Source organism: Bacteroides sp. GD17 (assembly GCF_038448625.1).
GTDB lineage: Bacteria > Bacteroidota > Bacteroidia > Bacteroidales > Bacteroidaceae > Bacteroides.
In genome coordinates this window covers 57,672-173,014 of record NZ_JBCEZS010000006.1, presented here as the reverse complement: position 1 = coordinate 173,014, position 115,343 = coordinate 57,672, and the positions used below count along the sequence as shown (strand labels likewise).

Genomic DNA, 115,343 nt, shown 5'->3' with positions numbered 1-115,343 from the left:
TCGATGACGGCGCGCGTGGCGGTGGTGCCGGCGATGGATGCGGTGAGGTGGACGGCGCCTTCGGGGAGGATTGCGCCCTTCGGCAGGTCGTCGCTTTCGCTGGTGCAGGATGCGAGTGCCGCAAGTGCAAGCGTGGCAAGCAGGGCGGCGGAGGTTGATTTTAGTCGGTTCATATCGTTACTGTTAGTAAGGGTTATTATTCATTTCGGGTTATTATATATATAAGGTGTATCTCCGGCTCCTCCGCCTGAAAGGGGAGGTGGCGCGAAGCGACGGAGGGGTTTTCCACAAAGGGGAGTTACTTTTGCCTTGTGTGAAACCCCCTCCCCCCTCCGGGGTACTCCCCCTTTCAGGCGGGAGAGCTGGGTTACTTCTGCTGTCGGGCTCCGTTGTCGGGACTATCTCCGGCTCCTCCCCTAAGTTAGGGGAGGTGGCGACGGAGGCGACGGAGGAGTGTGTTCTCCCGGGTCACTCAATCTCCGCATCATCCTCTACTTCTCCCTGCTTGCCCCACGGCTGGATGGAAGCGTTGGACACCTCGATGCCCGACTTTGAGAGGCGGATGGTGTATTCCGTCACTTTACAGGCCTCGAAGGTCTTGTCCGGGGCCAGGGTGTAGGTGTGGGTGGTGGTCGATGCGTCGGCCATCACGAAGGTGAGCACGCGTCCCGCGGCGCCGTCCTGCGGCAGGAGGATGGCGGAAGCTGTCTGTCCGTCGGCGGCGGTGACGAGGGTGAAGGTCTTCGTGGCAGGGTTGGCGGTCGCGTCGGCGGTCAGAGCGTCGGTCAGCACGTTGTAGTCGGCCTTGTAGGGCTGGTTGCTCAGGGTGATGGAGAGGCCTTTCAGGTCGGCGGTGGTGAATCCGTCTCCGGCCTTCACTTTCACGAAGATGCGGCTCAGGCGGTGATGGAAGTCCAGTTCCACGGTCGGTTTCGACTTGTCGCGGCCGGTGACGTTGTCGCTACGCATCAGGTCGATGGCGGCGGGGTCGGTCTGGTCGCTGAGGTCCACCGGGCAGAGGTCTCCGGTCAGCGTGGCGTAGGGGTAGTAGGCCACGAAGTCCACCTTGGCGCCTGCCTTGGTGGGGAAGTAGATGGTCTGCGCGTCATCCGCCGGGTCGAAGCGTCCGATGCTGGAGGCGGTGATGTGGTGGCGGTTGGCGGCACCTTCGGCTACGTTCTTCGTTCCGGCCTCCAGCATGTAGATGCCGATGGCGTCCTTCGCCTCCCACTCGTCGTTCGTGGAGCGGGTGGCGCTGATTCCGGCGGTGAAGCGGGCGGCTACGGGGGTGTTGTCTACGGGTTGTTGTACAGTGTCGTCACTGCCGCAAGCGGCGAAAAGGGTGGCAGCAAGGGCTGCGGTGAGGATTAAATTTGCTTTCATAATTACATTAATTAATTGTTGGTTTATATCATTCTTGCTTGGTATCGCGTGTCATCTTCATTGCAAATCGGCGTCTCCGGTTACATTCTCCTGTAACTCCCACGCCCGGATGGTGGCGTTGAAGCCGGAGCTTGTAGGGGTTTCCACCACTTTTCCGCCCAGCGCGAGGGGGTGAATCTTGTCGGCATTGAATCCGGCGAGGGCCTTCGTCAGGTCGCTTCCCTCGTTGCCGTCGGCGTCGGTCAGCGGCACGGGTCGCGGGTTGTCATCCTCGAAGAAGACGGTGGCGTGCAACGTCTGCCGGGTGCCTGCCACGCCGAGCAGTCGCACGGTGGCGGCCCATTTTCCGGCATTGTCTCCGTCGGTCACCCTCGCGAAGGAGAGTGCCACGTTCGCCGGTTCGGTGAGCTTTTCGGTATAGATGTCCATCATGGAGGCGACGCCGGAGAGGTAGCCCTCGATGCGCTTTATCCTGTCCAGCGCACCGCCCTTGGGCTCGATGAAGAGCGTGAGTTGGCGCACTTGTTGACGCATCATCGCGGAGACTTGGTGGTCGGTGTCGGCCATCACATCCAGCCACAAGGTGGAGGAGAAGAGCCAACCGGGCATGGGCTGGATGAAGCGCTCGTCGATGCCCTCAGGCGGCATGGCCGGCTCCACGAGGAGCGCATCGCCCATCAGCCCCACGTGCTGCGGCAGGTTGTAAATGCGGATGCGATATTCGCCCGGCTCGAAGAGGTTGTCGAGCGTAAGCGCAGTTTCGGTAGCCGTTTCTGTGTATGGACCCACCGTGATGGTGTAACTGTCCGGGATGCCGACTCCGTCGGTCCGGTGCGTCCAGTCGGTTGTCAGGATAATCTGTCCCTGTTCGGGGTGCGCGGTGTTGTAGATGGGGTCTTTCACATCGCAAGCCGAAAGCAGTAGCACCGCGCCCATGTAGAGGACGGCGGCGGTCTTTCTTTGCTTTCTCTTAATCGTAATGTTCGTTCTCATATATCGCATTTTTTTGTTGTCCTACTTATTGCTGCCTATTGTCCAAATCAGGTTTACGCCCACCTGCGTGGGGCCGAAGAAGTTCTTCGTTTTATCCCGGTCTTTGTAGACACGCACTCCCTCGGTCAGCCCGAAGCTGTCGTAGTCGGAGCGGACGTAGCCCAGCCCGAGATTGAAATCCACCGAGAAGCTGCGCGAGAGGAATAACTGGTAACCCACCGCCAGCCCGGCACTCCACAGCGAGCCCTGATAGCCCGTGTCTTTTGAACAGAGGCTACCCAGCGGGTATTTATAGAGGTTGTATTCGCCATAGCTGCCCGACACGCCTGCGTACAGACGACGGTCGCGGAGCAGATACCAACGCACTTCGGGATTGAGGAGCCACATCTTCTGCACTTTGTCGTGTTCGCCGCCCCATCGTGCGAGGCTGCCGTCCAGCTTCACGCCAATGTCAGAGTTTATACGCCACTCCACACCGAGAGTGGGTAGCAGCATGGCATCATACAACACGTTAGTGCGCACGGCAAAGCGGTAAGTTTGTAGGTCGGCGGCAGATGCAGGCACGATTTCCGTTGCCGCTTCGTGCTCCGGTTTCTCTGTCGGTTCCTTTGCCGACTCCTTTGTCGGCTCCTTTGCCGGTTCAGCGTTTTTATCTTCCGCCACCGGAACGGGTATCTCTTCGGCTGCGATGCGGTTGCGGTATTCGTCCACCAGTGAGTAAAGGCGCGTCAATTCCGTCTCATTGGCTTTCAGGAAAAACATATCCTCTCCCACCCGGAAACGGAACGTCAAAACCGTATCCGCTACCGTTTGTGCAGCCGATACGCCGATTGTCAATAGCCCGAATACGGGCAATAGCAGTAATTTACAGAATGTTTTCATATACTTGGTATTATAGTTATTAGCCTGCTTGTGTAAATCATTTTATCAAAAAAGCGCATCAGGCTTCCTGTCATTCATTGCTCCTGTCAAACTTCAAGCAGCCGGCTCGTTTATCCATTAACAAAAGTAAATCAATATAAAATGAAGTTAGTGCCAATTCGTAAAAATCCATTAGGACAGATTGTACGCAGGCCTATTTTTCTTTAGGACAAATCGTAAAAGGCTTGCAAAAAGGTAAAAAACGGCACTTTTCGAGGAATAAACCCTGCTTTTTTGATGGAAATATCCTAAATTTGCGTTATGGATATGATTACAACATATAACATGGCTATGGCTACGCTTATCCCGGCCTTTTCATCCATAGCCTGTGGTATTCTGGTTGCTTTTGCATTGCAGGACTGCCTGACATGGGAAGAACGGAAGTTAAAAAAAATCGTATTCACCTACTTCTTCGTCGAGGGCATAGCCTGGTGCATCACTTTCTTCTACCCGTTCTGCCCGTCGGTGTTTGTTTGCCTGAATACGCCCTGCCTGCTGTCGTACACTTTAATATCTGTATTTTTCTTCCGGGTCATCCGCTACCTGACCCGGCAGGGACAGCCCGAGAATTTCCCGTCGATACATTATTGGTTGCCCGGCGCGCTGGCGGCTGCCATGCTGGTATGGTCGTTCTTCATCCCTTTCGATGTGCAGGTGGAGATAGTCCGCGGCAAAGCGCTTGTGTTTCCGCAGGGATATGAAGCTTATGCCCGCTTCTTCACGTCCAAACTTCCTTTGCGCCTGCTCTTCGGAGTGGTTTATTATGCCCTTACCATAGGCGTGCTGACGGCCTACTACCGGAAAACGGATAAGCAGGCATCGATACGTAAACCGGCTGGGTGGGTGCTGTTTCTGGTCGCTATTTCCATTTCCTCGCTGTTTTCTTCCTTACTGCCTTGCTTTAAGCCGCGGGCCGAAATACTGTATTCCCCCTGGACTTTGCTAATCACCGCGAGCATCTCCGTAAATCAGATATTGCTTACCTACCATATAATACGGCGTAAATATATGCTTTATTCCATACCTGCCGTCGTGACGGAAACAGCAGCGGCAGCAGAACCACAGACAGAGCCGCGCCGCCGCCGTCATTCCGGCGAGCTGAACCGGAGCCGTTTCGAGCATTTTATCCGGGACAGGAAACCTTACTTGAACCCGGATTACAAAATAACCAATCTCGTGGAAGACCTGGACGTGAACCGCACGATGCTCTCGGCCTTTATCAACCGGACCTATGGCGTTAATTTCAACCGTTATCTGAACCGCCGGCGACTGAAAGAGCTTGAACAGCTCCGTTTGCAGCCTGCCAACCAAGGCAAAAGCATCAGTTCGCTGATAGACAAGGTGGGATTTAAGGATTTCCGCAATTACACGCGGGCAGCGGCAGCGGAACGCGGGAGTGCCGCTGCCGGAAAGACGGAACGCCGGACTGCTGCCACCGGCGAGGCCACCCGCCGCGGGAAAGAAGTGACTGCCCCCGCCCGCCAAAAGAAAGGAGGAACTGAATGACGACGGACATGAAACTGATAGAAGCGTTCGCCTTCTCCGCACCTATCATCTGCGCGGTGATATGCATGGTGATGATGCTGATGGACGCCCGCGCAAGCCTGCATAACCCGTTGGAAAAGCGGTTGCGTACGTTTCTGGCCCTTGCCTATCTTGTTTCATCGCTGGGATGGCTGGGGATGGTGTTTTATGTACTCAGCCCCCGCACTTTTGCATCTTATTATACGGTGTTCATACTGGCGCTTATGCTCGACCAGGTCATGATTTACCGGTTCGTCTCCCTTATCACGAATACGGGCGGACGGCGCAAGTTCAACCGCCTGCATCTGGTAATCCCCCTTTTTCTCACGGCTGTGTCGGTCGTTAATGCCATTTTGGTTCCAGTAGAGCAGCAAGTAAGGCTTATTTACAATGATACCGGTTCCGGTACATGGTTTCGGATTACATACGTAACAACGACCATCCTCTTCGTCGTTTACAACTCCCTGTATCCTGCATTAAATTTGCGGAATATACACCGGTACAGGCTGTTTATCGTGAATTATTCCGCCGACGCTTACAGTACCTCCCTCGGCTGGCTGACTTTTATACAGATACTCATACTGATTACCGTCCCGCTTCCCTTAGCCGGTCTTCTGATAGGCATTCCCGCCACCGCAATCAGTTATCTCGTATTGCTGGGGGCCTTGTCTTATTTTATAAATTATCTCATTCTGTGCTATAACCTGCTGAATAATAACTATCTTATCATCCAGACAGATACTGCGGAACCGGATATGCCTGCCGTGGCAACGCCCCTTGACCGCAAGCATTTCGAGCGTTATCTGCGCGACAAGAAACCCTATCTTGACCCCAAACTGCGCATAACCGACCTGGTCACCGTGCTCCATACGAACCGCAGCTATCTTTCCGGCTTTATCAACAAGGAATACAACATGAATTTCTGTAGCCTGATTAACTGTTGCCGGCTGGAAGAACTCGACCGGCTGCGTTTGCAATCCTCCAATGCTGAAAAAAACAACATGGATTTAGTGTTGATGGCGGGATTCAGCAGCTACCGGAGTTATCTCCGGGCAAAGAGCGAACAGGACGAAATGAGGTTGTTGAAGGTGTTTTGAATGATAAGATTATTAATTCACAAACCTTTTATGGAACTGAGAAATACTTTGGATATAACAAACTAAATTCTCTGTAGTAGATTATTATTCGTTCGATAATTGTTCTTCTTTCGTTCGACAGTTGTCATCTATTCGTTCGACATATGTCGAACGAATAGATGACAACTGTCGAACGAATAGTTTTTAGTATTTGTGCCATTAATTCCTTTCTTCTTACCGGATTCTTGTTCCTTATGTATGTTTTATCTGTTTGGGTACAACAAAAGGCAATGGCTGTGATGTTCAGATATGGATGCCGTAGTTCTGCTTCACTTCGTCCATTACGAATACGCTTTCCAGGGAGCCGAGGCTTTCGATGCTGCCCAGCACGTTCAGGATGAACTCCTGGTAATACTTCATGTTGGGGGCATGGATTTTCAGCAGATAGTCGAAGCTGCCTGATATGTTGTAGCATTCGGTCACTTCGGGGATATCTTGTATGATGCGGGTGAATTCGGCGGCGATGTCACGGTTCATCCGGCGCAGCTTCACGTTGCAGAAGACGACGAAACCCTGGTTCAGTTTTTCAGCATCCAGCACGGCGATGTACTTCTTGATGTAACCGCCATTCTCCAGTCGTTTCAGCCGTTCGAAGACGGGGGTGGATGAGAGGCTCACTTGCGAGGCAAGTTCCTTGACGGTCAGCCGCGCGTTTTGCTGCAAAGTCCGGAGTATTTGCAGGTCTACATGATCTAATTTCCCTGAGGTGTCCATAATAAATGTACTATTGGTTTGCTTTGATTTTGCAGAAGACTGCCTGTCTGCTGCAAGGTTGGGGCAAAAGTATATATAAAAACGGAATAATATTCTTTAAGGTAGTTGTTTTTGGCATCGCGGCAGTGCTTTTGTTCCATAAGGGGAGGGCGGAATAGGAATATTTTCCGTATTTCGGCTATATATTGGTCGTTATCCCTGCGGTATGTAATTTTGCCACCACGAAAGCAAATGAATTACTAACTAAAAAAGGAATGAATATGGAAACGAAGAAATTACACTTTGAGACTTTGCAACTTCATGTTGGACAAGAGCAGCCGGACCCGGCAACCGATGCACGTGCAGTGCCCATTTATCAGACTACCTCTTATGTGTTCCGCAACTCGCAGCATGCAGCCGACCGCTTCGGCCTGCGCGATGCCGGCAACATCTACGGGCGTCTGACCAATTCTACACAAGGCGTGTTCGAGCAACGTGTGGCAGCTCTCGAGGGCGGTGTGGCAGGACTTGCCGTGGCATCGGGTGCGGCAGCCGTTACTTATGCTTTGCAGAATATCTTGAGTGCGGGCGACCACATTGTTGCTGCCGACAATCTCTACGGTGGTTCTTTCAACCTGATCACGCATACGCTGGCGTCTCAGGGAATCAGCAATACGATTGTCAACGTCAATGATACGGAGGCACTCGAAGCAGCCATACAGCCCAACACGAAAGTGGTTTATGCAGAAACCTTCGGTAATCCGAACTCCGATGTGACTGATATAGATGCTGTGGCCGAGGTAGCCCACCGCCACCATATTCCTCTGATTATAGACAATACGTTTGGTACTCCTTTTCTGATTCGTCCGATTGAGCACGGGGCGGATATCGTGGTCCACTCCGCCACTAAATTCATTGGCGGTCACGGTTCCAGCCTGGGTGGTGTCATCGTAGATGGAGGCCGGTTCGACTGGAAGGCCAATGCCGATAAGTTCCCCACGCTGGCCAAGCCCGATCCCAGTTACCACGGGGCTGTTTTTGCAGATGTGGCCGGAGTGGCGGCGTTTGTCACCCGTATTCGTGCCGTGATTCTGCGCGACACCGGGGCGACGATTTCTCCGTTCAATGCTTTCATCCTGTTGCAGGGCTTGGAAACGCTGTCGCTACGTGTAGAGCGCCATGTGGAGAATGCGCTGAAAGTGGTGGACTATCTGGAGAAGCATCCGAAAGTGGCTCGGGTGAACCATCCGTCACTGCCCGGACATCCTGATCATGAACTCTATAAGAAGTACTTTCCTCAGGGTGCGGGCAGCATCTTTACGTTCGAGATAAAGGGTGGGCAGGAAGCGGCGTGGAAGTTTATCGATGCGCTGGAGATCTTCTCGCTGCTGGCCAATGTGGCGGATGTGAAGAGCCTTGTGATCCATCCTTATACCACCACTCATTCGCAAATGAGTGCGGAGGAACTGGAACAGCAGCGCATCACGCCCTCTACCGTGCGGCTTTCGATTGGTACCGAGCACGTAGACGATATCCTTGCGGACTTGGAGCAGGCGCTGGCTAAGGTCTGATTTATGATGACTTACTATATATTATGCGAATCGGGAGGTGAGATTAACTCCGTTTCCGGACAGGTTATGAGCAAGAGTATCTCAAACTCCTCCGCCTGAACCAACGGTCGGCGAAGCCAAAGGGGAGGTGCCCGTAGGGCGGAGGGGTTTTACATCCGCAGGGGCTTATGTATTGCAAAGTTACTCTCTGCTTATGTAAGACCCCCTCCCCCCCTACGGGGTACTCCCCCTTTCAGGCGGGAGAGTTTGAGATACTCATGTTTATCATTTCATTCATTTCCAGTCCCGTTATGAATCTGCTTTGGCGGCAGGGCGTGCCCGACAGGGGGAGGCACGCCTACCGCCGAAGGCGTTTAGTCGGCATAGACCGGACCTTGTGTCACCGTTTCCCACTTCGTAATGGTGCCGGTGGCTTGCACGCCGGTGCGGGTGAGGATGACTTCGTAGATATACTCCTTGCCGGACTCGAACTCAACGGGGTCTACGTCCCATGTGTAGGTCTCGCTGCCGATGGTGAAGGTGACCGTGAGCTGGTTGGCGCCGTAGTTGGCGGGGATAATGACGGCATCGAACGTGGCTAGGGCACCGGTAGTTGGGGTGGTGGCACGGCGGGGAGTGATGTCAGCTACCGTGGACGGGGTGCCGAGCGAGCCGTCCTTCACCGAGAAGGTGGTGGCGGTATTCATGCCGTGGATGGTGACGATGGCGTCGTCCAGGCTGGTGTAGCCGGTGTTGGCTTCGGCGGTGCAGTTCATGGTGAGCTTGGCCAGGCAGTGGGCGAAGACGAGCGGGATGGGGGTGTCGGCATTGGCGTCTTTGGTGTAGCCGGCGCTGGTGTTGTCGGACGCTGCCCAAAGCATGTCGAAGGTGGACTGGGCGGACTGGTCGGTAGTGCTGACGGCGAGCGGGGCGTCGAGGGTGGCGCTGGTCTGGTAGGGGTAGTAGGCGATGAAGTCGACGGCGGAGTTGCTCATCGGGTAGTAGATTTCGCTGCCCAGGATGGGGTTGAAGACGCTACCGGCGGAGCCGATGGTGAACTTCTTGTTCGCGGCATTTTCGGCAATGGTGGTGGTGCCGTGGTCTACCATGAAGACGCCGATGGCATCGCCGTCGTTCCACATCGTGCCTGCGGCGCGGGTGTCGGGGTTGGCTACTACGGGCTGGCCTATGCCGGCGGTGAACTGGATGGGGTGCGGGCCGGAGGGTTGCGCGTCGTCGTTGGCATTGCATGATGCCAGGGCCAGGGTGGTGGCCAGGGCGATGGTGGCGGGGAAGAATCTGAGCTTTTTCATTTTGTTTACGTTTTAAATAATTAATCTATTTGAGTTATTTTTCGTTGTGTGTGCGGGGTGGGGGCATTGCTGCTCTCCCCGCGGGTATGTCAGTCGGCCGATACGGAGCCGCCTTTCACGGGTGTCCAGTCGCGGATGGTGGCGGTGAAGCCGGTGCCGAAGGGCGTTTCTACGATGGCGCCGGTCAGGGTGAGGGGCGTCTTCTTGTCGGCGTTGAAGCTGCTGAGGGCGGAGGTGAGGTCGCTGCCGGGGTTGCCGTCGGCGCCTTGCAGGGTGATGGCGGCGGGCTGGTCGTCCTCAAAGTAGATGCGGGCGTAGAGGCGTTGCTGTGGGCCGGCCGTGCCCAGCAGGCGGACGGTGGCGGACCACTTGCTGGCAGGGGAGCTGTCCGCGGGGCCGTCGGTAGGGCCGTCCGTGGGGCCGTCGGTGGTGTTGCCGTCCGTTTGCCGGCTGAAGTTGAGGGCTACGCAGGCGGGGGCGGAGTGCACGTCGGTATCTACATTCAGCATGGAGGCCACGCCTTCCAGATAGGCTTCGATGCGGGCGATGCGGGCCGCGGTACCGCCACTGGGCTCGATGAGGAGCGTGAGTTGGCGGACTTGCTGGCGCATGCGGGCGGTGAAGCTCTGGTCGGTGGCAGGCGCGGTGAGGGTGGCGCTGAGGGTGGAGGTGAAGAGCCATCCGGGCTGTGGCTGCACAAAGCGAAGGGAGCTACCTGCAGATACCTCGTCCGCCTCCACGGAGGCCGTGAAAGCCTTACCGCTGACGTCGGAGAGGAGGATGTGCTGCGGGGTGTTGAAGACGCGCAGCTGATATGTGCCGGGCTCGAAGAGCTGCGGCAGCATGAAGCTGGTGCCGCTGACGTTTATCGACGGGCCGTCCTGCACGGACACGGTGTAGGTCTCCGGCACTTCGATGCCCGCGGTGCGCTCTGTCCAGTCGGTCGTCAGGCTGAGGTGGGCGCTGGGGTCGTAGATGGGGTCATCTACGTGGCAGGCCGAGGGGAGCTGCATCAGCAGGAGGCCGAGGGCGGGAGCGATGAGGCGGCGAGCAACGGCCGTTCCCCGGGCTCGAAGGAGGACCGGGCGGGCGACGCGGCGACGGGGGGTAGTATTTCTTTGTTTCATTTCTATCAGGTATTATATTAGTAATGTTGTTTCCGCAATGGCGGGAGTATCTTAATTCCTCCGCCTGAACCAACGGTCGGCGAAGCCAAAGGGGAGGTGGCCGAAGGCCGGAGGGGTCTCCCACTGACAGAGATCTTCCACTGACAGAGGTCTTCAGTTAGGCGGGGTCTTCAGTTAGGCGGAGTCTTCCATTAGGCGGGTTTTCCGTTGACGAGATTACTTCCGCGTGATGTGAGACCCCCTCCCCCCTTCGGGGTACTCCCCCTTTCAGGCGGGAGAGCCGGGATAGTGCTGCTTGCTGCGGAGGAGAAGGGATGCTTCGCTTCGCTCTGCATAACGGCATCGGTGGGAGAGCCGGGATAGTGCTGCCGAGAGAGCCGGAGCAGCCTTAGCCTCCCCCTTATTCCCCTTCCGTCTTCTCCTCCCCCTTTTTCTTCTTCTCCGCCGCCGCGTGCGTCTGCGCCAGCCGCTGGTTATACGCCGCATCTGTATCTGCTATCAGCTTGTTGACGGCGGTGACGAAGGCTGCGGCTTCGGCCGAGGGGGTGGCGACGCTGGCCACGAAGGCGCGCGTCACGATTTCGTCGTACTGCGGGTCCATCTCCTGGCGGACGGTCTTGCCGGCATCCAGCCGGGTGGCGGTTTGCGAGGCGGCACGGGCGTCGATGAGGGCGGCGTAGTCGGAGGTGAGGCTGGAGAGTTGCTCGACGACGGGGTCCAGGCCGAGGGTCTTGACGTGCTTGGCCAGGTCGGGCTTGGAGAGGTCGGCGACGAGGCCGCGCATGGCTTGTATCTGCTGGCCTTGGGGCAGGTTCTGGCAGCCGATGTAGGGATGGGTGGCGTTGTAGAGGGTCAGGGCTGCGGTGCGCTGGGCGGTGAGGGGGGAGGCCTTGGCGGTGCGGAAGGCGGCCATGAGGTAGACGATGAGGGCGTCGGCCTCCTTGTCGATGGCGGCTATCTGGGCGGTCTGGTCGCTGATGCGGCTTTGGGCCACGATGTCGGTCATGAGCTCGATGTTGCCGCCGAAGATGCGGAGCAGGGCGTCATCGAGGCCGAGCTTTTCGGCGGTGGCGATGAGGGCTTGCTCGTAGAGGCGCTGCATGAAGTTGGTGTATTCGGCGTTGTTCAGTTTGGTGATGCCGAAGGGGGAGATTTTGGTGTAAGTTGCCATAATGGTTGGGGTTTGATGTTATTAATAATGTTATATAGTAATGTTATTGGGGAGATTCTAAGCTCCTCCGCCTGAAAGGGGAGGTGGCGCGAAGCGACGGAGGGGTCTCTCGCGCCGCAGGGAGACACACGTTATATGTGAAACCCCCTCCCCCCTTCGGGGTACTCCCCCTTTCAGGCGGGAGAGCTTAGATAGTGCTGCCTCGACGAGGGGCTTCCGACTGTCTGAAAGTGTCCGGCGAGGGCTCGGCAACCGCCTTCCGACTGTCTGAAAGTGCCCGACGAGGGCTCGGCAACCGCCTTCCGAGTGCCCAAAAGTGTCCGGCGAGTGCCCGGCGATGGGTTTCCGACTGTCCGAAGGTGCCCGCCGAAGGCTCTTCGACCGTTTTCCGCCTGCTGAAACCACCCGCCGAAGGCTCTTCGACCGCTTTCCGCCTGCCGGAAGCTGCCCGCCGAGTGCTCTTTTCTATGGTTTGTATTCATTGCAATCTATTTATTAGTTTACTTTTCAGAGACTGTCATTCCGCGTGCACGGAACTTTCATTCTGCGACTGCTATTCCGCTTGCACTGCGTGCACGGAGCTTTCATTCCGCAACTGCTATTCCGCCTGCACTGCGTGCACGGAGCTTTCATTCCGCGGCTGCTATTCCGCATACACCGGGCCTTGTGTCTCCGTCGTCCACGGGGTGATGCTTCCCGTGGCCGTGACGCCGGTGCGGGTGATGAGCACTTCGTAGGCGTAGTCGTTGCCGGAGGCAAAGGTGGTGGCGTCCATTTTCCAGACGTAGGTCTCGTGGTTGACGTAGAACTCCACGGTTACCGTGCCGGCGGCATACGTGTCGGGCACGATGATGGCGTCGTAGGTGCCTGCGTAGTCGCTGGCGGTGGTGGCTTTGCGGGCCACCATATCGGCCGGGGTGGCGGGCGTGCCGAGGGCTCCGTCGCGCACGGCGAAGGTGGTGGCGGTGTTCATGCCGCGCAGGGTGACGGTGGCGTCGGTGTCGAAGGCGGTGATGCCCGTGTTGGCCTCAAACTTGCAGTTCATCGTGAGGCGGGCGAGGCGGTGCCGGAACACGAGCGGGATGTTGCCTCTGAAGTTTTTGTCGTAGCCCTCGCCGTTGTTGTCGGCGCGGGCCCACATCACGTCGAAGGCGGGCTGGCGCGTCTGGTCGGCGGTGCTGACGGGGATTTGGCTGTCCATGCCGAGCCGGTCCGTGTCGGTGTAGGGGTAGTAGGCGATGAAGTCCGTGTGGTGGTCCGCATCCAGCGGGAAGTAGATTTCGTGGCCCGAAACGGGTCGGAAGAGGCTGGCGGCTTCGGTGGTGAACTTCTTGTTGGCGGCATAGGTCGAGGCAATAGCCGTTTCCTTGTTCTTCAGCATGAAGATGCCGATGGCGTCGCCGCTGTTCCAGATGGTGCCCGTGGCGCGGGTCTGCGGGGTGGCCACGGCTTGCGGGCCGATGCCGGCGTTGAAGCGGATGGCTTGCGGGCCGTCCGGCTGGAGGTCGTCACTCGGGTTGCAGGATGCCAGGGCCAGCACGGCGGCAAGGGCGATGGCTACGGGGGATAGGGTCTTTTGAGGTTTCATATTGTTTCGTTTGGGGTTTATTCGTTTTAGTTATTTTATTTATTATCAGGGGAGCGGCGCGCCGTCAGTTGAAGACGATGCGGAAGCCGTTATAATAGCCGGCGTCGCCGGGGATTTGGCTATCGCGCCGGGCGGAGCGGCAGTAGTTACCAGGACTCCCGTACGAGCCGCCGCGACGCACGCGGCTGCCGAGCTGAGTGTCCGGGAAGGGACTGACGGGGTCGATGGCAGGGTCGGCGCTGTAGCCTCCGCCCCAACTGTCGAGGCACCACTCCAAGGCGTTGCCGTGCATGTCGTACAGGCCCCACTTGTTAGGCTTCTTCGTACCGACGGGTTGCGGCTTATAATCGCCATCATCCCCTGAATTACTCGTGTACCAGCCGTAATCGCGCAGCCCGTCCTCGTCATCGCCGCCCGTGAAGGCGGTCGTCGTCCCGGCGCGGCAGGCGTATTCCCACTGCGCTTCGGTGGGCAGCGAGGCGCCCAGGCGGCGGGCGTATTCGTCGGCGCCGTACCATGTGACGTAGATGGCGGGGCAGTCGGCGTAGCCGTTCATCGGTTTCCATTGGCTGCCGGCGGCATCCCACGTCAAGCCGTACGGGCGGCGTCCATTGTTTTCCTTCGTGCAATCCAGCACCAGCACCTCTCCGGGATGCCGGGCGGCGGGATAGCTGCCGGCGGCGGGGCACTTCCCGTCGCTGCCTACGCCGATGGCGTTGAGGAAGGCGGCATACTGGGCGTTCGTCGTCTCGTACTTCGCCATGCGGAAGCCGTGGGTAAGGGTCACCTCGTGCTGCTCCTCATTGTAGTTGCGGTTCTCCTCCGTCTCCGGGCTGCCCATGATGAACGTGCCGGCGGGTATCTCCACGAAGTCCTTGAGGTCGACGGGGGAGAAATTGCCCGTTCCGTCGTTGTGTGGGTTCACCGTCCAGGTCTCCACGGAGGGCGCGCCCACCTCGATGCCGGTGCGGCGGATGGTGAGGGGGTAGACGTGGTTCGTGCCGGACTGCCATTGGCCTGCGGGGAGGGTGGCGGTGTAGGCGGTGGCGCCTACGCGGATGCTGACGGGGACGGCTTCGTGGTTGCCTCTGATGACGATGCAGGAGAATACCGCGTCGACGCCCTGCGGGGCGGAGGCCTCGCGGTAGGGGGACACGGCTTTCATTTCACCATTGGCCATTGCAATATCATCGTTCATTATTATTAGCACATCATGTAAAATCTCCATCTTCACGTCCCCGGCCGTCAGCGCGGCTACGTCAGCATGGCTGATGCCGGCTCCGGCGGTGACGCAGAGGGTGACTTTGGCAAACATGTGATGGAAGGGGAGGTGGACGGGAGCGGCGCTGCGGGTCACGCCCTCCACTTGGGCACAGAGCACGTCGATGGCGGCGGGGTCGCTCTGGTCGGTGAGGTCTATCTTGAAGTTATAGTTCTCGTCCAGTTGTCCCACGACGTCCCCTTTCGGGGTGTAGGGATAGTAGGCGTAGAAGTCCACGAGGCCCGTGGCGGGGTAGTACATAGGCCCGGCGCCGGGGTCGGCGGGGGCGAAAGTGGCGGTGGAACGGTCGGCGTCGTCGGTGCTGATGCCGGCGGGGGCATACGGGGCGTTGTCTCCGCCGGGCAGGACGCCGCTGCCCTCGGTGAGGCTGCCGCCCGCACGGGCCATGATGATACCGATGCGGTCGGTGGCGAGCCATTGGTCGCCGCCGGAGGCGGTGCGGGTGGTGGGGGTGCTGCCGCTCTGCATCGTGGCGGGGACGGCTTGGTCACTGCCGCTTTGCACGGTGGCGCAGAAGCTGACGGGGAGCGGGTTGGCGTCGGCGTCGGGGGATATTGCATCGTCCGTGGCGCAGGCGGAGAGGCAGGCGGAGGTAAGGAGAATAAGGGCGAGGCGCAGGGCAAACCTCATGCGCTTCGGGGTGGCGGAGTAACTCGGTTGTGGGAGTGCGGAGTATCTCGGCTCCTCCCCTAAGTTAGGGGAGGTGGCGCCGGAGGCGACGGAGGAGTGTGTTGCTCCGGACGCGGCTGACACACGCCCCCGCCCTTCGGGCACCCCCTCTAACTTAGAGGGGGAGTTGGAGATAGTCTGCGTTGCGGCGGAGTAACTCGGTTGTGGGAGCGCGGAGTATCTCGGCTCTCCCGCCTGAAAGGGGGAGTACCCCGTAGGGGGGAGGGGGTTTTCCACAGTGTGTGTGTGTTCCTGCGGTGCGAGAGACCCCTCAGTCCTTCGGACAGCTCCCCTTTCAGGCGGAGCAATTGAGATAGTTCTGCTTGCACTTGTACTTGCGGCTGCACTTGCACTTGCAGCAGCTGCACTTGCTGTGCCGGCGTCGGCGGCTGTCTGGTGTGAGGAATATATGCTTGTTTTCATACCTTATATATATTAATGGGTTATTCATTCATTACTCGTTGAAGACGACGCGGAAACCGTTGTCGCTGTAGGCACTGCCGGGGCCGATAACATTACGATAGGCGGAACGGCAGTACTTAGGAGTATTACCAAAGCTGCCGTTGCGAACCGTGCGGTCGGAGCCTGTGTCGGGGCCGGCCGGGTCGGTTGCGGGAGCGCCGGGCGTGCTGCCGTAATCATTGTCGTACCAATCCGCACACCACTCGGACACGTTCCCGTGCATGTCGTACAGCCCCCACGCGTTAGGCTTCTTCGTGCCGACGGGGTGAGCGATGTTGCCTGAATTAAAGCTATACCAGCCGTAATCGCCCAGCCCGTGCTCCTCGTCGTCCCCGCCGGGGTAGGCGGTCGTGCTTCCGGCGCGGCAGGCGTATTCCCACTGCGCCTCGGTGGGCAGCGAGGCGCCCGCCCAGTCGGCGTATGCCCTGGCCCCGTACCAAGTTACACGCACGACGGGAAAATCCGCTTTGCCTGTAGCCGGCGACCATACATCGTTGTTCCATTGAACGCCCAGCACGTTATCCTTTTCGATTAACAGCTGTTTGCCGTATCCCGTCACGTTGGCCTTGCCGTCCTTTCCGCACTTGATGTCGTTCAGGAAGGCGGCATACTGTGCGTTGGTCACCGTGTAGCGGCTCATGCGGAAACCTTTGGTCAGGGTTACCCGGTGTTGTGCTTCGCTATTATTGCGACCAGTCTCCGCGGGCGTGGTGTTCAGCCCGCTGCCATCCTTATCTTTGATGTTCGAACCGTCGGACGAACCCATCAGGAACGTGCCGGCCCCGATTTTCACGGTTTGCAGCGCGGAGGCGGGCAGGGCGCGGGTGAAGGTTTCGACGGAGCCGCCATATAGCACGAGATTGTCCGCCAGCGGGGCGTCCTGAAACACCCACGGGCCGTAGTCCAGGCGTATCAGGCCGGTGGGCGACAACACGGACTGCCCGGGCAGCAGGGCGCGGTAGGTGTAGGTGGTGGCGTAGTCGGCATCGGCGGGCTGCTCCACGCGGCGCATGATGAGGGTGACGGGGTCGGCCTGCTCGTTGGCGGAGGCCATGATCGGCAGGGAACGGGGGTTAGCGAGGTCACTCAGGTCCATATCCGCCTCCGTCTGCACGCCGTTCAGCCTCACGGCGAGGGTCTCGTCGGGGCCGCTGCCTTTCGGTCCGGCGGGCACGCTGACTTGTATCATTGCCATGAGGTGGTGGAAAAGGAGGGAGACGGAGCCGCCGGTGATGGCGGCTTTGCTGTAGCTATGGTTGTTGTATGCTCCCATCAGGTCGGAAAGGCTGTAGGGGTCTCGGCCGGCGGTGGCGACGGTGGCTGTGGCGTTCTGGTCGGTGGCGGCGCGGAAGACGTAGGCGGTGGGGTTCATCCGTTCGGGGTGGCCGCCGCAGTCGTCGTAGGGGTAGTAGGCAAAGAACTGGAGGCTGCCGGTGAAGCCGGCGGGCCAGTAGATGTTGCCTTGCCAGGTGCCGGTGGCGGCGTCGTAGGTGAGCCGGGCGTTGTGGATGGGGTTGCCGCTGGCGGTGAGGACGGTGGTGGGGTCGGTGGCGTTGATGGCGAAGATGCCGATGGCGTCGCCGTCTTCGAAGGTGGTGCGGAAGGCGGCGTCGGTCACGGCGCGGGTGACACAGGTCCGGGAGCGGGTGGTGCCGGGCTCCTCAGCGGTGTTTTCAAGTTCCTCTGCGGGGGCGATGGAGATGTCGAAGCGCAGGGCATTGGTATCTGTCCCGATTTCGGTCCCGGCATCGGATACCAGGGCCTCGTTGGTGCAGGCACCCAGGACAAGGAGCATCAGCAGGCAGGCCGTGACGAGGATGGCGGTCACCAGCCCGCCGAATAACATCAGTCGTCGGTGATACTTGCGAGCCATGTTGTGGAGGGAATTAGAGTTCATCATAAGGCATTATTTGTTTAAAAGAGTAATGAGTTGGTTTCTGTTTCTATCGCAGTCGGTTCTTTCCCCCTACCGTCCAGACGAGACTGACGGATACCTGCGTAGGTCCCCAGAGGTTCTTCACGCGGTCGCGCTGCTTGTAGGTACGGGTACCGTCGCCTTGCAGCGTGAAACTGTCGTAGCCGGAGCGGGTGTAGCCCAACCCCAGGCCGAAGTCGAGGGCGAGGTGTCGCGCCAAGGGCAACTGGTAGCCCACGGTGAGGCCGGCGCTCCACAGGTGGCCCTGGTAGCCGGTGTCTCCGTCGCTCAGGATGCCGCCCAGTATATACTTATATATATTGTATCTGCCTACATTGGCCGACAGCCCCAGGTAGAGCCGCCTCTGCTGCTGCAGATACCAGCGCACTTCGGGCGAGAGGAGCCACACCTTCTGCACCCGCCCGCGCTGACTGCCCCACTGCGCGCGGCTGCCATCCAGGCGGATGCCCATGGCGGGGGAGATGCGCCACTCTATGCCGAGCGTGGGCAGTGCTAAGGCATCATAGAGGAGGTTGGTGCGGAGGCCGAGGAGGTAGGTATCCGTCTGTACCGGATTCTCCTGACCCATCCCTTTGAGGGAGCATAGCGGCAGGAGCAATAGTAATAGTATCATTCTTTTCATACGTTCTTTTGTTTTAATGATGCCCGAAGGTAAAAACAAATGGTGGGAAAAGTGTCGCAATACAAGGATTGCGACACTTTTCCCACCATTCTATGGGGTTTGGAGGGGAATTATAACTTTTCTATCTCCTCGATGGACAAGCCGGAAGCTTTGGCAATGCCGTCTATGGGAAAGCCGAGGGACTTTAGGTTGCGGGCTATGGAGAGCTTTTCTTCTATGCGGCCTTGCTCAAGGCCTTGTTCAATTCCTTGTTGCAAGCCTTGTTCAATTCCTTGTTGCAAGCCTTGTTGCAATCCTTGTTGCAATCCTTCTTCCCTTCCTTCCTGCAGTCCTTCCTGTTTGGCTGTGCCCAGCACATCGTTTTGTATCATAATGGCATCGACATGCCGGTCGTAGGCCTCGCGTTCGGCGGGCTCCATGTTGTAGTAGATGAGTTTCTTTCGTGCCTCGGCCAGTCCCGGTGCTTGGGTGTCGGGGCGGATGCAGCCGGTCTTCAAGTACTCAATCCACTCTTCGAGCGGGGTGACGGCCACCTGGTTGAACTCATTGACGCGGATGAGGAAGTATTCGGGGAATATCTCGGCGGGAAGTTTGCGCACAATGACCCCCTTCTCCTTGGTGCTTACCTGCAGGAAGTCGCCCGTATGCACGCCTACAAAGGTATTTTGCCCGTGGTATAAGTAATCGTTGCCCTGCCCGATGTCGAAGTAGAGGATGCTGATGGAATACACTTTCTTGACGTCAGCGTAGATGCTGCCCAGTTCGATGTGCTCGGTAATGGCCTTTGCCACGCCGTAGAGGATGCGCTCCAGATAGTAGAGTTCGCGGGTGTTCTGCACTTCCACGAGGATGATTTCGTCCTTACTGTTGCGCGCCTTGATGTCCACCCGGTTGAATTTGTCGGCTTCGCTCTGTTGGTTGCCCTCGCTTTCCAGTATCTCCACGATGCGGATTTCCTCGCCCAGGAGCACGGTGAGGAAGCCTTCGAGTACCCCGAAGTTAGCTTTGTTGCGTAGCAGGCGTTTCACTGCCCAGTCAAAGCGGATGTATCTGTCTTTCTGTTCCATAATAACATTGTTTGAGGCAAAGATACGAAAAGATAGTTTATCTTCGCACAAGCGCCTGTACTTTATATTCTGCAAAATATTTGAGCCTGGCTAGCCGGAGAGAGGCGTCTTGAAAGCCACGGCCCTGGTTTCCGGCTACCCGTCAATGTCCCTGTTCCTGCGGAAAGCCCCCGGCGAAAGACCGATAATCTTCTTGAACACCCGGTAAAGGGACTGGCGATCGTTGAAGCCCGCCTCGAAAGCTATTTCGTCCATCGTGCAATGGTCGTTGGCAGGTTCGGACAGGATGCGGACGACCTCCTTCACGCGGAACTCGTTAATGTAGGCATTGACGTTGTTGCCGGTGTGGCGGTTCAGCACACCGGAGAGGAAGTAACGGTTGAAACCGGTCGCCTCTGCAAGGGCGTCGAGCGTCAGGTCAGCACGCTTGTACAGCTTCTGTTCGTTCATCGCCTTCTCAATTTCGGCCATCACCATTCCGTCGTGTTCGTCGGCGGGAGGTTCGGGGGGAGGCGTTAAGCATCCGGCGTCAGCAGTCGTGCATCGGTCGGCGGCCGGGGCGCAGCCTTCCGCTGTCATCACCTCTTCTTCCTCGTCATAGGGTATCGTCTTCTCCGCAGGCACTTCCAATCCCGCCCACTGCTGACTGCGGCGTACCAACTCGTGGTAGGCGGCGCGCGTGCGGCGGTAGTAGTACTGCGTCAGTCCCAGCAGCACAAGTACCACGATGAGCACCATCGCCATTGTGACGGCAGTGAGCAGATACATCCGGGCGTGTGCGTGCTCCACCTCCATCTGTTGGTGGTAGATTTTCTGGTCGGCCGCGCGAAGCTGCTGCTCCACCCGCCGCAGCACCAGTCCGCTGAAAGCCTTCGCCTCCTTGTCCTTGGTCGCCAGCGTGGAGTCGAGGTAGGCCGACGCTGCCTTGCTATTGCCGATGGCGGTGTAGTAGCGCGTCAGGGCATCGTACATCCGGCTGTTTTTTTCGGGCAGACGGGTGCGGGTGTGATAATCCAGCGCCATGTCGAGATACTTCCTGGCGGCCGGTGGATTGCCCTTTTCCAGGTAAATCTCCGCCACATCTACCGCCCGCTGCGACACGAAATCGAAATCGTTGGGGCGGGTAATCTTGCCCAAGGCGGGGACGAGCCACTTTAGCGCCATGTCCGGTTGTTGGCGCAAGTAGTAGTTGCAGCCGATGTTGGCCTCGGTGATGCCTTCCCACACCATCCGGTCCAGCTCGCTCGGGCGCGTCAGTTCCAATAGGCGCATGAAGCAGGAGTCGGAACGCTCGTAGTCCTTATAGCCGTTGCGGTAGGAGAGGGCCATTCCGTTGATGGCGGGGTTCAGTGAGCCGTAGTAATTGCCGGGCACGTCGGGGTCGGCGGCCACTTTACGGTAATATTTCAGTGCGTCTTCGTATTCCCGGAAGTCGTAATACAGGTTGGCAAGGTAGTTGTAGATGTGCGGGCGCGGGGGAAACACCTTCGTTGTAACCGAGTCCAGTTCTGCCGCCGCATCGAGATAGCAGGAGAAAGCCTTTTCGTAGTTCTCCACAAACACCCGGTAACCCTCTGCTGCCTGATAAAGTCCGAATATCCGTACCAGCGGAAAGCCCTGCTTCCCGGCACGTTCCGCCAGTGCCAGCATTTTGTCCGAATAATCTTCCGCCGTATACTCCTCCGACCAGGTATAACCACCGCGTCGGCTGTTGTAGAAGCGAACGGTGTTACGAACCATTTCATCTATCAGCTTCCACTCGCCGGACTTGTCGGCCGCAGCTGCCTCGTCGAAGAGCGTCACGAGCCGGACGCGCGACAGAGAATCGGTGTGCAGCAGGCTGCCCACTACCCGCATATAGGTATCGTGATATTCGGCATAAGGCTTGCCTACCATCTTGAGAAGCGGGTTCGCCGGAGAGGAAGGGAGGGTTGTCTTCCTGGTACCGGTAGATAAGGTTGCCTTCCCGGTGCTGACAGGTAAGTTCGTCTGCCCGGCCGAAACAGCACCGGAAAGCAGTGTAACGATGATAAGGAGTGATAGTGTTCGTAGTATGTATTCTGGTCTGTTCATGTCTTATTTCACATTTTAGTGCGATAAAGATACAGATTTTGTATACACTCTCCATGGAAATCAGTAGTTTTGTGCAACTAAAAAATATATCATTGTATCCATGACATTCAAAGAACATATTCATCATTTTCTGCATAATCAGGCGCTGAAGCGTAAGTTATATGTCATTATCTTCGAAGCTGACACCCCGGCGGGTAAGGCATTTGATGTAGCCCTTATTCTATGTATTCTGCTGAGCATCCTACTTGCCATTGTCGAGAGTCTGCAAGGGCTTCCGGCATGGCTTGCCACCCCGTTCATCGTGTGCGAATATCTTTTCACTGCATTTTTCACTTTCGAGTATGTCACCCGTATCTATTGCTCGCCCCGGCCGCGGAAATACATTTTCAGTTTCTTCGGTATTGTCGACTTGCTTGCCACATTGCCGCTTTATCTTGCTTTCTTCCTGCCCGGTGCGCGCTACCTGCTCATCATCCGTGCCTTCCGGATCATCCGCGTGTTCCGTATTTTCAAGCTTTTCAACTTCTGGCTCGAAGGACAACGACTGCTTACTTCCTTGCGGGAGAGCAGCAAGAAGATTGCTGTATTCTTTCTTTTCGTCGTTATTCTTGTCATCGCCATCGGTACGCTGATGTATATGATAGAGGGAGATCAGCCCGGTACGCAGTTTACCGATATTCCGAACAGTATCTATTGGGCTTGTGTCACTATGACCACCGTAGGGTATGGAGATATTACACCTGTCACCGCTTTGGGGAAGTTCCTCTCTGCATGCGTCATGCTGATAGGCTATACTATTATTGCTGTGCCTACAGGTATTGTTTCTGTATCCATGATGAAAGAATACAAAAGGCTCAAGGATCTGGAATGCCCCAACTGCCACAGAACCGGACACGAAGAAAGTGCTGAGTATTGCAAATATTGCGGACACAAACTGGGAGTTTAGTCGATGGCAAAGTCTTCTGATTTGAAGCTGCTGTAATATCTTCCTGAAATTGCCGTAAATTTCAGGACACAATAGTCCGGGTCTGTCACGCCTTCCGGGTAGTACATGGTGTCGCCTTCCCGCCATATCATTTCTTTGCTGGCGCTGTCCGTCAGTACTTCCATCGTGCCGCAAAGCATGACGCCGCGGAAGAAGCGGGTGTCGCAAAAGTACATGCAGGCACGGTTGTTTTCCAGATATTGCGCTACGCGCATGGACGAGGTGTTTGTTGTCAGATAGATGGTTTTGATTCCTTCCCTTTTCCGAGGTTGGAGCATAGCTTTGATATTGGGGTAACCATCTTTATTGACTGAGCCGATAAAGGCTGTTTTTTGCTTGTCAATGATATTTCCTATTGTTTTTTCTGCATCTCTCATTGTTTTATAGTTAATAGGTTATTGATTGTGCAAAGGTAGGAAGTGATCGAGATATACGGGCAATAAAAAGAAGGGGGAAAATGTCACTTTTTACGGTTCGTCTACTTGTTCTATGGCTTATGTACCTGCCGGTAGGAAAGGGGTGTCTCCCGGGTATATTGCCGGAAACTGCGTACAAAATACGAGACGGTTGAGAAATTGAGCTCAAAAGCTATTTCTGAAATTGGGAGGTCCGTATAGGCAAGCAGACGCTTGGCTTCGTCCATCACTTTGTTCCGGATGTATTGCTTGGCATTCATATTCAGGGATGAATTGACAATTTCGTTCAGGTAGTTGGGGGTGATGCAGAGTTTGTCGGCATAATATTGGACGGAGTGATGCTCCTTGAGGTGTGCATTGACTAACTGGATAAATCTGTTCAGATGATTGTTACCTGTTTCTCTGTCTGTTTTTTGGGGCGTTGCTGCGTGAAGATAAGCACGGTTGAGTAACATGAGGGCTTCGTAAAGCAATGCCCGTAGTACGTGCACATCATTCTGACGGTATGTGTCGATTTCTGTTTTAATCTCGCATAGAAGCTGGAGCATCCGTGGGTACAGAGTATCGGGCAGATGTAGTTTATGGGCTGTTTTCCCTATATTGAAATAAGGCAGATGTTGCACAAACAGCGGGTCCTTGAAGAAGGATGACAGGAATTCGTCTTCGAAAATCAAGGCGTAACCATTGGATATATGTGCGGTGTCCCAGTTACGTATCTCTCCCGGTTTCGTGAAGAATACATCGCCGGGAACGGCTTCCTGCGTCTGGTTATCAATGGAGAAAGTGCCTTTTCCCTCGGTGATGAAGGTGATGTCGTAGTAGGTCAAAGTATGTATACTACTTTCGGTCAGGAATTTTCTGGTGTAGCTAAGTTCTACTACATCAATCAGAAGTTCGCTTCCGTACTTCGTCTTATAGAAGGTATATTGGGGGATAGTGCTTTTCATTTTCTGTCCAAAAAATAGGGAAGACTGCGGCAAAGATACTAAAATACTATTGGCTGACAAATTTAAAAATAGAGATGTATCTGTTAAAATATGGCTTTCAAGGTCGTGTAGTGTGAATTAATGTTGTATTTATACTTTGTTTAATAGGGAATTATTTTCCATTGGAAATAAATTAATACGTTTGCATTGTTTTATCGGAGTAATAACAATTAAACTGAATAAAAATGGAAACGAATATGGTGAAAGTCTTTTTCAGAAAACATTGGCCCGTATTATTGGGCGTAGTAGTCGGCGCAGTAGCAGGTTATTTATATTGGAGATATGTAGGTTGTACTACCGGTAGTTGTCCTATTACTTCTTCTCCTGTCAATAGCACTTTGTGGGGAGCCGTTATGGGGGGATTATTAGGAAATATCTTACAGCCTCAATCACGAATGGAAAACAATCAATAAGACTAATAATGGAACAAAATGCAGCAACAAAACGTGTATTCAATCTTTCGGGGATGTTTGCACTTGCCCTCCGTCTGGTAGTCGGTTGGACATACTTTTCGGCGTTCTGGCGTCGCCTTGTATTGGAAAATAAATTAGTAGAAGATGCACCGGGTTATATTGGAGAGAAATTCAATCATTTTCTGCCGAATGCTTTGGGCATTAAACCTCTTATCGAGTATTTGGTGACGACACCGGATGTACTGTGGTGGTCGATGGTAGCTTTTACTATTATTGAAGGTATAGTAGGGTTGTTGTTCATGCTGGGGTATTTCACCCGGCTGGCAAGTATAGGAGTGATTGGCTTGGCAGGTGGTATTCTGCTTGGCTCGGGTTGGATAGGTTCTACTTGTCTGGATGAATGGCAGATTAGTGTGCTGGGTGTTGCCGCAGGTTTTACTGTATTTCTTGCCGGAGGCGGATATTATTCACTCGACCGTATTTGGATGTCGAAAACGCCTTGGTTCAATAAACGTAAATGGTATCCGTGGATCGCTTCCGGTGAATTGGCTATAAAAGACAATACTTTGAAGAAAGTAGCGGCTGTGGGAAGTGTTGCCATTCTTTTCCTTACCTTATTTACCAATCAGGTTTTTCATGGTGGGGTATGGGGGAAATTGCATAATAAATCGGTTAAACCCAAAATAGAAATTGTAGATGCAAATTTGCAGAGTGGTGAGCTTCAGTTTACTTTGTCCCGGGTAGAAGGCATCGACGTCTATGGTTCCTTCTTGATAGGCATTGCGTTGCAAGATGCCGAAGGCAATGAGATTATAAATCTGGGTATGGATGATCTGTCCCATTTCCCTGCCGAGAATATCCATAATAAGTATATAGCCAAAGTTAAGTCCGGAAAGCATAGCTTGGTTATTCCGTTGGGTGCCAAGGCAACTCTTGACATTGCAAGCAGTGCTTTAGCAAACCTTTCCGGAGAAGTTTATAAGTTGGTGCTGACAGATATCAGTGGACAAACCTGGGAAGCGGAGATAACCAAATAAAGTGAATCTAATATAAAAGGTAGCCTGCAACTCCTGCTAATATTATCAGTAGAATAGGGTGCAGATTCCATTTCCATGTGACACCGAAAGCTGCTGCGAAGATCAGGATGCTTTTATAATCAATGAAGTTTTCCTTGTTCATCAACAGCAACGCAGCAGCAGCTATCAATGAAACAGACATAGGCAGCAAACCGGACATTGCTGCCTTGATGTATTTATTATCCTTACACTTCGCGAAGAAATAGGAAATCAGCAATACTAATATAAATGAAGGCAAACAGACTGCAACCGTGGCTGCAATCGCTCCCCATACGCTTTGTGTAACTGTATAACCTACATAGGTTGCGCTGTTGATTCCTATCGGTCCGGGTGTCATTTGCGAAATGGCCACAACGTCGGTGAACTGTTGCAAAGTGAGCCAATGGTAGTGGTCGACTACTTCGTATTGAATAAGGGATAACATGGCGTATCCGCCTCCAAAACCGAAAACTCCGATTTTCAGATATACTAAAATCAATTGCCAGTAAATCATGCTTGTAATTTTTTCAGTTTATCTTTTAACCATAATGTGTAGACCATTCCTCCTGCAATGCCTGCCAGGACAATGTAAACGGGCGACAGCCCGCATTGCCAGATGAGCACCGTGGCAATGGCAGGCAACACCAATTGCCAGTATTTCAATTTCAAAGCCCGTGCTGCCGATATGCAAGGGATAACAATCAAGGCTACCACTGCCGGACGGATGCCGTTGAAGATACGTATCATTGCCTGATTGTTCTGGAAATGGGCAAAGAACATGGCAATCAGCATCATAATAACGAAAGAGGGGAGAATCGTGGCAAGTGCACATACCAAGCTGCCTTTCACCTTGTGCAACTTATAACCTACGAAAATGGATATGTTTACCGCAAAAACACCGGGCAAGGATTGGGTCAGTGCGAACATCTCCATAAAATCTTCTTTACTCATCCATTTCTTTTTTACAATTTCCCGCTCTATGAGAGGTATCATAGCATATCCACCACCGATAGTAAACATTCCTATCTTGGCAAATGTCAAAAATAGCAGCAAGTATTTCATTATTTTTTCTTCGGGTTACTTTCTATCGCAAAGTAACCCAATATTATCAACATATACAAGCTGGAGGGGTGATATTTATTTATTAATATTTTATATTTGACCGCTTTATTCTTAAATCTATTTAAAAGGTGAATATTTAGACCTAATAAACCTTTATATTTAACTCCTAATTACAAAAGTACATATATTAACATGATACAGATAATACAATTACAAGGAACAGACAAGCGGTTATATCAGCTTGTAGCTCCTTTAGTGATGAGCCCGGAAGTGCTGAAGCAGAATTATAATTATCCTTTCCGTACTTCGGAGGATTATGTATGGTTCATTGCTCTGGATAATAGACATGTTGTTGGTTTTATTCCGGTGGAACGAAAGAAATCGGAGTATGTTATTAATAACTATTATGTCAAAAAAAAGAATGTTGATACCTTGAAATTGCTATTGGAAAAGGTGATTGATACCTTGGATAAGGGCGTCAATTTGACGGCTATCAGTTTCGTTGAAGACAAGGACGTTTTCAAGGAACAGAAATTTTCGGTAGAAAAGGTATGGACCCGTTATGTAAAAATGAAGAAAGACTGATTGACTATGACTGCACCCAAAAATGTGTATGACTTGGCACAAGAGCGTCTCGATATTCTTTTTAAAGAATTCGATACGATATGTGTTTCCTTCTCAGGAGGAAAAGATAGTGGCGTGTTGCTGAATTTATGTATAGACTATATTCGTCAGCACAATCTGAACCGTAAGTTGTGCGTATTTCACATGGATTATGAAATACAGTATAGTGTGACTATAGATTATGTAGACCGCATACTGGAAGCAAATAGAGATATTCTGGATGTATACCGTGTCTGTGTACCTTTCCGTGTGACTACCTGCACGTCGATGTATCAAAGCTACTGGCGTCCGTGGCAGGATGATTTGAAAGATATCTGGGTAAGGGAAATGCCAAAGGAGTGCCTGACCAAGGAAACTTTTCCTTTCTATACTGAGGAAATGTGGGACTATGAGTTTCAGATGCATTTTGCCAAATGGCTACATCAAAAGAAGGATGGTGTGCGTTCCTGCTTTCTTATAGGTATACGTACGCAGGAAAGTTTTAATCGTTGGCGTAGTATTCACCTCAACCGGAAGTACCAGATGTATCATAACTACCGATGGACTTCAAAAATTGGCAATGATATCTACAATGCTTATCCTATTTATGACTGGAAAACGACGGATATATGGACTGCCAACGGGAAGTTTGGTTTCGACTATAACCATTTATACGATTTATACTACAAAGCCGGTGTCAATATCGAACGCCAGCGGGTGGCGAGCCCGTTCCTCTGTGAGGCTCAGGAGAGTCTCCGGTTATATCGTGCCATTGACCCCAATACTTGGGGAAGGATGATAGGGCGCGTCAATGGTGTGAATTTCACCGGTATATATGGAGGTACACGTGCCATGGGATGGCAAAATGTACGCTTGCCCGAAGGATATACCTGGAAAAGTTTTATGCAGTTCCTGTTGTCTACTCTGCCCGAAGATACTCGGAGGAATTATCTGAAGAAGTTGACTGTGAGTATTGAGTTTTGGCGTACGAAGGGGGGATGCCTTAGCGATGAGACCATCCAGAAATTACAAAAGGCGGGTATTTCCATTGAAGTGCTGAATAGCACGAACTATAAAACCAATAAGAAGCCGGTGCGCATGGATTATCTGGATGATATAGATATTGCAGAATTCAGGGAAATCCCTACGTACAAGCGGATGTGCATCTGTATTCTTAAGAATGATCATGCCTGTAAGTATATGGGTTTTGCCCTGAATAAAGAAGAAATATATAAGCGAGACAAAATAATGGAACAATTCAAAAATATGATGTTATGAGTGTAGATAAGAGCCCTGTATATAATGTGAAAGCAATTCCGGTGGAGAAGATTCATGCAAACGATTATAATCCGAATGTAGTGGCTCCGCCCGAGATGAAACTTTTGGAACTATCCATCTGGGAAGATGGCTTCACCATGCCATGTGTATGCTACTATGATGGAGAAACGGATCAATATATCCTGGTGGATGGTTTTCACCGCTACCAGGTATTGAAGACATCCAAAAGGATCTATCAACGTGAAAACGGACTGCTTCCTGTAGTGGTAATTGATAAGGAGTTATCCAACCGTATGGCTTCCACTATCCGGCATAATCGTGCCCGTGGTACACATAATATCGAGTTGATGTGCCAGATTGTGGCGGAGTTGGACAGGGCCGGCATGTCCGACGAATGGATTATGAAGAATATCGGTATGGACCGTGACGAAGTGTTGCGTCTGAAACAAATTTCCGGTTTGGCGGATTTGTTTGCGAACAAAGATTTTAGCATTCCGGATAAGAAAGAGGAGTATGTTGCCGATAAATAAAGCGGCTTTTTAGGGGTGGATATTTCAATCCGCCCCTTTTATATTCATTAACATGTGAAATATTTCATTGCAAACTTGCATAATTTGGTCAAATCGCCTACATTTGTGCAGCATAAAAAAGAAGGAGGCAGATTTTTCTGTCTTAAGACTTTATAAAAAAGATTGCATGAAGAAAATTTTGGTTAGCGGAGGTGCCGGTTTTATAGGCTCTCATCTTTGTACACGGCTGATAAATGACGGGCATCAGGTGATTTGTCTGGACAATCTTTTCACCGGTTCGGAAAGGAATATTGCTCACTTGAAAAGTAATCCTCGTTTTGAATTCGTGTTGCACGATGTCGAACAACCCTATGAAGCACAAGTAGATGAGATTTATAATTTGGCCTGCCCTGCTTCTCCTATCCATTATCAATATGATGCTATTAAGACGATAAAAACCTCCGTATTGGGTGCTATTAACATGCTGGGGCTGGCAAAGAAGACGAATGCTAAAATATTGCAGGCTTCTACCAGTGAAGTATATGGTGATCCTGTCGTTCATCCCCAAGTAGAAAGCTATTGGGGAAATGTGAACCCGATAGGCAGTCGTTCTTGTTATGATGAAGGTAAGCGGTGTGCTGAGACTTTGTTTATGGATTATCATCGCCAGAATGGGGTGCGGATCAAGATTATACGCATTTTCAATACGTATGGTCCCCGGATGTTGCCGAATGACGGGCGGGTAGTCTCAAACTTTGTAGTTCAGGCTTTGCAGAACCATGATATAACAATCTACGGTACTGGCAATCAGACCCGTAGTTTCCAGTATATAGACGATTTTATAGAAGGTATGGTGCGCATGATGGATACCGAAGATGATTTTATAGGTCCGATAAATCTGGGAAATCCGAATGAGTTCTCCATTTTGGAATTGGCTGAAAAGGTCATCAAACTGACGAACTCTAAATCGAAACTGGTTTTCAAACCTTTGCCGCACGATGACCCCAGACAACGTCAGCCGGATATTACACTGGCGAAGACAAAATTGGGATGGGCGCCCACCATCGAACTGGAAGAGGGGCTGAAACATATGATAGAGTATTTTAAGGAATATCGTTCCTAACTAAATAGAAATTTGATAACGGGAAAAACAATATAGAAAGATGAACATGGAAATAAATCCTTCTGAGTACAAGATTCTCATCGTTGACGATGTGATGTCAAACGTTTTATTGTTGAAGGTACTCTTGACAAACGAGAAATTTGCAATCGCTACGGCAAGTAACGGACGGCAGGCCTTGGAGCAGGTTAACAAAGAAAATCCAGATTTGATTCTGCTGGATGTCATGATGCCGGACATGAGTGGTTTTGAAGTGGCTCAACATTTGAAGTCGAATCCGGAGACTGCTGAGATTCCAATCATCTTTCTGACGGCATTGAACAGCACGGCAGATATTGTGAAAGGCTTCCAGGTAGGTGCAAACGACTTTATCTCCAAACCCTTCAACAAGGAAGAGTTGATTATCCGCGTCACCCACCAGATTTCTCTGGTAGCTGCTAAACGTCTTATTTTGAGTAAAACAGAAGAACTGAGACGTACCATTGCCGGTCGTGACAAATTGTATTCGGTTATCGCTCATGACTTGCGTTCTCCGATGGGTTCTATCAAGATGGTGCTCAATATGTTGATATTAAACCTGCCGGTTGAGAAGATTGGCAGTGAAATGTATGAGTTGCTGACGATGGCCAATCAGACAACGGAAGATGTATTCTCTCTGTTGGACAATCTGCTGAAGTGGACAAAGAGCCAGATCGGTAAACTGAACGTGGTTTATCAGGATGTGGATGTGGTAGAAGTAGCCGACAGTGTGACTGAGATATTCAATATGGTGGCAAGCCTGAAAAAGATTACAATCCGTGTCGTGAAACCGGAGAAGATGCTTGTTAATGCTGATATTGATATGCTGAAAACGGTAGTTCGCAACTTGTTGAGCAATGCTATCAAGTTCAGCAAAGAGAATTCCGAAGTGCTGATTAAGATGGAGGAAGTAGATGGAATGGCAGTTGTCAGCGTTCAGGACCATGGCTGTGGTATCAGTGAAGAAGGGCAGAAGAAACTGTTGCATACAGATACCCACTTCAGTACATTCGGTACGAACAATGAAGAAGGTTCAGGACTCGGTCTGCTGTTATGCAAAGACTTTGTAACAAAGAACGGCGGAGAGTTGTGGTTCACTTCCACGGAAGGTGAGGGGTCCATATTCGGTTTCTCAATTCCGCTGAAGAAATAATACGAAATCTATAAGATAGGATTTTTCCCATTAATATAAAGGCAGAAAGTCGACGACTTTCTGCCTTTTTTGTTATTTTAAAGTTGGGAAAGTGTTTATCGTTTACACAGGCTTCGGAAGTCACAGTACTCACACTTCTTCGTATCTTCTGTTTGGCTGAAAGTCTCTTCCGGGTTGTAAATTTCCTGCAGAAGCCCTTGTAGCCGTTCGCGGAACTCGTCTTCATAGAAAGTGAAGTTGTTGACGGGCATTTTAGCCTGGCGGGCCGGTCCCATCTCAATGACCGGAGAATAGCTTTCGGAAGCTGCCCGGTGTATGTAGAGCAGGGCGGGGGCTACCTTCAACGACTGCTGGCGACACATGATGGCTGCATATAGGAATGTTTGGAAGATATAGTTAGGACGGTTGTCGGCAGGAGTGAACAGTTGTTCTATATCTTCGGGCGTCTTGGGGGTACCTCCGGTTTTATAGTCCACGATGCGCAGGGTGTCTCCTTTACTGTCCAAGCGGTCGATGGTACCACCTATTTGCAGGGGGAGTTTTCCTTGCGGAGTATCTATCTCCATCACTTCCCTGACGTCTTGCTCCATGCCTTCCATGCAGAAGGGGGCATATTGCAGATCGTTGCGCAACAGCTGGCGCAGGTAGGAGGTGATGACTTTGGAGTGGATGAGCTGCGTACCGTTGTATTCCGGCTGCTCCGTTTGCGGCACGTGGAAGAACTTCTCTTTGAATGCGCTGTCTACGTAGTTCTGAAGCTTGATGTCATTCTTCAGCAGTAGTTCCAGATCTTCCTTGCGTATTTCTTTGCCGTTGGCGGTGAGATCGTTGTACACTAACTCGGCGGAGCGGTGGAAGATGGTTCCGAACAAGGCGGAGTCTATCTCTGCACTCACTTCATCGGGAGCTTTCAGTCCGGCGACGTAGCGGTAATAGAACTTCAGCCGACAGTCCAGATAGGCATTGAGGGCCGACGGGGAGAAGAAGGCGCGGGGGCGGCGCCGGATGTCGTAGGCATGGTACATCTGTTCCAGTATCTCCGGTGTTTTGGTGATCTTGATCTCCCGGCTTTGCTGGGGCGACTGTCCGGCTTCCAGATACTCGCGTGAAATATCGTGCGGCGACTCCACCAGAAATTGCAGCATGAAGCGGGACATCTCTCCACGGTTCAGCCCATCGGAAGCAGTGTTATATAATAAGGTGACGTTTTCGGCACGCTGGATGAGGCGGTAGAAGTAGTAGGCATAGACGGCATTCTTGTGTTCGATGGTAGTCATGCCGAAAGCCCGTCGCAAGTTGTAGGGGATGAAAGACGATTCACCGCCTGCTTTGGGCAGCTGCCCTTCGTTGAGGGAGAGCATGATGAGGTTGCGGAAGTCGAGGTTACGCGTTTCCAGTACGCCCATGACTTGCATGCCGATGGCGGGTTCGCCATGGAAAGGGATGTTGGCAGAGGTCAGCAGCCGGTTCAGCAGACGTTTCAGGGTGTCTGTTTTCAGGCTGCTCAGTTCGCCGGTTTCAATCAGGTTGACCAGGCGGTTGATGAGGGTGTAGCTTTTGAACAAAGATTCGCGGTATAGTTGGTTGAAGATGTCTTCCGCATCTTTCTCTTGGCGGTAGATGGCGGAGACTTCGCGAAGCAGCTCGGTGAGGTAGCGGCAGAGGGCGGCGATACCATTCTGCGGGGTGAATACCTGTTCCAGAAAGCCGTCTTGCTTCAGCTCCGAGGGGAGGGGGTAGAAGCGGTTATCTTCGGTTAGCTGATGTTCCAACGTCTCGGCGGCGGGGGAGAGCCGGCGGGTGTAGGGGTGCTTGAGCACTGCCAGGACGGAGGCGTACGAGTATCGTCCGGTGTCGGTCCGATAACCGGTAGTTTGCAGTTCCACCAGTGCGCTGATAAAACTGTACACAGGGGTCTGTGCCAGTGGGAAACCCATAGTGATGTTGACGTTCTTCACTTCGGAAGGGATGGAGTGCAGAACGGGGAGCAATAGGGTTTCGTTGCAGAGGACGACGGCATTCTCCTTTTCCGTGCAGGCGTCCGTGCCGCCTTTCATGACGGTGCGTACCCATTGGGGCAGATAGCGTGCCTGTGCATTTTCGGTAGAGGCGGAGATGAACCGCACGCTCTTGGGACGGCGCAACACGTCGAATGCTGTTTCCGGCAACTGGTTGGGGAAGACCTTGAGGTTGCGGAGGATGAACTCTCCTGCTTCGTGGGTGTAGGGAGGCTGCTGCTGGCGGGGCAGACGGGTGTAGAAGATGTCGTAATCCCAGTAAAACATCGCTTTTCCGGCATCCTGCAGGAGTTGGAAGAAGCGGGTCTCCACCCGGTTCAGCACGTTGAAGCCCACGAATACATAGCGGTCGTAGCGCAGGTGGTCCGTCCTGAGTTGTTCCATGACGTTGCGATACATCATGCCCTCGTAGGCAATGCCGAGTTCGGTGAGGCGGGTGCGGTAGCGACGGTAGATGTCTCCCAGCTTGTCCCAGAGGGAGATGAACTTCGTTTTCAGCTCCGTACGCCGTTCGATGGAGAAGTTCTGGAAGAATTGCTGGATGGCTTCTTCCTGCTCGCGGTCCAGGAAGTCGTAGTCGTCCATCAGGTTCTTCAAGTCCTGCAGGTTGGTGAAGAGGCGGTCGGCATCCACCAGGTTCTTGTCCACGTCGTCGAAGTCGCTGATGAGCAGTTCGCCCCAGAAGTAGAAGTCGTCCAGCGTCTCCTCGCTGCGGGTCGCTTCGCGGAATACTTTGTAGAGTTCGCACACCAGGCGGATGGGGTCGCCCAGCTTCAAGGGGGACAGCTGGCGGAAGAGTTCGCTGATGCTGACGTAGGCGGGCGACCACAGCGGGCGGTCGGACTGCGCGGCCAGGTATTCGTTGAAGAACAGGCTGGCGCGTTTATTGGGGAAAACGATGGCAGTGCGCGAGAGGTCGCTGCCTATTTTAGAATAAAGGTCGCGGGCGACCAGTTGGAGGAATGTTTCCATAATGCTTATACTTTCTCTATTATTTCTTCTTCTACATACCACAGATAACCTTTGATGCTTTCGGCAGCATAGCCCATGCGGACAAGCAGCTGCACGTAGCCCTGCACCTGTTTATTGTATTTCTTATTTGGCTTACCGAATTTGAAATCCACGACTACGATTTCTCCGTCGCGCATCATTACGCGGTCTGGACGTCGGGTGCGGAGTTCTCCGTTTTCCTGCCAGATGATGTCGCATTCGTTGAACAGTTGCCACTCTCCCGAATACCACTCCTTGACTTGGGGCAGGGAGAAGGCGCGACGGGTCAGCGTGCGTATTTCTTCTTCGGTTTCGGTACGGCCGATGACTCCTTCGAATACAAGTTGGCTGATGGCGTCTTCTATATCATTTTCGGTTTCGATGGCAGAAAACAGGGTATGTAGCAGGCGTCCGCGGTTGATGAAGCGCTGGCTGGATTCCGATTCATCCACTCCGGCGATGAAGTCGGCCGAGCGGTTGGATTGGCGGAATTCGATGTCGTGGAGCATGCTCTCCATGTGGATGGGGAGTTTTACGGGTTTCTGCGATAGCTTGTTGAGGGGGGCAGAGGGGAGGGGATTCTTCGCTTCGCTCTGAATGACGGGAGAGGATGGCTCGACGGCGGAGGGGCAAAGCTCTCCACTTTCGTAGACCGAGGCTTCTTCGTCCCAACTGCCCGTTCCGTTTTCGGCTATGCGCGGCAGAGTATTGGCAAGCAGTTCGGACATAGTGCCCTTCTGGTCTTTCTTGCTCCAAAGAACCAGGTTCTTTCCGGCACGGGTGAAGGCAACGTATAGCAGATTCAGATTATCAACCCACAGCTGCAGGCGTTCGTGGAGGTAATCCTGACGATAAACGGATTCGGCCATTGTGGCGGAGTAGGTTACCGGGACAAGGCTGATGGCGTTGTAAGGCGCTTCGGGTGCGGTGCACCACACAAGCTGATTGTTCGTCTCGTTCTCCAGCTTCCAGTCGCAGAAGGGGATGAGTACGGTGTGGAATTCCAAACCTTTGGATTTATGGATGGAAAGGATGCGGATGCCGTCCATCTCTCCGCTGGGGATGGTTTTGCTGCACAGCGTTTCGTCCCAATAGCGGATAAAGCTGTCCAACTCGGAAGAGTTGCTTTGCAGGTATTCGGTCACTGCATCGAAGAAAGAGAAGAGGTAGGCGTCCTGCTTTTCGATGCAGCTCATGCCGAAGAGGCTGAACAGTTCTTCCAGCAGTTCGTAGAGGGGCATTAAACGCAATTCTTCGATGCGGGCGGTGAAGGCTTCGGGGAGCAGGCTGCCGGGAAGCGGACTGCCGGGGAGCGGGCTTTCAGAAAGGCTCATCGCCAACGAGGCGCGGGCGATCTTGTTTTCCGGATTCGACAGGTAACGCAAGGCATCTATCAGCATGCAGATGGCCAGGGAGGCATCCAGCCGGAAGGCTTCGTCGGAGACTACGGGCAGGTGCAGTTCCTGGTCGAAGTAGTCGGCTATGGGGGGAATGTTCTTGTTCTTGCGGACAAGGATCGTGATATCGTTCAGTTGTATCCCCGCTTCCAATAGTTTTTTAACTTCTTCACCCAGGGAGATAAGGGTTTGCTCCGTATAGTTATGCTCTTCGTCCGGCTCCAGGAAGGAGGTTTTTACGTAACCACGTTCTTCGCTTTTCGGTGATTCCTGAGCAACATCGGCATAGGCGCGCTTCAAAGGGATGCAGTCTTCTTTCAGCTCATCCAGGTGCAGGGTGTTGAGGTAATCTACCGCAGCGGCGAATAGCTGATTGTTGAAGCGGATTACGTTTGTCTCGCTTCTCCGGTTGGTTTTCAACGTTTCCACACGGACGGGGAAGTTGTTTAATGGAGAGTGGATAATGGATAATTCTTCATTACCCAAGCTGTTCAGTATTCCCCAGTCTCCGTTGCGCCAGCGGTAGATGGACTGCTTCACGTCTCCTACAATCAGGCTGTCGGCTCCTTGTGAAAGGCCTTCGAGCAGCAGTAGGCGGAAGTTGTCCCACTGCATGCGGCTGGTGTCCTGGAATTCGTCAATCATCACGTTGCGTATGTTGGCACCGATCTTTTCGAAGACAAACGAGGAGTCGCCTTCGCGCACCAGCTTGTGCAGCAGAGCATTGGTGTCCGATAGCAGGAAGCGGTTGTGCTCGCGGTTCAGGGTGCGTACCTCTTCGTCTATATGGTTGAGGAGTTGCAGCTTGTTGAGGTGCTGCAAGGAAAGGCGGCAACTGTTTATGGTCCTGCTTTTCTGTGGGCGCAGTCTTTCGGCATCTTGCAGCAGAGGCATCAGGCTGCTCTCCGCCAGGCGGATAATCTCGTCTTTGCGTGGGGACGTTTTCGTAGCCCAGTTCTTGGCGTCTGCCAGGCAGTTCTGCAGGGTGGCGGTCATCACATCTTTGTCTGTCAGCTTGCCGTCGCGCAACTTACGGAAGTAGCTGCCGATGCCTCGGGCGCCTCCTTTCAGGTCTTCGGGGACGAGGGCATGTCCGTCCAGTTCGCCTTCGAATTGGTCGTAGAAGCCCTTCATCTGTTCCAGGGCTTCGGTTTCCATTTCGCGCAGTACATCCCGGTAAAGTTTCAGGGTATCGGGGGTGCGCAGGCATTGGCGCAGGGGTTCGCCGCGCTCAATGTAGCTTTCGTCGAAGATGTTGCGGCCGAAACTTTTTACTTCGTTCGATACGTTCCAACGTTTGTCGTCGCGGATGCGTTCGTCGATGTACTCCAGCAACCATGCCAGCACGGGGGAGGTAGGAGTCAGTTTCTCGATGAGGCTGTCTACGGCATCGCTCAGTACTTCGGTGTTGTTCAGTTCGATGTTCAGGTTGGGGCTTAGTTCCAGTTCGCGGGCAAGGTTACGCATCACGGACTGGAAGAAGGAGTCGATGGTTTCTACCCGGAAGCGGCTATAGTCGTGTAGCATGTATTGCAATGCCATTCCGGCGCGTTGGCGCAGTTCTGCATCTTCACCTCCTACCGGGAGTCTCCCTTCACTTTTCATTCTCTCCAGCTCTTCCTTGATACGTGTCAGGTAGGCTTCGGAGGCCGGATCCCTCTGCCAGATGCCGTAGAGTTGTTGCAGAATACGTTCCTTCATCTCGGCTGTGGCCTTGTTGGTGAAGGTTACGGCGAGTATCTGCCGGTAGGCACGGGGATTGAGTATCAGGTGCTTGATGTATTCTACCGCCAGCGTAAAGGTCTTTCCGGAGCCGGCGGAAGCTTTGTATACTAATAGTTCCATGTAGATTTGCTGCAATGAGTTTATCTGCAAACGTACGCAAAAATTGGGAGAAAACTAAATGCTGCTGCGGTTTCTTGAAAGAAATACTTATCTTTGTTGGACATTATTAATAAGGTAAGTATATGAGCAATAAGATTTATCCTATCGGCATTCAGAACTTCGAAAGTCTTCGTAAAGACAATTACTTTTACATTGATAAAACAGCGTTGGTTTATCAATTGATAAGCACCGGACGTTATTACTTTCTCAGCCGTCCGCGTCGTTTCGGAAAGAGCTTGCTTATTTCTACACTCGAAGCCTACTTCCAGGGAAAGAAGGAACTCTTTGAAGGGTTGGCGATGGAAAAGCTCGAAAAGGAATGGATAAAGCATCCCATCCTGCATCTTGATCTCAATATAGAGAAGTATGATACTGAAGAAAGCCTCAACAATATTCTTGAGAGATCGCTGGCCAAGTGGGAAGAACTTTATGGAGCCAATCCATCAGAACGTTCTTTCTCACTGCGTTTTGCGGGAATCATAGAGCGTGCTTACGAGCGAACGGGACAGCGTGTTGTCATACTCATTGACGAATATGACAAGCCCATGCTGCAAGCCATCGGCAACGAAGCTTTGCAAACGGAATTCCGCAATACCTTGAAGCCTTTCTACGGAGCACTGAAGACGATGGACGGGTGCATCAAGTTCGCCTTCCTTACCGGAGTTACGAAGTTTGGTAAAGTAAGCGTATTCAGCGACTTGAACAATCTCGACGATATCTCCATGCACGAACCCTACGTCAGCATTTGTGGGGTGACCGAACAAGAGATACACGACAATCTTGAAGAAGAACTTCACGAACTGGCTGCTGCCCGTAAGATGACTTACGAAGAAGCATGTGCCGAATTGAAGGAATGTTACGATGGCTACCATTTTGCCGAAGATACCGAAGGCATCTACAATCCTTTCAGCCTGCTCAATACTTTTAAATATTATAAGTTCGGCAGCTACTGGTTCGAGACGGGGACTCCTACCTACTTGGTAGAGTTGCTGAAGCGCAGTCATTACGATTTAGAGAGCATGACACATGCCGAAACATACGCCGATGTGCTGAACAGTATCTATGGTGATGAAGAGCCTTTGCCGGTTATCTTCCAAAGCGGTTATCTTACGATTAAGGGGTACGATCAGGAGTTTGGGCTTTATCGTCTTGGTTTTCCTAATCGGGAGGTCGAAGAAGGTTTTGTCAAGTTCCTGCTTCCTTATTATACCCGTTTCAATAAATTCGAAGCCTCGTTCGAGATACAGAAGTTTGTCCGTGAGATACGTGCCGGAGAGCCGGATGCGTTCTTTAAACGCTTGCAGAGTTTCTTTGCCGATACTCCATACGAATTAATTCGCGACTTGGAACTTCATTATCAGAATGTGCTTTTCATTGTCTTTAAATTAGTGGGCTTCTACACCAAGGCAGAATATCATACCTGCGAAGGCCGCATAGACCTTGTTGTGCAGACCGACCGATTCATCTACGTGATGGAGTTCAAGCTGGAAGGTACGGCAGAAGAGGCATTGCAGCAAATCAATGACAAGCACTATGCGCAGCCTTTTGAAGCGGACGAACGAAAACTCTTCAAGATTGGTATTAACTTCAGTGCAGAGACGCGTAATATTGAGCGGTGGCTTGTAGAGACGCGTGAATGACGGTATGAATCGTGAATAAATTACCTTAGGACAGAAAAAGTGTAGTAATTGTCGGAAAATAAGACAATTAGGAGGGGTAAAGCGTTCATTAAACGTTCGTTTTTTGAACGCCCACAAAGGTAATGTTTTTTCTCGGTTAATCATACATATCAATGACTTTTTTTCTTCTTTTATTGTACTGTTAGTCAGTGTATTTAACTGCAAAGGCTATCAATATATGCGAAAAGCGTTCATTAAGCGTTCAAAAAACGAACGTTTAATGAACGCTTTTTGCAAGCATAACCATTTAATTAACAGTAAAATATGGACAAACAAAAGGAACGGTATGTATCTCCCCGTATTGAAGTGATACAGATAGAGAACGAAGGCAGCGTAATGGCTGCCAGTGGTAACTTGCCCTCTCCGGGCGATAGCGGCAGCGGTTACAGCAGTGCAAGCACTTATCGCAGTGGCTCTTCCCGCACCTACAGCGGTGCAAGTAGCAGTGATCTTGAAGATTTGATAAACGACATTCTAACCGTAGAACAATGATGAATCCCTTGAAACTTACAAGTGCAGTGCTGATGCTTGCACTGGCAGCTCTTGCCTCAGGCTGTGCTGCCGACGATGAACTGACGGGCACCACTCCCGATTCCTGTAGCAAGGACCGACAAATGACCATTACCGTGGCTACAAGTACCGATGCCACTACCCGCGTAGCTTACGATGAGAACAAAGTGGGCTCGGCAGGTGTCCTGACTTGGGAAGAAGGAGACAAACTGACCGTAGTAGGCTTCGATGAAAGCGGCTCCTATCAAGGACAAGCGGAGTACACTTTGTCTTCCGAAGCAGGCGACACGAAAGGCTCTTTTACCGGAAGCGAGATTGCCAATGCCACCAAGTACAATGTTTATTACCCCTCTACCGTGACCGTGGACGAGACTACAGGCGCCGCCACTTCCGCCCTCTCCACCCAAAATCAAGACGGCAACAACAGCGCCGCCCATCTTCACAACAATATCTTCCTGCAAGCAACCGGTGTAACCGATTTAGGCAATATCAGGCTTGGCATGAAAAGCAGTATCATGAAGTTCGAACTAAGCAATGTACCCAAAGAAGTAGGCACGCTGAAAACCTTGACGTGGGCAGTGGAAACCGCGGATGGCTTTAAGAACTTGGAGTTGGCATTTCCTACAGAAGGAAATGTAGTAACCTTCAGTGACGGCAATCAAGAGCTTACCGCCTATCTTGCCTTTATGTCCGATGATATGTCGGTAAAGGCGAACGGCAAGTTCAGCGTAATATTAAGAGGTGATAAGACTTATTATGCCGAAACTACCATCATTGATGGAAAGGCTTATACCGAAAACTTGCGCTATACTACCAAGATAGACGGTAGCAGTGGTACAATGGAGTGGAAAGAGCCCATCACTGTACAGACTACGGTTGCGTCCGGCTCCAATTACTACAATGGCTTTACTATGGAAATTGGCTCCTGGAAAGCCGATGCTCCTGCCGAACAGATAACTTTGGGCAGTGCCATCGTTGCTGATGGTGCAGCTATCATTTTCGCTGATTTAAGTGCATATATCGGCAAGGATATTTGGGTCTGCATCCCCAAGGTTGTGAAGTTCTTCCATACGCTGACTGCGGACGAGGTGAATAACAAGGTATTGACCTTGCCCGACAAGGATGCAGGCAGCATATTGCTGAAAGATAACAATTATAAAGCCGGTGACAATTATTATAAGAACGATTGGATTGTCGCTCTCTACGTGGGCATCAACGAAGATGGCAGTACCGATGCTGATGCCACTCCCCTCTATTGGGCTACGGGTAATCTCATTGCCACGAAGACAGGCAGTGGCGATAACGATGTTGCTTTCCATATCGCTACTGATACGGAAACCAAGGGTGAAACTACTACTACAGACTATCAGAGTTACTCCAACCGTTCCATCGGTAGTCAGTGGGACCTGTTTGGTTGGGGTGATGCTACAGGGTTGAAGACGAGTCAGAACAATGGTGATTATGGCCCCTCCGGTGCTGCCAATATCTGCGGTAACGCCTCTTACGACATCGCTCGTGCACAGCTTGGCGGTAGTTGGCATCTTTTTGGCAGAATCGAAATGGAAAGCATGTACAGGTTGTTAGCTTCTTCCGGCTCTTGGGATAATACAGTTCAAATACGGTCTTACACTTATACTATAAGTAATAGTAGTATCACTAATACCCTCGCGTTTCCCGCGGCGGGTTATCGCGAAGGGACGGGGGTGATCACCCATCGCGCCTACGGCTACTACTGGAATGGTGCTAGGAACTCTTCGAACATCTCGCAGTGCTTGTGCATCTACTTTGGCGACGCCCTCGAGACCAGCTTTAATTGCTACTGCGGCTGTTCTGTACGTCCCGTCTCAGAATAAAGGCGGCCTTGTGCCGCCGCTTAACTCTTTCAATTATTTGAGAAAACCTTCCCCCCGCTTTGCGGGGTCAAAACATAGAATTTCCCCGCCCTGCTCTCCCCGTCCGTNTGTGTCTCCGCTTGATAATTTTAATTATTTGAGAAAATCTTACCCCGCGAAACCTCATGAAGTGGGGTTGAAATATAAAACTTCCTCGCCCTGCTCTCCTCATCCGTCAGCATCGCCTGACCCGATGAGGGAGAGCGGGGCTTTTTATAACTCATTTTAATTAACCATTTAAACTTAAAGACAATGGCAGAAGAAATCCATTATCAAATCAACGGCCAACTGGCGGACAACACCGTGACCGTTGACAACAAGGAAGATATGATCCTTGTCCCCGTCTCCATCGGCACTGCCGATGAAGCACGTATCATCGCCGAGATGAAAGCCGAAGACTCCGGCCTTCGCGAAGAAACCATCCGGCACGTCCACGACCTGGAGAAGCGCGTGGTGCAGCGCCTGCTGATGAGCGGTTATTCCGTCAATGCCGGGCTGTACTACGCCAGTACCAGCTTCCGCGGCGTCATCGAAGGTTCCGCATGGGATGCATCGAAGAACTCCATCGTGGTGAACTTCAACATGGGTGCCGACTTGCGCGAAGCCATCAAGAAGACCACGGTCAATATTATCGGTGAGAAAGGTGCAGCGATGTACATCGGCGGCGTAACGGATGCCTCGACCCGTGCCACGGATGCCAGCGCCACGGCAGGCCGCGCCTTCACTTTGAAGGGCAGCAAGCTGAAGAACGTGGGTGGGGATCCAAGCGTAGGTATCACGCTGACTTCGGAAAGTGGCGCCGTCACCAAGATTACGGAAGACCTCTTTGTGAAGAACAATCCTTCGGAAGTAATCTTTATCATCCCTGCCGATCTCAGCAACGGTACGTATACCTTGAAACTGACTACGCAGTATGCCGGTACCGGCAAAAATCTGCTGAAGTCTCCGCGCAGTGTAGAGAAGACTATCTATATCGGTACTGCTCCTGCAGGCGGTGGCAGTCAAGGCGGTGGTAGTCAAGGCGGTGGTAGCGGTTCCGACGGCGATCAAAGCGAAAATCCATTGGGATAACACCGGGAATCACTCGAAATGACGCCGTAATGATATGTAGACTATCTCCCATTCCCCTCCTCTTGGGAGGAGGGGTGCCCGAAGGGCGGGGTGGTAGAGGGCATAATACAGAAAAATCATATTTTCAAAGGTTTCTTTCTTCACCTACCACCTCCCCCCGTTGGGGTACTCCTCCTCCTAGGAGGAGGAGAATTGAGATAGTCTCATTCACATTTTCTCCTTACCAGGGTAGGCATCCTTCCCTTACCAGGGTATACGTCCTTCCCTTACCGAGGAAGGCACCTTTCCTTTACCAGGGTAGGCATCCTTTCCTTTATACTTCGTACACCCTGCACTGTTTTCCGGCAGCAATATACACCACATAGGTACGTATCCGGTACTTGGGGAATTGGCGGCCGAATCCTTCGGCATAGCCTTTCACTTGCGCCACGTCTTCGGCTCGGGCCTCGGTCAGTGCTTTCACCACAGCAGCTTCTTTAGCTTTGAAGTATTTAAATTCCACGATGCGGCAATCGTTGTGAAACGCTGTACCGGGAATGCCGTTCATCACCAGGTCCGCCCGTCCGCCGGGCAGGTTCTGCTCTACGGCGAAAGTATAGCACTGGCTCAGATAGCGGCTCAACACCTCGTAGAAGGAGCAGCGGATGAAGTTCTCGTTCAGCTTGTCGAACACCTGGGCAGGGAACTGGCCGAGGTATTCCTTGAAGTAATTCTCGACAAGCGGTTCCAACTGTCGGTCACCGTAGACGTAGTGTTCGTAGACGGGTACGAAGCGACGGGCGTCACTGCTTATCTGGTTCAGGTCGTTGTAGTAGTCCATGTAGATGCTGCGGGCGGTCAGGTTGGGCAGTGTCATCTTGTAGGCATTCCTTAGCGTCGTCATCCCCAGGTAGTAGAGGCTGATGGGATAGAACTTCGGCTCGAAAAACTTCTGCTTGTTAAACTTGCTGCGCAGGTCGGGCTGCGAGTAGATAAGTTCATCGTCTATCACCAGCGCGTCCAGCATCCCACGGGCATTTTCCAGCGTGATGGTGAGCCGACGGATCCAATTGATGTCGGTGCGGAGGTTCTCGTCCACCATCTCGTCGGGGATGCCGCCTTTCAGCTCGGCAAAGTTCTTGAAAAAATACGTCAGTATAGTGGAGTTGAACAGCGGGCGGGCATTGGGCAAGAAGCGGTAGCCGTCGTAATTGTTCACGATGAGTTGCCATAGCTCATCGAAGCGGTCTTCGTTGTTGCCATATTTGCGGATGACGTAGCGCAGGTATTCTGCTGCTTCGTCATGGTTGAAGCCCAGCATTTCGGTGAATTCGGGTTTCAGGGTGAGGATCTCGGCTATGTTGTAGCCACTGGTCAGGTCGTCCATCGTCACGGGCAGCACGCCGGTGCAGAAGCAGGTGCGGATGGAACCTTCGCCGATGCCTGCCTTGATGACCTTGAAGAAGGTACGCAGGAAACTTTCGCCGGTAGTGACGTTCTCGTACAGCGGGTCTTTGTAGGCGGTGAGTAGTTGGTTGGTGAAGTTGTCGTACTCGTCGATAAGGATATAGACTTTGGGTAAGCCGTGTTGCTGGGCGTAACTAAGAGTTTCTTCCAGCATCTGTATGGCATTGCCTCGGGTGCTGAACCGGAAGTCGCCGAAGAGGTCACGATTATGTTCCACCATGATTTCTACGGGGCCGCAGTTCAATATGTTGAAGTTCTCTTCCAGCCCTTCCATCGTGTCGCTCATCACCATCTTGGAGAAGTCGTAGCGGACAACCATGTATTGGTTGTGCTCCGCTGTAGGATTTTCCCCGATGTACGTGCCACTGAAAAGTTCCTCGAAGCGGGAGGCCTTGCTGCGGTCGTAGTAATGTGCCAGCGTGGACACCAGCAGACTCTTGCCAAAACGGCGGGGACGCAGGAAGACGGGGGCGTTATAATGTTCTAAAGAAGGGATGAATTGAGTCTTATCCACATAGTAAAACCCGCGTTCGCGCATTTCTGCGAAGTTTGCCACGGCATAGGGAATGGTGAGAGTTGTTATCATAAGGCTATTGCTTTTAAAGTACAACGTATCTGCAAAGATAATGCAAACCGAGTGCAGAATAAAATGAACTTGTTCATTTTTTATGCTGAGGTGCAGCTTATTTTCGCTTTGAGGCAAAGATAATGGTTTCCTGCCGGATTGCAACTTCCTTCGGGTATAAAAGAAGGTGTCTCTTTCTTCAACTTTTTCGTCTTTTATTTGTTCTTTATATAAAAGTGTTTTATATTTGTAATCATTATAAATTATTGCCGGCATGAAGCAGACTGTGATAAACATCGGGCGTTTCTATTTGGAAGGCTTTCGGAGTATGACGATCGGGCGTACTTTGTGGCTTATCATTTTGGTGAAGCTATTCATCATGTTCTTTATCCTCCGTCTTTTCTTCTTCCCCAATTTCCTGAATTCCCCCGCTGTGGGCGATGACAAAGAAGACTACGTCAGCCGGGAACTGATTATCAGAGCTTCCGATGATGCCTCCCCTCGTAATTAATAACTCATAACTTATAATTAACTCTACTCTTATGCTTGAAAACATTGACACTTCCCTCATTGACTGGTCGAGAGCACAATTTGCCTTGACTGCTATCTATCACTGGATTTTTGTACCGCTCACCCTGGGACTGGCGGTTATTATGGGTATCATGGAAACAGCGTACTACCGTACGGGCGACGAATTCTGGAAACGTACTGCCAAGTTCTGGATGAAAATCTTCGGTATCAACTTTGCCGTAGGCGTGGCCACGGGACTGATTCTGGAGTTTGAATTCGGTACGAACTGGAGTAACTACAGCTGGTTTGTGGGCGACATCTTCGGTGCACCGCTTGCTATCGAAGGCATCTTGGCGTTCTTTATGGAGGCTACGTTCATCGCAGTCATGTTCTTCGGTTGGGAGAAGGTGAGCAAGCGCTTTCATCTGGCTTCCACCTGGCTTACGGGGCTGGGTGCTACAATTTCGGCCTGGTGGATTCTTGTTGCCAATGCGTGGATGCAGAACCCGGTAGGCATGGAGTTCAACCCTGATACGGCGCGTAACGAGATGGTGGACTTCTGGGCGGTGGCTACTTCGCCGATGGCGGTCAACAAGTTCTTCCATAGCATATTGTCCGGCTGGGTGCTGGCGGCAGTGTTCGTGGTAGGCGTAAGTTGCTGGTATTTGTGGAAGAAGCGCGACAAGAAGTTTGCCGTGGCAAGTATTAAGATTGCTGCGTGGGTAGGTCTGTGTGCTGCCGTGTTGTCTGCTTGGACGGGCGACGGTTCGGGCTATCAGGTGGCACAGAAGCAGCCTATGAAGTTGGCTGCTATGGAAGGCTATTATGAAGGACAGCAAGGTGCCGGGCTGGTGGCTTTCGGTATACTGAATCCGGACAAGAAGACACCTCAGGATGGAGTCAACCCGTTCCTCTTCCGGGTAGAGATTCCGAAGATGCTTTCGTTACTGGCAGAGCGCAAGGTGGATGCTTTCGTTCCGGGCATCAACAATCTGCTGCAGGGCGGCTATCCGTTGAAGGACGGCACCACGGCCCTCTCGGCAGAAGAGAAGATAGAGCGCGGCAAGACTGCTATTGCTGCATTTGCCGCCTACCGTGCTGCCAAGGCTGCCGGAAACAGTGCAGATGCAGAGGTGGCTGCCAAAGTGTTGAAAGATAATGTGGCTTACTTCGGCTACGGTTATATTAAAGATGTAAATGAGTTGGTACCGAACGTGCCGCTTACGTTTTATATGTTCCGTGTGATGGTAATCCTGGGAGGATATTTTATTCTCTTCTTCATCGTGCTGCTATTCCTGGTCTATAAGAAGGATTTGTCGCAGATGCGCTGGATGCATTGGGTGGCTATGCTGACCATTCCGCTGGGTTATCTTGCCGGGCAGGCCGGCTGGGTGGTTGCAGAATGCGGCCGCCAGCCGTGGGCCATACAAGATATGTTGCCTACAAGCGCTGCCATCTCTAAACTGGATGTCAGTTCCGTGCAAACAACGTTCTTCATCTTCCTCGTGCTCTTCACCATCATGCTGATAGCCGAGGTGGGGATTATGCTGAAGGCGATAAAGAAAGGACCGGAGAAATAGTGATCAGCCTTTTACAATCTCACATTATATAATATATACAATTATGAACACATATACTTTTCTTCAACAATATTGGTGGTTTGTAGTCTCCTTGTTAGGGGCTATTCTGGTATTCCTGCTGTTTGTGCAGGGAGGTAATTCGCTGCTGTTCTGCCTGGGCAAGACGGAAGAGCAGAAGAAGATGATGATTAACTCTACGGGGCGGAAGTGGGAGTTTACGTTTACTACGCTCGTCACGTTCGGTGGGGCGTTCTTTGCTTCGTTCCCGTTGTTCTATAGCACCAGTTTTGGCGGGGCCTATTGGTTGTGGATGATTATCCTGTTCAGCTTTGTACTGCAGGCTGTGAGCTATGAGTTCCAGTCGAAGGCGGGTAATCTGCTGGGCAAGACGACGTATCGCACGTTTTTGGTGATAAACGGGGTGGTAGGTCCGGTGCTGCTGGGTGGAGCGGTGGCTACGTTTTTCACAGGGTCGGACTTTTACATCAATAAGGGCAATATAGCCGATGCGGCAATGCCGGTCATCAGCCAGTGGGGCAATGCGGGACATGGACTCGATGCACTGCTCAATCCCTGGAATGTAGTGCTGGGACTGGCGGTATTCTTCCTGGCGCGTATCCTTGGTTCGCTCTATTTCATCAATAATATCAATGAAGAGGATTTGCTGAAGCGGTGCCGTCGTGCGTTGTGGGGAAATACGGGACTGTTCCTGGTGTTCTTCCTGGCATTCGTTATCCGCACGCTGGTGGCCGAAGGTTTTGCAGTCAACCCGGAGACGGGAGAGGTGTTTATGGAGCCTTACAAGTATCTGACGAATTTCCTCGAAATGCCGATAGTGTTGATTGTGTTCCTGGTAGGTGTACTGGCAGTGCTTTGGGGAATTATTCGTACGCTGTGGAAGCCTGCATTCGATAAAGGGATCTGGTTTGCAGGAGTGGGCACGGTGCTGACGGTGCTTGCGTTACTGCTCGTAGCCGGATATAACAATACGGCTTATTATCCTTCTACCACCGATTTGCAAAGCTCCCTGACGCTTGCCAACAGTTGCTCCAGCCAGTTCACGCTGAAGACGATGGCATACGTTTCCATTCTTGTTCCGTTTGTGCTGGCGTACATCTTTTATGCATGGCGCAGCATCGATAATAGGAAGATTGATGTGAAGGAGATGGAAGAAGGGGGACATACGTATTGATTTAGATAAATGGGAATTTACGGAGTATCTCAAATTCCTCCGCCTGAAAGGGGAGGTGCCCGTAGGGCGGAGGGGTTTCACATCCGAAGGGACTTGCACTAAGTTACTTTCTATTTATGTAAGACCCCTCCGCCCGCAAGCGGGCACCTCCCCTTTCAGGCGGAGGAGTTTGAGATACACTTGTTATCACACGACACTAAATTATCATTTTTTCTTCTCTACCGGTGGGAATTTCGGCACCAACTTCATCAGCCTCAGTATCTGCCCTTGTCTCTTCTTTATATACTTGGATGGATGTGCCGAGTCGAAGCGTATCGGATTGGGCAAAGTCGCTGCAATCAGTGCACATTGTCCGGCAGAGAGTTTGGCGGCGGTAGTTTTGAACTTGTACTTGGCGGCGGCTTGTGCCCCGTAAATGCCTTTTCCCATCTCTATGGAGTTGAGGTACACTTCCATAATCCGCTCTTTCGACCAAAAAAATTCTATCAATACGGTGAAGTAGACTTCCAAACCCTTGCGTACCCAGGATGATTGCGGCCACAGAAATACATTCTTGGCTGTCTGCTGGCTGATGGTGCTGGCACCTCGTTTGCGTTTTCGGGTTTCGTTCTCCTTGATGGCTTTTTCTATTTCGATGAAGTCGAAGCCGTTGTGCTCGGCAAAGCGGTTATCTTCCGAAGCGATGACCGCCATAGGTAGGTGAGGGGATATCTTGTCGAAAGGAACCCACGTGTGATGCCAGCGCGGGCTTTCTCCCTTGAATACTTGCTGAACACTACGGATCACCATTAACGGAGTGATGTATACCGGTACAAAACGATAAACCACTACCGCCAGGATAGTGGAAATGAAAAAGAAGAGTATCAGGTTGCGAAGGAAACGCAGAGGTTTGGGGAGTTTCATCGTTGGGATATATTGAGCTACAAGCTTGTCACTCGTAGCTTGTAGCTCGTCAACTAAACTAGTTTGCCGCTTCAGCATTCTTAATCATCTGCTCGCTGGCATACATATAGATATCTACGCGACGGTTCTGATCGGCCGACATGCTGTCGTCATACTCCGTATATCCTACGCCTTCCACTTTCTTGAACTGTGATGGAGACACGCCGCAATCCTGCAAATAGTTTTCTACGGAATAGGCGCGGTTCTTGGACACCTTCATGTTGGCTTCGTAAGTACCTACCTTGTCAGTATGGCCGATGATGGCGATATCTGTCGTGGGGTCATCCTTCAATATCTGGGCAAGCTCACGCAAAGAAGACTTTGCCTCGTTGCTCAGCGCTGCAGAGTTGAAACCGAACAAGATACCTGCCGCAAACGACACCTTTACTGCCGGCAGACCGTTGGCATCCGTCACTTGCTCCACCTGAGCACCTTCAATCTTGGCAGCCTCGGCAGCCTTCTTGTCCATCTTATGACCGATGGCAACACCGGTACCCGTACCTACGGCAGCACCTACCGCCGCACCGATGGCAGCACCTTTTCCTTTACCTATCAGTCCGCCGATGATGGCTCCTGCTGCTGCGCCGGAACCTCCGCCGATCACTCCGCCTTTGGTAGTATTATTCATCGTACCACAACTACCCAGTAGTATAACACTGCACAATAGCAGTGCTGTAATTTTCATTTTCTTCATACTCGTTTAATTTATTAATTGGCTTTATTATTGCAAATTTATGTATATAATAACGGATTTGTCCGCTACAAAGTTCTTTGTTGTGTTTTTTTTAGAGAATTTTCCTTTTGATAATGACGAACCAAGTGGTGAGGATGATCCCCTTGGCAACCGTTGTGCCGCAGACCGCCCACCAGATGGCATCTACACCCATGCCCATGTGTACCAGCAGCAGCGCCACCGGTATGCGCATATAGTTGCACGTGATGCTGACGATGGCGGGAGGCACTGTCCGTCCTACGCCATAGAAGACGCCCTGCATAGTGATTTCCATCATCATGAATATCTGCGAATAGCCGTCGATGCGCAGGTAGTCGCCACCCACGCGGTAGGCTTCGGCTTCGGGCACGAAGATGGAGAAGACCTCGTTGCCGAAGAGGATGAAGAGCAGGGAGCAGAGGGTACCGAAGATGCCCGTCATCCAGAGCGTGGTGTGCCAGGCTTGGCGCACGCGGGCCTTCTGTCCGGCGGCGTAGTTTTGGGCGATGAATGTACTTAGGGCGGTGGAGAAGCCTTGCGAGGTGTTCCAGGTGATGGCTTCGATTTGTCCGCCGGTGGTGAACGCCATCAGTCCGATGTGACCGCCCTGTTCCGAGGCGGTGCGCGAGAGGAACATGTTGACGAAGGAGAAAAGCGTGTTGAGCGCAGCCACGGGCAGACCGAGCTTGATGATGCGCCGGGTGTACTTCTTCTTCAGGCGGACGAGGAAGGAAAATCCTCCGAGCAGGTCGTCTTTCCGGCGGAGCTTATAGATGAAGATGGAGAAGACGAGCGCTTCGGACATCCAGGTGGCAAGCGCCGCACCCATCGTGCCCCAGCCGAAGCCGAAGATGAACAGAGGGTCGAGGATGATATTCATAATCAGCCCTGTGCCGCTGATGTAGAAGGGAGTCTTGCTGCGTCCCGCCGCGTTGTAGATGCCCGTGAAGGCAGCGGAGAGGAAAACGAACGGCAATCCTGTGGACACGATGCGCAGGTAGCTGACAGCATTCTCTGTGATATGTTCCTTTAACTCGAAGAGGCGCAGGATGGGAGTGGCGAAGATGAACAGCAGGCTGCCCAGGCATAGGGCAATGAGCAGGGCGATGGTAATGTTGTGCGAGGCGAAGCTGCGTGCATCCGTCTCGCTGCGTGCCCCGATGGACTGTCCTACGCTGACTTCGGCCCCCACCTTATTGAGTAGCGCAATGGAACCGGACATCCACGTAAGCATGCCCACCGCACCGACTGCGGCCACGGACTCACTGCCCAGCCTTCCCACCCAGGCCATATCCGTCAGGCTGTACGCCATCTGGATGAAGGAGGTGGCCATGATGGGCATCGCCAGACTGAAAAGTTGGCGATTGATAGGTCCTTGTGTCAGCGTCCGTGTTCCCTGCATAACTTATCACTCATAACTCAATAACTTATAACTTATCGCTCATAACTCTTAAAACAGTGTATTCGTTTCTTCCACCAGTCGGCCGGCTTGCCATACGGCGCGGATGTTCAGTTCCTTGTCCAGGATCAGGACGTCGGCATCCTTGTCTTTTTGCAGTGAGCCTTTGCGGTCGTACACGCCCATGATGCGGGCGGGCGTCTCGGAAGCCATGCGTAGGGCGTCGCCCAGGGGGATGCCGGCCTGCACGGTGGTGCGTACCAAGGTATCGGTGGTGGCGATGCTGCCGGCTAGTGCTGAGCGGTCGGCCAGCTTGCAGACGCCGTTCTCGATGATGTAGCGCGGGTCGCTGATGCTGTTGCCATCAGTGGCGGCGCAGGAGAGGGCGTCGGTGACGAGGCAGGTGTGCTCCACACCCTTCAGCTTGTAGGCCAGGCGGAGGATGGTGGCGGGCAGGTGGATGCCGTCGGCAATGAGTTCGATGGTCATTCCGTCGGTCAGGTAGACGCTCTCCACGGTGCCTTCGTACTTGTATTCGCGGCGTTTGTGGAAGCCCGGCATGGCGTTGTAGAAGTGGGCGGCGTGGGTGAATCCGGCTTCGTAGGCTGCCTTGATGCCGTCGTACTCGGCTTCGGTGTGTGAGGCGGCGACGAGGATGCCTCGGCTGCGCAGGTAGCGGGCCATGTCGAGCGCCCCCTCGAGTTCGGGCGAGGCGTCCCAGCGGCGGATGCAGCGGGTGCTTTCTACAAGTTCGCGATACTCGGCTTCGTCAATCTCTTTCACTTGGGCGGCGAATTGGCTGCCTGCCATCTTTGAGTTGAGGTAGGGGCCTTCGATGTGCAGGCCGAGGACGGGGCTGCCGGGTTCGTCCATCAGCTGTTGGCAGATGTCGGCAGCCCGATGCAGCGCGGTGAAGGGCGAGGACGAGAGGGTGGGGAAGATGCTGGTAGCTCCATGGCGCAGGTGGGCGTGGATGGCGGTGCGGAAGGCCTCCGGGGTGCATTCAGTGAAGTCGTGCCCGCCGCCGCCGTGGGCGTGCATGCAGACGAAACCGGGGACGATGTACATGCCTTTGGCGTCGATGAGTCGGGCGCCGATGAGGGCGAGGTCACAGTTGGTTACTTCGAGGATTTTTCCGTCGCGCATCAGTACGGAACCTTCGTTCAGCCAGCCTTGCGGGGTGAAGATGCGGCCATTGATAATTTGAGTCAGCATTGTTTTTTTCTATCATTTAAAGGTTAGTATTTGGGGGGCAAAATTACGGACTTCCGGCGAGAAAAGGAAAAGATAAATGATAATTTAGCGCGCGCGATAACAAGTGTATCTCAAACTCCTCCGCCTGAAAGGGGAGGTGCCCGTAGGGCGGAGGGGTTTCACATCCGAAGGGACTTGCACAAAGTTACTTTCTATTTATGTAAGACCCCTCCGCCCGCAAGCGGGCACCTCCCCTTTCAGGCGGAGGAATTTAAGATACTCCGCTAAATTCCCATTTATCTTCTCCGTCCCTAAAATTCCCATTTATCTTCTCCGCCTCCTGCGGTGATGTCTCTTTCTCTGTCTGTACCGGCGTATCTTTCCATACACCAGCCAGACGAGCAGCACGCCGAAGACGGCAAAGATGAGCAGCACAATCCCGGTGTTGAGATTATCTCCCTTCACCCGGCTCCACATTTCGAGCACCAGCTCCGTGCGGTCGCCGAAGTCGCGTATCATGGCGCAGCGCTCCACGACGGCGCGGTCGGGGTATTGTATCGGGTTGATTGCCAAACTGTCGGCGCCGGGCAGGGGGCCGAAGAAGTAGCTCAGGTCGTAGCGCCAGTCGAGCGTGGTGTCTGTCTTCGCCTCCATGATTTCGGGCGTGGCCACGGCGCTGACGTAGCCGATGGCGTCCATGTTGCGCAGTGCCACGGAGGGCTGGCAGAGGTAGTTGATGAAGTAACTGGCCGCCTTCACATTGCGTGCATAGCGGGGGATTACCCAGCCGTCGTACCAGATGTTGCTGCCTTCGCGCGGCACGACGTAGTCCAGCTCCACGCCCACGGCCTCGGCCTCGTCTATCGCCCACACGGCGTCGCCGCTCCAGGTGAAGTTCATCCAGGCCTTGCCTTTGGTCATCATCTCCTTGCCAAAGTCGGCCTCCCAACCGGCAATGTTGGGCTTCATCGCCTTCAACTGTTTTTCGGCCAGGGCGATGGCACGGGAGGAGTTGTCGTTCATCAGCTGCTCCACGGTCAGGGTGCTGTCGGCCAGCTGCCGGGTGTGGGCGTAGATGATGGCGGTGCCGTAAGCATCGCGGTAGCTGTCTTTCATCAGTATCCGGCCCCGGTTCTTGGGGTTCCAGAGACAGTACCAGCTGCTGGCCTCTTCTTCGTCGATGAACTCCTTGTTGTAGAGGATGCCGGCTGTGCCCCACATGTAGGGCACGGCATAGTCGGTCGTGGTGTGTCCGGGCTGTGAGGTCTTGTTCAGTTCCTGCCGGATGTAGGGCGACACGTTCGGAATGTAGTCCGGTGTCCGGCCGAAGTTCCGGTCGATGGGCAGCAGCAGGTCTTTCTTCAGCATCCGCTCGATGATGTACTCCGAGGGGCAGACGACGTCGAAATCCTCGTGTCCGCGCTCTATCTTGGTGAGCATGATTTCGTTGATGTCGAACACTTGGTAGACGATGCGGATCTCTTCGCCCGTCTGCTCCTTGTACCAGGCGGGGAATTCGGAGAGGACGTCTTCGTCGATGTAGTCGCCCCAGTTGTATATCTTCAATACGCGGCTGCGCTCCTCGGCAGAGTCGCGGCACGAGGAGAGGGCAAAGAGGCTGCACAGCAGGAGGAATGTTATGAGTCTTTTCATAATGGTTGTTCTAAAGCGATAAATTAGATTTCCGGGGAATGGGGAGCCGTTCGGTTGACCCCAATTTTGCGCGGCGGAGGTTTTGTAACGGTCGGTTGGCTCCAATTTTGCGCGGCGGGGGTTTTGTAACGGTCGATTTGCCCCAATTTTGCGCGGCGGGGGCTTTGTAACGGTCGGTTGGCTCCAATTTTGCGCGGCGGAGGTTTTGTAACGGTCGGTTGGCTCCAACTTTGCACGGCGGGGGTTTTGTAACGGGCGGTCATCATTCTTTATTCTTTTTTGCTGCGCTCGGCCCGCTTGTTAATCACTATCAGCAGCACCAGCACCGTCACGAAGATAATCGTGGACAGCGGACGCAGTTCCGGCGTCAGTCCCCCCTTGCGCGCATCGGCATATATATAGGTGGAGAGCGTCTCCAGCCCTTCGTTTCCGATGGTGAAGATGGTCACCGCGAAGTCGTCGATGGAGAGCGTGAAGGCAAGGATGAAACCGCTTATCATGCCCGGCAGTATCTCCGGCAGAATCACCTTGCGCAGCGCCTGAAACGGAGTTGCTCCCAGGTCCAGCGCCGCTTCGTATACGTTCTGGTTCATCTTCTTCAGCCGTGGCATCACGCTCAGTACCACGTAGGGCGTGCAGAAGGTGATATGCGCCAGCACCACCGTGGTAAATCCCTGCGATATGCCGCAACTGATGAAGAGCAGAAACAGCGACACACCGGTGATGATGTCGGCATTCATCATCGGGATGGCATTGGCAAAACTCATCACCTGCCGCGTGCGCTGCCTCAGGTTGAAGATGCCGATGGCCGCGATGCTGCCCAGTGCCGTGCTGGCCGTCGCCGCAATCAGCGCAATGGCAAACGTGTTCCATATCGCACTCATCAGCGAGTGATGCATGCCGCCCGTGAAGAGCGAGCTGTACAGACGGGTCGAGAATCCCGTCCAGTTGCCCAGCACCTTGGCCTCGGTGAACGAGAATATCATGATAATCAGTATGGGCGAATAGAGCAACGCCAGCAACAGCCACAGATAGCCCTTGGCAAGAACGCGTGTCATCATCATATCACACCTCCGCTTTCATTCGATGCCCCGTCTTCCTCGTTGGTGAAGAGGATGGTGATGCCTATCAGCAACAGCATGATGAGCGAGAGGGCGGCACCGTAGTTCCACATTCCGTTGTATATATTCTCTTGCACCGTGGTGCCGAACAGCTTGATGTTGTTCATCGTCAGCAGCTCGGCGATGGCAAAGGTGGAGACGGTTGGCATGAACACCATCACTACGCCGCTCATGATGCCCGGCATGGAGAGTGGCAGTATCACTTTGCCGAAGACCTTCGTCGGACTGGCTCCCAAATCTTGTGCGGCTTCTATCAGGTTGTGGTCCATCTTCTGAAGCGTGTTGTAGATGGGGTAAATCATGAACGGCAGAAAATTGTACACCATGCCGAAGACCAACGCGCCTTCGCCCAGCGGCAGGCTGAGGAAGTCGAACAGCGCCACCGTGGCCAGCGTGCGTATCAGGATATTCACCCACATCGGCAAGATAAAGAGCACCACCATTGTCTGCGACGTATTAAATTGTTTCTGGCTGAGGATATAGGCGGCCGGATAGCCCAGCAGCAGGCAGACAAGTGTTGTTATCACTGCTATCCCGATGGAATAGACGAAGGTATTCATCGCCTCGGGGTGCATCATGAACTTGCGGAAGTTGGCCAGTGTCACGGTGCCTTCGGCATCGGTAAAGGCATACACCACGATGAGCAGCAACGGTACTATGACAAAGATAAGCAGAAACAGCGCGTAGGGTATCGTCCAGTTGCGCCGGCGCATGAAGAAATGGGATAACTTACTGAGCACTTCCTTCCTTATTAAGAGATTGAACAATTCGTATATTTTCGGGAGCGATAGTGATACCTACCCGGTCACCGTCGTCCCACACGTCGTTGGTATCGACGAAGATGTCCTCGTCCCAATCGGTAAACACCGTCAGGTGGTAATGGTTTCCTTTGTAGAGGATGAATTTCACTTCGCCCGTCAGCCGTCCGTCTTCTTCGTTGTCTTCGAGGACGACGGCGGAGAAGTCTACTTCCACGGTGACGTGGTCCCAGTCGTAACGGGGATCGTCCTTTGCCGGCACCTGGCGGCACTCGAAGGTACAGCCCAGGAATTCTACGTGCTGTTCGTCTACGATACGCCCTTCGAAAGTGTTGCGGGTACGTTCTTTCTTCATCACGTGGATGTCGAAGGGTTTCACCAGCAGACCTACTTCGCGTCCGGCTTCAAAGCTGTGGTAGTCCTGCACCATCAGCTCGTAACCCTCGCGGGTCTGTACCAGCATTTCGTAGTGCACACCTTTGAAGATGCAACTGGTCACGGTGCCCAGCAGCTGTGCCGCTTCCGAGGGGTCGAAGATATAGATGTCCTCCGGTCGTATCACCACATCCACCTGCGCCTGACAGCCGAAACCTTCGTCCACGCATTCGAATGCGTGTCCGCCGAAGTTGACGAGTTTGTCTTTCACCATCACGCCGTTCAGGATGTTGCTTTCGCCGATGAAGTCGGCTACAAAGGAGTTGATAGGTTCGTTGTATATGTCTATCGGGGTACCGATTTGCTGTATTTTTCCTTCGCTCATCACGACGATGGTATCGCTCAGCGTCAGCGCTTCTTCCTGGTCGTGGGTGACGTAGACGAAGGTGATGCCCAGGCTCTTGTGCATCTCTTTCAGTTCCATCTGCATGTCCTTGCGCATCTTCAGGTCCAGGGCGGCAAGGGGTTCGTCGAGCAGCAGCACTTCCGGCTCGTTGACGATGGCGCGGGCGATGGCTACGCGTTGTTGTTGTCCGCCGGAGAGGGAGTCCACGTCGCGGTCTTCGTAGTCCGTCATGCCTACCATGCGCAGGGCTTGCTTCACCTTCTTCTCAATGGTGGCTCCGGGCAGCTTCTTCAGCTTCAGACCGAAGGCAATGTTGTTGAATACATTGAGGTGGGGGAAGAGGGCGTACTTCTGGAATACGGTGTTCACCGGCCGTTTGTGTGGCGGTGTCTGCGTGATGTCCTTTCCGGCAATGGTAATCACACCTTCCGAGGCTGTCTGGAAACCTGCTATGAGGCGCAACAGTGTTGTCTTTCCGCAACCGGATGGTCCCAGTATCGTTACAAACTCGCCCTTGCGGACAGACAAATTCACATCATTCAGTACGGCTTTATCTCCGAAGAATTTCGATACATGTTCCACACCGATGATGCAGTCGGACTTTTGCATAAGCGTTTCTTAATCTTTATCCAAACGAATTAAACAAATCTCTGGCTTCTTAAAAAAGCGGGGCAAAGGTAATCATTTTCAAAGAACTTCAAATCATAATTTACCGAGATATACGGTGAAGAAACTTATTTCTGATTGAATATCAAGTCGAGTCCCTGTGTTCGGTAAAACTCAAAACGGGTATCGCTCGATATAAGCGGTAGGTGTTCTGTAATGGCATGGGCTATGATAACATGGTCTGACGGGTCTTTGTGCCCTTGTGCCTCATTGATTTCCATTTTGGCATAAGTAATCATGTGCTCTTTCTTTAGTGGCAGTATTTTAATGTAGTATTCATTTTCGATAGCGGCGACCATGGCTTCTACCGATTTCCAACGCTTAGAGCATAAACCTTTGTTGCGATAGCCTACGATTAGTTCACGTACAGATTCGGCACTCATGTAAAGAACTGCTTCCGGTTCTTGCATAAGTGCCGCTACGTTTCTGCTTATATACTCCATGTCTGTAGACAAGTAGACAAAGATATTCGTGTCTATAAGATAGCGCATTTACAGTAAGAATTTAGGGTCGTTTACGATTAAGCTGCCTTTCAGTCTCTGCGCAGCTTCCCACGTCTTGCTCACCTTTCTCTTTTTAGACTTTGTCTTTTTTTCTGTGACATTGTCTTTTTCTTCTATTATTTTTTCTTCTTCTTTCATAAAGCTTGTTCATTTAGATTCATTACTGATACAAAGGTAATATATTCTTGGGAATGTTTTCTATCTTTTGCCACAAAATATACTATAATTTATAATCTATAACTCGCGAATAAGTAATACTTTTGCAATCAATACAATGATATTTAGAACTTATTGCAAAATGGAAAAGAAAATTGTACTTATCACCGGAGCTTCCTCGGGAATAGGAGAGGGTTGTGCACGGAAGTTTGCCATGAACGGTTATCGTCTTATCCTGAATGGACGCAATGCGGAGAAACTGGATGCTGTAAAGAAAGAGTTAGAAGAGAAATATCGTGCCGACGTTTATTTGCTCCCGTTTGATGTCCGCGACCGCCAGGCTGCCAAAGCAGCTTTGGAATCTCTTCCGGCAGAATGGAGGGAAATCGATATACTGATAAACAATGCCGGCCTCGTTATCGGAGTCGATAAGGAGCACGAAGGAAATCTGGATGAATGGGATATCGTGCTCGATACGAATGTAAAAGCCCTTCTTGCCATGACTCGCCTGGTAGTTCCGGGAATGGTGGAGCGTGGACGCGGACACGTTATCAATATGGGATCCATTGCAGGAGATTATGCCTATCCGGGTGGCAGTGTATATTGTGCTTCCAAGGCGGCTGTCAAGGCTCTTTCCGATGGATTGCGTATCGACTTGGTGGATACTCCTGTCCGTGTGACGAACATCAAGCCGGGGCTGGTGGAAACAAACTTCTCCGTCGTTCGCTTTCGCGGAGATAAAACTGCCGCCGATAATGTATATAAAGGAATACGCCCGCTCGATGGTGATGATATAGCCGAAGTAGTATACTTCGCCGCCGCCGTGCCTCCGCATATTCAGATAGCCGAGGTGCTGGTGATGCCGACTAATCAGGCTACAGGGACAATAACATATAAAAAATAAAATTCCAGCCTTGCGAATGCTTGTTCGCACTGCGCGAATACATATTCAAGCCTTGTGAATATCCGTTCGCAAGGCTTGAATAGAGAATGTTTCCTATACCGAAGAAGTTTCCTCTTTGTCTTTCTTCTTTTTTCTGCTAATGCAGCATAACTTTTCTCTTTGTATCTTGATATTTTTTCCTATGTTTGTAGCATGAAAAAGTTAATATTGGTTCTGTTCACATGCTTGATATCTATTGGTATTGTTTATCCCCAGGTTGCCATACGACATCAGATAGCCACCCCGAGAGCTGCTGATTCACTTGATATAGCTTTTTATGCCCGGAAGAAAGGCTTTCAGGCAGGAGCTATGGTTTTCGGAATTAATATGGGTGTCTGGGCTTTTGACAGATATGTCCGAAAGGCCGATTTTGCCTATATCAATATGCATACTATCAAAGATAACTTCAAACATGGCTTTGTGTGGGATAATGATGCCATGCAGACGAATATGTTTATGCATCCTTATCATGGCAATTTGTACTATAATTCCGCCCGTTCCAATGGATATAACTATTGGCAGTCCGGTCTGTTTGCCTTCGGCGGGAGTTTTATGTGGGAGATGGCTATGGAGAACGAATTCCCTTCGACCAACGATATTCTGGCGACTCCTATCGGAGGAATGGCGCTGGGAGAAGTTATGTACCGTGTTTCCGACCTTATCCTCGATGATCGTAGAACGGGTTGGAGTCGTTTCGGGCTGGAGTTTGCTTCGTTTCTGATTTCTCCGATGCGTGGGCTCACCCGTATCATCAACGGAGATGCTTGGCGGAGGCGTTCTACTTCGGGTAAGCAGTTCGGAGTTCCCGATGTCAGTGTCGATGTGTCTGTGGGTATACGAACCCTTGAACTGAAAGATGAAATCCTGGATAAAGGTATGGGCTTGGCTTCTGAAATCAACATAGAATATGGTGACCGTTTCGATGTAGAAGAGACGAAACCTTATGATTACTTCTCGATAAAGGCAAATCTGAACTGGCAGGCCGAACAACCTGTCTTGGGACAATTGAATATCATAGGACGCCTGGCAGCCAAAGAGTTGGTGAATAATGCAAAGCATTATCTGAGTTTAGGCCTTTACCAGCATTTCGATTATTACGATTCGGATACAATCTCGGCAGTTTCGGCCAAGACTCCCTATAAATTCTGTACACCTGCATCTTTTGGAGGCGGACTTATCTATAAGCGCAAACTCGCGAGAAAATGGGATATTGATGCTTACGCCCATCTGAATGCCATACTGCTGGGAGGCGCGCTGAGTGACTACTATCAGGTGGACGAACGTATTTATAATCTGGCAAGCGGATATAGTACGAAAGTCGGATTCCACTTTGTATATAAGAAAGATAAATTTGCAGCATCAACCACCTACGAAGCTTATCAAATGTTCACTTGGAAAGGATATCCCAAAGATATAGATTGGGATAACGTTGAGTCTAAGACGCTGAATGCCCAAGGCGACCGTTCAAGAGCCATTCTTCACGCCACCGGATTGCGGCTGGACTTTAAATTGCGGAATCAGTTATATCTGACGACTACTTTCATGAACTATACCCGTAACACAAAGTATAAGTATTACAGGGACGTATTTTCCAGCACATCAGAAGGACGTCTTATGATGACCTACAAGTTCTGATTGCAATAATCCCATCCCTATTAATAGGTATTTCAACGACTTTTTTCCTTAATTCGTCGGAAATCCGTTTATCCGCATACTTATATTTGCTTCATTTGCAGAAAAATAAGTAACACTATGGAAAGTATTTTGATTTTTAGAACATCCATCAATGGAAAGCGTGATGTGAAGCGTGTGAAAGCAGTTTTGGAGCAATGTCCCCAAATCAGCAAATGGAATGTCGACCTTGAAGATTGGGAAAAGGTTTTGAGGATAGAGTGCAGGGATATTACGGCAACCGGTATATTGGATCTGCTACATACTGTTGATATTCAAGCAGCGGAGTTGGAATAAAAAACTCCCACAATACCTTGATATTATGGGAGTCATCTGTTTAAGATTGTTTTCTGTGAACCGCTTGGGGCTCGAACCCAAGACCCCAACATTAAAAGTGTTGTGCTCTACCTGCTGAGCTAGCGATTCAATCCTTGTTTTGCTGTTAAGCGGGTGCAAAGATAGATACTTTTTCGGAACATGCAAAGGAATTTCACTTTTTTTCTTATCTTTGCCCTCATTAATCATTTATACTTAATCATAAAAATACATGGCAACAGTAGACGATAAGAAAATTATTTTCTCTATGGTGGGGCTGAACAAGACCATTCAGCAGAACAACAAGCAGGTGTTGAAGAATATCTACCTCTCGTTCTTTTATGGAGCGAAGATTGGTATCATCGGTCTGAATGGGTCGGGTAAGTCGACCTTGTTGAAGATTATCGCCGGGTTGGATAAATCCTATCAGGGCGAAGTGGTGTTCTCACCGGGATATTCAGTGGGATATCTGGCTCAGGAACCGTATCTTGACCCTACAAAAACAGTGAAGGAAATCGTAATGGAAGGTGTGCAGCCCATTGTAGACGCCTTGGCAGAATATGAAGAAATCAACCAGAAGTTCGGTCTGCCCGAGTATTACGAAGACCAGGACAAGATGGACAAGCTCTTCTCCCGCCAGGCTGAGTTGCAGGACATTATCGACGCTACCGATGCCTGGAACCTTGACAGCAAACTGGAACGTGCCATGGACGCCTTGCGCTGTCCGCCCGAAGATCAGTCTGTAGAACACCTTTCAGGTGGTGAGCGCCGTCGTGTCGCCCTCTGCCGACTGCTGTTACAGAAGCCGGACGTGTTGTTGCTCGACGAGCCTACCAACCACCTCGATGCCGAGTCCATCGACTGGCTGGAACAGCACTTGCAGCAGTACGAAGGTACAGTGATTGCCGTGACGCACGACCGTTACTTTCTGGACCATGTAGCAGGCTGGATTCTCGAACTGGACCGTGGCGAAGGCATTCCCTGGAAAGGCAACTACTCCAGTTGGCTGGAACAGAAAACCAAACGCATGGAGCAGGAAGAAAAGACTGCCAGCAAGCGCCGCAAGACGCTGGAACGCGAGTTGGAATGGGTACGTATGGCACCCAAAGCTCGTCAGGCAAAAGGTAAAGCCCGTCTGAACTCCTACGATAGGTTGCTGAATGAAGATGTGAAGGAGAAAGAAGAAAAACTGGAAATCTTCATACCCAACGGTCCCCGTCTGGGCAACAAAGTTATCGAAGCCAAGCACGTAGCAAAAGCATTCGGCGACAAACTGCTGTTCGATGACCTCAACTTCATGCTTCCGCCCAACGGTATCGTTGGTATCATCGGTCCTAACGGTGCCGGTAAGACCACTCTTTTCCGCCTTATCATGGGCCTGGAAACGGTAGATAAGGGCGAGTTCGAAGTAGGAGAGACTGTAAAGGTGGCCTACGTAGACCAGCAGCATAAAGATATCGATCCCAATAAGAGTGTATATCAGGTAATCTCCGGCGGTAACGACCTCATCCGCATGGGAGGACGGGACATCAACGCCCGTGCCTACTTGTCGCGCTTCAACTTCTCCGGTGCCGATCAGGAGAAACTCTGTGGCGTGCTCTCCGGTGGTGAGCGCAACCGTCTGCATCTGGCTCTCTGCCTGAAGGAAGAAGGTAATGTGCTGTTGCTCGATGAGCCTACCAACGATATCGACGTGAACACACTCCGTGCTCTTGAAGAAGGTTTGGAAGACTTTGCCGGATGTGCCGTTGTCATCAGCCACGACCGTTGGTTCCTCGACCGTATTTGTACGCACATCCTGGCCTTTGAAGGCGATTCCAATGTATTCTTCTTTGAAGGTTCTTATTCAGAATATGAGGAAAATAAACAGAAACGCTTAGGGAAAGAGGAACCGACCCGCGTACGCTATAGAAAACTGATGAATGATTGATTTAATCGGTAAATAGAAAGATAATTCTTTTACATCTTAATAATGTGTAAGAAGGTGTCAAAACAGACTCTATAATCTCTTTTTAGGCACGGATTATGGAAATTCGCGGTTCTAATGAATCAAATTCCGTGAAATTCCGTGTAATCCGTGCCTAAATTTATGGCATATAGTAAGCCATTAATTGGGGATGAAGAGACCGGATTATAGCTTCGGAAACTCTTCACCACAAAGAAAAAATATCATTATGTGATAAATGTAGCATTTTTGTAGTTTGTATTTGGCAGTAATTTACTACTTTTGCCGATGCAAAAATAATATAAAATTTCGTTTAATTAATCAAATCAATTATGGTGAAAAGAATGCGATCCTTTTTATCGGCAATCATGTTAGTGATTGCAGTAACTGTCAATGCGCAGGTTACCACAGCTACAATTGCTGGTAAGGTGACGGACACGAACAAAGAGGCCATCATCGGCGCTACGGTGCAGGCTGTTCATGTACCTTCCGGTACCATGTACGGAGCCATTACAAATGTGGACGGACGTTATACTATTCAAGGTATGCGTTCAGGAGGCCCTTATACGGTAAGTATATCCTATATTGGATTTCAGACCCAGGTGTTTAAGGAGGTAACTCTTCAATTGGGTGAAGTTTATACTATAGATGCGCAATTGAGTGAATCTTCCGAACTTCTTCAGGAAGTAGTGGTTACAGCTCAAAAAACGAAGTTCTCTACCGAGAAGACTGGAGCAACAACCAATATTTCCAATACCCAGATTGTGAACATGCCTTCTATAAGTCGTAGTATTACTGACTATTCTCGTTTATCTGCTTATGGTGGTAACGGAATGTCGTTTGCAGGATCTGACGGTCGTACTGCCAATTTCACAATTGATGGTGCCAACTTTAACAACAACTTCGGTTTGAGTTCCAACTTGCCCGGTGGCGGTAATCCTGTATCTATCGAGGCAATTGACGAAATTCAGGTGGTTATCTCTCCATTTGATGTACGCCAGACTAACTTCATCGGAGGTGGTATAAATGCCATTACCAAATCGGGTACCAATACTTATAAAGGTGCGGCTTATATTTACCACCGAAATGAAAATATGCGCGGCGATGCTGTTGATCGTGAAACCATAGCCGGTGCTCGCGAGAAAGACCAATCTACTACATACGGTTTCACAATAGGTGGCCCTATCATAAAGAACAAACTCTTTTTCTTTGCGAACGGTGAGTTGCAAAAGACTCCTACCATCGCTAACCGTTGGCGTGCCTCGGAAGATGGTGTTGCCAATCCGGATGCCTACTTGTCACGTGCTACTGTTGCCGACCTGCAACGGGTATCCGATTTCGTAAAAGATAAATATGGCTATGACACCGGTTCGTTCACAAGTTTCCCGTCTGATACGAAGAACTCCAAACTCTTGGCTCGTTTGGACTGGAACATCACCAATAACCATCATTTGGCTTTGCGTTATAACTATACCAAGAACACTGTTTGGTCTGCTCCTAACGCCAGCTCTATGGACGGTGGTACACGTATGTCGGGTGATCGTACTTCACAGTATGCCATGTCCTATGCCAACTCCATGTATTCTATGGACAACTTGGTACATTCTTTCTCTTTTGACCTCAACAGCCGTTTATCAGATAACTTGTCAAACCAATTATTGGCCACATACTCTAAGCTGGATGACGTGCGTGGTACGAACTCCAGTGTATTCCCTTTCATCGACATCTTGAAGGATGATCAGAACTATATTTCTTTGGGTGAGGAACTTTTCACTTACAACAACGCTGTTCACAACACCGTGTGGAATATTAAGGATGACGTGACCTACTATCTGGGTAACCATAAAATCATGGCAGGTTTGAGCTATGAACATCAAATGGCCGACAACCAATATCTCCGTAACGGAACAGGATATTATCGCTATACCAGCTTGGACGACTTCTTCTCAGGCGCCGCTCCGGAAATCGTATGTTTGACATACGGATATAATGGTGAAAACGAGCCGGCATCACGTGTCCAATTCAGTAAACTGGGTGCCTATTTGCAAGACGAATGGAACGTACGTACTGATTTCAAGGTTACAGCAGGTTTGCGTTTTGATGGAATCTTCTTTGATAATGGTGATTTGATGACCAATAATGCGATTCTTGACCTTGACTACAACGGCCGCCATATTGATACAGGTAAATGGCCGGGAAGCTCATTGACAGTATCTCCCCGTGTAGGTTTCACTTGGGATGTATTGGGAGACAAGAGTCTGAAGGTACGTGGTGGTACTGGTTTGTTCTCCGGACGTTTGCCTTTGGTGTTCTTTACTAATATGCCTACCAATGGCGGTATGGTGCAATATCAGGCACAGATCAATGCCAAAAATGCAGCAGATAGAGGCTTCACAATGGATGAATTCAAGGGGGGTATTCTCTCTACAGAAGCTCTGAAAGAAAAAATTTATGCCTTGGGTTATCCTCAGACAATCACACCGGAGGAGGGCACCGTTCCTTCATCTATTTGCGGTATTGACCCTGACTTTAAGATGCCACAAGTTTGGAAGTCTTCGATTGCAGTAGATTATACATTGCCCGTGCCATTCCCATTGAGTGTAACGGTAGAAGGAATCTTCAACAAGACTATCAATGCAGCCATGTTGACGGACTGGAGCCAAAGGGATATCAGCGGTTTTACCCGCTTCAACGGTGCTGACAACCGTCCCGTTTTCCCTTCTGACGCTACTTATACCGACGCAGCCGGTAAGAATTTGCCCAGCGCCTACATGCTTGAGAATACGAGCCGAGGCTACGGATGGTCAACGAGCATGACTGTGAACGCAAGACCTGCCGAATGGATTTATTTGATGGCTGCCTATACACATACTGTATCCAAAGAGGTGACTTCACTTCCGGGTTCTAACGCTTCGTCTGTGCTTAACTACCTTTCTACTTACGAAGGTGTGAACAACTTCCGTTTGCACAACGGTCTTAATGTTACTCCGGATCGTTTCATTGCCAGTGCTACCATCAACGATAAGAGCGGCAACCACTATAGCTTGATTTACGAGACATGGCGTGGTGGCTATAATTACTCTTATATGCTGGCCAACGATATGAACGGTGATGGTTACAATTACGATGCTGTTTATATCCCTACCGACAAGCAAGTGGCAGACGGATCTTTCCGTTTTGTTAGTGAGGATGACAAGACACGCTTTATGGATTATGTACACGGCAACTCTTATCTGAAGAATAATCAGGGTAAATATGCTGAACCTAACAGCCTTTATTCTCCTTGGGTACACCGCATAGACTTCTCTTATAAGCATGACTTCAACCTGAACGTGGCTGGTGCCAAACACACATTGCAGTTGAGCTTTGACATGAAGAACGTGCTCAATTTCTTCAATTCCAGTTGGGGTGTCAGCAAATATCTGAATCCCGCCATTGGTTCCGATGCTCGTATCTTGAAGTACGAGGGTGTAGATGCCGATGGTGTAGCTACGTTCTCAACTCCAAAGTCTATAGATGGTAACACGAAGACTTGGACACTTAATCATTCTATTGGTCAGTGCTGGTATGCTTCTATCGGCATTAAGTATTGTTTTAATTGATTATCAATTTAAGAATAATTGAAGAATATGAAGAATTATATTTTTATAGCGTTTGCTGTTGTGATGACTCTTTTCACAAGCTGCTCAGACGATGATGCGGCAGCTTTGGCAGGTTTGAAAGTATCACAATCATACATTGCATTGCCGGTAGAAGGAGGTAGCGCTCCCCTCACCATCGAATCGAAGGCTGACTGGGTAATCACCGGTAACGACAAAGCGGATTGGCTTACCATCTCTACTACTCAAGGATCTCAAGGCGAAAGCACCGTCACATTCTCTGCCGATGAAGCCATTGATGGTCGTTCGGCAGAACTTAAGTTGACCAGTGGCAATGAAACTCAGTATCTGACTATCATACAAGGTCTGCCGGTTATTTCGGAAGCTACTTGCGCCGAGGTGATAGCCGGTCCCGATAAGAAGAATTATAAAGTGACCGGCGTTGTGTCCAATATCTCCAATACTACATACGGAAACTGGGATTTGGTAGATGCCACCGGTTCGATTTATATCTATGGCACTTTGGATGCAAAGGGCGCTGAGAAGAACTTTGCCAGCCTTGGTCTGGAAGAAGGTGACGAAGTAACCGTGCAGGGACCAAAAACGACCTACGGTTCCACTGTTGAGTTGGTGAACGTTACTGTGCTCAACATCAACAAATCGCTCATCAAGGTTGACTCTGTTTACAATGAAGTACTTCTTCCGGAGGGTGGTGTCTTTGAAGCATACCTCACCACCAAGGGTAACGGCGTTTCCGTAGAAATTCCGGAAGATGCTAAGGAATGGTTGTCTATTGAGTCTATCGACCAGAAAGGTACAGATGCTTGTGTGAAGTTCCGTGCTGCTAAAAACGAAGGTGGTGACCGCTCAACAACTATTACATTCCGTACTACTGATGGCAAAAAAGAATACACAAGTAAGACTGAACTTTCACAGAAGGGCTCTATCATTGAAGCTACAGTGGAGGAATTCATTGCTGCTGAAGTGGGCTTGACACAATACAGCGTGAGTGGAATCGTAACTCAGATTGCCAACGAAAAATATGGTAATATTTATATTAAGGATTTCTCGGGTGAGGTGTATATCTATGGTGTTGATGGTTTTGCTGACAAGGGTATCAAAGTAGGTGATGTCGTAACGCTCGTGGGGCCACGTGCCGAATATAAGGGAACTGCACAGATGACGAATGCTGTTGTTAAGGAAATGAAAAGTGTAAAAGCGGTAACTGTGGCTGAATTCCTTGAAGCAGAGGAAAGCTCTTCACAATATTACCAATTGACCGGTGCGGTATCGAATATCAAAAGTACTATTTATGGTAACTTTGACATTGTAGATGAAAGCGGTACGGTATATGTCTATGGTCTGGCCACGGGCTGGAACGGCGCAAGCAAACAGTTTGAGACACTTAATTTAGTTGAGGGTGACAAAATTACTATTATCGGTACACGTGCCGGCTACAACGGCACTGCTCAGGTAGGTAATGGAGTCTTCTGTTCTAAGGTGACTGAATAAGGGATACTGAATAATAAAGAAAAGGAGGTTGTGCCATCATTGGCACAACCTCCTTTTCTGTTTAATAGCTGTGTTGCCTTGCCGGTTGACGGCTTCTATAGGCACTTATTCTTATAGACAAGTACTGCTAAGTCGCTGCATATACTTTGTAGCACTGCTGCAAAACGGTTGCAGTACTACTGCAAATGCTTTGCAGTGACACTGCGTAACCTTTGCAGCGACGTTGCATCACATGTACAGCGATACTACGTCACATGTGCAGTGATGCTGCAGAAGGTAACGTAAGTTCCACTTCCATAATCGCCGGGTTATGGTCACTGCACAGATCCAAGTCGGGTGAATAATATTTAATACCTTTCAGGCTGGGGGAGTGGAATATGTAGTCGATGCGCAGCATTCGCTTGGCATAGCGGTAGGTGTACATATAACCGTTTCCGGCAGTCCGAAAACCGTCTTTGAGGTTCTTCCTCAAATGATGGTAGGTATAAGATGAAGGGATGGAGTTGAAGTCGCCGCATACCAGCACGGGATGGGGGCTGGTGTGGACGTAATGGCTGATAACATAAGTCTGCGTGGCACGCTTCATGAAATTTTCGTGCAGCGTTCCGGCGGCATCTTTGGCTACTTGCACTTCTCGGCGAGTGTCGTCGGTAGTGGCAAGTTCGCGTTCCCACTTCTTGCGCTTCTGGCTGACGCTGGTGGTCTGCAAGTGGTTGTTGAGCAGGCGCACGGTATCTGTTCCCAGCACTACATCGCACATCATGCTACAGTTGGCGCTGTTCTGATAGGTGATGAAGCGCTCGTTCGCCAGCGGGTAGCGGCTGAATACGGCAATGGGAAGTACGCCGCGGATAGAATCTTCGGAAGGGATAAGAACGTACTGCCAGTGCGAGAGTGCCTGCCGGATGCTGTCCATCGGGAAGTAGCGGTTATCGCCGAACTCCTGGAAGCAGAGCACGTCTACCTGCTCCTGTTGCATGTATTTGGCTATCTCTTTGCAGGAATAACCGGTGATTTCGCCGCCAAAGCTGTGTACGTTGTACGTGGCTATCTTCAGATACTTGCCCGTAGGAGTCTTCTCTTTGGAGAAATGGAACTGGAAGACAGAGGTCAAATATCCCCAGTTGCAGAAGAAGGCTACCAGCGGAACCAGTGCCCAGCGCTTGTGTGCAAATCCCCAACAAAGGGCTACCAGCAGGTTGCAGATGAGCAGTACGGGTACTGCCAGTCCCAGCAGCGGCATGATGACGGAATCGACGGGAGCCACGCTTCCCGAGAGGGCAGCCACTATGGTGACGGCTGCCAGGACGAAGGTGGCTATTATCAGGCAGATATAGAAAAGCCCTTTGACGGCAGATTTTCCCATTTCACTGAATACTTATTTGGCAACGTTATTAATCACTTTTCCGGCAAGATATGCTTTGATATTTTCCAGCATGATTTGCATGAGGCGTTCGCGCGCAGCAGTGCTTGCCCAGGCTATGTGCGGGGTGATGTAGCAGTTGCGGGCGGTGAGCAGCGGGTTGTCGGCACGGGGAGGTTCCTGGGAGAGGACGTCCAGTCCGGCGGCATAGATGGTACCGTTGTTCAGTGCATCGGCCAGGTCTTGTTCGTTGATGAGCGGACCGCGTCCGGTGTTGATGAGGAAGGCGGTGGGCTTCATCATTTTGAGTCGTTCGGCGTTCACCATTTCGCGGGTGGAGTCGGTGAGGGGACAATGCAGGCTGATGATGTCGCATTCGCGGAACAGCTCGTCCAGTTCCATCTTGCGGATTTCGGGTGGAAGCTGGAAGTTGGTCTTGGAGGTGTAGGTGCATACCTGCATGCCGAAGCCGATGGCGATGCGGGCAGTGGTGTAGCCGGTGTGGCCCAGTCCTACGATGCCGAGTTTCTTTCCGCGTAGTTCGATGAGGGGAGTGTCCCAGAAGCAGAAGTCCTTACTGTCGGTCCAGCGGCCCCGGTGCACTTCTTCGGAGTGGTGCTGCACTTGCTGGGCAATGTTCAGGATATGGGCAAAGACCATTTGTGCTACGGAGTCGGTGCTGTAGGCAGGAATGTTGGTGACGATGATGCCGCGTTCTTTAGCAGCGTCGATGTCCACAATGTTATAGCCGGTGGCAAGTACGCCGATGTATTTCAGTTCGGGCAGCACAGCTATGTGGTCGGCTGTGAGTACGGTCTTGTTGGTGAGCAGGATTTCTGCACCGGCAGCACGTTCCAATACTTCTGCGGGGGCGGTGCGGTCGTAGATGGTGCATTCGCCCAAAGCTTGCAGTTCGTCCCAGCAGAGGTCGCCGGGGTTGGCGGCATAGCCGTCTAATACTACTATTTTCATATTATAATTGTTTGATGATTAAAATCTTTCTTTTCCCCACAACTTCTGCATCCATTCTTTGTGCTTTTGTTCGGCAGCATTCAGTTGTGGTTCCCAGATGCGCCGGTCTTTCAGCTCGTCCGGCAGGAATTGCTGCTTGACGAAGTTGCCGGGATAGTCGTGGGCATATTTATATTTGTCTCCATATCCGAGCTGTTTCATCAGCTTGGTGGGAGCATTGCGCAGATGCAGCGGCACGGGCAGATTACCCGTTTCGTGCACAAGTTCCAGGGCATTGTTGATGGCCATATAGGCCGAATTGCTTTTGGGGCTGGTGGCGAGGTAGATGGTCGTTTCGGCCAAAGGGATGCGTCCTTCGGGCCATCCTATTTTCATAAGGGTGTCGAAGCAGGCATTGGCAAGCAACAGGGCATTGGGATTGGCAAGCCCGATGTCCTCGGAAGCGGAGATGACCAGGCGACGGGCTATGAAGGCAGGGTCTTCGCCGCCCTCTACCATACGTGCCAGCCAGTAGATGGCGCCGTCCGGGTCGCTGCCGCGGATGGACTTGATGAAGGCGGAGATAATATCGTAGTGCATCTCGCCGTCTTTGTCGTAGGCAAGCGGATTCTGTTGCAGGCGTTCGGTCACCATTTCGTCGGTGATGACAACGGGATCTTCTACTTCGGACTCTACTACGAGTTCGAGGATATTGAGCAACTTGCGTGCATCTCCTCCGCTGAAGCGGAGCATGGCGGTGGTTTCGCGCAGTTCGATCTTTCTTTCTTTCAGCACGATGTCGGTGACGATGGCGCGTTGCAGTAATTCCAGCAGGTCGTCTTTCTCCAGCGACTTCAGGACGTAGAGCTGGCAACGGGACAGCAACGGACGGATGACCTCGAACGATGGGTTCTCCGTCGTAGCGCCTATCAGCGTCACGGTGCCTTGTTCTACCGCTCCCAGCAGCGAGTCTTGCTGAGACTTGCTGAAGCGGTGGATTTCGTCGATAAACAGTATAGGGCTGGATTGAGAGAAGAAGCGGTTGCTTTTGGCGCGCTCTATCACATCGCGCACGTCTTTTACGCCGCTGGTCACGGCACTGAGTGTGTAGAAAGGAGTTTCCAGTTTGTTGGCAATGATCTGTGCCAGCGTCGTCTTTCCCACTCCCGGCGGTCCCCACAGTATAAACGAAGAGATACGCCCTGCGTCAATCATCTTGCGCAGCACTGCACCCGGTCCCACCAAGTGTTTCTGACCGATGTAATCATCCAATGTTTTAGGCCGAAGCCGCTCTGCTAATGGAGGCATAGTATTTTAGAAAATCATTAATATCATGAATCGTATGCCACCCTTCTTGACGCCCGGAATGTCGGTATAAGTCAGTCGGCGGACATATTCGATATGCAACAGCTTGAAGATATTGTAGATACCTACACTGGCTTCAACATAAGGAGTGTCGCCCATAACGTGGCTGGTGGGTACACCGTCGCGCATAGGGAACAAGAATAAATCGGAATTGTTGCTCTTGTACGGGTTATTCTTATCCGTCAAGGTTCCCCAAAGGCCACGGACGCGGAACATTTCTCTCCACTTCAGCTTTTTGAGGAGCGGAATGCGGTTGAACAACTTGCCGTTCATGTCATAACTCAAGTTGAGTGAAGCGTAACGGTCGTTCAGGAACTCCATATTATCGATGAGGTTAAACGATTCGTTGTTTTGGGTGATATACGAAAGGTTTGCCATCGGCAGGTTCAACAGCGGGAAGGGGACAGTGTTCCACTGGGCACCACCGCGGACGGTGACGTCCAGTTTACCCCATGACCCGAACCAGAAGCGCTTGCGGATGCTGGCTTCCGTCAGGTTGAAGTTGTATTCTCCACCCAGCACGCCTTTGAAACCGGTGGTGTGGGAGAGGGTGAAAGTAGGAGCATCCAGCGATACGGGTACACGCCGTTGCTTGGTGTTGACGAAGGTCTCACCGGGAGCGTAGCGCAACGTGACGCCCAATTCCGTGGTGGTAATGTCGTGCACCAATGTATTCTTTTCATCCCATTGACCGGGGATGTCACCGTTGTTTTTCCAATATTGCAGCATTCCTGCGGGCTGGTCGTTGCGGTGGCGCGCCATGGCTTTGACGGAGAAACCGGTGTTGGTTTCCAACTCGTAAGTCAGGGTGGCGTCGCGCATGTAGGACATCTGGTCTACTGTAGTCCATTTCCAGCCGACAAACAAGTTATCCTTATCTGTAGCCAGGTATTTATCCATCGGAGACATGACGTCGTAAGTATATTGGAAGGCAAGATAATGCTTGGGGAACTCCCAAAGTACGTATTCTCGTTTATTGAACGAGTAGGCTGCCTGTCCGGAGTAGAACCATTTCTTATCCTTCGTACCGTAGGCGCCGTATCCGCTGAAACTCCAATGCGGGTCGAAGTTACCGGTGGTCATACCGCTGAGACGGAAACGCGTACCGTTCACGTAGTTGCTGGTGATGGTGGTATTGATAGGTCCGAAGTCGAACTTGCTGGGGTGCTTCCGGCTGCCCGTTTCCACGAAGTTCTCAATCAGTGCTTTGGCACCGAAGATAACGTATTTGAAGCCCGGTATCTGCTCTATGCGGTTCATGAATACGTCCATTGTGCTCTCTTTCTTGGTGAGCGGTACCTGGCGTGCTTTCGCCCAATATTCGTCACTCTTGGAGAGCATGTTCGCTTCTTTGATGACGCTTCCTTTCAGGCGGAAAAGGCGGGGCTCAATTTCTTCGAATTTATAATCGGTATACTTGGTGGTTCGCTGCACTTCCAGTCCTTGTGTACCTTTGACGAAACTGAGTTCTACAGTCATGTCGTCATCGGTCAATACCCAGTTGCTGTCGGGCAGTTGCTCGAACTGCTGCACGATGTCGAGGTTTTCCACGAAGTTGACGCCGGTCTTCTTGGGCAGGTTCATGATGCACTTCTTCACGGCATAGGTAGAGTCTTTCACAACGTAGAGATGGCCTGTGAAGCCGAAGTCCTGAGAGTTTTGTGGCACGAAAGTTAGATGCACGCATTCCTGCTTGTCTACCATCAGTGTATCCATCAGGTAATATTTGTAAAAACTGATGGCTCCACGTCCGATAGGACTGACGAAACGGCGTTGCAGCAGGCGGATGTCGTCATCGTAGATGTTGATGTCGGAGAAAACATCGGTAAGGATGGTTCCCAGCATGTCGCCCGTATTGAAGAATTCTTCGATACCGTTGGAGTTCATACCTTCGATGATGGTCTTTTCGCTTTTGGGATTTTTGCGATAGATGGTCTTTGAAGCCGTCTCCTTGATGGAGATGGGCAGGATCATCTTGTTGGTTTTGGGCGATAGTTCGACTTGGTCTTTGAAGAACGAGAATTTCTTGTAGATGCCTTTTTCCATCTTCTCCGGGGTGACGTCGTTGATGGACATCTTCATCTTTTCGTACTTCTGGTACTGATAGTAGTCGTTCTCTTCGAGTTTCAGCGCCTTCTTGTTCTCGATGACTTTCCGCATGAAGTCCACAGCGGGATTGTTCTTGCGGGAATATTTCTCTTTCTGGGGTTTCACCACGACTTCGGAGAGCAGGATGTCGTCAGATCGCATTTTGACGTTGAGTACTTTGGTGCCGGGGGCGAATTTTACTTTCTTGGTGACGTAGCCCACGGCCGAGAAGGTCAGTTCGTCCCAGCCTTTACGGGTTTCAACCTGGTATTCGCCTTTTGCGTTGGAGATTCCGCCTACACCTTTTCCCTCGTACTGAACGGTAATATACATCAACGGTTCGTTCGTGAGGGAGTCTGTAATAACCCCTTTTATCTGGGCAGATGCGCCGATAGAGGCGAACAGAGACAGCAGAAAAAAGAGGAAAGTGATATATCGTTGCTTCATACGTTTCATAATCAGGCTGCAAAGTTAGCAAATTACTGTTAATCGAGAAGCAAATATAATCTAAAGAAATAAGAGGAATGTTTAAGTTGTGAACAATTTAGAATTCATCTTACTTTGAATGATATATCCTCAGGATGCTCCGTTGAGCAGCGTCTGTACGATACGTTCTGCCGTTCGTCCGTCCCAGCGGTCGGGCAGGGTGGTATGCTTCCATTCGCCATGCAGCAGCTTGTCGAGTGATGCGGAGAGGGCAAAGGAATTTTCGCCTACCAGTTCGTTCGTGCCGATGCGCCAGGTTTCGGGATGTTCGGCATAGGTGTTGAGGGTGATGCAAGGAACGTCGAGGAAAGTGGCCTCTTCGGCTATGTTGCCCGAATCGGTGACGATGCCTTTGGCTTGGTTGATGAGGAAGCCAAAGTGCAGGTAGCTTTGCGGAGGCAGGATGTGCAGATTGGGCGCACTCAGTCCCAGCGACTTCACAGCCTTCTCTACGTAAGGGTGCAAAGGGGCGACGATGGGCATGCTGCCGGCTTTCTCAATCACGGTCTGCATCAGGGAGTGCAGCACGGCTTTCTTTTCCAACAGGTCGTGGCGGTTGAGGGTGAGCAGCAGATAGTTGCCTTTGCGCAGGCCCAGAGTGGAGAACCATACGGGCTGTACCAGGCGGTGGCGGTTATAGCGGATGGTATCGATCAGGATGTTGCCCACGTAGTGGATGTATTCCGGTATCATGCCTTCTTGGTTGAGGTTGCGGTTGGCCACCATGCCGGCGGTAAAGAGGTAATCGGAGATGGCATCTACGATGGTGCGGTTCACTTCGCGGGGCATGTTCATGTCGAAAGAGCGGGTACCGGCAATGACGTGTGCTACTTTCAGTCCACGCTTCTTGGCTACGATGGAGCAGCTCATGGTGGCGGTCATGTCGTCTACCACCAACACTACTTGCGCGGGGTTGGCATCCAGTTCTTTCTCGAAAGCCAGCATGATGGAGGCAGCTACCTGCGAATGGTCGTGTCCGCTTACGCCCAAATAAGCATCGGGCTTCCTCATGGCAAGGTCGGAGAAAAGCGAGGCATCCAGACTGGTGTCGTCCTGCGTTCCGGTGTAAACCAGGCGGTAAGAAATGTTCTTTCCTGCCTCTCTTGCTGCGTCGATGGCGCGGCAGATGGGGGCTATCTTCATGAAGTTGGGGCGTGCGCCCGATACAATCGTTATTTTCATTGTTATAGTGTTGAAAATTGATGAGACAAAAATACGTTTTCTTAGGGAAATTATTTGTTACTTTGCCGACAAATTAACTGTAATATGCCAACATTTGTTCAGATACTCGATTTTATCGGTACGTTTGCCTTCGCTATCAGCGGCATACGTCTGGCTTCGGCCAAGCGCTTCGATTGGTTCGGGGCGTATGTGGTAGGTTTTGTAACGGCCATTGGTGGCGGTACGATACGCGATTTGCTGCTGGATGTCACTCCGGGCTGGATGACGGACCCTATTTACTTGATTTGTACCGGACTGGCTCTGCTGTGGGTGATCCTTTTCGGCAAACATCTTATCCATCTGCACAACACGTTCTTCATTTTCGACAGCATCGGTTTGGCGCTGTTCACGGTCGTTGGTGTGGGCAAGAGCCTCGCGCTGGGCTATCCTTTTTGGGTAGCCATCATCATGGGTAGCATCACCGGAGCTGCGGGAGGTGTGATACGTGATGTCTTCATTAACGAAATCCCGCTGATCTTCCGAAAAGAGATTTATGCAATGGCGTGCGTGGTGGGCGGTACTGTCTATTGGCTGTGTGAGCTGGCAGGGATGGAAGCATTTCTTTGTCAGATTATAGGCGGTGCATCGGTGTTCGTTACACGTATTCTGGCAGTGAAGTATAAGATTTGTCTGCCCATCCTTTCGGGGAATGAAGATGTAGAGCAGGAATAGTCATTTTATATAAAAATCCCCGGCATTTGCTACTGAAATGCCGGGGATTTGTTTTAGAACATGGTATCTTTCGTATTGAACAATTTGCGTTCGCTCAGTTTCACTACTTTTCCATATTTACTTAGTTTGTCCGTATCAATATCCTTCGGATTTCCGATGATACCGATGCAGTAGGGCTTGCCCTTGATGCTCTGTTCATAGAACTTCACGATGTCGTCGAAGGTCAGCGCATCGATCTTCGGCAGGTTCTCCTGGGCAGGGTCTCCCTTGTAGCCTTGGCGTTCAAAGATCTTCAGGTATTGTGCTTTGTCGCGGAAGTCGGGATGACTGGTCAGGGCTTCCTGACGCAGGTAGCTCTTGATGTTGTCGATGCGTTCCGGATTCTTCGGCATATCGGTGAGCAGACCCATAAATACGTCCATGGCATCGTTCACCTTGTCGTTCTGTGTACCGATGTGACCGTACATGTAGGTCTGGTTACCCGGCAAGGAAGGAGTCATGATGTACGTTCCGGCATAGTATGCCATAGAACGTTTCTCGCGGATTTCGTTCATCATCAGTCCACTGAAACCACCGGAGAAATATTGGTCGAAGGCATCACGCAGTACGTCGTCTTTCTTGTCGTATTTGTCCATCGGCAGATAGAGGAAGATTTGAGCTTGCTCTGCATCGGAGTTTGGCAGGAAGTAGATCGTATTTTCTGCAACAGGGGCCAGCGGTTTATCTTGTGGAGAGACGCTGGGGCGTTCGTTGGCTACTAACGGCAGGTTCTTGCTGAGGATGTCGTAGGCGTTTTCGAACGGCAACGTTCCGCAATAGAAGATTTCGGCTTCATAGTTGGAAGCACGGTTGATGTCGCCGGTCAATTCCGAGATTTGCAATTCGATCAGTTCCTTGTCTGTCAGTTCATCGATGTAGGAAGATTTGTCCTGGTAGCGGATGTATTGCGACAAGGCGTTGGCAAGTGTATTCACATTGTCCTTTCGTTGCTGGCGTTGTCCCATTTGCGAGCCTTTGATGCGGCTCAACTGTTTTTCGTCCAGTTTCGGCATCAGGATTTGGCGGGAGAGGAGTTGGCAGGCTTGCGGCAGTGTTTCTTCATAGCCTCTCATCATGATGTAGAGGTAGTCGTCGCTTGCCCAAACCTGGCAGGCTGCGTTCAGTTTGCTGAGTTCCTCTTTCAACTGTTGGGGTTCGTAGGCACCCATGATGCCGGCATTGTTCATCAATTCGGCAGCAAAACCGAGTTTGGGGAATTCGCGTTCGCCCACACCGTAGCGCAAGGTAAGGCTGAATACGTTGTTCTCGGGATTTTGCGTGTAGTACATCTTGGAACGGTCGTTCAGCTTTTGGGTTTTCACATCGCTGAAGTCGATGAACTTCTCGTCTACATGTCCGATAGGCATGCTCTTGAACTGCGTGGCATAGAGCGATTGTTTGCCTACAGGAGGTTCAACGGGCTTATATCCCGGTTTCTTTATCTTGTTGCTCTTGTCCAGCTTACCTTTTTCTATATAGAGAGCCAGATAGTCGTTGGTCAGGTATTGCTTTGCCACACGCTTGATGTCTTCGGTGGTGACGGCCATTACTTCTTCTTTGTAGTTGAGTACCTTACCCAAATCTTGTTCGTTGATAAAGGCATCCAGCAAGACGTCCCCTTTGTAGTCGTTGGACTCCATGCGGAGGTCGAAGTCGCGGCACATATTGTTTTTGATGGCTTCGATCTGCCACTCCTCAAATTCACCGTTGGCAATCTTCTCGATGGCTTTCAAAGCCTTCTTCTCAGTGCTCTTGTTGGATTCGAAGCGACGCTGGTTTTCATCGTACAGCGGAATGCACTGGATGATGTTACGTCCTTGTTCGCGCAGCGTTAACGGATAAGCGCTTCCGTTAGTGATTTCTCCGTCGATGGTCAGCTTGTCCAGTGTACCCGTATGGCTGTTGTTACTCAAGAGCGACATAGCCATTTCGAGAGGCTTCTCGTCGGGATGGCCGGAAGGTACACCTTTATATATTAGGCAGACGCTGGGATTATAGCCTATCTTGGCAGAATATTGGGTACGTCCTTTGATGTTCAGGTCGGGATAGGTCTTGCGTTCGGGAATGTCTTTCTTCGGCAGGCGTCCGAAGGCGGCGTTGATTCGTCCGGTTATCTGCTGGGCTTTCACGTTTCCTACCAGGATGAGGACCATGTTTTCGGGAGAATACCAGTTGTCGTAATATTCGATCAGTTTGCTTAGACGCGGGTTTTTCAGGTGCTCGGGCAGTCCGATGACATCGCGCGAGTAGGGATGTCCTTCGAATGCTTTGCTGCGGATAAAGTTACCTTGTACGCTGCTCGGATTGTCCTGATACATATTATATTCTTCATATACATTCTCCAGTTCGGACTGGAAACTGCGGAAAATGGGATGTATGAAACGCTGTGAGGAGATCTCCAGCCACTTGTTTATCTGATAGGCAGGAAAAGAGTTATGATATACGGTATAGTCGAAGCTGGTTCCGGCATTCAGTCCTTTGCCGCCCATACTTTCAATGAGGTCGGAGAATTCGGTAGGTAGTCCTACTTTGCCCTGCTCTACGGTCAGTTCATTGATTTCCTTGTTGATGGTTTCTTTCTTGGCAGGGTCGGTTTCGGCTGCCATTTCGTCGTATTTGGCGATGATTTTGTTATAGATAGGCTCTTCGGCCGCCCAGTCCAATGCACCAATTTTATCGGTGCCCTTAAACATGACGTGTTCCAGATAGTGGGCAAGTCCTGTATACTCTGCCGGGTCATTTACGGAACCGGTACGAACACCGACGAGACCGTATACGTCTGATTTCGTGTCGTCTTCCCATATATATACGGAAAGACCGTTCTTTAGCTTGAATGCTTTCAGTCCTTGTCCGAAGGAAGGAAGGGCAATGGCAACAGCAATCAACAGAAGAAACGACTTAAGTTGAGATGTTTTCATAAATAAAGTGTTTTTATAAAATAAAGTGTTTTTCTTATATGTAGGCAAAGCTATAAAAAAATCACATATAAATTACGAAATGTTCGGAAAAAAGATAGTTATTAGGTGGTAATATCGCCCAAAAACTATCAAATGCAGGGGTAAAAACTGTCAATTGATAGTTTTTACCCCCAATAAAAATCGTATTCCGTCCCCTGAAACATCAAATCTTCCTTATACTTGCAACCGTAAAACCTAAACCAATATTAACCATTTTAAAAATTGAGCAAAGTATGAATACTTACAGTTTCAGAAAAGATTTACTTGCAGTACAAGAAGAGCTGCTTCGCTTTGCATACAAGTTGACAGCCGACCGGGAAGAAGCGAATGATTTGTTGCAAGAAACATCTCTTAAGGCTTTGGACAACGAAGACAAGTTTGAACCCGATACAAATTTCAGAGGTTGGATGTACACCATTATGCGTAATATCTTTATTAATAATTATCGGAAAATAGTTCGTGAACAAACATTTGTAGATCAAACTGACAATCAATATCATTTGAGTATGCCACAAGATTCGGGCTTTGCAAGTACCGAAGGTGCTTACGATCTGAAAGAAATGCACCGCATTGTCAATTCCCTGCCACGCGATTATAAAGTTCCTTTTTTCCATGCATGTCTCCGGCTTCAAGTATCGCGAAATAGCCGAACGTCTGGGCTTGCCGCTCGGAACCGTGAAAAGCCGGATCTTCTTCACCCGCCAGAAATTACAGGAGGAATTGAGAGATTTCGTCTGATAATTAGTGATCGGTTACGGATTGTTAGTGTCAATATGATATTAAACATATCTTTTGGTGTAAAAATAAGAGGATTATTCTTGACTATATGTCAGAATAATCCTTTATATTTGTATATGTTAAGTTAACCGAAAAGAAAATCACTTATTATTGACTATGATGAAAAAGGAAATTAAATTCAGTCTTGTTTACCGGGACATGTGGCAATCTTCCGGTAAGTATCAGCCCAGGGTAGACCAGTTGGTGCGCATTGCTCCGCTAATAGTAGAGATGGGCTGTTTTGCACGAGTTGAAACCAATGGAGGTGCCTTTGAGCAAGTGAATCTGTTGTATGGCGAGAACCCCAACAAAGCGGTGCGGGCTTTTACCCGGCCTTTCAAAGAAGCCGGTATTCAGACGCACATGCTGGATCGCGGGTTGAATGCACTGCGTATGTATCCTGTTCCGGCAGATGTACGCCGGTTGATGTATAAAGTGAAGCATGCGCAGGGAGTAGACATAACCCGTATCTTCTGCGGACTGAACGAGACACGGAATATTATTCCTTCCATCAAGTACGCTCTGGAAGCGGGGATGATACCGCAGGCAACGCTTTGCATTACCTATTCTCCCGTACATACTGTGGAGTACTATGCTGAAATAGCCGATCGGCTGATTGAGGCCGGAGCACCCGAAATCTGTCTGAAGGACATGGCCGGTATAGGCCGTCCGGGTATGCTGGGCCGGTTGGTCAGAACCATTAAGGAAAAACATCCTGAAGTATTGATACAGTATCACGGACATAGTGGTCCGGGGCTGTCTATGGCCTCCATTCTCGAAGTCTGTGAGAATGGTGCCGATATTATTGATGTAGCTATGGAACCTATGTCGTGGGGTAAGGTGCATCCCGATGTAATCTCGGTGCAGGCCATGCTGAAAGATTTAGGTTTCCAGGTGCCCGATATCAATATGAAAGCCTATATGAAAGCCCGTGCCATGACGCAGGAGTTTATCGATGATTTTCTGGGTTACTTCATGGATCCTACCAACAAGCACATGTCTTCGCTTCTGCTGAAGTGCGGCCTGCCCGGTGGTATGATGGGCTCTATGATGGCAGACTTGAAAGGTGTGCATGCAGGCATCAACATGATACTGCGCGGCAAAAACGAACCTGAACTCAGTATTGACGATCTACTGGTGATGCTCTTTGACGAAGTGGAATATGTATGGCCTAAGTTGGGTTATCCTCCTTTGGTTACTCCATTCAGCCAGTATGTGAAGAATGTAGCCTTGATGAACCTGATGCAGCAGGTGAAAGGTGAGGAACGCTGGACGATGATAGACAACCATACCTGGGACATGATTCTGGGCAAGAGTGGACGTCTCCCCGGTACTTTGGCTCCCGAGATCGTAGAATTGGCCAAATCCAAAGGCTATGAGTTTGTAGATACTGACCCGCAGTTGAACTATCCGGATGCTCTGGACGAGTATCGCAAGGAGATGGACGAAAACGGTTGGGAGTATGGTGACGATGACGAAGAGCTCTTTGAATTGGCTATGCACGACCGCCAGTATTGTGATTACAAGTCGGGCGCTGCCAAGAAGCGCTTCGAGGACGAACTGCAACGTGCCAAGGATGCTGCCATGGTCAAGAACGGGTATTCGGAAGAGGAGATAAAGAAACTGAAACGTGCCAAAGCCGATCCTATCATTGCGCCTGCCAAGGGGCAAGTGCTTTGGGAAGTTTCCGTGGAAGGCCCTTCTTCGGCACCTTTCATTGGGCGTAAATACCAACACGATGAAGTTTTCTGCTATCTTTCTACCCCGTGGGGAGAATACGAGAAGATATTGACCGGATTTACGGGACGCATTGTAGAAGTATGCGCTCAGCAGGGCGATGTAATCAATAAGGGTGATGTAATAGCCTATATCCAGCGGAGTGATATTTTTGCATAAGGCGTTGGCTGTATAAAACGAAGCGAAGAATCTTCTTCCCTTTATATAAAGGAGAGTAGATTCTTCGCTTTGCTTTTACTCTTTTCCCAGCTTCAGCGGGAGGACGAATGTAAATGTTGTCCCTACTCCCAATTCGGAAGCCACTGAAATACTTCCTCCTAAGCGCTCGATGATGGTTTTGCAGATGGATAATCCCAGTCCGGTGCCTTGGGCAAAGGTATTCACTTTGACAAAGCGTTCGAATATACTGTTCAACTTGTCCGCTGCAATGCCGATGCCTGTGTCGGTGACATGAAATACAACCTGATCTCCCTCACGCCGGTACCCATAACTGATGCTTCCGCTTGTGGTGAATTTGAAAGCATTCCCCAACAGATTGGATATGACTTGGAAGATACGGTTCTTGTCTCCATCAATCACAATACTCTCGTCCGAAGGTTCGTATATCAGTTCGACACCTGCCGGGGAACGGAAGATGTGTGCATCGTATATTTCTTTGCAAAGCAGATGAAGGCACACCGGAGTGATGGTGAATTCTACGATGCCCGATTCAATCTTCGACAGATCGAGGATCTCATTGATGAGTTGTAGCAGGCGTTCGTTGTTTGCCTCTACAATTTCATAATAGCTTAACCGTTCTTCGGCATCAACACTTTCGGCAATGATGCGTGAGAAGCCTACGATGGCATTGAGTGGCGTACGTATTTCGTGGCTCATATTGGCGAGGAAAGCCGATTTCAACTGGTCGGATGCCTCTGCTTTTTCTTTGGCAACAAGCAGTTCGCGTTTCATCTGTTCCATCTCTGTGATGTCCCATTCGATATTCAGTAGGATGGGAGGGAAGTCTTTGCTTTCTATCTTCATCTTCCGCTTGTCCAGATAGATGGGTTTACCGTTTCCGTCATACTCTTCTGCAATCCAGTGCATCTCTTTGCCGGTCTTGGCTATTTCAATGTCCTGTGCTCTTTTCTCTTGTGCCTCTTCCAGAGGGTAGAAGTCGAAGTCGTCTTTGCCCCAGGCGTCCTGCATGGGGATGTTGCGGTTGTAGGATTCGCGGTTACGGTAGAGGTATTTGAATCCGTTATTGATATCTTTGACAACAATGCCTGCCGGAAGATTCTCAATGACTTTATCCAGGACCTGATTGAACAGTTTGATTTGCTGTTCGTGCCGGATGCGTTGGGATATGTCCCGGCCAAATGCCCATAACGTTTCTTCACCCTCGTCGCTGGTCACCCAATAAGCGTTGCCTTCGTATGCCAGTATTTCGGGATGCTCCTCCAAGGGCTGGTAAATGATAAAGCTGTTATTGTCCGTATCCTTTTGGATGGAGGTCATCATGTTTTGCCATACTTGCCGGTTGCCGTTGTTGGACGATATAAGATCGGGGAATTTCAGCTTTGTAATATCTTCCGTATTCCCTATATTGTGATGCTCCTTGAAGCGTCGGTTGGCAAAGACCAGTGTGCCGTCTTCGCGTGCGGCGAAGATATCTTCGGTGGAGTTGTTTATGGCATGTGTCAGCAGATTGATGTCATTGCGTCGTTTCTGGATATCGGTAATATTTTGTATATATCCTTCCAGAACGATATTCCCATCTTCGTATTGTTCGCGTGCAAAGGTTTTTAGGCGGACATAGAATATCTGATTATTGAAATGGATGCGGTAGTCTACACTGTCTTCTACATCTCCTTCCAGATTTCGCGTGAGCCAATTGTTGAAAGAGACCACATCTTCGCGCAGAATATGTTGCACATACGTCTCAAGTGGTATTGTTTGTTCGTCTTCAGTGCACATAATGTCAGTGTGCCCCCGGTAGCTGAAGAGACGCTGTTCCTTTTCATAGCGCCACATGCCGATGAGGGCGGCTTTCTGTATTTCGCTGAGTTCGCGGTTTCTTTTTTCAAGTTCCCGTTTGCGCTGGCTTCGTTCTGTTATGTCGCGATATTGGCAGAGTACCATATCGTCGTACGGGTACATGATGCACTTGAAGAAGTAGGTAGTGTTGCCCAAAGCCATTTCGTAGTTGTTGACAGAACGGACTTTGTGCTCCAGTACCCTCTTGAAGTCCGGATAGACTTGCTGATAAGTAGCTGGAGGCAGCAGTTGAAACAGGTCTTTGCCCAGCAGTATTTCTTCTGATATAAACCAAAGGTTTACATTGTGGATTGCAATGTCTACGCAGATGCCATTTTTATCCAGAAGAATCATGGTGTCTGACGTTAACTTCAGCAGTCTTTCGGCATTCCCGGTATTTTTTAGAATACTTTCCATCTTGAACGTGTGTAGTGATTGTTTGCTTGCTATGCTCTTTTTGCCTTCTCCCACGCGCCGCTTGCACTTCCTTTCCGCTTGCGCAAGTAGTTGAATCCTCTGATGACGTTTATGTTCATAAAGAGGAAATAGTAGGGGATAAAGAGTATTTTGTTTTTGATTTGTTTGGTCGAGAGGTAATAGCCCCAACTCCCCATAAGGTAGAAAAGCACTTGCAATACCAAGATGACGGCGTATAAACAAGATGCATCTGCCGTGAAAAGGAGCGCGATGTTGAGGGGAAGTAACAGAAACAATAAGATAGGAGTGAGCGACCAGCGCAGCACCCGGTGTGAAATATACTGGAAACAGAATGTGCCGTAACGGAAAGGATTCAGCAACGGACGCAGACGCCAGATGGATTGTAATCCCCCGGCGGCAATACGTACTTTGCGTTTCTCTTCTTCGCGCATGTCTGCCGAACCGCTTTCAACGGCATAGGCATTGGCGCAGTAGGCAATGGTATATCCGTGCATGACGATGCGCAGAGAGAGTATAAAGTCATCGAGCAGCGTATCCGTCTTCATCTCCTCGAACAACCCGCAGCGGATGGCAAACAGTTCGCCTGCCGCACCTACTGCCGAGTAGAGACGTGAGTCGAGTGCTTTGAGTGTGGATTCGTATTTCCAGTACAAGCCTTCACCACCGGAGGCGGCATTATCTTTCGTTTGTACGGCAATGCGCTTTTCGCCTGCCACGCAGCCTACTTTAGGATCGGTAAAGGCATGTACAATCTCTCGCAAGGCCTCCCGGTTGAGGTGGGTATTGGCATCGGTAAACACAACGAGAGGGGTTTCTACAAAGTGCATGCCTCGGTTCAGTGCAGCAGTTTTGCCTTGGCGTTGGGGCTGATGGAGAACGGTGGCTTGCGACCAGTGTGAGAGGCGTTCGTTGGTATGGTCATTACTGCCGTCGGTCACCCATAGGATATGGAGTTTGTCAGCCGGGTAATCCAGTTCAAGGCAGTTGCGCATCTTTTCGTCTACAACTTCTTCTTCATTATAGGCTGCAATAAATAAGGTGAGTTCGGGCAGTGCTTCGTCGGCAGGCATCGGACGGTGGACGGGTTTATGGAAGCACTCTTTTATCTTAACGAGAAAATATAAGAGTATTCCATATCCCATATAGGTGTAAAATACTATAAACAGGCTGATCCAGAAGTTTATTTCGACAGTTTTCATTGCGTTAGATTATTTACTTTCTTAATCAGAAAGGAAAATATGATTGCCAAAAGTATGGATAATCTTTTACCGGTGCAAGAAAATGCCTGAAAAACAATACTTACTTTATGCAACTTGTTGCATAAAATCAGAAAGCTTCTGTCATGTTGAAATAGAATAAGGTCTGATTATTTACTGTGTTCTTTCCCAAATCCAGGCGGACATTCATGCGTGGTTGTACTTCTATGCGAAGTCCTACGCCGTAATTGGGCAGTACACCCTCTATTTTGCCGGGAGTAGGACCCATGAAGCCGCATCCGGTCCATGCCACGAAGCCTACATGGTTGAGCATCCGTTTCGTCCATGTACTGCGGTCGGTGTTGATCATCTGCCGATACTCGGCCATAACGACGTGCGAGGATTTGTCCCGATATTGCCCCATGTAGTAACCGCGCAGGTCGAACGGCGTACCTGTGAGGGCATATTGCGTCAAGGGTACATCGCCGAATACATTCTTGGTCTGAGCAGTCCAGGCCAGCACCTTGCGATTGCCGAGCGATTTGTATTGGCGATAGTCGATTTCCAACCGATAGAAAGTCTGGTCACTGCCGATGAACTTGGCGTACATCATGCCGCGGAAGTCCAGATACATGCCTCGGTAAGCGTTGGCAGGGACATCGCGACTGTCGTAAGTCAGCAGAAAGCCGACGCCGGAGTTGAAGTTGTTGTAACCACTGGCCGTACCGCCTGCCTTTTTATAAGACTCTTCTTCTACGAGGAACTTTCCCGGTTCCGTCAGGTGGTCGTAATTGATGTCGATTTGAGGACCGGCAAAGATGTTGCTGTTGCCCAGACGGAACAAGAACCAGGGATTGATTTGCACGCCGCTGTAACGGTACTTGCTGGTGCTGTCGCTGCGTATGTAATCTCTGTTGGTCTTATAGCCGAGTCCATAGAAGTTCTCTTCCGTATTCTTGTAGCTGAATTTACCGAAGATGCGGAAACGGTCGCCTTTAAAGAAAAGTTGCGGCTTGGAGAAGAGGTTGATACCTCCTTTGAACATGAAGGCGATGGCCACGGGAACGACAGAACGCAATTGTATGCTGTCACTCGGATTGATACGGAATGTCATCAAAGCGCTTCCACCAAGCACGGCACCGAAGTCGGGTGTATAGCTGGGACCGCCCAGAATATTGTAATGTAAGTTTCGCTGCGCCACCTTTTGTTTGCGTAATTCTTTTTTTGTCAATGCCGGAGTCGTGTCGTTTGTTACAACACTTGTCTGCTCTTGAGCTGAAGTGGCGGTGAACGCCAGTGTCAGTGTGATGATAATTAGTATATATCTTTTCATATTGTACGAAATGAGGGTGCAAAGGAAACTAATTTCTTTCAAATAGTTTTCAAAGGAATAGATAATTATTCTAAAGATGTCACTAAAATTATCAAAAAAAGACATTACTTTTGCCTGACAAGCGGGCATTTTAGGTGATGCCATCTTTCGATTATTGTATAACTAACATATTTAATACGTTATGAAACAACGATTTTTATCTGTAATTGTTTTCAGTGCCGCACTGTTTTCCTTGCAGGCACAGGATGGGGGCATCAGCCCGGGTATGCTTGAACAGATCAAGCAAAGCTATGAAGGCACGGCTTCGGACAAAGCGCTCCGCAACGCCATCGGCAATAATGATATTCGCAAACTGGCACTCAATCAGGAGAATCTGACGGGCATGGATACCCATTTCTCTATCAAAGTCAATTCCAAAGGCATTACAAACCAGCAGTCATCCGGCCGTTGCTGGCTGTTTACGGGGCTGAACGTGATGCGTGCCAAGGCACTTGCCAAGTACGGCCTTCCTTCTTTTGAGTTCTCCGAAATCTATCCTTTCTTTTGGGACCAGCTGGAGAAGTCAAACCTCTTCCTGCAAGGCATCATCGATACCGGCAAGAGTCCGATAAACGATAAAACCGTCGAATGGCTTTTCCAGCATCCGTTGAGCGATGGCGGTACGTTTACCGGGGTAGCTGATATTGTTTCCAAATATGGCCTTGTTCCCAAAGAAGCAATGCCGGAAACGAATAGTAGTGACAACACTTCGCGTATGGCAAATCTCATCTCTCTGAAGTTGAAAGAATACGGCCTGCAACTCCGCGAAATGGTGGCCGGTGGTGCCAAACCTGCTGTATTGGAGAAAGAAAAGACAACGATGCTCGGCACCATCTACCGGATGTTGGTATTGAACCTCGGTGTTCCTCCCACAGAATTCGACTACGTTCGCAAAGATGCCAAAGGAAACCCTGTTGAAACGGAACACCATACGCCGATGTCTTTCCTTGAGAAATATGGTGACCGCGGGCTGCTTACCAACTATGTAATGCTGATGAACGACCCCAGCCGGGAGTACTACAAATGTTATGAAATAGACTACGACCGCCATCGCTATGACGGCAAGAACTGGACATACGTCAACCTGCCCGTAGAAGATATCAAAGAGATGGCTATCACCTCTTTGAAAGATAGCACGATGATGTATTTCTCTTGCGATGTAGGCAAGTTCCTTAATTCCGAACGTGGCTTGCTCGATGTAAGGAACTATGATTACGAATCCCTGATGGGCACTACCTTCGGCATGGACAAGAAACAACGCATACAAACCTTCTCCAGTGGCTCTTCCCACGCCATGACATTGATGGCTGTTGACTTGAACAAAGATGGAAAACCCGTGAAATGGATGGTTGAGAATAGTTGGGGAGCTGCAAGCGGCTACCAGGGACATCTTATCATGACCGACGACTGGTTTAATGAATATATGTTCCGCCTGGTGGTAGAGACCAAATATGTTCCTGCCAAAGTTATGGAACTGTTTAAGCAGAAACCTATCCGCTTGCCGGCATGGGATCCGATGTTCGCAGAGGAGAAATGAATGATTTCAGAAATCATTGCTGCAATGATTTCAGAAGTTATTACTGCAATGATTTCTGAAGTTATTGCTGCAATGAAAATATGATAGTTCACCCACCTTCGGAATGCCATAGGAAAAGCTGTATTGAAGAGCATAGACGCGAATGGAATATAGAGTATATTACTATCGTGTTCGTTAACGAAAGGGATTACGGAAATTTCTCCGTAATTCCTTTCTTTTTTACTCTTTATTCACGTTCTTTTTTGCTACTTTTGCGGGCAAATTAATGAAACCATTATTTTATATAAACGCATGGCAAATGTAATTAAGTTACGTAAAGGCCTTGACATTAACCTTAAAGGCGCTGCTGCTAAAGAGTTTATGTCTGTGAAAGAGCCGGGATTCTACGCATTGGTTCCCGATGATTTTACGGGTATCACTCCCAAGGTGGTGGTCAAAGAACAGGAATATGTGATGGCCGGAGGACCCTTGTTTATCGACAAGAATCATCCTGAATTAAAATTTGTTTCGCCCGTTAGCGGCGTAGTGACAAGCGTGGAGCGTGGTGCACGCCGTAAGGTGCTGAACATTGTCGTTGAGGCTGCCACTGAGCAAGACTACGAGGAATTCGGCAAGATGGATCCGTCCAAGATGAACGGTCAGCAAGTGAAAGAAGCACTGCTGCAAACCGGTATGTTCGCCTTCATCCGCCAACGCCCGTACGACGTCATTGCCGATCCGACGGTAACTCCGAAAGCTATCTTCGTTTCAGCTTTCGACAGCAACCCGATGGCTCCCGATTTTGAATTCGCCCTCAAAGGGGAGGAAGCAAATTTCCAGACAGGACTCGACGCTTTGTCAAAGATGGCAAAGACGTATCTGAACATCAGTGTAAAACAAAAAACTACGGCTCTGACGCAAGCCAAGAACGTTACCATCACTGCTTTCGACGGGCCTCACCCGGCAGGTAACGTAGGCGTGCAAATCAACCATCTCTCTCCGGTAGTGAAAGGCGAAACGGTATGGACCATCGGTGCCGAAGCCGTTATCTTCATCGGTCGTCTGATGAATACCGGACGCGTGAATCTGACCCGTACGGTAGCTGTTACGGGCTCTGAAGTGTTGAAACCCGCTTACTGCAAACTGCAAGTCGGCGCACTGCTGACGAACGTTTTCCAAGGCAACGTGACTACCGGTAAAGACCTCCGCTACATCAGCGGCAATGTACTCACCGGCAAGAAGGTTTCTCCGAACGGCTTCCTGGGTGCTTTCGACAGCCAGTTGACGGTAATCCCCGAAGGAGACGAAATCCACGAAATGTTGGGTTGGATTATGCCGCGTTTCAATCAATTCAGTGTCAACCGCTCCTATTTCAGCTGGTTGATGGGCAAGAAAGAATATGTGCTCGATGCCCGTGTGAAGGGTGGCGAACGTCACATGATCATGTCAGGCGAATACGACCGTGTATTCCCGATGGACATCTTCCCCGAATATCTGGTAAAAGCAATCATTGCAGGCGACATCGACCGTATGGAAGCTTTGGGTATCTACGAAGTGGCTCCCGAAGATTTTGCCCTCTGCGAATTCGTTTGTTCTTCCAAAGTGGAAGTGCAGCGCATCGTACGTGCCGGACTTGATATGCTTCGTGCTGAAATGGCATAAATCAAAAATCATAAATCATAAATAGTATAAATGAAAGCGTTAAGAAATTATCTCGACAAGATAAAGCCGAACTTTGAAGAGGGCGGCAAATTCCACGCATTTCGTTCGGTGTTCGATGGCTTCGAAACATTCTTGTTCGTGCCCAACACTACTTCGAAATCGGGAACGCATATTCACGACTCTATCGACAGCAAACGCATCATGTCGATTGTGGTTATTGCGTTGATACCGGCGCTGCTGTTCGGTATGTATAACGTAGGTTACCAGCATTTCACGCATACCGGTGCTACCGGCAGCTTCATCGAAATGTTTGCCTACGGTTTCCTGGCTATATTGCCTAAAATCATTGTATCATACGTAGTAGGTCTCGGCATTGAGTTCGTGGTGGCTCAGTGGAAGAAGGAAGAAATTCAGGAAGGTTTCCTGGTTTCGGGTATCTTGATTCCGATGATTGTTCCGGTGGACTGTCCGTTGTGGATTCTGGCGGTTGCTACTGCATTCTCTGTAATCTTTGCGAAAGAAGTATTCGGTGGTACGGGCATGAACGTGTTCAACGTTGCTTTGATTACCCGCGCATTCCTTTTCTTTGCTTATCCTACCAAGATGTCCGGTGATGCTGTTTGGGTATCCGGCGATTCTATCTTCGGTTTGGGACAACAGGTAGACGGCCTTACGGTAGCTACTCCGCTGGGGGCGGCTGCAACGACAGGTACTTATCCCGATTTCTCCTGGGATATGGTGACCGGTCTTATTCCGGGTTCTATCGGTGAAACCAGTGTCATCGCCATCGCTCTTGGTGCCATTCTGTTGTTGTGGACGGGCATTGCAAGCTGGAAGACGATGTTCTCCGTATTCGTAGGTGGTGCTTTTATGGCATTCATCTTCAATGCAATCGGTCCTGACACTCCGATGGCTCAGATGCCTTGGTACGAACACCTCGTGCTGGGTGGTTTCTGCTTCGGTGCCGTGTTTATGGCTACCGACCCTGTTACTTCGGCACGTACCGAAACAGGTAAGTATATTTTCGGTTTCCTGATTGGTGCCATGGCTATCATTATCCGTGTGCTGAACCCCGGTTACCCCGAAGGTATGATGCTTGCCATCCTGCTGATGAACATCTTCGCTCCGCTGATTGACTACTGTGTGGTACAGGGCAACATCGGCCGTCGCGAGAAACGTGCAATCAAGTCTAACAATTAAATACCGGAATAGAAATGAATACCAATAGTAATAGTTATACTATCATTTATGCTTCGGTAATGGTTGTTATCGTTGCATTCCTGCTGGCATTCGTAAGTTCTTCACTGCGCGAAACGCAGAACAAGAATGTGGAACTTGATACGAAGAAGCAAATCCTTGCCGCTCTCAACATCAAGGACGTAAAGGATGCCGAAGCAGAATATAATAAATATGTAAAGGGCGATATGCTGATGAACGTTGACGGTACACTGACAGAGAATACCGACGGATTTGCTACCGCTTACGAAAAAGAAGCCAAAGAAAACCATCGTCTGCATGTATTTGTTGCAGAAGTGAACGGAGAAAAGAAATATGTATTCCCCGTTTACGGTGCAGGTCTTTGGGGTGCTATCTGGGGTTATGTGGCGCTGAACAGTGACAAAGATACCGTTTACGGTGTTTACTTCTCTCATGCCAGCGAAACTCCGGGTCTGGGTGCCGAAATCGCTACTCCTCACTTCCAGGGAGAATTCCCGGGTAAGAAGACGTTGGAGAACGGTGAAGTAGCCCTCGGCGTTGTGAAGAACGGTAAGGTAGAGAAACCTGATTATCAGGTGGACGGTATTTCGGGTGGTACCATCACTTCTGTAGGTGTGGATGCCATGCTGAAGGCTTGTCTGAGCAACTACAAGAACTTTTTAACTAATAATAATGAGGAGGAATAAGAATATGGGACAATTGTTTTCAAAGAAGAATAAAGAAGTATTCTCTACTCCGCTTGGACTGAACAACCCCGTTACCGTACAGGTGTTGGGTATCTGTTCCGCTTTGGCCGTTACTGCAAAACTGGAGCCTGCCATTGTGATGGGTCTTTCGGTGACGGTGATTACAGCATTTGCCAATGTCGTGATCTCATTGCTGCGCAAGACGATTCCTAACCGTATCCGTATCATCGTTCAGTTGGTGGTTGTTGCCGCATTGGTAACGATTGTAAGTGAGATCCTGAAGGCTTTTGCTTATGACGTAAGTGTACAGCTTTCTGTTTACGTAGGTCTGATTATTACAAACTGTATCCTGATGGGACGCTTGGAAGCATTTGCCATGCAGAACGGTCCTTGGGAGTCCTTCCTCGACGGTGTGGGCAACGGTTTGGGATATGCCAAGATTTTGATTATCGTAGCTTTCTTCCGCGAACTGCTTGGTTCGGGTACATTGCTCGGTTTCAACATCCTGAACTACGAACCTCTGCAGAAAATAGGTTATGTGAATAACGGCTTGATGTTGATGCCTCCTATGGCGCTGATTATCTGTGCTTGCATCATCTGGTATCAACGTGCACGTCACAAAGAACTGCAAGAAAAGTAATCACTAAGTAAACAGAAAGAACATGGAACATTTATTAAGTTTATTCGTCCGCTCCATCTTTGTGGACAACATGATATTCGCGTTCTTCCTCGGTATGTGCTCTTATCTGGCCGTATCGAAGAATGTGAAGACTGCCGTGGGACTGGGTATCGCCGTAACTTTCGTGTTGGTGGTTACGCTTCCGGTCAACTATCTATTGCAAACCAAGGTGCTCGGGCCTAACGCTATCATTGAAGGCGTAGACCTCAGCTTCCTGAGTTTTATTCTTTTCATTGCCGTAATTGCCGCTATCGTGCAGTTGGTAGAAATGATTGTGGAACGTTTCAGCCCTTCGCTCTACGCTTCACTGGGTATCTTCCTGCCGCTGATTGCCGTAAACTGTGCCATCATGGGTGCATCGCTCTTCATGCAGCAACGCATCACGATGGGCGAGAGCGATCCGAAGTACATCGGTGACGTTTGGGATGCTATCTCTTATGCACTGGGTTCCGGTATCGGCTGGTTGCTGGCTATTGTCGGTCTGGCTGCTATCCGCGAGAAAATGGCTTATTCTGACGTACCTGCTCCGCTGAAAGGTTTGGGCATCACGTTCATCACGGTAGGCTTGATGGCAATGGCATTTATGTGTTTCTCTGGTTTGAACATCTAATAAGAAAGGAATAAAACAATGGATATGAATATGATATTAGCAAGCATTGGAGTATTCCTCGTGGTTGTTCTGCTGCTTGTCGTTATCCTGCTGGTTGCCAAGAACTTCCTGGTGCCTTCAGGTAATGTAAAACTTACTATCAACGGCGACAAGGTGCTGGATGTAGCTTCCGGTTCCACGTTGCTGAATACGCTGTCTGTAAACGGTGTGTTCCTTTCCTCCGCTTGTGGTGGTAAGGGCTCCTGCGGACAGTGCAAATGCCAGGTTGTAGAAGGCGGTGGCGAAATCCTGCCTTCTGAAACTCCTCACTTCAGCCGTAAGCAAATCCAGGACCATTGGCGTCTGGGTTGCCAGGTGAAGGTGAAAGGCGACATGGGTATCAAGATCGACGAGTCTGTACTCGGTGTGAAAGAGTGGGAGTGCGAGGTTATCTCCAACAAGAACGTGGCTACGTTTATCAAAGAGTTTATCGTGGCATTGCCTAAGGGCGAACACATGGACTTCGTTCCGGGTTCTTATGCACAGATCAAGATACCTAAATACTCAATGGATTATGATAAAGACATTGATAAGAGTCTGATTGGTGAAGAATACCTGCCTGCATGGGAGAAATTCGGTTTGTTGGGCTTGAAGTGTAGAAACGATGAGGAAACTATTCGTGCTTACTCTATGGCGAACTATCCTGCTGAGGGTGACCGTATCATGTTGACGGTGCGTATTGCTACTCCGCCGTTCAAACCGAAAGATCAGGGCCCGGGCTTTATGGATGTAATGCCGGGTATCGCCTCTTCTTATATCTTCACACTGAAACCGGGCGATAAGGTAATCATGAGTGGTCCTTACGGAGACTTCCACCCGATATTCGACTCCAAGCGTGAGATGATGTGGGTAGGTGGTGGTGCCGGTATGGCTCCGTTGCGTGCACAAATCATGCACATGACGAAGACGCTGCATACTACCGACCGCGTGATGAACTACTTCTATGGTGCGCGTGCATTGAACGAAGTGTTCTATCTGGAAGACTTCCTGCAGATAGAGAAAGACTTCCCCAACTTCAAGTTCCACCTCGCACTGGACCGTCCCGACCCTGCAGCCGATGCAGCGGGCGTGAAGTATACTCCGGGATTCGTACACAACGTAATCTACGAGACTTACTTGAAAGATCACGAAGCTCCCGAAGACATCGAATACTACATGTGTGGTCCCGGCCCGATGTCGAAAGCTGTTGAGAAGATGCTCGACGATCTCGGCGTTCCGGCTCAGAACCTGATGTTCGATAACTTCGGCGGATAAACGAGATTTGAGATTTGAATAAGGAACTCCGGTAGGGCTTGGGCTTTACCGGAGTTTTTTGTTACCTTTGGCTCGTCTTATTTAAAATAAAGAATTTATGGAACTTCAAGATATACTCCGCAATCTGCAGATAGAACAACTCACCCCGATGCAGGAAGCTGCACGCGAGGCTTACGGTATGAATAAAGATTTGGTATTGCTTTCGCCTACCGGTTCGGGCAAGACGCTGGCTTTTCTTCTGCCGTTGGTGCAAACGTTGAAAGCAGATGTGCAAGGTGTGCAGGCGGTAGTGTTGGTACCTTCGCGCGAGCTGGCTTTGCAGATTGAAACCGTATTCAAGTCAATGAATACTCCTTTTAAGGCTATGAGTTGTTATGGCGGACGTCCTGCGATGGAAGAACATCGGACGATGAAAGGTATCAATCCTTCTGTCATTATAGGTACGCCCGGTCGTATGAACGACCATTTGCGGAAAGAAAATTTCGATGCCCGTACCGTCACCACTTTAGTTATCGATGAGTTTGATAAATGCCTTGAATTCGGTTTCCATGATGAAATGGCGGAAGTTATCGGGCAGTTACCTTCTTTGAAGAAGCGTGTATTACTCTCTGCTACCGATGCCGAGGAAATCCCACAATTTGCAGGAGTGGGAGGGAATGTGGAGGTCAACTCTACGATCCCCAAGAGCCACTCTACACTTCTGAAGTTGAACTTCCTGGCTACTGAACCTGTTTCTGACCGTTTGAGCTTGCAAAAGGTACTGTCTCCCGAAAAAGATAAGCTGGAAACGCTTTATCGCCTGCTCTGTACATTGGGTGACCGTTCTACTTTAGTCTTCGTCAATTATCGCGAAAGCGTGGAGCGTGTGGCTTCTTATCTGCAATCCAGAAAATTTCCTTGCGATGCCTTCCACGGAGGTATGGAGCAAGCCGACCGTGAACGGGCACTTTATAAATTCCGTAACGGCAGTTGCCCTGTCTTGGTTTCTACTGACCTTGCAGCACGCGGACTGGATATTCCCGGTATCGACAATATTGTGCACTATCATTTACCGGTCAACGAAGAAGCATTCACTCACCGCAACGGGCGTACAGCTCGCTGGGAGGCGCGTGGCTCTTCTTTTCTTCTCCTCCATGCCGAAGAGCGTCTTCCTGATTATATCCCCGAAGACATCCCAGCCTTTGAACTGCCGGAGCAGACGCCGAAACCTGCCAAATCCCGTTGGACTACCTTATATATAGGTAAAGGGAAAAAGGATAAGTTGAATAAGATAGATATCGTAGGTTTCTTATATAAGAAAGGAGGACTGACAAAAGAAGATGTCGGTCAGGTGGATGTAAAAGAACACTATGCTTTTGTAGCCGTTCGTCGTAGCAAAGCCAAGCAACTCCTTACCTTGATTCACGGTGAGAAAATCAAAGGGATGAAAACGATTATTGAGGAGGCAAAATGAGTTTTTCTTATAAATATTCGTTTTTATTTCACTTTTCCTATTAAATGAAAAGTATGCATTCTTAATAACTTTCAGTTTACCTTTTAATACAGTTCTTGATAAGTATATGTAACAAATTGGTGTATATTTCTTGTATATACCAATAAAAAGTAAGGTAAATGCGGTTGAAAAAATGAATTTCATAAGGAAAGATTTGTAATACGGAAAAAAATCCGTAATTTCGCCATGTCATAAGACATTTAATGAACGAAATTGTATAACCAAAACAAACTTCAAATGAAAAAGCATAATTTCAATGCAGGACCTTCCATTCTCCCGCGCGAGGTGATAGAGGATACAGCGAAGGCTATTTTAGATTTCAATGGATCCGGTCTCTCTCTGATGGAGATTAGCCACCGTGCTAAAGACTTCCAACCCGTAGTGGACGAAGCCGTGGCGTTATTCAAAGAATTGCTCAATATACCCGAAGGTTATTCGGTACTGTTCTTGGGTGGTGGTGCCAGTCTGGAATTCTGCATGATACCTTTCAATTTCCTCGACAAAAAAGCAGCTTATCTGAATACCGGCGTATGGGCCAAGAAAGCAATGAAAGAAGCTAAAGCTTTCGGCGAGGTTGTAGAAGTAGCCTCCTCTGCCGAAGCCAACTATACTTATATTCCGAAGGATTATACAGTTCCGGCTGATGTTGATTATTTCCACATTACTACTAACAATACGATTTACGGTACGGAACTGAAGAGTGACCTTGATGTCAATGTTCCGATGGTTGCCGATATGTCTTCCGATATTTTCTCCCGTCCTATCGACGTGTCTAAGTATATCTGTATCTATGGTGGTGCACAGAAGAATTTGGCTCCTGCCGGTGTGACATTCGTTATCGTGAAAGATGAAGCAGTAGGCAAAATGTCCCGTTACATCCCGACTATGCTGAACTATCAGACTCACATTGACGGAGGTTCTATGTTCAATACTCCTCCTGTTGTTCCTATTTATGCAGCATTGCAGACATTGCGCTGGATCAAGGCACAGGGCGGTGTGAAGGAAATGGAACGTCGTGCCATCGAGAAGGCAGACATGTTGTATGCTGAAATCGATCGCAACAAACTGTTTGTAGGTACGGCTGCCCAAGAAGACCGTTCACGCATGAACATCTGCTTCGTGATGGCTCCCGAATACAAAGACCTCGAAGCTGACTTCCTGAAGTTTGCTACAGAAAGAGGTATGGTAGGTATCAAGGGACACCGTTCAGTAGGTGGATTCCGTGCATCTTGCTACAATGCAATGCCGAAAGAAAGTGTACAAGCACTGATTGACTGCATGCAGGAATTTGAGAAACTTCATTAATAATATTTTGATTCACCACAGAGGACACAGAGTCCCACAGAGATTGGACTAAAGAAAAAACTCTGTGAAACTCAGTGTCACTCTGTGGTGAATTCTTTTTTAATACCAATTGAATCATGAAAGTATTAGTCGCAACAGACAAACCGTTTGCTAAAGTAGCAGTAGACGGTATTCGCAAAGAAATTGAAGCAGCGGGTTATGAACTCGTTTTGCTGGAAAAATATGGTGAGAAGGCAAAATTGCTGGAAGCAGTGAAAGATGCTAACGCCATTATTATCCGTAGCGACATCATTGATGCCGAAGTTTTGGATGCAGCCAAAGAATTGAAAATCGTAGTACGTGCAGGTGCAGGTGTAGACAATGTAGATCTTGCTGCTGCCACTGCTCATAACGTATGTGTAATGAACACTCCGGGGCAGAATTCCAATGCCGTAGCCGAACTGGTTTTCGGATTGATGGTGATGGCTGTCCGCAATATGTATAATGGTACTTCGGGTACGGAACTGAAAGGTAAGAAATTGGGTATTCACGCTTACGGTAACGTAGGTCGCAATGTAGCCCGTGTTGCTAAAGGTTTCGGTATGGATATCTATGCCTATGATGCCTTCTGCCCGAAGGACGTTATCGAGAAAGACGGTGTGAAAGCGCTGGATTCGGTCGAAGAACTTTATTCTACTTGTGACGTTGTATCTCTGCATATCCCTGCTACAGCCGAAACCAAGAACTCTATCAACTATGCATTGGTGAACAAGATGCCGAAGGGCGGTCTGTTGGTAAATACAGCCCGCAAGGAAGTCATCAACGAAGCCGAGTTGATTCAGTTGATGGAAGAACGTTCCGATTTGAAGTACATGACCGACATCATGCCTGCTGCCAACGAAACTTTTGCAGCCAAGTTTGCCGGGCGTTATTTCTCTACACCGAAGAAGATGGGTGCACAGACTGCCGAAGCCAATATCAATGCAGGTATTGCAGCTGCAAAGCAGATTGTAGGGTTCCTGAAAGATGGTTGCGAGAAATTCCGTGTAAACAAGTAATAAGATGAATAGCAAAACTGCCTATAAATTTGCGGTAATCTATTTGATGATAGGTGCCGGAGTATTTGCAGTAAGCAGTATATTCAGAAAAGAACTGTCAGATTTCGCCCTCGGCTTTTGCGAGGGCGTATCTGTTGTACTGATATTAGGTAGCGCTATCTATCTGCTAAGATACTTCACAAAAAAGAAAAACCAATAATCTCCATTAAAAAACACCTTGACTTATGGCTACAATTAAACCTTTTAAAGGCGTTCGTCCTCCGCAGGACTTGGTAGAACAAGTTGCTTCACGTCCTTACGATGTGCTGAACTCGGCCGAAGCGCGCGAAGAAGCAGCAGGAAACGAGAAATCCCTGTATCACATCATTAAACCCGAAATAGATTTTCCCGTTGGTACGGATGAGCATGATGAGTGTGTTTATCAGAAGGCAGCCGAGAATTTCCAAATGTTCCAGGATAAAGGCTGGTTGGTGCAAGATGACAAAGAGAACTACTACGTATATGCTCAGACAATGAATGGCAAGACGCAGTATGGTTTGGTAGTAGGTGCCTATGTTCCCGACTATATGAACGGTGTCATCAAGAAGCACGAACTGACCCGTCGTGATAAGGAAGAAGACCGCATGAAGCATGTCCGTGTGAACAATGCCAATATTGAGCCGGTATTCTTTGCCTATCCCGATAATGATACATTGGATGCCATCATTGCCCGCTATACCGCTCAAAAGCCGGTGTACGACTTTATTGCTCCCGGCGACGGTTTCGGTCACACGTTCTGGATCATTGACAAGCAGGAAGATATAGATGCCATCACCAAAGAGTTTGCCAAGATGCCCGCTCTTTATATTGCCGACGGACACCATCGTAGTGCAGCTGCCGCTTTGGTGGGTGCCGAGAAAGCCAAACAAAACCCGAACCATCGTGGTGATGAAGAATACAACTACTTCATGGCTGTTTGTTTCCCTGCCAATCAGTTGACCATCATCGATTACAACCGCGTTGTGAAAGACTTGAACGGCTTGACTCCCGAACAATTCCTTGCTGCTGTCGGCAAGAACTTCATTGTAGAAGAAAAAGGAACGGAAATCTACAAACCCTCCGGCTTGCATAATTTTGCCCTTTATCTGGAAGGAAAGTGGTATAGTCTGACTGCCAAGCCGGGTACGTACAATGATAATGACCCTATCGGCGTACTGGATGTGACCATCTCCTCCAATCTGATACTGGATGAAGTTCTTGGCATAAAAGATCTTCGTTCCGATAAGCGTATCGACTTCGTAGGCGGTATTCGTGGATTGGGAGAATTGAAGAAGCGTGTGGATAGTGGTGAGATGAAAGTTGCTTTGGCTCTCTATCCCGTTTCTATGAAGCAATTGATGGATATTGCCGATACGGGTAATATTATGCCTCCCAAGACTACTTGGTTTGAACCGAAACTGCGGTCAGGCTTGGTAATTCACAAACTGGACTAAAAGAACAGAGTTAGTCCGTCATTCAGCGCAGCGAAGAATCTCTTCTCTTTGCATAAGAGGGAGTAGGTTCTTCGCTGCGTTCTGAATGACGGACTATATCTTTTCAAGAATGTCGTTTGAAGTATTGTCTCCTCATCCATCGGTCGAACAGCATAAAAAGTGGAATGGCTATAAGTATCAATAGATAGAAAGAGGGTATTTGGACTTTTTCCACTTCTGCGATGGCAGTCGGAGTGAAAGCTTCCCGAATGGTATCTCCAAAATAGACAATCAGCCCTGCTATACTACTACCTATCAGGAAAACCGCTGCAATGATGGTTGCCAGCAAAGTTCTCCGTTCCGTTCTCTTTTCGCGTAAGCGTACGGACTCTTCCACCTTCTGCATGGTGCGATAGGCAAAGTTGGGAGACAGACGGAAAGCGCTCTGTTCCTGCATTGCCTTTTTCAGTCCTTTATCTTTATCTTCTTCGTTCATACTGTTTCCTGTTTCATTAAAACATATATTTTTTTGCGTATGCGGTGCAACTTTACCTTGGCGTTGCTTTCCGTCAGTCCTGAGATTAGAGCGACCTCATGCATTGTCTTCTCTTCATAATAGAACAAGCTGATCAATGCCCGTTCTTCCGAGTCGAGTTGCTCCACGGCTCTTTTCAATTTTGCGATCTGTTCCTCACCTTCTTCATTCAAGGCTTCGTCAACTTGGGCGTCCGATATATTGGCGAGTAACGTATCGTCCATGGCAAAGGTATCGAATTTCTTTTTCCGTGCGCTCGAAATAGCTGTATTATAAGCTATCGAATAAATCCACGTAGAAAAAGAGCTGCTTCCTTTGAAAGATTCGAGATGCTGAAAAGCTTTCAGAAATACATCCTGCGTCAGTTCTTCTGCATCCTCCTGGTTGGAGACAATGCGGACAATCAGGCTGAATACCTGCTGACCGTATGTATCGAGAAAGTACTCGTAAAGAGCTGTTTCTCCATTCAAGATACGCCGGATGATATGTTTTTCGTCATCTTTCATTTTGTCTGTTAGACGCAGCATTGCCGGGATGGTTACAACTTTTAGATGAAAAAATATTTTTTATCAGAAAAGTGTAACCTCATAAAAGTCATTGCGTCTAAAGGGTACAAAGAAACGAAAATACTAACTTAAAAAGAAACGAATATGATGGATTTTATTATGGTGCCTGCAGTAATGACAATCATTACTTTGGGAGTTTACAAACTGTTCGAACTGTTTGTTTGCAAAAGAGAGAGAATCATGCTGATTGAGAAAATGGGTGATCAGCCAGAAATGCCAAAGATGCCGGTTGCCAAGTTATATGGTAACTTCTCTAACTTCTCTTTTTCGGCTTTGAAGATAGGATGTCTATTGGCCGGTATGGGACTTGGACTATTGATAGGATATTTTATCTGTTACGCAACGATTCCCGAATTCTTTACCACTGACAGATGGGCTTATCGAGAAACTGCTTCTCTGATTTATGGTGCTTGCGTATTGGGATTTGGCGGAATTGGTCTTATTACCTCTTTTGTTATAGAATTGAAGCTCAATAAGAAGTAATACGAAAAAAAACACGATATTTGTCTCCTGAAATGAGGTTCATTTCTAGGATGGATCTAAAAATATCAGGAGACAATGAAGATACTGATTCTTAATAGTAGCCCCCGCCGACAGGGGAATATTTCGAAGATGCTGGAAGCGATGAAGCAAGAAGCTGAAAGTGGTGGAGCAGAAGTAACATTTGTACGTGTGCCGGACTTGCAGGTTCGTCCTTGCATCGGTTGTATGAAGTGCCGCTATACTCTGAAGTGCTGCTTGCCCGAAGATGATTCGCAAAAGGTATTGCAGTTGATAAAGGAAGCAGATGCTTTGATTATCGGTGCCCCCTGCTATTGGGGAAACTTGCCGGGAGAACTGAAAGTGCTTTTCGACCGTATGGTCTACGGTATGATGGGGGAGAACTCCTGGGGAATGCCTCTTCCGCTGCATAAGGGCAAGAAGGCAGTCATTGTAAGCACATGTACTACTCCCTATCCCTTCAACATCCTCTACAACCAGTCGCATGGAGTGGTGAAGGCACTGAAGGAAATCCTGAAATGGAGTGGGTTCAAGATTGTGAAGACGATTGAAAAGGGAGGAACCAAGAAGCATCCGGGACTGTCGGAGAAAGAAATGGCGCGCTGCCGTAAAACAGTACAATTATTAAGCATTGCCTGATGAACAAAACTTCTTCTTGTCTTGTTAGAATATCAGTAACAGAAAATTCAATAGGTATGAATATAGATAAGAACAAGAAGAAGAAGAAAGAAATGTTGCCCGGGCAACAGATCGGCCTTTATGGTAAGGCTGATAAGAAAGATGTTCGTCAGATGGTTAAGATTTTGAATCCTGACAAAAACAGTATGGAGAGCAGAGGTTAATCCTCTGCTTTTTTTATGTTCCTTTAGATGAAGCGTTGCCGGCAGCATTGAATAATGCGGCAGATCTGCTCTACTGTTCTGCAAATATTCTCTTGTGCAAAAGCTGGCTCCGTTGCTTGCTCTAAAGACATGGGAGAAGGAGTGATGGAAAATACTCCCTGAAATCCAGCTCTATTCAGTTCCTCTACATCTTCTATAGAGCCTGCCAATAAGATGACGGGAATATGCTGTCTTCTTGCTTCTTCCAATACTCCCAAGGGGACTTTTCCCATAACAGTTTGTCGGTCTGACTTGCCTTCACCAGTGATAATGAGATCGGCACCTTTTATGCTTTCGGAGAAGTGAAGAGTGTCCAGCAATAACCGGATGCCGGGCTTCAATTCTGCATTCAGGAATGCCGATAGCCCTCCGCCCATGCCACCGGCTGCACCGGCACCGGGTACGTGTGTGATATCTCTGCCCGTAAATTTATAGATTACTTTAGCCAGTTTCTTCATATTCTTGTCCAACTTAGCCACCATTTCCGGGTCTGCTCCCTTTTGCGAAGCAAAGACATAAGCTGCACCAGTAGGACCGGTAAACGGATTTTGCACATCACATGCCGCCGTAAAATGAGAGTCTTTAAGTGCCGGATGTACAGCAGAAGAATCAATAGAGGCAACATCGGCCAGTAATGCTCCGCACATACCGTCAGGTCCCAACTCTTTTCCGCTTTTATCCAGAAAGCGGAATCCTACCGCTTGCAGCATTCCTAAACCTGCGTCGTTGGTTGCACTGCCGCCAAGTCCAATGATGAAGTTCCTGCATCCCCGTTCCAGTGCATCATATATCAATTCTCCCGTTCCGAGAGTAGTTGTCAACATCGGGTTACGTTTCTCTTTGGGAACGAGGGGAAGTCCGCTAATGGCTGCCGTTTCAATAAAAGCCGTCTGTCCGTCACCGGAAATGCCGTATTGAGTATTACGCAGTTCCAGCAGAGGGGAGTGGGCACAGACGGAAATGCGTCTTCCTCCGGTGGCGGCAATAAGTGCATCCTGCATCCCTTCTCCTCCGTCGGCCACGGGAAAGCTGATTACTTCGCATTCGGAGAAGACATTTCGTATACCTTTGGTAGCAGCAATTGCTGCTGCTGCCGAGGTGAGGCATTCTTTGAAAGAATCTATGGCGATTATTACTTTTTTCATGGAATGATCTGTTTGTTTTCGTCACGGTGTCCCGGATATTAGGAAACATGCCTTTACAAAGGTAAACTTTTCCGATGTAAATCTCTGCATAAAACAGGAAAACTGAGTATATTTGCAGCATGAGCGAAGATACGTATAAAACCATTACCGCCCCATCCGAGGGAATTTACACAGAGAAGCGTAGCAAGTTTATCGCTATCGCTCTGCCGGTGCGTACGGTCGAAGAAGTGAAAGCGCATCTGGAAACTTATCAAAAGAAGTATTACGATGCCCGCCACGCGTGCTATGCCTATATGCTGGGGGCCGAACGCAAAGACTTCCGTGCCAATGACAACGGAGAACCCTCCGGCACGGCAGGCAAACCCATCCTTGGACAAATCAACTCCAATGAACTGACGGACATTCTGATTATCGTAGTCCGTTATTTCGGAGGCATCAAGTTGGGTACAAGCGGACTGATTGTTGCCTATAAAGCAGCTGCTGCCGAGGCTATAGCTGCCGCTACGATTATAGAGAAGACAGTAGATGAAACCGTCGCTTTTCTTTTTGAATATCCCATGATGAACGATGTGATGCGTGTGGTGAAGGAAGAGGAGCCGGAGATACTGGAACAATCGTACGACATGGATTGCCGTATGGTGCTTCGCATCCGCAAGTCCATGATGCCGAAGTTGCGGGCACGGCTGGAGAAAGTAGAAACTTTACGTTTTGAAGAAGCATAAAGTTATTATCGGGTGCTTCCGTGATGCTTGGGTTAAAAGAAAAGTGCCTCGGCATTAAGAGAAAAAGTTCAGAGAATAAGGAGAAAACTTCTTTTCTTTAGTAACTATTCTCTGTTCAAAGCTTGCGAACGGATATTCGCAGTGCTTGAATATGTATTCGCGCAGTGCGAACGGATGTTCACAAAGTGCGGATGGACTTTCATCCGATATGTGTATGTAAATAGTTTAATTTAATAATAGAACAAGTTTGATATGGCATTTGAAGCGACCAAACGTGAGTTAGGTGAACTCTATACATTCTTTCGGCTGCTGGCCGACGGGAAAGTACCGATGGGTACACCGAAAGCGCAGAAGGATGAAACGAAGTATCGGCCCATTGCACTGATACAGAGGGAAGAACATGACGGTACACGCCGTTACTATATTGAAAAGGAAGAAATACGCATTGTTAGCGGTACGACAGAGAAAGACGGTACATTCGTTGTCGGCGATAAGGAAGAACAACGCTTTCCGCGTCAGGACTTCGGAGATGCGGCAGAGCTTATTCTTTACCAGCTGAAGAATGTGCCGGGCGAAGAAATTGAAGTTTCCGAAGGATTGGAAGCCTTTCTCGATGCCGTCAACATCTACGATCTGGAGTCCAAGACTGAGGACCGCACTGATTTCTCCGTTGCTTTCTGGCATTCCGAGGCTCCGTTGACGGGTTTTAGCGTCCGTTGCCGCCTCAGCCCCATGGCTCCGTTGCTGGATGGCGGACGTACTGCCAATCTGAAACTGGAGCAGAGCGGTGTGAAGTTTGCCGTGCCCACCGTCAACAAGGTGAATGCCTTGCCGGAATCTCCCACCGAAGTTGCCGAGCGGATGTTGATGATAGAGCGTTTGGGCGGTGTGTTGAAGTATGCCGATGTAGCCGACCGCGTATTCCGATGCAATCTGCTGATGATAGACCTCCACTTTCCCCGCATGCTGGCAGAGATGGTGCGCATTATGCACCTGGACGGCATTACCCGCGTCAGCGAACTGACGGAGCGCATCAAGGAAATGAATCCCTTGAAGATAAAGGATGAATTGATAAACAAACACGGTTTCTATGAGTTTAAGATGAAACAGTTCTTGCTGGCACTTGCCTTGGGTATGCGCCCTGCCAAGATTTATAATGGTACGGACTCTGCCGTCGAAGGTATCTTCCTGACGGACGGTAACGGTGAAGTTCTCTGCTATCACAAATCAGAACGCCAAGTCTTTGCGGACTTCCTTTATCAGAATACCCGTTTCGAAAAGAGTTCGGTGGACAAGGATAAGTACGGTTTCCTGGAACGCGAGAACGGAGTGTATTATTTCAAACTGAATGTGAAGATAGGATTGATTAAAAGATGATATGAACGAAGTATTAAAGACCATCAAGTCACGCCGTAGTGTGCGTGCCTATACGGAACAACAAGTTTCCGTAGAAGATTTGAACCGGATTTTGGAAGCTGCCACTTATGCTCCCAACGGAATGAACTTTCAGACCTGGCACTTTACTGCCATTCAGGATGCCGCTGTGCTGGCAGAGTTGAACGAGAAGGTAAAAGGCGCTTTTGCCAAAAGTGATGACGTCCATTTGCAGGAACGCGGAAATAGTGAGACGTATTGCTGCTACTATCATGCCCCGACATTGATCATCGTTTCCAATGATCCTTCCCGTTGGTGGGCACCTATGGATTGCGGTTGCGCTATGCAGAATATCTTCCTTGCTGCCAAGTCTCTCGGCATCGGTTCGTGCTGGATCAACCAACCGGGACAGACGTGCGATGATGCTGAGGTACGCGCATTCCTTACGAAAATCGGTGTACCCGAGACTCACCGCGTGTATGGTTGTGCCGCCCTGGGTTATGCCCCTGAAGGTGCTCCGATGAAAGAGAAGAAATTGGCGGAAGGTACGGTGACTATCATCCGGTAGCAGAGAGTACAAAAAAGCCCGCAGGGAGGTGCATATATAGGTAATTAATAAATTATACGTGAAGCATTTAGTATAATTCTTTCACCTCCCTTTGGGCTTTATTTATCTCTGCATATTAATAATACCGTTATCAGTATCCGTATTGTTCAATCCCTTGTTTCCTGCCTTGTGTCTGCGGCCGAACTCGAATGAATATCCTACGCGGAGTATGAACATCCGTCCCGTCTCCTTTACAAATGTATCGGAACGGAAGGGAGCTACTTCGCTGACGCGCTCTTTGCCCGTCTTATAGTTATTGGTGAACGGGAACATCACGCCGCATCCCACCTGCAAGTTCTTTTTGGTGTACATGGCTATAAATGCCACCTGGTTCTCGTTCTTCTTGATCGTTTCTCCATAAAAAGCGTTTTCTACCTTGCGGAACTGTCCGCCCAGTGAGAAACTTTTGTATTGCAAATCTACCATCAAGCCGTAATAGAAGTTGTTGTAAGTGTGACTGTAGTCCAGTCCTTCCGACCAACTGCGCGTGAATCCTGCCGAAGCATACAGTGTCAGGAAGTCTTTCAGTCCGAACAAGTCCGTGCCGTTTGTCCCTACCATCAGTTCAGTATTCAGGCTTTGGAACGACCGTTGGTTTTCATCCATCAGAATCAGTTTGCCGTTCTCTACAAAGACACTCTCCATGATAGGGCTGTCGTAGTATTGGTGGCGTACGCTCAGATTGGCATTGAATTTCTTTATCGAATAGCTGTACGACAGCGAGTTCGTGAACTGCTGGAACGTTTTCAGCAACGGATTACCGCGCACGATTTGCAGTGTATCCATGGCCTGCTCTACGTCCGTCAGCGAACCGAGCGACGGTATGGACGGGCTGATGTTGAACCGATAGCGCAGGAAGCCGGCTTTCTTCAGGTTATAACTCAACCGTACGGTAGGAGTGAACGTATAGTAAGTATGGTCTTCGGCGCCTTCCTTGAACCAGGCGCGCGTCATACCTACGCTTCCGGCATAGCTTAAATCTTTCATCTTGCCTTGTACCTCAAAGAAAGCCGATGTCTGCGATTGGTCCATCTTCGAAGTAGTGGGATTGGAACCCTTGTATTCGTTCTCCGTTCTCATTTGGTAGTGGCGTGCGCCTCCGCTCAACTTCACATTCTTGAAGCTTTTTTCATAGATGGCTTCGCCGATGATGGAGCGTTTGTCACCGTCTACCAGCGTTTGGATATCTGCCAGCGGGTTGTTTTCGTCCCGGTATTCTTTATATTTCCGGTTGTTGGTGCTGTGGATCAGTGTTCCTGTTACGTTCAGTTGGATACTCTGCTGGTGGGGCAGGGTATGCTGGAAGTAAAGGTCGAGGGCGGGCGAATAGCTGGACGAATGGTTGTTGACGTACGAATAGATGTAATCCGTAGTGCCTTCCGCCCACATTTTATTCAGTTCTTTGGCATAAGGTGCGTTGTAAATGTTGTTTCGCAGAATAGCGTTGAACACATACTTGTCCGGTTTGGTCAGGTTGTACGTCAGATTCACATTGTTGGTGGTGTTGAACGAAGGCGATTCGTCCTGTATACCTTCCTTTATGCGGTTTATGGTGCGGTCGCCCAGGAAGAATGACTCGTGCGATTCCAGCCGGGAATGATATTTGCCGTTCTTGTTGAAGTAGTCAATGCCCCATTCGGAATTCTTATAGTTGAATTTGGCAGTCAGGAAGTTTTCTCCCCATACCCGGTGCGGCGAGTCGGAGAGTTGGAAGTTTACCATTCCTCCCGTTTCCCGTTGGCGCAGGATGATGTTGACTACCGCGCCCAGTTCTTCGTCACCGTATTGCTTGCCCGGATCTTCGATGAATTCCACGCGCAGCACATCCTTAGCCCTTACGGCGGCTATCTCTTTGTCCGTCACTTTGATACCGTTGATGCGTGTCTGTACGGCTCCTCCTCCGCTTATGGACATGCTGTTGCTCAGTTTATCCACTTGCAGGCGGGCAATGCCAAGGGTGTTCAGCAAGTCGTAGGCTCCGAACGAACGCTTCACCTGGCTCTCGCTGGGGAGGATAATCTGCCTGTCTACCCGTTGCAGCACGTTGCTTGCCGATACGGTTACTTCGCCCAGGCTGACGGCATCTTCTTCCAAGGGAATGTCGCCCAGGTTTACACTCTTGTTCAGCTTCAGCAGGATATTCTCATTCCGATAGCCGATGAACGAAACGGACAGGCGATAGTCTCCCTGCTTGAGCTTGTTGAGGGTGAACCGGCCTTCTCCGTCCGAGGTAACACCGGTCACGAGGGTGGAGTCTGTGGTCCATAACGATACGTTGGCTGCTACGACGGGCTGTTGCGAGGTTTCCGTGATGCGTCCTTTGATGTAGATATTTTGCGCTTGCGTACTGAGTACCGACAAAAGCAGCAGTAAGGATAAAAGTTTTGTTTTCATATCTTTCTGTATTATCAGTGAATACTATGCAGTGCGGAACTCATTGCGAGCATCAGCAGGAGTACCTTGACGGTGATGAGGCCAAAGAGTAGTCCGAACGTAATCCACAGTGCAGTCTTTGCATGTCGTTTCATGTACTTTCCTTTTTATAATTGTTATACCGTTCCGTTATCTCTTCAATACTGACTCCCAGCAGGTCCATGATGTGGAATGTTTCGGTCAGTTGGTTATCGAAGAATTCCTTCTTCTGTATTTTCATGACCCGTCGTACGGCGTCCCGCGACAGGTAGTAGCCCATTCCCCGTTCGGGGTAAATAATTCCTTCCGCTTGCAGGTATTCGTAAGCCTTCAGTACGGTGCGCGAGTTCACTGCGAGTTGCGTGGAGAGTTCGCGAACCGATACCACCCGTTCTTCCGCCTGCCACTCCCGGGTGAGTATCTTGCCGAAACAGAAGTCTACGATCTGTTGGTATATCGGTTTATTGGTTTTGAAGTCCATACGCGTCTACAGTTGTTTCTCTTTCAATAAGAAATAGCTCGATATCCATATTCCGACGATGAACGTTGCCGGTGCGGCATAGTTGCAGAAGTTGACGATGGCTTCTGTTGCAGGAGATACCGGGAAGTTATAAGTCGGAAAAGAGATGATGCTGTTCATCCAGTACTGCTGGCTGTCCACCGTGTTGTGGTATATAACCAGACTCAGTAGTCCTACAATGCCGAAACATAGCAGTATGCTGAGGCAGAATGCTGCGAAAGCCTTGAGAAGTTTCTTCTGCTTGAAGCCGATGCAACTTGCAAAGAAGATGCCTTGCAGCAGGCATAGAAACAGTATCTGGTCTTCGTGCACTTCGTGCAGCATAATGGCATTCCCGAAGTATTGCAAGAATTCGATGCCCGTCAGTGCGAAGATTCCTTTCAGTACGGACAATAGTAAGATACTCAGCACGGGCAGCATGAAATAATATTTTATCCAAAGATGCAGGAACTTCTCGAAAGCAGATGCCGGCAGCAGCAGATAGGTGGTGGAGTTATCCTTGGTGATATTCTTCTCCAATACACAGGGGGCGGCGCAGAGAAACCACATCACGTATTTCCAGATGAAGGCACCTTGTGTCTGGTGGTCCTGGAGGCTTCCACCCCGGTTGATGTCGTACATCATGCAGAGCAGGCAGATGCCGAGAATGATGCCGGCGGTTTGCAGCAGATGCCTTCCCGTCTCTTGTTTTTCATACCGTTCCAGCAGCAGGAAGCGTTTCAGGTTGAAAGTTGCATTCATACTTTTCTGTCTTTAAATAGTTCTTTTATCATTTCCGGTTCTTGCAGCATTGCCTTGTACAGCAGTTCGATGTCCGGCGTATTCTCTTGACCCTCTGTATTGGGAAGTATCGCGAAGTAACCTTGCAGGCTCTGTTCGCTGTATATGCTGTTTCGGGGAAGACTGTCCGTATGGACGAAGAGCAGACGTTCGCTGATGCCGTCTATGGATTGGTCCAGTATCATTTCTCCTTCGCCGAGGATGATGAGATGCTCCAGCAGGTTCTCAAAATCATGTGCCTGGTGGGTGGAGATGAGCAGGGTACTCTCATCGTCCACACTACGGGTGATGATGTGTTTCAAGGCTTGTCGGGCAGAAATGTCCAGTCCGTTGGTCGGTTCGTCCAGCAGTGTCAGGGGAGTGTGCAGGGCCAGTACATACGCCAGCATCGCCTTCTTCTGCTGTCCGTAGGAGATGGCGGATAGTTCCTGATTGCCATCTACACGCAGTTCTTCAAGGTTCTGTTCAAAGTCCCTTTGGCTGAAAAGGGGATAGAATACGGAATGCTTCCGTGCGAACTGGCGGATACTTTCGGCAGGCATTTCCATTTCTTCGGGCAGGAAGAAGTAGCGGGTCAGTAATTGGGGACGGCGCAGTGCCGGATTTTCTCCGTCTATGAGGCAAGTACCTTGTTGGGGAAAGAGAAGTCCGCAAAGGAGGTGTAGCAGTGTCGTCTTTCCTGCACCATTCTCACCCAGCAGACCGTAAATGCCGGCACCTATCTGCAACGATATATCGTTGAAAATAGGTTGTTTAGGCTTGTAGCCATAGCTTAAATTCTCTGTCTGTATCATCTTGTTGTAGTGTTGCACTTGTGTACAACACTACAAACGTATGGGATGTAAAGCAGAAAAGCAAGGATTGTAGGTGATTATTAACGTGTTTTAACGCTGCTATAGCATCTCCAGTACATACCATATCGCTACCAGATGGCATGCTGAACCTGCCAATACGAAGAAATGGAAGACTGAATGCATGTAGCGTATGTGGCGGAAAGAGTAGAATAGCGTTCCGGTGATGTAGCAGACTCCTTCGGCAATAATCCAGTAGCAGGAAGTTTCGGCAATGGCAAACAGTGCTTTGAAAACAGCCAGTATGGACAATCCCATGACAATGAAGCACACGGTTTCTATGTGACTGTGTTCTTCCATCTTGCGGAAGCTGACGATTGTACCGATAATCGCGCAGAACCAGACGAAGCCGAACAGTCCCCATCCCCAAGCGGCTTCGTCCCGAAGGACAGTGAGTGTGATGGGTGAGAAGCTGCCCGCAATGTGCCAGTAGATGGCTGCATGGTCCCAATGCCGCAAGCGCCGTTTCCACGGACTGTGATGCTTCATAGCGTGGTAGAGTGTAGAGGCAATGTACGAACCGCCCATTCCGAAGAGGTAGAGCCATATACCGAATGTAGCCCACGGGTCCTGAATCTGATGACATTTCAAGAGGAATAGCGTGCCGAACGCCACTCCCATAGCAATGCCTATGCCGTGAGATATGGAGTTGACGCTTTCTTCGCCTCGGCTGTAGAAGAGGCCGTGACGTTTTTTCTTTTCAGTTGTATTCATCTTTGGGTTACAGCTTTTTGTCTTTGAAAGAAACAGATGATGTATTGAGGTAAAACAGATGGTACGTTTGGGTGAAACAGACCATCTGTTTGGGTATAACAGATGATGTGTTTTGCCTCAATGCATCATCTGTTTTTCTGTCTTGAAAAATCCCCCTTCCGTGGTACTTAAATCCTTTGTTTGTAGGAGTCAGTATGCGGAAGGGGGAATTGATATGTTTTAGTCAAAGCATCCGTAGCATGTAGGAAGCAGTTTCCGGTCGCCCAGCGTATTGTCTACACGGGCTACGTTTACCCAGAACTTGTTTTCTCTGACACTCTCTATCGGATATGCGGCCTTTTCGCGGGTGTAACTGTGTTCCCAGTTATCGGCAACGACTTCGTATTCGGGATGCGGAGCATTTACCAATACGTTGTCCTCCTTGTTTGCTTTGCCTTCCTTCACTTCCTGGATTTCTTCCCAGATGGTCAGCATTACGTTGACAAAATTATCCAGTTCGGACAGACTTTCGCTTTCTGTCGGTTCTATCATCAGCGTGCCGTGAACGGGGAAGGAGAGGGTGGGAGCATGGTAGCCGTAGTCCATCAGACGCTTGGCGATGTCATTCTCGCTGATTCCTGTTTCTTCGTGTACCTTACGGCATTCCAGAATCATTTCGTGACCTACGAAGCCGGTGGCACCCCGATAAACGATGCCGTATGTGTCTTTGAGGCACGCAGCCAGGTAATTGGCACTCAGGATGGCTATCTTCGTGGCACGTGTCAGCCCTTCCGTTCCCATCATGCGGATGTACCCGTAGGTGATGGGCAGAATGCCTGCACTGCCGAACGGAGCACCGGCTACCTGATTGGCCGCATTGCCGAACATCTTGTGTCCCGGCAGGAACGGCACCAGGTGCTCGGCCACACAGATAGGGCCTACGCCCGGTCCGCCGCCACCGTGAGGCGAAGCAAACGTTTTGTGCAGGTTCAGGTGGCATACGTCCGCCCCGATAAAGCCGGGATTCGTCAAGCCTACCTGCGCATTCATGTTGGCACCGTCCATATATACCTGCGCACCGCAAGCGTGGATGATGTTGCAGATTTCTACGATCTCCGTTTCGAAGATGCCGTGTGTAGAGGGATAGGTGATCATCAGAGCGGCAAGGTCATCCTTGTTCTCTTCTGCTTTGGCGCGAAGGTCGGCCATGTCTACATTGCCTTGTTCGTCGCAGGCACAAGTCACGGTGGAGAAGCCTGCCTGGATGGCAGATGCCGGATTGGTTCCGTGTGCGGATGCCGGTATCAATACCTTGCTGCGGTGTCCTTGTCCGATGCTTTCAAGGTAGGCACGGATCACACGAAGTCCTGCATATTCGCCTGCCGCACCGGAGTTCGGTTGCAGGCTGACGCCGGCAAAGCCGGTGATTATCTTCAGTTCTTCACTGAGGTTGCGTATTAGTTCGCGGTAACCTTCTGCCTGGTCTTCGGGTACCAGCGGGTGCATTCCCATAAATTCCGGACGGCTGAGGGGCAACATTTCTGCGGCTGCATTCAGCTTCATGGTACACGAACCGAGGGAAATCATGGAGTGTGCCAGAGAGATATCTTTGCGGTCGAGGCGCTTGATGTAGCGCATCATTTCCGTTTCCGTATGATATTTGTTGAATACCTCGTGCGTCAGGTAGGCACTTTGGCGCTTCAGCTCATTGCTGATAATGCAGCTCTCCGGTATATCGCTCACTTTCGTCCAGTCTTGTCCGGCGGCGATGGCGAAGATAGATACCAGTACGTTGGCGGCTGCCACGTCTGTGGTTTCGTCGATGCTCATTCCTACATCGCCGTTCTTGAAGTAACGTAGGTTCACTTCTTTGCTCAGAGCGATGGTACGTATCTGTTGTGCCGAAATGGTGTCGGGCAGAGCGAAGCGCAGGGTATCGAAATACTGTGTGTTGACTTGCTTGTAGCCCAGTCCGTTGATAATCTTTTCCAGGTATACGGCAATGCTGTGGATGCGTCCTGCGATGGTGCGTATGCCTTCCGGTCCGTGATACACGGCATAGAAGCCTGCCATGGTTGCCAGCAGCGCTTGCGCGGTACAGATGTTGGAGGTTGCCTTTTCCCGCTTGATGTGTTGCTCGCGGGTTTGCAGAGCCATGCGGTAGCACATCTTTCCGTATCTGTCTTTGGACCAGCCGATGATGCGTCCTGGCATATTGCGCTTGTACTCGTCGCGTGTGGCAAAGTAAGCTGCCGACGGACCGCCGTAAAACATCGGAGTTCCCAGGCGCTGGGTGGTTCCGAAGACGATGTCGGCTCCCCATTCTCCCGGAGGGGTGAGCAGGGCAAGGCTCAGGATATCGGCGGCAACGGCAACTTTGCATTCTGCCGCATGGGCTTTTTCTACAAAAGCGCGGTAATCTTCTGCATTTCCGCAAGCATTGGGATATTGCAGTACGCAGGCAAAGATGTCCGGGGTAAGCTCCAGTTCACTGTATTTGCCCGTGCGGAGCTCGATGCCTTGCGGAATGGCGCGGGTAGTCATTACTGCCAGAGTCTGCGGGAAGACGTTTTCGTCTACAAACACTACGTTCGCTCCCGATTTCTGCATAGCACGGGGACGCAGGGCGTACATCATGGTTACGGCTTCGGCGGCGGCAGTTGCTTCGTCCAGCAGGGAGCAGTTGGCAAGCGGCATGCCGGTGAGGTCGCATACGGCGGTCTGGAAGTTCATCAGGGCTTCGAGGCGTCCTTGTGATACCTCGGTCTGGTAGGGAGTGTAGGAAGTGTACCATACGGGATTCTCGAACACATTCCGCTGGATCACGGCGGGGGTGATGGTGTTGTACCAGCCCATGCCGATGTAGGTGGCATAAAGTTTGTTTTTGGCAGCCAGTCCTGCAATGTGCTGTCCGAACTCGTATTCGGTCATAGCTTCGGGCAAAGCCAACGGCTCTTTCAGGCGGATGTTGGCAGGAATGGTTTTATCTATCAGCTCGTCCAGGCTGTTCACTCCGATTTTGCGGAGCATCTGTGCCTCGTCTTGTTTGCTGATGCCGATGTGGCGGCAGGCCAATAGGTCGTTTTTCATGACTGTATATATTTAAGTTTAATGTTTATCTAAAGAACGGATTCTCCGCTTTCTCAATTCCGATTGTTGTCGGTGCCCCGTGTCCCGGATAGACAATGGTGTCGTTGGGAAGCACGAACAGACGACTGCAAATATGGTCTATCAGTTCGTCAAAGTTTCCACCGGCAAGGTCGGCGCGGCCGATGCTTCCCTGGAACAGTACGTCGCCTGAGAACATGCAGTGGTCTGCCGCACAATAAAACACCAGACTGCCCGGTGAGTGTCCCGGTACGTGGATAGCCTCCAGTTTGGTATTGCCGAAGGTGATGATATCGCCGTCGTGCAGGTAACTTCCCAGCGGTACGGGCGGCTCCTGCAACTGAAAGCCGAACATGCGGCTCTGCTTCGGAGCTTCGTCAATCCAGAACTCGTCTGCCTGGTTGGCTTCGGCTTTCAGTCCGAATTCTTTCAGCATGAAAGGATTACCGAAGATATGGTCCAGGTGCAGGTGCGTGTTCAGCAGGTGCTTCACGTTCAGTTCATTCTTGATGATAAAGTTCTTCAGAGCCTGCTTCTCCTCTTCGTAGAAGCAGCCGGGGTCAATGACCACCGCCTCGTTGGTTTCGTCCCAAAGTACGTAGCAGTTCTCCGGGAACATATTAAATTCAAATCTCTTTATCTTCATGATAAGATTTATGATTTTAGATTTATGATTTTAGATTTTAATAGTTCGGGACTCAGTTTCCTACATGCACCACTTTCTTGGTTTCAAAGAACTCTTCCTCAAAGAAATCCTTCAAGTCCCACATGGTGGTCTTGTTCTTGACGGGCATTGCTTCTTGTCCCAGCTCGCCGCCTTTCAGGCAAATCAGTCCGTTGGGCAGGGAGTTCTGCTGCTTGGTAGAGATGTTCTTGCGGATAATCTTGAGTAAATCGGTCAGTGGCATTACGGCACGGCTTACGACGAAGTCGAACGTCTGCTTCTCTTCTTCGGCGCGGGCATGGCGGAAAGTAACGTTCTTCAGCCCGATGCTGTTTGCCACTTCGGTAGCTACGCGCACTTTCTTGCCGATGCTGTCCACCAGGTGGAACTTCACTTCGGGGAAGAGGATGGCAAGGGGAATGCCCGGAAATCCTCCGCCGGTGCCAAGGTCCATGACTTTTGTACCCGGTCTGAAGTTGATAACTTTGGCAATGCCCAGTGAGTGGAGCACATGGTGCTCGTATAGGTTTTCGATATCTTTACGCGAAATGACGTTTATCTTGGAGTTCCAGTCCAGATAAAGATCGTAGAGTGCGGCAAACTGCTTTTTCTGTTCCTCTGTCAGGTCAGGAAAGTATTTGCTGA

General features: G+C 50.1%; 95 protein-coding genes, 1 tRNA gene and 2 pseudogenes (2 of these 98 cut by a window edge). 46 read left to right on the top strand and 52 right to left on the bottom strand.

Annotated elements, in window-relative coordinates; genetic code table 11:
• The 4 genes from AAE250_RS11555 to AAE250_RS11540 all read right to left on the bottom strand — a co-directional run.
• Positions 1–173, bottom strand: partial view of a fimbrillin family protein gene (locus AAE250_RS11555; protein ID WP_294601176.1) — the beginning only. It extends 2,425 nt beyond the left edge of the window; the window shows 173 of its 2,598 coding nt (coding positions 1–173); it begins with the start codon at positions 171–173; the stop codon falls past the left edge of the window.
• A gap of 295 nt (positions 174–468) precedes the next feature.
• Positions 469–1,383, bottom strand: a complete 915-nt coding sequence (locus tag AAE250_RS11550; RefSeq protein ID WP_294601178.1) for a fimbrillin family protein — start codon at positions 1,381–1,383, stop codon at positions 469–471.
• Positions 1,384–1,440: 57 nt separating this feature from the next.
• Positions 1,441–2,376: a hypothetical protein gene (locus tag AAE250_RS11545; RefSeq protein WP_294601180.1), complete on the bottom strand. Its 936-nt coding sequence runs from the start codon at positions 2,374–2,376 to the stop codon at positions 1,441–1,443.
• 21 nt (positions 2,377–2,397) lie between these two features.
• A complete protein-coding gene (locus AAE250_RS11540) occupies positions 2,398–3,258 on the bottom strand; it encodes a DUF3575 domain-containing protein (RefSeq protein ID WP_294601182.1) in 861 nt (286 codons plus the stop codon).
• 306 nt (positions 3,259–3,564) lie between these two features.
• On the opposite strand from AAE250_RS11540, the gene AAE250_RS11535 reads away from it, so the two are divergent.
• Both AAE250_RS11535 and AAE250_RS11530 read left to right on the top strand, forming a co-directional pair.
• A complete protein-coding gene (locus tag AAE250_RS11535; RefSeq protein WP_294601184.1) occupies positions 3,565–4,803 on the top strand; it encodes an AraC family transcriptional regulator in 1,239 nt (412 codons plus the stop codon).
• On the top strand, positions 4,800–5,918 hold the full coding sequence (locus AAE250_RS11530; RefSeq protein ID WP_342288915.1) for an AraC family transcriptional regulator: 1,119 nt from the start codon (positions 4,800–4,802) through the stop codon (positions 5,916–5,918). Before AAE250_RS11535 ends, AAE250_RS11530 begins: the two co-directional genes overlap by 4 nt.
• A 282-nt stretch (positions 5,919–6,200) precedes the next feature.
• Here the strand turns inward: AAE250_RS11530 and AAE250_RS11525 are convergent, their stop codons facing one another.
• On the bottom strand, positions 6,201–6,671 hold the full coding sequence (locus tag AAE250_RS11525; protein ID WP_294601187.1) for an Lrp/AsnC family transcriptional regulator: 471 nt from the start codon (positions 6,669–6,671) through the stop codon (positions 6,201–6,203).
• Positions 6,672–6,931: 260 nt separating this feature from the next.
• Between AAE250_RS11525 and AAE250_RS11520 the strand changes: the two genes are divergently transcribed.
• Entirely contained in the window at positions 6,932–8,221 is a 1,290-nt protein-coding gene (locus tag AAE250_RS11520) for an O-acetylhomoserine aminocarboxypropyltransferase/cysteine synthase family protein (RefSeq protein ID WP_294601189.1), read from the top strand.
• Positions 8,222–8,574: 353 nt separating this feature from the next.
• On the opposite strand, the gene AAE250_RS11515 is transcribed toward AAE250_RS11520, so the two are convergent.
• From AAE250_RS11515 to AAE250_RS11475, 9 genes are all read right to left on the bottom strand, one after another.
• Positions 8,575–9,513, bottom strand: a complete 939-nt coding sequence (locus AAE250_RS11515) for a fimbrillin family protein (RefSeq protein ID WP_294601191.1) — start codon at positions 9,511–9,513, stop codon at positions 8,575–8,577.
• 89 nt (positions 9,514–9,602) lie between these two features.
• A complete protein-coding gene (locus AAE250_RS11510; RefSeq protein ID WP_294601194.1) occupies positions 9,603–10,640 on the bottom strand; it encodes a hypothetical protein in 1,038 nt (345 codons plus the stop codon).
• A 400-nt stretch (positions 10,641–11,040) separates the two neighbouring features.
• Positions 11,041–11,811 (bottom strand): DUF6261 family protein, encoded by a 771-nt coding sequence (locus tag AAE250_RS11505; protein WP_294601196.1) that lies wholly within the window; start codon positions 11,809–11,811, stop codon positions 11,041–11,043.
• 643 nt (positions 11,812–12,454) lie between these two features.
• Entirely contained in the window at positions 12,455–13,399 is a 945-nt protein-coding gene (locus AAE250_RS11500) for a fimbrillin family protein (RefSeq protein WP_294601197.1), read from the bottom strand.
• Positions 13,400–13,463: 64 nt separating this feature from the next.
• Positions 13,464–15,311: an SUMF1/EgtB/PvdO family nonheme iron enzyme gene (locus AAE250_RS11495; RefSeq protein ID WP_294601199.1), complete on the bottom strand. Its 1,848-nt coding sequence runs from the start codon at positions 15,309–15,311 to the stop codon at positions 13,464–13,466.
• Between the two features lie 493 nt (positions 15,312–15,804).
• Complete coding sequence (locus tag AAE250_RS11490) at positions 15,805–17,712, bottom strand: SUMF1/EgtB/PvdO family nonheme iron enzyme (RefSeq protein ID WP_294601201.1); 1,908 nt, start codon at positions 17,710–17,712, stop codon at positions 15,805–15,807.
• 43 nt (positions 17,713–17,755) lie between these two features.
• Complete coding sequence (locus AAE250_RS11485) at positions 17,756–18,430, bottom strand: DUF3575 domain-containing protein (protein ID WP_342288914.1); 675 nt, start codon at positions 18,428–18,430, stop codon at positions 17,756–17,758.
• A 50-nt stretch (positions 18,431–18,480) separates the two neighbouring features.
• Positions 18,481–19,437 (bottom strand): Rpn family recombination-promoting nuclease/putative transposase, encoded by a 957-nt coding sequence (locus AAE250_RS11480; protein ID WP_294601205.1) that lies wholly within the window; start codon positions 19,435–19,437, stop codon positions 18,481–18,483.
• A gap of 135 nt (positions 19,438–19,572) precedes the next feature.
• Positions 19,573–21,333 carry a helix-turn-helix transcriptional regulator gene (locus AAE250_RS11475; protein WP_342288913.1) on the bottom strand — a complete coding sequence of 587 codons (1,761 nt, stop codon included), beginning with the start codon at positions 21,331–21,333 and terminating at the stop codon, positions 19,573–19,575.
• 1 nt (position 21,334) lies between these two features.
• Here AAE250_RS11475 and AAE250_RS11470 point away from each other — a divergent pair, with 1 nt between their 5' ends.
• Both AAE250_RS11470 and AAE250_RS11465 read left to right on the top strand, forming a co-directional pair.
• Positions 21,335–21,529: a hypothetical protein gene (locus tag AAE250_RS11470; protein ID WP_342288912.1), complete on the top strand. Its 195-nt coding sequence runs from the start codon at positions 21,335–21,337 to the stop codon at positions 21,527–21,529.
• Positions 21,530–21,610: 81 nt separating this feature from the next.
• Positions 21,611–22,456, top strand: coding sequence for an ion transporter (locus AAE250_RS11465; protein ID WP_294601209.1), 846 nt, complete (start codon positions 21,611–21,613; stop codon positions 22,454–22,456).
• Here AAE250_RS11465 and AAE250_RS11460 read toward each other — a convergent pair.
• Both AAE250_RS11460 and AAE250_RS11455 read right to left on the bottom strand, forming a co-directional pair.
• Entirely contained in the window at positions 22,453–22,872 is a 420-nt protein-coding gene (locus tag AAE250_RS11460) for a pyridoxamine 5'-phosphate oxidase family protein (protein WP_294601211.1), read from the bottom strand. The two genes, AAE250_RS11465 and AAE250_RS11460, sit on opposite strands and share 4 nt — an antisense overlap.
• Before the next feature lie 110 nt (positions 22,873–22,982).
• Positions 22,983–23,858, bottom strand: a complete 876-nt coding sequence (locus AAE250_RS11455; protein WP_294601213.1) for an AraC family transcriptional regulator — start codon at positions 23,856–23,858, stop codon at positions 22,983–22,985.
• A 236-nt stretch (positions 23,859–24,094) separates the two neighbouring features.
• Between AAE250_RS11455 and AAE250_RS11450 the strand changes: the two genes are divergently transcribed.
• Together AAE250_RS11450 and AAE250_RS11445 are read left to right on the top strand one after the other, a co-directional pair.
• Positions 24,095–24,310 carry a DUF6132 family protein gene (locus tag AAE250_RS11450; protein WP_294601237.1) on the top strand — a complete coding sequence of 72 codons (216 nt, stop codon included), beginning with the start codon at positions 24,095–24,097 and terminating at the stop codon, positions 24,308–24,310.
• Between the two features lie 8 nt (positions 24,311–24,318).
• A complete protein-coding gene (locus AAE250_RS11445; protein ID WP_294601215.1) occupies positions 24,319–25,347 on the top strand; it encodes a TQO small subunit DoxD in 1,029 nt (342 codons plus the stop codon).
• 7 nt (positions 25,348–25,354) lie between these two features.
• On the opposite strand, the gene AAE250_RS11440 is transcribed toward AAE250_RS11445, so the two are convergent.
• Positions 25,355–25,879, bottom strand: coding sequence for a chromate transporter (locus tag AAE250_RS11440; RefSeq protein WP_294601217.1), 525 nt, complete (start codon positions 25,877–25,879; stop codon positions 25,355–25,357).
• Entirely contained in the window at positions 25,876–26,427 is a 552-nt protein-coding gene (locus AAE250_RS11435; protein WP_294601219.1) for a chromate transporter, read from the bottom strand. Before AAE250_RS11435 ends, AAE250_RS11440 begins: the two co-directional genes overlap by 4 nt.
• A 192-nt stretch (positions 26,428–26,619) precedes the next feature.
• Between AAE250_RS11435 and AAE250_RS11430 the strand changes: the two genes are divergently transcribed.
• The 5 genes from AAE250_RS11430 (at position 26,620) to AAE250_RS11410 (ending at position 31,108) form a co-directional block, all read left to right on the top strand.
• Positions 26,620–27,012, top strand: coding sequence for a hypothetical protein (locus AAE250_RS11430; protein WP_294601221.1), 393 nt, complete (start codon positions 26,620–26,622; stop codon positions 27,010–27,012).
• A gap of 6 nt (positions 27,013–27,018) precedes the next feature.
• Positions 27,019–28,308: a DUF3440 domain-containing protein gene (locus tag AAE250_RS11425; RefSeq protein ID WP_294601223.1), complete on the top strand. Its 1,290-nt coding sequence runs from the start codon at positions 27,019–27,021 to the stop codon at positions 28,306–28,308.
• Positions 28,305–28,838, top strand: coding sequence for an IbrB-like domain-containing protein (locus tag AAE250_RS11420; protein WP_294601225.1), 534 nt, complete (start codon positions 28,305–28,307; stop codon positions 28,836–28,838). Before AAE250_RS11425 ends, AAE250_RS11420 begins: the two co-directional genes overlap by 4 nt.
• Before the next feature lie 166 nt (positions 28,839–29,004).
• Complete coding sequence (locus AAE250_RS11415; protein WP_294601227.1) at positions 29,005–29,940, top strand: UDP-glucuronic acid decarboxylase family protein; 936 nt, start codon at positions 29,005–29,007, stop codon at positions 29,938–29,940.
• Between the two features lie 40 nt (positions 29,941–29,980).
• A complete protein-coding gene (locus AAE250_RS11410) occupies positions 29,981–31,108 on the top strand; it encodes an ATP-binding response regulator (protein WP_294601229.1) in 1,128 nt (375 codons plus the stop codon).
• 95 nt (positions 31,109–31,203) lie between these two features.
• Here the strand turns inward: AAE250_RS11410 and AAE250_RS11405 are convergent, their stop codons facing one another.
• Together AAE250_RS11405 and AAE250_RS11400 are read right to left on the bottom strand one after the other, a co-directional pair.
• The gene (locus tag AAE250_RS11405; protein WP_294601231.1) at positions 31,204–34,098 is read right to left on the bottom strand and encodes a PD-(D/E)XK nuclease family protein; all 2,895 of its coding nucleotides are present in this window, start codon (positions 34,096–34,098) and stop codon (positions 31,204–31,206) included.
• Between the two features lie 5 nt (positions 34,099–34,103).
• Entirely contained in the window at positions 34,104–37,358 is a 3,255-nt protein-coding gene (locus tag AAE250_RS11400) for a UvrD-helicase domain-containing protein (protein WP_294601233.1), read from the bottom strand.
• A gap of 122 nt (positions 37,359–37,480) precedes the next feature.
• On the opposite strand from AAE250_RS11400, the gene AAE250_RS11395 reads away from it, so the two are divergent.
• From AAE250_RS11395 to AAE250_RS11380, 4 genes are all read left to right on the top strand, one after another.
• Positions 37,481–39,037 carry an ATP-binding protein gene (locus tag AAE250_RS11395; protein WP_294601235.1) on the top strand — a complete coding sequence of 519 codons (1,557 nt, stop codon included), beginning with the start codon at positions 37,481–37,483 and terminating at the stop codon, positions 39,035–39,037.
• A gap of 303 nt (positions 39,038–39,340) precedes the next feature.
• A complete protein-coding gene (locus AAE250_RS11390; RefSeq protein ID WP_342288911.1) occupies positions 39,341–39,568 on the top strand; it encodes a hypothetical protein in 228 nt (75 codons plus the stop codon).
• Positions 39,565–41,439, top strand: coding sequence for a hypothetical protein (locus AAE250_RS11385; protein ID WP_342288910.1), 1,875 nt, complete (start codon positions 39,565–39,567; stop codon positions 41,437–41,439). Before AAE250_RS11390 ends, AAE250_RS11385 begins: the two co-directional genes overlap by 4 nt.
• A gap of 291 nt (positions 41,440–41,730) precedes the next feature.
• Positions 41,731–42,549 carry a DUF4469 domain-containing protein gene (locus AAE250_RS11380; protein ID WP_294603534.1) on the top strand — a complete coding sequence of 273 codons (819 nt, stop codon included), beginning with the start codon at positions 41,731–41,733 and terminating at the stop codon, positions 42,547–42,549.
• 313 nt (positions 42,550–42,862) lie between these two features.
• Here the strand turns inward: AAE250_RS11380 and AAE250_RS11375 are convergent, their stop codons facing one another.
• Positions 42,863–44,581: an ATP-binding protein gene (locus AAE250_RS11375; RefSeq protein WP_294603531.1), complete on the bottom strand. Its 1,719-nt coding sequence runs from the start codon at positions 44,579–44,581 to the stop codon at positions 42,863–42,865.
• Positions 44,582–44,834: 253 nt separating this feature from the next.
• On the opposite strand from AAE250_RS11375, the gene AAE250_RS11370 reads away from it, so the two are divergent.
• Genes AAE250_RS11370 through AAE250_RS11360 form a run of 3 tightly spaced genes read left to right on the top strand, consistent with a single transcriptional unit; the run spans position 44,835 to position 47,842 of the window.
• Positions 44,835–45,071 (top strand): DUF4492 domain-containing protein, encoded by a 237-nt coding sequence (locus tag AAE250_RS11370; RefSeq protein WP_294603528.1) that lies wholly within the window; start codon positions 44,835–44,837, stop codon positions 45,069–45,071.
• Positions 45,072–45,102: 31 nt separating this feature from the next.
• Positions 45,103–46,650 carry a cytochrome ubiquinol oxidase subunit I gene (locus tag AAE250_RS11365; protein WP_294603523.1) on the top strand — a complete coding sequence of 516 codons (1,548 nt, stop codon included), beginning with the start codon at positions 45,103–45,105 and terminating at the stop codon, positions 46,648–46,650.
• Positions 46,651–46,693: 43 nt separating this feature from the next.
• Entirely contained in the window at positions 46,694–47,842 is a 1,149-nt protein-coding gene (locus AAE250_RS11360; protein WP_294603522.1) for a cytochrome d ubiquinol oxidase subunit II, read from the top strand.
• A 204-nt stretch (positions 47,843–48,046) separates the two neighbouring features.
• Here the strand turns inward: AAE250_RS11360 and mtgA are convergent, their stop codons facing one another.
• From mtgA to AAE250_RS11310, 10 genes are all read right to left on the bottom strand, one after another.
• On the bottom strand, positions 48,047–48,745 hold the full coding sequence (gene mtgA / locus AAE250_RS11355; RefSeq protein WP_342288909.1) for a monofunctional biosynthetic peptidoglycan transglycosylase: 699 nt from the start codon (positions 48,743–48,745) through the stop codon (positions 48,047–48,049).
• A 58-nt stretch (positions 48,746–48,803) separates the two neighbouring features.
• Positions 48,804–49,478 (bottom strand): OmpA family protein, encoded by a 675-nt coding sequence (locus tag AAE250_RS11350; protein WP_342288908.1) that lies wholly within the window; start codon positions 49,476–49,478, stop codon positions 48,804–48,806.
• A 91-nt stretch (positions 49,479–49,569) separates the two neighbouring features.
• Positions 49,570–50,898 (bottom strand): MATE family efflux transporter, encoded by a 1,329-nt coding sequence (locus tag AAE250_RS11345; RefSeq protein WP_342288907.1) that lies wholly within the window; start codon positions 50,896–50,898, stop codon positions 49,570–49,572.
• Positions 50,899–50,946: 48 nt separating this feature from the next.
• On the bottom strand, positions 50,947–52,110 hold the full coding sequence (gene nagA / locus AAE250_RS11340) for an N-acetylglucosamine-6-phosphate deacetylase (RefSeq protein WP_342288906.1): 1,164 nt from the start codon (positions 52,108–52,110) through the stop codon (positions 50,947–50,949).
• A gap of 303 nt (positions 52,111–52,413) precedes the next feature.
• On the bottom strand, positions 52,414–53,742 hold the full coding sequence (locus AAE250_RS11335) for an ABC transporter substrate-binding protein (protein ID WP_294601075.1): 1,329 nt from the start codon (positions 53,740–53,742) through the stop codon (positions 52,414–52,416).
• Positions 53,743–54,011: 269 nt separating this feature from the next.
• Positions 54,012–54,803, bottom strand: a complete 792-nt coding sequence (locus tag AAE250_RS11330) for an ABC transporter permease (RefSeq protein ID WP_294601085.1) — start codon at positions 54,801–54,803, stop codon at positions 54,012–54,014.
• Complete coding sequence (locus AAE250_RS11325) at positions 54,803–55,576, bottom strand: ABC transporter permease (protein ID WP_294601082.1); 774 nt, start codon at positions 55,574–55,576, stop codon at positions 54,803–54,805. The genes AAE250_RS11330 and AAE250_RS11325 overlap by 1 nt, the downstream gene beginning before the upstream one ends.
• 16 nt (positions 55,577–55,592) lie before the next feature.
• Positions 55,593–57,011, bottom strand: a complete 1,419-nt coding sequence (gene potA / locus AAE250_RS11320; protein ID WP_294601073.1) for a polyamine ABC transporter ATP-binding protein — start codon at positions 57,009–57,011, stop codon at positions 55,593–55,595.
• 125 nt (positions 57,012–57,136) lie between these two features.
• Positions 57,137–57,559 (bottom strand): type II toxin-antitoxin system VapC family toxin, encoded by a 423-nt coding sequence (locus AAE250_RS11315; protein ID WP_294601071.1) that lies wholly within the window; start codon positions 57,557–57,559, stop codon positions 57,137–57,139.
• Complete coding sequence (locus tag AAE250_RS11310) at positions 57,560–57,709, bottom strand: hypothetical protein (RefSeq protein ID WP_294601069.1); 150 nt, start codon at positions 57,707–57,709, stop codon at positions 57,560–57,562.
• A 160-nt stretch (positions 57,710–57,869) separates the two neighbouring features.
• Here AAE250_RS11310 and AAE250_RS11305 point away from each other — a divergent pair, with 160 nt between their 5' ends.
• The 3 genes from AAE250_RS11305 to AAE250_RS11295 all read left to right on the top strand — a co-directional run bounded on the left by AAE250_RS11305 (position 57,870) and on the right by AAE250_RS11295 (position 60,638).
• Complete coding sequence (locus tag AAE250_RS11305) at positions 57,870–58,631, top strand: SDR family oxidoreductase (protein WP_294601067.1); 762 nt, start codon at positions 57,870–57,872, stop codon at positions 58,629–58,631.
• Between the two features lie 192 nt (positions 58,632–58,823).
• Complete coding sequence (locus tag AAE250_RS11300) at positions 58,824–60,305, top strand: DUF3943 domain-containing protein (RefSeq protein ID WP_294601066.1); 1,482 nt, start codon at positions 58,824–58,826, stop codon at positions 60,303–60,305.
• Positions 60,306–60,422: 117 nt separating this feature from the next.
• Positions 60,423–60,638, top strand: coding sequence for a hypothetical protein (locus AAE250_RS11295; protein WP_294601064.1), 216 nt, complete (start codon positions 60,423–60,425; stop codon positions 60,636–60,638).
• Between the two features lie 56 nt (positions 60,639–60,694).
• Here AAE250_RS11295 and AAE250_RS11290 read toward each other — a convergent pair.
• Positions 60,695–60,767, bottom strand: a tRNA-Lys gene (locus AAE250_RS11290).
• 121 nt (positions 60,768–60,888) lie between these two features.
• Here AAE250_RS11290 and ettA point away from each other — a divergent pair.
• From ettA to AAE250_RS11275, 3 genes are all read left to right on the top strand, one after another.
• Positions 60,889–62,586, top strand: a complete 1,698-nt coding sequence (gene ettA, locus AAE250_RS11285) for an energy-dependent translational throttle protein EttA (RefSeq protein WP_294601062.1) — start codon at positions 60,889–60,891, stop codon at positions 62,584–62,586.
• Between the two features lie 347 nt (positions 62,587–62,933).
• Positions 62,934–66,203, top strand: coding sequence for a TonB-dependent receptor (locus tag AAE250_RS11280; protein WP_294601061.1), 3,270 nt, complete (start codon positions 62,934–62,936; stop codon positions 66,201–66,203).
• Positions 66,204–66,230: 27 nt separating this feature from the next.
• Positions 66,231–67,712, top strand: a complete 1,482-nt coding sequence (locus tag AAE250_RS11275; protein WP_294601059.1) for a BACON domain-containing protein — start codon at positions 66,231–66,233, stop codon at positions 67,710–67,712.
• A gap of 250 nt (positions 67,713–67,962) precedes the next feature.
• On the opposite strand, the gene AAE250_RS11270 is transcribed toward AAE250_RS11275, so the two are convergent.
• From AAE250_RS11270 to AAE250_RS11250, 5 genes are all read right to left on the bottom strand, one after another.
• A complete protein-coding gene (locus AAE250_RS11270) occupies positions 67,963–69,078 on the bottom strand; it encodes an endonuclease/exonuclease/phosphatase family protein (RefSeq protein ID WP_294601057.1) in 1,116 nt (371 codons plus the stop codon).
• A 12-nt stretch (positions 69,079–69,090) separates the two neighbouring features.
• A complete protein-coding gene (locus tag AAE250_RS11265) occupies positions 69,091–70,047 on the bottom strand; it encodes a D-2-hydroxyacid dehydrogenase (RefSeq protein ID WP_294601055.1) in 957 nt (318 codons plus the stop codon).
• A gap of 18 nt (positions 70,048–70,065) precedes the next feature.
• Positions 70,066–71,334 (bottom strand): replication-associated recombination protein A, encoded by a 1,269-nt coding sequence (locus AAE250_RS11260; RefSeq protein ID WP_294601053.1) that lies wholly within the window; start codon positions 71,332–71,334, stop codon positions 70,066–70,068.
• 6 nt (positions 71,335–71,340) lie between these two features.
• Positions 71,341–73,926, bottom strand: coding sequence for a DUF5686 and carboxypeptidase-like regulatory domain-containing protein (locus AAE250_RS11255; RefSeq protein WP_294601033.1), 2,586 nt, complete (start codon positions 73,924–73,926; stop codon positions 71,341–71,343).
• Between the two features lie 129 nt (positions 73,927–74,055).
• Positions 74,056–75,147 (bottom strand): UDP-N-acetyl glucosamine 2-epimerase, encoded by a 1,092-nt coding sequence (locus tag AAE250_RS11250; protein ID WP_294601031.1) that lies wholly within the window; start codon positions 75,145–75,147, stop codon positions 74,056–74,058.
• Between the two features lie 84 nt (positions 75,148–75,231).
• Here AAE250_RS11250 and AAE250_RS11245 point away from each other — a divergent pair, with 84 nt between their 5' ends.
• Entirely contained in the window at positions 75,232–75,858 is a 627-nt protein-coding gene (locus AAE250_RS11245; RefSeq protein ID WP_294601029.1) for a trimeric intracellular cation channel family protein, read from the top strand.
• A gap of 53 nt (positions 75,859–75,911) precedes the next feature.
• Here the strand turns inward: AAE250_RS11245 and AAE250_RS11240 are convergent, their stop codons facing one another.
• Positions 75,912–78,815, bottom strand: a complete 2,904-nt coding sequence (locus AAE250_RS11240; protein WP_294601027.1) for a M16 family metallopeptidase — start codon at positions 78,813–78,815, stop codon at positions 75,912–75,914.
• 272 nt (positions 78,816–79,087) lie between these two features.
• On the opposite strand from AAE250_RS11240, the pseudogene AAE250_RS11235 reads away from it, so the two are divergent.
• Positions 79,088–79,592 (top strand): annotated as a pseudogene (locus AAE250_RS11235) (RNA polymerase sigma factor).
• Between the two features lie 159 nt (positions 79,593–79,751).
• Positions 79,752–81,527, top strand: a complete 1,776-nt coding sequence (locus tag AAE250_RS11225) for an oxaloacetate decarboxylase (RefSeq protein ID WP_294601080.1) — start codon at positions 79,752–79,754, stop codon at positions 81,525–81,527.
• Positions 81,528–81,617: 90 nt separating this feature from the next.
• Here AAE250_RS11225 and AAE250_RS11220 read toward each other — a convergent pair.
• From AAE250_RS11220 to AAE250_RS11210, 3 genes and pseudogenes are all read right to left on the bottom strand, one after another.
• Positions 81,618–83,801 (bottom strand): annotated as a pseudogene (locus AAE250_RS11220) (ATP-binding protein); the annotation flags it as partial.
• 29 nt (positions 83,802–83,830) lie between these two features.
• On the bottom strand, positions 83,831–85,021 hold the full coding sequence (locus AAE250_RS11215; RefSeq protein WP_342288905.1) for a glycosyltransferase family 2 protein: 1,191 nt from the start codon (positions 85,019–85,021) through the stop codon (positions 83,831–83,833).
• 127 nt (positions 85,022–85,148) lie between these two features.
• Entirely contained in the window at positions 85,149–86,351 is a 1,203-nt protein-coding gene (locus tag AAE250_RS11210) for a BamA/TamA family outer membrane protein (RefSeq protein ID WP_294601021.1), read from the bottom strand.
• Between the two features lie 181 nt (positions 86,352–86,532).
• On the opposite strand from AAE250_RS11210, the gene AAE250_RS11205 reads away from it, so the two are divergent.
• From AAE250_RS11205 to AAE250_RS11150, 12 genes are all read left to right on the top strand, one after another.
• A complete protein-coding gene (locus AAE250_RS11205; RefSeq protein WP_294601020.1) occupies positions 86,533–87,927 on the top strand; it encodes a C1 family peptidase in 1,395 nt (464 codons plus the stop codon).
• Between the two features lie 291 nt (positions 87,928–88,218).
• Positions 88,219–89,568 carry a Na(+)-translocating NADH-quinone reductase subunit A gene (locus AAE250_RS11200; RefSeq protein ID WP_294601018.1) on the top strand — a complete coding sequence of 450 codons (1,350 nt, stop codon included), beginning with the start codon at positions 88,219–88,221 and terminating at the stop codon, positions 89,566–89,568.
• Between the two features lie 30 nt (positions 89,569–89,598).
• On the top strand, positions 89,599–90,768 hold the full coding sequence (locus tag AAE250_RS11195) for an NADH:ubiquinone reductase (Na(+)-transporting) subunit B (RefSeq protein ID WP_294601016.1): 1,170 nt from the start codon (positions 89,599–89,601) through the stop codon (positions 90,766–90,768).
• Positions 90,769–90,782: 14 nt separating this feature from the next.
• Complete coding sequence (locus tag AAE250_RS11190; protein WP_342288904.1) at positions 90,783–91,472, top strand: Na(+)-translocating NADH-quinone reductase subunit C; 690 nt, start codon at positions 90,783–90,785, stop codon at positions 91,470–91,472.
• Between the two features lie 4 nt (positions 91,473–91,476).
• Positions 91,477–92,112: an NADH:ubiquinone reductase (Na(+)-transporting) subunit D gene (locus AAE250_RS11185; protein WP_342288903.1), complete on the top strand. Its 636-nt coding sequence runs from the start codon at positions 91,477–91,479 to the stop codon at positions 92,110–92,112.
• Positions 92,113–92,134: 22 nt separating this feature from the next.
• Entirely contained in the window at positions 92,135–92,761 is a 627-nt protein-coding gene (gene nqrE / locus AAE250_RS11180) for an NADH:ubiquinone reductase (Na(+)-transporting) subunit E (RefSeq protein WP_294601012.1), read from the top strand.
• Between the two features lie 18 nt (positions 92,762–92,779).
• The gene (gene nqrF, locus AAE250_RS11175; protein ID WP_294601010.1) at positions 92,780–94,054 is read left to right on the top strand and encodes an NADH:ubiquinone reductase (Na(+)-transporting) subunit F; all 1,275 of its coding nucleotides are present in this window, start codon (positions 92,780–92,782) and stop codon (positions 94,052–94,054) included.
• A gap of 97 nt (positions 94,055–94,151) precedes the next feature.
• A complete protein-coding gene (locus AAE250_RS11170; protein WP_294601008.1) occupies positions 94,152–95,507 on the top strand; it encodes a DEAD/DEAH box helicase in 1,356 nt (451 codons plus the stop codon).
• Between the two features lie 276 nt (positions 95,508–95,783).
• The gene (gene serC / locus AAE250_RS11165) at positions 95,784–96,851 is read left to right on the top strand and encodes a 3-phosphoserine/phosphohydroxythreonine transaminase (RefSeq protein WP_294601006.1); all 1,068 of its coding nucleotides are present in this window, start codon (positions 95,784–95,786) and stop codon (positions 96,849–96,851) included.
• 116 nt (positions 96,852–96,967) lie between these two features.
• Positions 96,968–97,888 carry an NAD(P)-dependent oxidoreductase gene (locus tag AAE250_RS11160; RefSeq protein WP_294601004.1) on the top strand — a complete coding sequence of 307 codons (921 nt, stop codon included), beginning with the start codon at positions 96,968–96,970 and terminating at the stop codon, positions 97,886–97,888.
• Positions 97,889–97,892: 4 nt separating this feature from the next.
• Positions 97,893–98,087, top strand: a complete 195-nt coding sequence (locus AAE250_RS11155) for a hypothetical protein (protein WP_294601001.1) — start codon at positions 97,893–97,895, stop codon at positions 98,085–98,087.
• 25 nt (positions 98,088–98,112) lie between these two features.
• Entirely contained in the window at positions 98,113–99,360 is a 1,248-nt protein-coding gene (locus AAE250_RS11150; RefSeq protein ID WP_294600999.1) for a DUF1015 domain-containing protein, read from the top strand.
• A gap of 103 nt (positions 99,361–99,463) precedes the next feature.
• On the opposite strand, the gene AAE250_RS11145 is transcribed toward AAE250_RS11150, so the two are convergent.
• Complete coding sequence (locus AAE250_RS11145) at positions 99,464–99,835, bottom strand: hypothetical protein (protein ID WP_294600998.1); 372 nt, start codon at positions 99,833–99,835, stop codon at positions 99,464–99,466.
• Positions 99,832–100,380, bottom strand: a complete 549-nt coding sequence (locus AAE250_RS11140) for an RNA polymerase sigma factor (protein ID WP_294601078.1) — start codon at positions 100,378–100,380, stop codon at positions 99,832–99,834. The genes AAE250_RS11145 and AAE250_RS11140 overlap by 4 nt, the downstream gene beginning before the upstream one ends.
• Positions 100,381–100,524: 144 nt before the next feature.
• Here AAE250_RS11140 and AAE250_RS11135 point away from each other — a divergent pair, with 144 nt between their 5' ends.
• The 3 genes from AAE250_RS11135 (at position 100,525) to AAE250_RS11125 (ending at position 101,783) form a co-directional block, all read left to right on the top strand.
• Entirely contained in the window at positions 100,525–100,923 is a 399-nt protein-coding gene (locus AAE250_RS11135) for a DUF6249 domain-containing protein (RefSeq protein WP_294600996.1), read from the top strand.
• Positions 100,924–100,998: 75 nt separating this feature from the next.
• On the top strand, positions 100,999–101,580 hold the full coding sequence (locus AAE250_RS11130; RefSeq protein ID WP_294600994.1) for a flavodoxin family protein: 582 nt from the start codon (positions 100,999–101,001) through the stop codon (positions 101,578–101,580).
• Between the two features lie 56 nt (positions 101,581–101,636).
• Positions 101,637–101,783 carry a hypothetical protein gene (locus AAE250_RS11125; RefSeq protein WP_294600993.1) on the top strand — a complete coding sequence of 49 codons (147 nt, stop codon included), beginning with the start codon at positions 101,637–101,639 and terminating at the stop codon, positions 101,781–101,783.
• Positions 101,784–101,806: 23 nt separating this feature from the next.
• Here the strand turns inward: AAE250_RS11125 and AAE250_RS11120 are convergent, their stop codons facing one another.
• Entirely contained in the window at positions 101,807–102,967 is a 1,161-nt protein-coding gene (locus AAE250_RS11120; protein WP_294600991.1) for a glycerate kinase family protein, read from the bottom strand.
• A gap of 119 nt (positions 102,968–103,086) precedes the next feature.
• On the opposite strand from AAE250_RS11120, the gene AAE250_RS11115 reads away from it, so the two are divergent.
• The 3 genes from AAE250_RS11115 to AAE250_RS11105 all read left to right on the top strand — a co-directional run bounded on the left by AAE250_RS11115 (position 103,087) and on the right by AAE250_RS11105 (position 105,631).
• Positions 103,087–103,689: an IMPACT family protein gene (locus AAE250_RS11115; protein ID WP_294600989.1), complete on the top strand. Its 603-nt coding sequence runs from the start codon at positions 103,087–103,089 to the stop codon at positions 103,687–103,689.
• A 252-nt stretch (positions 103,690–103,941) separates the two neighbouring features.
• Positions 103,942–105,066 carry an HpaII family restriction endonuclease gene (locus tag AAE250_RS11110; protein ID WP_294600987.1) on the top strand — a complete coding sequence of 375 codons (1,125 nt, stop codon included), beginning with the start codon at positions 103,942–103,944 and terminating at the stop codon, positions 105,064–105,066.
• 1 nt (position 105,067) lies between these two features.
• The gene (locus AAE250_RS11105) at positions 105,068–105,631 is read left to right on the top strand and encodes a nitroreductase family protein (RefSeq protein WP_294600985.1); all 564 of its coding nucleotides are present in this window, start codon (positions 105,068–105,070) and stop codon (positions 105,629–105,631) included.
• Between the two features lie 102 nt (positions 105,632–105,733).
• Here AAE250_RS11105 and AAE250_RS11100 read toward each other — a convergent pair whose 3' ends face one another.
• From AAE250_RS11100 to rsmG, 8 genes are all read right to left on the bottom strand, one after another.
• Positions 105,734–108,064, bottom strand: coding sequence for a TonB-dependent receptor (locus AAE250_RS11100; RefSeq protein WP_294600983.1), 2,331 nt, complete (start codon positions 108,062–108,064; stop codon positions 105,734–105,736).
• A 130-nt stretch (positions 108,065–108,194) separates the two neighbouring features.
• Positions 108,195–108,563, bottom strand: a complete 369-nt coding sequence (locus AAE250_RS11095; RefSeq protein WP_294600981.1) for a GntR family transcriptional regulator — start codon at positions 108,561–108,563, stop codon at positions 108,195–108,197.
• A 6-nt stretch (positions 108,564–108,569) separates the two neighbouring features.
• Positions 108,570–109,343: a hypothetical protein gene (locus tag AAE250_RS11090; RefSeq protein WP_294600979.1), complete on the bottom strand. Its 774-nt coding sequence runs from the start codon at positions 109,341–109,343 to the stop codon at positions 108,570–108,572.
• Positions 109,340–110,176 carry an ATP-binding cassette domain-containing protein gene (locus AAE250_RS11085; RefSeq protein ID WP_294600977.1) on the bottom strand — a complete coding sequence of 279 codons (837 nt, stop codon included), beginning with the start codon at positions 110,174–110,176 and terminating at the stop codon, positions 109,340–109,342. Before AAE250_RS11085 ends, AAE250_RS11090 begins: the two co-directional genes overlap by 4 nt.
• 99 nt (positions 110,177–110,275) lie before the next feature.
• Complete coding sequence (trhA, locus tag AAE250_RS11080) at positions 110,276–110,947, bottom strand: PAQR family membrane homeostasis protein TrhA (protein ID WP_294600975.1); 672 nt, start codon at positions 110,945–110,947, stop codon at positions 110,276–110,278.
• Between the two features lie 219 nt (positions 110,948–111,166).
• Entirely contained in the window at positions 111,167–114,016 is a 2,850-nt protein-coding gene (gcvP, locus tag AAE250_RS11075) for an aminomethyl-transferring glycine dehydrogenase (protein WP_294600973.1), read from the bottom strand.
• A gap of 25 nt (positions 114,017–114,041) precedes the next feature.
• Positions 114,042–114,680 carry an MBL fold metallo-hydrolase gene (locus AAE250_RS11070; RefSeq protein ID WP_294600971.1) on the bottom strand — a complete coding sequence of 213 codons (639 nt, stop codon included), beginning with the start codon at positions 114,678–114,680 and terminating at the stop codon, positions 114,042–114,044.
• A gap of 52 nt (positions 114,681–114,732) precedes the next feature.
• On the bottom strand, positions 114,733–115,343 hold the 3' portion of the coding sequence (gene rsmG, locus AAE250_RS11065) for a 16S rRNA (guanine(527)-N(7))-methyltransferase RsmG (protein WP_294600969.1). The gene runs 10 nt beyond the window's last position; only the last 611 of its 621 coding nucleotides appear in the window; its start codon lies beyond the right edge, outside the window; it ends in the stop codon at positions 114,733–114,735.

What these genes read in the sequence shown, in the direction of transcription:
- AAE250_RS11550 (WP_294601178.1), bottom strand. Translation starts at nt 1,383, where the DNA reads ATGAAAGCAAATTTAATCCTCACCGCAGCCCTTGCTGCCACCCTTTTC.
- AAE250_RS11545 (WP_294601180.1), bottom strand. Translation starts at nt 2,376, where the DNA reads ATGAGAACGAACATTACGATTAAGAGAAAGCAAAGAAAGACCGCCGCC.
- AAE250_RS11540 (WP_294601182.1), bottom strand. Translation starts at nt 3,258, where the DNA reads ATGAAAACATTCTGTAAATTACTGCTATTGCCCGTATTCGGGCTATTG.
- AAE250_RS11535 (WP_294601184.1), top strand. Translation starts at nt 3,565, where the DNA reads ATGATTACAACATATAACATGGCTATGGCTACGCTTATCCCGGCCTTT.
- AAE250_RS11530 (WP_342288915.1), top strand. Translation starts at nt 4,800, where the DNA reads ATGACGACGGACATGAAACTGATAGAAGCGTTCGCCTTCTCCGCACCT.
- AAE250_RS11525 (WP_294601187.1), bottom strand. Translation starts at nt 6,671, where the DNA reads ATGGACACCTCAGGGAAATTAGATCATGTAGACCTGCAAATACTCCGG.
- AAE250_RS11520 (WP_294601189.1), top strand. Translation starts at nt 6,932, where the DNA reads ATGGAAACGAAGAAATTACACTTTGAGACTTTGCAACTTCATGTTGGA.
- AAE250_RS11515 (WP_294601191.1), bottom strand. Translation starts at nt 9,513, where the DNA reads ATGAAAAAGCTCAGATTCTTCCCCGCCACCATCGCCCTGGCCACCACC.
- AAE250_RS11510 (WP_294601194.1), bottom strand. Translation starts at nt 10,640, where the DNA reads ATGAAACAAAGAAATACTACCCCCCGTCGCCGCGTCGCCCGCCCGGTC.
- AAE250_RS11505 (WP_294601196.1), bottom strand. Translation starts at nt 11,811, where the DNA reads ATGGCAACTTACACCAAAATCTCCCCCTTCGGCATCACCAAACTGAAC.
- AAE250_RS11500 (WP_294601197.1), bottom strand. Translation starts at nt 13,399, where the DNA reads ATGAAACCTCAAAAGACCCTATCCCCCGTAGCCATCGCCCTTGCCGCC.
- AAE250_RS11495 (WP_294601199.1), bottom strand. Translation starts at nt 15,311, where the DNA reads ATGAGGTTTGCCCTGCGCCTCGCCCTTATTCTCCTTACCTCCGCCTGC.
- AAE250_RS11490 (WP_294601201.1), bottom strand. Translation starts at nt 17,712, where the DNA reads ATGATGAACTCTAATTCCCTCCACAACATGGCTCGCAAGTATCACCGA.
- AAE250_RS11480 (WP_294601205.1), bottom strand. Translation starts at nt 19,437, where the DNA reads ATGGAACAGAAAGACAGATACATCCGCTTTGACTGGGCAGTGAAACGC.
- AAE250_RS11475 (WP_342288913.1), bottom strand. Translation starts at nt 21,333, where the DNA reads ATGGTAGGCAAGCCTTATGCCGAATATCACGATACCTATATGCGGGTA.
- AAE250_RS11465 (WP_294601209.1), top strand. Translation starts at nt 21,611, where the DNA reads ATGACATTCAAAGAACATATTCATCATTTTCTGCATAATCAGGCGCTG.
- AAE250_RS11460 (WP_294601211.1), bottom strand. Translation starts at nt 22,872, where the DNA reads ATGAGAGATGCAGAAAAAACAATAGGAAATATCATTGACAAGCAAAAA.
- AAE250_RS11455 (WP_294601213.1), bottom strand. Translation starts at nt 23,858, where the DNA reads ATGAAAAGCACTATCCCCCAATATACCTTCTATAAGACGAAGTACGGA.
- AAE250_RS11450 (WP_294601237.1), top strand. Translation starts at nt 24,095, where the DNA reads ATGGTGAAAGTCTTTTTCAGAAAACATTGGCCCGTATTATTGGGCGTA.
- AAE250_RS11445 (WP_294601215.1), top strand. Translation starts at nt 24,319, where the DNA reads ATGGAACAAAATGCAGCAACAAAACGTGTATTCAATCTTTCGGGGATG.
- AAE250_RS11440 (WP_294601217.1), bottom strand. Translation starts at nt 25,879, where the DNA reads ATGATTTACTGGCAATTGATTTTAGTATATCTGAAAATCGGAGTTTTC.
- AAE250_RS11435 (WP_294601219.1), bottom strand. Translation starts at nt 26,427, where the DNA reads ATGAAATACTTGCTGCTATTTTTGACATTTGCCAAGATAGGAATGTTT.
- AAE250_RS11430 (WP_294601221.1), top strand. Translation starts at nt 26,620, where the DNA reads ATGATACAGATAATACAATTACAAGGAACAGACAAGCGGTTATATCAG.
- AAE250_RS11425 (WP_294601223.1), top strand. Translation starts at nt 27,019, where the DNA reads ATGACTGCACCCAAAAATGTGTATGACTTGGCACAAGAGCGTCTCGAT.
- AAE250_RS11420 (WP_294601225.1), top strand. Translation starts at nt 28,305, where the DNA reads ATGAGTGTAGATAAGAGCCCTGTATATAATGTGAAAGCAATTCCGGTG.
- AAE250_RS11415 (WP_294601227.1), top strand. Translation starts at nt 29,005, where the DNA reads ATGAAGAAAATTTTGGTTAGCGGAGGTGCCGGTTTTATAGGCTCTCAT.
- AAE250_RS11410 (WP_294601229.1), top strand. Translation starts at nt 29,981, where the DNA reads ATGAACATGGAAATAAATCCTTCTGAGTACAAGATTCTCATCGTTGAC.
- AAE250_RS11405 (WP_294601231.1), bottom strand. Translation starts at nt 34,098, where the DNA reads ATGGAAACATTCCTCCAACTGGTCGCCCGCGACCTTTATTCTAAAATA.
- AAE250_RS11400 (WP_294601233.1), bottom strand. Translation starts at nt 37,358, where the DNA reads ATGGAACTATTAGTATACAAAGCTTCCGCCGGCTCCGGAAAGACCTTT.
- AAE250_RS11395 (WP_294601235.1), top strand. Translation starts at nt 37,481, where the DNA reads ATGAGCAATAAGATTTATCCTATCGGCATTCAGAACTTCGAAAGTCTT.
- AAE250_RS11390 (WP_342288911.1), top strand. Translation starts at nt 39,341, where the DNA reads ATGGACAAACAAAAGGAACGGTATGTATCTCCCCGTATTGAAGTGATA.
- AAE250_RS11385 (WP_342288910.1), top strand. Translation starts at nt 39,565, where the DNA reads ATGATGAATCCCTTGAAACTTACAAGTGCAGTGCTGATGCTTGCACTG.
- AAE250_RS11380 (WP_294603534.1), top strand. Translation starts at nt 41,731, where the DNA reads ATGGCAGAAGAAATCCATTATCAAATCAACGGCCAACTGGCGGACAAC.
- AAE250_RS11375 (WP_294603531.1), bottom strand. Translation starts at nt 44,581, where the DNA reads ATGATAACAACTCTCACCATTCCCTATGCCGTGGCAAACTTCGCAGAA.
- AAE250_RS11370 (WP_294603528.1), top strand. Translation starts at nt 44,835, where the DNA reads ATGAAGCAGACTGTGATAAACATCGGGCGTTTCTATTTGGAAGGCTTT.
- AAE250_RS11365 (WP_294603523.1), top strand. Translation starts at nt 45,103, where the DNA reads ATGCTTGAAAACATTGACACTTCCCTCATTGACTGGTCGAGAGCACAA.
- AAE250_RS11360 (WP_294603522.1), top strand. Translation starts at nt 46,694, where the DNA reads ATGAACACATATACTTTTCTTCAACAATATTGGTGGTTTGTAGTCTCC.
- mtgA (WP_342288909.1), bottom strand. Translation starts at nt 48,745, where the DNA reads ATGAAACTCCCCAAACCTCTGCGTTTCCTTCGCAACCTGATACTCTTC.
- AAE250_RS11350 (WP_342288908.1), bottom strand. Translation starts at nt 49,478, where the DNA reads ATGAAGAAAATGAAAATTACAGCACTGCTATTGTGCAGTGTTATACTA.
- AAE250_RS11345 (WP_342288907.1), bottom strand. Translation starts at nt 50,898, where the DNA reads ATGCAGGGAACACGGACGCTGACACAAGGACCTATCAATCGCCAACTT.
- nagA (WP_342288906.1), bottom strand. Translation starts at nt 52,110, where the DNA reads ATGCTGACTCAAATTATCAATGGCCGCATCTTCACCCCGCAAGGCTGG.
- AAE250_RS11335 (WP_294601075.1), bottom strand. Translation starts at nt 53,742, where the DNA reads ATGAAAAGACTCATAACATTCCTCCTGCTGTGCAGCCTCTTTGCCCTC.
- AAE250_RS11330 (WP_294601085.1), bottom strand. Translation starts at nt 54,803, where the DNA reads ATGATGACACGCGTTCTTGCCAAGGGCTATCTGTGGCTGTTGCTGGCG.
- AAE250_RS11325 (WP_294601082.1), bottom strand. Translation starts at nt 55,576, where the DNA reads ATGCGCCGGCGCAACTGGACGATACCCTACGCGCTGTTTCTGCTTATC.
- potA (WP_294601073.1), bottom strand. Translation starts at nt 57,011, where the DNA reads ATGCAAAAGTCCGACTGCATCATCGGTGTGGAACATGTATCGAAATTC.
- AAE250_RS11315 (WP_294601071.1), bottom strand. Translation starts at nt 57,559, where the DNA reads ATGCGCTATCTTATAGACACGAATATCTTTGTCTACTTGTCTACAGAC.
- AAE250_RS11310 (WP_294601069.1), bottom strand. Translation starts at nt 57,709, where the DNA reads ATGAAAGAAGAAGAAAAAATAATAGAAGAAAAAGACAATGTCACAGAA.
- AAE250_RS11305 (WP_294601067.1), top strand. Translation starts at nt 57,870, where the DNA reads ATGGAAAAGAAAATTGTACTTATCACCGGAGCTTCCTCGGGAATAGGA.
- AAE250_RS11300 (WP_294601066.1), top strand. Translation starts at nt 58,824, where the DNA reads ATGAAAAAGTTAATATTGGTTCTGTTCACATGCTTGATATCTATTGGT.
- AAE250_RS11295 (WP_294601064.1), top strand. Translation starts at nt 60,423, where the DNA reads ATGGAAAGTATTTTGATTTTTAGAACATCCATCAATGGAAAGCGTGAT.
- ettA (WP_294601062.1), top strand. Translation starts at nt 60,889, where the DNA reads ATGGCAACAGTAGACGATAAGAAAATTATTTTCTCTATGGTGGGGCTG.
- AAE250_RS11280 (WP_294601061.1), top strand. Translation starts at nt 62,934, where the DNA reads ATGGTGAAAAGAATGCGATCCTTTTTATCGGCAATCATGTTAGTGATT.
- AAE250_RS11275 (WP_294601059.1), top strand. Translation starts at nt 66,231, where the DNA reads ATGAAGAATTATATTTTTATAGCGTTTGCTGTTGTGATGACTCTTTTC.
- AAE250_RS11270 (WP_294601057.1), bottom strand. Translation starts at nt 69,078, where the DNA reads ATGGGAAAATCTGCCGTCAAAGGGCTTTTCTATATCTGCCTGATAATA.
- AAE250_RS11265 (WP_294601055.1), bottom strand. Translation starts at nt 70,047, where the DNA reads ATGAAAATAGTAGTATTAGACGGCTATGCCGCCAACCCCGGCGACCTC.
- AAE250_RS11260 (WP_294601053.1), bottom strand. Translation starts at nt 71,334, where the DNA reads ATGCCTCCATTAGCAGAGCGGCTTCGGCCTAAAACATTGGATGATTAC.
- AAE250_RS11255 (WP_294601033.1), bottom strand. Translation starts at nt 73,926, where the DNA reads ATGAAGCAACGATATATCACTTTCCTCTTTTTTCTGCTGTCTCTGTTC.
- AAE250_RS11250 (WP_294601031.1), bottom strand. Translation starts at nt 75,147, where the DNA reads ATGAAAATAACGATTGTATCGGGCGCACGCCCCAACTTCATGAAGATA.
- AAE250_RS11245 (WP_294601029.1), top strand. Translation starts at nt 75,232, where the DNA reads ATGCCAACATTTGTTCAGATACTCGATTTTATCGGTACGTTTGCCTTC.
- AAE250_RS11240 (WP_294601027.1), bottom strand. Translation starts at nt 78,815, where the DNA reads ATGAAAACATCTCAACTTAAGTCGTTTCTTCTGTTGATTGCTGTTGCC.
- AAE250_RS11225 (WP_294601080.1), top strand. Translation starts at nt 79,752, where the DNA reads ATGAAAAAGGAAATTAAATTCAGTCTTGTTTACCGGGACATGTGGCAA.
- AAE250_RS11215 (WP_342288905.1), bottom strand. Translation starts at nt 85,021, where the DNA reads ATGAAAACTGTCGAAATAAACTTCTGGATCAGCCTGTTTATAGTATTT.
- AAE250_RS11210 (WP_294601021.1), bottom strand. Translation starts at nt 86,351, where the DNA reads ATGAAAAGATATATACTAATTATCATCACACTGACACTGGCGTTCACC.
- AAE250_RS11205 (WP_294601020.1), top strand. Translation starts at nt 86,533, where the DNA reads ATGAAACAACGATTTTTATCTGTAATTGTTTTCAGTGCCGCACTGTTT.
- AAE250_RS11200 (WP_294601018.1), top strand. Translation starts at nt 88,219, where the DNA reads ATGGCAAATGTAATTAAGTTACGTAAAGGCCTTGACATTAACCTTAAA.
- AAE250_RS11195 (WP_294601016.1), top strand. Translation starts at nt 89,599, where the DNA reads ATGAAAGCGTTAAGAAATTATCTCGACAAGATAAAGCCGAACTTTGAA.
- AAE250_RS11190 (WP_342288904.1), top strand. Translation starts at nt 90,783, where the DNA reads ATGAATACCAATAGTAATAGTTATACTATCATTTATGCTTCGGTAATG.
- AAE250_RS11185 (WP_342288903.1), top strand. Translation starts at nt 91,477, where the DNA reads ATGGGACAATTGTTTTCAAAGAAGAATAAAGAAGTATTCTCTACTCCG.
- nqrE (WP_294601012.1), top strand. Translation starts at nt 92,135, where the DNA reads ATGGAACATTTATTAAGTTTATTCGTCCGCTCCATCTTTGTGGACAAC.
- nqrF (WP_294601010.1), top strand. Translation starts at nt 92,780, where the DNA reads ATGGATATGAATATGATATTAGCAAGCATTGGAGTATTCCTCGTGGTT.
- AAE250_RS11170 (WP_294601008.1), top strand. Translation starts at nt 94,152, where the DNA reads ATGGAACTTCAAGATATACTCCGCAATCTGCAGATAGAACAACTCACC.
- serC (WP_294601006.1), top strand. Translation starts at nt 95,784, where the DNA reads ATGAAAAAGCATAATTTCAATGCAGGACCTTCCATTCTCCCGCGCGAG.
- AAE250_RS11160 (WP_294601004.1), top strand. Translation starts at nt 96,968, where the DNA reads ATGAAAGTATTAGTCGCAACAGACAAACCGTTTGCTAAAGTAGCAGTA.
- AAE250_RS11155 (WP_294601001.1), top strand. Translation starts at nt 97,893, where the DNA reads ATGAATAGCAAAACTGCCTATAAATTTGCGGTAATCTATTTGATGATA.
- AAE250_RS11150 (WP_294600999.1), top strand. Translation starts at nt 98,113, where the DNA reads ATGGCTACAATTAAACCTTTTAAAGGCGTTCGTCCTCCGCAGGACTTG.
- AAE250_RS11145 (WP_294600998.1), bottom strand. Translation starts at nt 99,835, where the DNA reads ATGAACGAAGAAGATAAAGATAAAGGACTGAAAAAGGCAATGCAGGAA.
- AAE250_RS11140 (WP_294601078.1), bottom strand. Translation starts at nt 100,380, where the DNA reads ATGAAAGATGACGAAAAACATATCATCCGGCGTATCTTGAATGGAGAA.
- AAE250_RS11135 (WP_294600996.1), top strand. Translation starts at nt 100,525, where the DNA reads ATGATGGATTTTATTATGGTGCCTGCAGTAATGACAATCATTACTTTG.
- AAE250_RS11130 (WP_294600994.1), top strand. Translation starts at nt 100,999, where the DNA reads ATGAAGATACTGATTCTTAATAGTAGCCCCCGCCGACAGGGGAATATT.
- AAE250_RS11125 (WP_294600993.1), top strand. Translation starts at nt 101,637, where the DNA reads ATGAATATAGATAAGAACAAGAAGAAGAAGAAAGAAATGTTGCCCGGG.
- AAE250_RS11120 (WP_294600991.1), bottom strand. Translation starts at nt 102,967, where the DNA reads ATGAAAAAAGTAATAATCGCCATAGATTCTTTCAAAGAATGCCTCACC.
- AAE250_RS11115 (WP_294600989.1), top strand. Translation starts at nt 103,087, where the DNA reads ATGAGCGAAGATACGTATAAAACCATTACCGCCCCATCCGAGGGAATT.
- AAE250_RS11110 (WP_294600987.1), top strand. Translation starts at nt 103,942, where the DNA reads ATGGCATTTGAAGCGACCAAACGTGAGTTAGGTGAACTCTATACATTC.
- AAE250_RS11105 (WP_294600985.1), top strand. Translation starts at nt 105,068, where the DNA reads ATGAACGAAGTATTAAAGACCATCAAGTCACGCCGTAGTGTGCGTGCC.
- AAE250_RS11100 (WP_294600983.1), bottom strand. Translation starts at nt 108,064, where the DNA reads ATGAAAACAAAACTTTTATCCTTACTGCTGCTTTTGTCGGTACTCAGT.
- AAE250_RS11095 (WP_294600981.1), bottom strand. Translation starts at nt 108,563, where the DNA reads ATGGACTTCAAAACCAATAAACCGATATACCAACAGATCGTAGACTTC.
- AAE250_RS11090 (WP_294600979.1), bottom strand. Translation starts at nt 109,343, where the DNA reads ATGAATGCAACTTTCAACCTGAAACGCTTCCTGCTGCTGGAACGGTAT.
- AAE250_RS11085 (WP_294600977.1), bottom strand. Translation starts at nt 110,176, where the DNA reads ATGATACAGACAGAGAATTTAAGCTATGGCTACAAGCCTAAACAACCT.
- trhA (WP_294600975.1), bottom strand. Translation starts at nt 110,947, where the DNA reads ATGAATACAACTGAAAAGAAAAAACGTCACGGCCTCTTCTACAGCCGA.
- gcvP (WP_294600973.1), bottom strand. Translation starts at nt 114,016, where the DNA reads ATGAAAAACGACCTATTGGCCTGCCGCCACATCGGCATCAGCAAACAA.
- AAE250_RS11070 (WP_294600971.1), bottom strand. Translation starts at nt 114,680, where the DNA reads ATGAAGATAAAGAGATTTGAATTTAATATGTTCCCGGAGAACTGCTAC.